This is a genomic window from Bacillus silvicola (assembly GCF_050524305.1).
Taxonomy (GTDB): Bacteria; Bacillota; Bacilli; order Bacillales; family Bacillaceae_G; genus Bacillus_A; species Bacillus_A cereus_AT.
Genome location: NZ_JBNGVC010000004.1, coordinates 1 through 114464 on the forward strand (window position 1 = coordinate 1; position 114464 = coordinate 114464).

Here is a 114464-nt window from a genome sequence, read left to right on the forward strand (position 1 = left end):
ATGACAGTGTCCTTTGCGAGAATGGCTGTCGATGGCACCTAGCTGGTGAAGCGTACGATGATAAGCATGAGATGTGTATTGGAATTCTTGATTTGAGTGGATGATGGTTCCATACACATCTCTATTTTTTTGTTGCTAAATCAAGTGTTTCTAGAACAAGTTGTAAATCATTTTGACCTGGTCAAGAAAAACTGGAACACAAATTAGATTATGCAATCGATGTTGAATACTGATAAGGAGCCATTCCATTTAATGTTGAATGAGGGCGAACGGAATGATAATGCATATAAATAAATTCAGTTATTAATTGGTTAACTTGAGTAGTCAATCATTCCTGTCATTCGTTTTTTGACGTATAGGGCATGAACAGTTTCTATACCTTTTGATCTGGTCCATGTTTACACCAGAACCCATCCGTTTTCGCACTATATTGGCGGTTCTTTTTTTCATTTGGTATAATGAATCTACAATAGATTATCTATGGGAGAAGAACCTATGAATCATAAACGAATTGATTTACGTGTGGATTTTGCATTTAAAGCGGTATTTGGAACACCTGGTAGTGAAAGGATTTTAGTCGCTTTCTTACATGCGCTCCTTCGTTTTCCTGAAAACCAACAAATTCAGACGCTGCAATTAGTCGATACGCATCTCAATCCCGTATATAAACAGGATAAAAAATCGATTTTAGACGTGCGAGCAAAATTGGAAGATGGTAGTAATATTAACGTAGAAATCCAGTTGCAAGATAAAGAAGATATGGATGCCAGAACCCTATTCTATTGGAGTAAAATGTATACAGAACCGTTACAATCTGGAGATGATTATTCAGAACTTTGCCGTACCATTACGATTAATCTTATCAATTATTCCTTGTTTCATGAAACGATGCAACACCATTCTGTTTTTCGATTATATGAAGAAACTGAAAAATTCTTATTGACAGATCTCATGGAAATTCATTTTGTTGAGCTACCGAAGTTTTTAACAAAATGGGACCGTTCATCCAAGCGAAGACCAGTTGGTTGGTTATTGTTAATCGAAGCGGCAGAACAGGAAAATATTGCACCTGTATTGGAGGCGATTGCGATGAAAGAAGATCCAATTTTACATCAGGAAATGGAAACATGAGATCGTGTCAGTCAAGATCATGAGCTAAGAAGAGAATATGAAGCAAGAAGAAAAGCATTAATGGATGAAAAAGCGGCACTTCGAAGAGCAGAAAATAAAGGCCGAGAAGAAGGAAAAGAAGAAGGAAAAATGCAATTAATCCGTGGTATGCATAAAAATGGAATGGAAATAGAGGATATTGCGAAATTCACAAATATAGAAGTGGCAGAGATACGAAGAATTCTTCAAGAATTATGATTTTCATTCTATCAAACGTCTCGATTTCACCAAGGTGTTTTTAGTACCTTATGATAATAACTGAATATTGTTTTTTATATTGTGTTTTGGTTACACATCTGTTAATCTGACAGTAAAGGAACAAGTCTCATGATATTTACAAAAAAGGCCTGCGGAAACAGGCCATTTTGTAAATCTTCTTGTCCTAAAAAATATATAAGTTGTCTTTCTTACTTTAACAATCATTACTCTACAAAGCCTTGTGAACACTGTGATTAGGGATTTCGTACTGTTAACAGCAACAACAAAAGTTATATAGATGTTCCTTTTAGAAATCACATATGTCATATCGTCATACATTTTTGGAGAGAGATGCCCATCTTTGTGAAACTTTTGATTTTCTCAATATCAAAAAGGTAGAATTTGTATGTAAATCCTGTTACGATAAAAACACTCTCCGTGTTAGTATTTATTCTTCTATACAAAAACGACCTGTACCAGACAACAGGTCGTTTTTGTATGATAGGCAGGACATGGCAGCTAACTTTACGCTAGTTCTCTGTTGCGTAGACATTGTTTTCGTGTTTATGTAAGAATGAATTGTGCTCGCATGCCCCTTCTTTTTGTATACAATCAGCAAAAAAGAGAAAAAACATACGAATTCTCCCGAGGAGTATCCATATGCCTTCTCTTACTGCTATATTTCATATTAATCTCCCTGTATCTTTTCGCTATACAATCGCCAATTCCTCTTTTTTGACATTACGATTTTCTTTATAAACGTTTTTATTTGAAGGGCTCTATTCTTTCTATGTGTGTGAGTAAATGATTGTTTTTAGCCTACTTCACAGAAAAACGAACGCTCAGATTACCTTCTAACACACATTTAATCTTCTTAACTATCAATATGATTCACCCATCCGAAAATCTCATGATGCTTCTCCTGGCGTTTATGAAGAGGTTTCGAGTAAAACAAACACAAACAACAAGATTTTTATCAGTCTTTTTCTCAATAAAGCTGTTCCGCAAAAGTAGTCCCTACATTATTCTTACGCTTCATATGTTTCTCTAAGTAAATCTTAGTTGTTTGAATATCTTCATGACCAAGCGTCTGCATTAAGTGATATAAATCTGCATTTCCTTGTTCTACTGCCATAATTGCAAAAGCATGACGGAATGTATGCGCCGTTACTGGATTCTCACGATACTGCAGAAAATCTAAATTTGTCTTTTTTATCATATCTGTTACCTGATTTGATAACGTTTTTGAATTATAAAAGTTTCCTCTTTGATTTACAAATAAAGGACTTTCATCTCCTCGATCCAATATAGTTTGGAACCCTCTTCTTCGTCTCATTTCACAAATACACTGATACAAATATTCCGAAATGAAAAGTTCACGCACTTTATCCCCTTTGCCTGTGACTTTTAACCAGTATTTTCCTTCGTAGTGTATATCTTTGACTTTTACTGTGCATAATTCTTGAATTCTTGCACCGGTACTTGCCAGAGCTAGTAAAATTGTATAGTTTACTAAATGACCTCTTTCTTTATAAAACCCTAAGATTTTCATCACTTCATCATAGGATAGGTCCCGATTTGGCCGATCCTGTTCATTTACATTTGCGCGCTGGAGTTCTTCATGAAGAGGTTTTTCAATATAAGCAAATACATGAAGGTGTTTTAAAAACGAACGAATGAGCACTGTTTTCTTTGCAAGTGTTGCCACTGCATATGTATCCCTATTCCTACCTTTCTGTACCTGTTTCAACCAGGAATTATATTTACGAATATGCCAAGGTTGCAATGTCTTCAATAAAGAAGCACTTTGCTGTACCTCTTCCCCATTCAATTCGAATTCTTCTGCATGCTGCACCATACATTGACAAAATGACAAGATTTCAGACACATAGCTCTTTTTTGTATCTTCTTTTTTATTCTTCTTTTCATCCATATCTTTTTGTAAATGTACGAAATGATAAATTACTTCTAGGTCACTTAGATACGTATATTTACTCTTTCCCTCTTTTTCAGCTATCTCCATTTTATCTTCCACTTTATCTACATAACGATTGTTATGCAGAAATGGAAAGATATCTCTTATATTCTCTAAATATTTATCTATGTATTCACTTTTATTTTTAATAATCGGTAAGTTTTCTTTTTTATTTTTATTATCCATACTTTAAATTCACCTCTCCTATTAAAGATTATGAATATAATTATCTTTATTAACTGTATTTATCATTTTATTTCACTTCTATCAATTATACAAATTATAATTCATATTCTTTCTATAAGAATCCCACATTCTTCTGTATTAAACTATACTTATATTTTTTTATAATTTATTTGCATATCAATGTATTTTTAAATTATATATAATATAGTTTTATTTTATTTTTCCAATAGAATGTAATTGTATAATACTGTTACTTATAAATTGAATGTCACATGATTTTTATTTCTGTTAAGAATATAATTTATATTTTATTTGTATCTATTCTATTTCTGTATTTGTAGGGATTTGTTATAATACATGTATGATTTACGAGTATCATAGATTATAAGGAGGTATATACATATGTCACAGGATGTATGGTTTCTTACGAAACCAACTGTCACAACAAAAGAAGCTGCGGAAATGTTAGAAGTTACCGTACAGACCGTTTTGAAAAAGGAAAAAGAAGGTTTAATTGCGTGTGTATATAAAGATAATTGGAAGCAATTCGGTAGTAAAATCTTTTACTTGGAAGATATCCAATCCTTAATGATCGAAGACCAAGTAGATGGATTTACAACAAAGGAAGCCGCTGATTTATTAAACGTCGCTCCTTCCACTATCTTTACTTATATTAAATCTGGAAAGCTACCAGCGACACAGGTCGAAAAGCGAGGGAAGCAAGTCTATGTAATTGGGGAAGAAGATCTCGAAGCTTTTCAAAAGCAGTATGATAGCAAAGCCAATCGAAAGGAACGCAAAAGATTCCGCATGAAAATCCAGGATACAGAAATCTTTCTCTTTCAATTGTTGACACATCAGGAAACATCGAAACAAGCACGTGTCATTGAAATCAACGGAACGGATGGGAGAGTCATGACGGAAGAAGAAGCCGTATTCTCTTTATCAGCCTATAAGGAGAAGGGATATCGCGTACCTACGTATCCGAAAACCCCCGTGATAACCAAGCGTGGTATTCTCTCGTTTTCCTTCCGGAAACCACAACTCTTTCATGCGATGCCATATCGATTAATCAATCTGTTTTATGAAAAAATTGGCGTGGCAAATATGCGGGTATCCCTTCAACAAGACACAATACACTTGGAGGTAAAACCATGTTTATTGCGGGTTAATCCTGCGGAATGGCAAGAAGAGATACAGTATTTGTATACCCATATGACATCGGGATCCCTTGTTCCACATACAAAAGGCGTCTTTTTAAAAAGTAATATGGAATCCCTTTCGTTTCATGCAGATCATGCCTTTAAACAACAAGTCATCGCCATGGCAAAAGCTGAAGAAATGGGGCAAGAGGAATTTTTATATCATGCGGTGCGATCTTATATAGAATCGCGGTAGCATAACGGAACGAAACTTCATTTGCTATACCGTGGCGCAAGAATCTAGTACTTGTACCTGGTAAAACACAAAACAAGATTTTGTCACATGTGACCGCATGTCAATTGATCTTCTGCCAGGACAAACCCGGCTCCTTCTGGCATCGCTATTTTACCTATAGAGTCTTAGCGATGCCGCGCGGCTTTGTCAAGGGAATGGTCTTGATAAGTGTTTAGAAATTATAGGGTGGTTTATTCCTAACAGAAGAGATGTGGATGCAAAATCTCTCTATCTTGGAAGGAGAAGATGTCGATCTAGCAATTCTGAATGGCTGATATCCTATGTTTCTTCTATGGTTAAAATAATGAGGAGATACGTGCAAAACCTTAGATTACATGAATGTCTTTAAAAGATCTGTCACTAAGGGAATCACGCCACCAATAAATTTTAATACTACGATTGCAATTTCCATTCCATACACCACAATTCTTTTCGTAATACTCAGTATTTAAATTATAGGCGAGATACAGAACTTCAACAACTTCTTTTGATATAGAATAATCTGTGCTAGTATCAATATACCTTCGTTTTTGTTCAATATTTTTTCATACATTCTATCTTGCCCAGCATACCTCATATGCTAGGCTTTTTTTGTTGATATGAACTATTTTTATAAGGTGGGGACTTCTGGTGTATATGAGAGAGAACAAAAGCCACATTAGAAAACAGTCAAGTGGATTACCTTGACTGTTTTCGCACCTATTTTTAATCAAACTTTTGTTTAATTATGTTGTCGAACGCATTCCATTCTCTCAGGCGTATGTAAGAAAAATGGTTCAGTTGCAAAGTTTCTTCGCATTAAACTAGACGAGGAATTTGTGATTAACTATTATGCAACTATAAATATTTTTTGATTCAAGGTACAATGAATTACAACAATTACTAGTATCCGCATACTATTTAGTCATACATTCATACCTCTGTTTATCTCTTGAGAAATTTTGCAACTGAACCTATCCTTCCATTATCCTTGTAAGAAGCGGAGTATGTCTTCTACGCTAATTTTCGTGAATTTGGCAATATCTTCTACGGATACTCCATTCTTGTGCATACCACGAATTAATTGTATTTTTCCTTGTTCTAATCCTTGTTCTATCCCTTGTTGAATTCCTTCTTCTCGTCCTTTGTTTTCTGCTCTTCGAAGTGCCGCTTTTTCATCCATTAATGCTTTTCGTCTTGCTTCATATTCCTTTCTTAGCTCAGGATCTTGACTTACACGATCCCATGTTTCCATTGCCTTGTGTAAAATTGGATCTTCTTTCATCGCAATCGCCTCCAATACAGATGTAATATGTTCCTGTTCTGCCGCTTCGATTAACAATAACCAACGAACCAACTGGTCTTCACTTGGATGAACATCCCCATTTTGCCATTTTGTTAAAAACTTCGGTAACTCAACAAAATGAATTTCCATGAGATCCGTCAATAAAAATCTTTCGGTTGCCTCATATAACCGAAAAACAGAATGATGTTGTCCGGTTTCATGAAACAACGAATAATTGATGAGATTAATCGTAATGGTACGGCAAAGTTCTGCATAATCATCTCCAGCTTGTAAAGGCTCTGTATACATTTTACTCCAATAGAATAAGGTTCTGGCATCCATATCTTCTTTATCTTGTAACTGTATTTCCACGTTAATATTGCTGCCATCTTCCAATTTTGCTCGCACGTCTAAAATCGATTTTTTATCCTGTGGATATGCAGGATTAAGATGCGTATCGACTAATTGCAGCGTCTGAATTTGTTGGTTTTCAGGAAAACGAAGGAGCGCATTTAAGAAAGCAGCTAAAATCATTTCACTGCCAGGTGCTCCAAACACCGCTTTAAATGCAAAATCTACACGTAAATCAATTCTTTTGTGATTCATAGGTTCTTCTCCCAAAGGTAATCTATTTTAGGTTCATTATACCAAATGAAAAAAGAACCGCCAATATAGCGTGAAAACTGACGTGTATGGAATCAATCAATTGAAGGGTTCTCGTGCAAAGGTTACTGTCATCATGTGCAAGGTATCGATAAGTAAAGGACGTGTTTCACGATGACAAAACGAGTAGATTTTAAATGCTTCCGTTGTAAGGTTTTTTAAACTAATAACTTTGATGTATGTTTCATTTACTTTCTAGGAAGAATTCCATTGTATCAGTTGTTTTCGAATGCACTCATTTTTAGATGAATAGCATCCATATGTGCAAATTTTCAAAATTATTTGTGAAAATCCTGAAGTTTTTGCACCAAAACCTTTTTAAAGGATAATCGAACTCAATATAGAAGTACAAACATTATGAAATACTGGTTTTACCACTATCTATATATATTAAAAGCCTAATCCTAATTAAGGGGGGACGTGAAACGTATGAAAAAACATCAAGTTATTTGTACACTTACCGCTCCTAACGGAAATCGTGATGTAATAGGTCCTATTGAAATCTTTGCAACCTCAGAAAATATTATTAGACAACGCTTAGTCAAAGAACTCCAACGAAGAATGGGTAACCTTTATCAGTGGGAAATAGAAGTGCAACAAATAGAAAATGAGCAACTCGTGGCATTACAATTACAATGTCTTGACAGGTGATACAAAAAGAAATGATATTACTATTTATGTACAAATGAAAGATCCTGGTTTTATACAACCCAAGCTGTTGTGAAAGATTGGGATAGTCTCACAATCCAACAACCTTCATGACATTTTCAATTATGTTCATCTTATGAATGTACATGGGAACGGTTTGCAAAATCGTAATGATGGAAGAGTTAAGCTCTACTTAGTAAATAATTATGTCATATCATATGTGAAAACTGCATAGACTCAAATGACACCAAGGTCTATAAAATCAAAAAAAGTCATCTTCAGCTGGTGAAGATGACTTTTTTGTATCATTTGAAAAATATTTCAAACAAAACAATGACTTGAGGCATCTCTCTATCTTCAGGAAGATGCTTTTTTGGGCTGTTCTTATTTAAGTTTAACAACGTGGAAGATGTAAGAATTGTATAATTGCATTCAGAATTTGATCTAATATTGGTGTAGTCATGAAATTGGTCCCCTCCATTACTTTTTCATTATTCATATTATCCCTAAATTAGTATATTAAATCAATGTTATATCGACCTATTAAATATTTATCAACAAAAGACAGATTTATTAGAGAGAACGTAATGTATCGGGAGGTTCTATATAACGACGAACAATCGTATACATATGTAGGTATCAAAAAATGAATAAAAGGGGTTGTATGATGGGAAGAACTACATTCATTCAGATTTTGAAAAAGGCTTATTTTGAAATCTACAAAACAAAGGAAAAAGACATGATTCAGCATGCATTCCGATCACCAGAAAAAAATATGTGAAAAAAATGAAAATCTTGCTACTTCTATGATATCACATGTTAGAAATCCTTCTGTATATCTAGATCGCCCATCGGCTTCTTCTTTGCCTAAAATTGTCATTTTAGGCGGGGGACTGGCCGGTTTGACTTGTGCATATCGATTAAAACAAGCTGGGTATGGGGCAACCATATATGAAGCGAGCGAAAGAGTAGGGGGGAGATGCCACACACACCGAGGATACTTCGCAGATGATCAAATTGTGGAACGTGGTGGAGAATTTATTGATCCAGGACAACTCAGTATCCAGCAATTAGCAACTGAACTCGGACTACAATTAGATAATCTAACTGCGGCTGAATTACCGGGAACAGAGCCGTTCTATTATTTTAATGGCGCTCCTTATTCATTTGCTGAACTGTTGGCAGATTTCCAACAAGTTTTTCATCAAATACAAACGGATGCAGCATTAGCGGGTTTCCCTACCCTATACAATCATTATACGCAAAGAGGGTTTGAACTCGATCATATGTCTATCATTGATTATATTCAGGCCTATGTGCCAGGGGGAATGTCATCTAGATTTGGTAAATTTCTAGATGTGTCGTTTAATAGTTTTTTAAGTTCGGAATCAAGCGATACCAGTGCTTTATATTTAGTTTATGCACTTTCTTTCGGGCTTATTGAACTCGGGGAGGAGTTACACGTACATGGAGGAAATGATCAAATTCCTAAGAGATTACAAGAACGACTAGCCGATCAAATTGTGACTGAAACACGCTTAATTGCAATAAAAGAAAAAGAAAATGGGCGTTATACACTCACATTCCAAAAGAAAAAAGACATATTTGATATAGAGGCGGATCAAGTTGTTATCGCCATTCCTTTTACCATTTTACGTTCATCTGTAGAGTATAATCAGGCAGGTCTACAACCATTAAAAGTAACCGCTATACAAGAAATGGGGATGGGCACAGCCACAAAACTACATGTACAATTCCGAAATCGTTACTGGAATACACTTGGCAGTAATGGAGCCACATGGTCGGATACAGGTTATGTAAGTACAATTGAAGCGAGCCGAGCACAACCCGGAATAAGTGGAATTTTAGAGAATTTCACAGGGGGAAACATTGGAGCGGGTATGAATATTGGTACACCAAAAGAGCGGGCACGGCAATTTTTAAGACAAATAGAACCCGTATTACCGGGCGGGACAAATCAGTGGAATGAAAAGGTGACACGAGACTATTGGTTGGGGAATCCATTTAGTTTAGGCTCTTATTCCTATTGGAGAGTAGGACAAATGACAAAATTTGCAGGAATAGAAGGTCAACCAGAAGGAAGCAATGGTAATTTACACTTTGCCGGGGAACATACGGCAGACTTTAATGGTCAAGGGTGGAGCCATACAAACCGGAGAACGTGCGGTCCATGAGATTTTAGGGAGTTTAAAAAGGGATTATGTAGAGGAAATCGTGGAGGAAGTCATGGAGTAAATAAAACTTTGCAACAGAACCGAATATGGAAATCAAACAGTTTCATACAATACTGTTTTTTTATATTGTCTACTTGACAGAGATAAAAATAGAGGGAAAATTCTGCCCGAAAACAAGTAAAACGCATTCTGTCATTCAGCTCACTGCATAAACACGCATTCAGTTAAGAATGTATCCTTTCATTTTTTATTTAGGTTCGTCTTTGCACAAAAACTTTCATAAAATAATCTCAGTGTACACGACGACAGAATGATTTACACCAGAAAAAAAAAGCACTGTTTGAGTGAAATCTTTACCTGCTAATTAGATGTATACAGTTTACTCCAATAATACAGGGAACGTTTTACTATCTCTTGTGTATTTCGTAACTGGATTTCCATGTTCACCTTGGTTTCATCTTGAAGTGTAGCTAATATATCTAGTATGGATAATTTATCTTCTTCATATTCTTTATGCAAATGTGGGTCTTCAATTTTTAGAGACACAATTGGTGTAGATAAGGATTCATGCAAGATTGCATTTAAAAAAGAAATCAGTAATTCCTCTTGTCCTTGTACACCAAATAATTGCTTGAAAGCAAAATCGACTCGTAAATTGACTAAAGGTTGATTCATAGAGTGAGTCACCTTTCTTTGTGAGTATTCTATCTCTATTGTAACGGATACGAAAGGGAGGAAGCAACCCTTGATAATTGTTTGTTGGTGTTTATTAGTTATTAAGGTTTTGTTGCAAAGTTTGAAAAAAATAGAGAGAGGGTTATAAAGTGGAGATCGGGTTTAAGCAACGGCTACTAATTTTTGTAGTTCATTGTACGCCGAAAAGACGGAGTCTAATTCAAGACTTCGTCTCTGTTTATATATAGCCTGAATCGTTTCAATCCCTTTTATAGTACGAGAAGCATGACGGATACTTTGAAATCCAGAAGGTTTGGCAAAGCGTCGTTTTACATGCCGATGATCTTGTTCAATAAGATTATTACGATGTTTGATGGTACAGTGTTTGGTATGTGTATAATAATCGTCTTTCTTTAATTTTTTGAATGCACAAAGCAAAGCCGGGGCCTTGTCTGTCGTAAGAACCGATGGTTCTCCAAAAGCTTTGAAGAGTCGCTTCATAAACATATAAGCCGCTTGATGATCATGTGTTCTACGAAGTTGAATATCCAAAGTATGTCCATCTCCATCAATTGCACGATAAAGATAGCGTCACTCCCCTTTCACTTTGATGTAAGTCTCATCTAAATGCCAAACAGGGTGTGCCGTTTTGTTTTTCTTTTTCCAGATTTGATAAATCAAATTGCCATATTCATGAACCCAACGTATGATGGTTGTAGGATGAACCGATATGCCACGTTCTTTCAAGATTTCAGATACATCACGATAACTTAAAGCAAAACGACTGTAGTAGCCGACGGCTACTAAAATTATGTCTCTCTTGAATTGTTTTCCTTTAAAATATCCCATATGTTATGCTCCCCATCTCATTTTTTCTACAGTCTAGCTCAGCTTCAAAAACTTTGCAACAGAACCCTTCATTGTATCTATCTTTACGAATAGAATCACTAAAATGTCTCTGAATCGAGTAGGACAGACTAATTTAGAGACATTTCTTTGTATAGAACCAATCCTTAATGTACCTTTTGGAGGGGATGGGCAAGAAACCCCATTATGTTATTTAAGTACTTTTGTTGTCTAAGTCGCATACCGTTAGATATGCTTTTTTCTTTTTTTAACTGTTCAATTGCTATAGGATAAGCTGGATTCTTATCGACTGTTATAACACGAGGATTTGAAAAATGAAAAGACCGCAAAGCTTTCTTGAAAAGGCGCTTTGCAGCCTTATGATTTCTTGTTTTGCTTAGGAAAAAATCGATTATTTTTCCTTTTGAATCAACAGCAAGATGCAGGTATATCCATTGACCTTTTACTTTAATATATGTTTCATCGACGCTCCAAGAGTCATTTGTTTGTTTGAGGTAATGTCGGATCGGTTTGTCAAATTCCGGACCATACTGATGAACCCAACGCATAATCGTTGTATGAGAAATGGATAAACATCGTTCCTTCATCATTTCTACCAAATCACGAAAGCTTAAATTGTAACGTAGGTACCAACGTACAGTTAACAAAATAATATCAGGTTGATAGTGCTTCCACTTAAAATCTGTTTGATTACCTTTTTACACTAGAACTCATTTTTGCACTAAAATCTTATTTTCAATTGAAATTTTTGACTTCTGAGGAAATCGCTTTCATTTATTCTACTTTTACAGTATAATTCCCTGTTCCATCATTGTATTTATATACAACTAAATAATATTTCCCTGGTTGTGCAAAATATTTTCCAAATAATTCATTGCCTTCATTTTTTGTTGCATACGCAACATAATTGTTAAGGTCTGACTCGTGATGCAACACCCAGTTCATTCCAAGGTTTTGTTCATTCGTAACGGTAATTTGTAAATCCTTTGGTTCTTTTACATCAATTACAAATCGATCAACTTGATCTTGATCACTTAGGCTACCTCTCAATAAGGTATTCAGGGATAGTGGATTAGCTGTATCAAATGAATTATTCGGTTCTTTTTCTACAGCCATACCTTCTTCCGTATTCACTCCGCTGAATACAACATCATATTCAAATTGTCCAGCATTATTAACACGGTAATTTACAAAATAAGCAGTCAATGTTTTGTATCCACTCCACTCTTTTTCTGAGAGATGTTTCAACATATCATTCGTTGTTTGATTCATCACTTTCCAGTCCTCAATTTCTCCTTTTGCTGCACTTCCTGTATACGTTCCCTGTAATGTGAATGTATTAAAGAATTGTGATTTATTCTTTGTTAACTTCACATTTTTTAACTTTGCTTCATTGGTGATATCTGACGCAACATCTGAAAGCGGTTTCGGATCATGCTGTGCTAAATACTCATCTGATACTTGTGGAATTGTGTACTTATCACGATTATCAATAAGCATTTGCATATAAGATTGATATTCTTCATTTAATTTATTATCTTTGCTTAATGTAGAACGGTACGCGTCGTAATTTGCAACATCATTTGCACGAATTAAATCATGCACTTTATCGAACATTTCAGGACGGTTATTGTACATATAAGATTGTAATGCAAACGAATAGTTATAGAAATCCCACGTTCCATATTTTGCATTTAAGGTTTGTGCTGCTGTGTAACGTTTTGCAGGATCATAAGATAATCCACCAATTATACTTTTCCGTGGTACTACACTATCTAATCGCGTTGAACCTGCAAAGAACTCTGCATTCCCTTCTTCAAACCATGTTAAACGTTCATTTTGATACATTTCCCCTTGGCCCCATAATCCCGGAACCTCATATCTTCCCTGTAAATAGTGTGTAAATTCATGGCGGAACAATTCTTCCAAACTATAAATACTTTGCTCTGGTGTACGTTCATATGTAAAGAATGTTCCGCTTCCTTCAATGTAAATTCCACCATTATTCGTTTCATAACCATATAATTGACGGTTAAATTGATATTCGTCGGGGCTATTATAGATGACCATCGTTGCTACATCATCCGCATGTCCACTTTCAAGTGGTTTATCACTACCTACTGTACGATAAAATTGAGAGCGTACTTCTTTTGCTGCCCAGTATAAACGTTTAATTTTCTCTTCGCTAACTTTATCCCCAGCTTTAAAGACAATTGCTCCATCATCAAACGTATATGTTTTCGGTAAATATTTCTTTTTACCATCTTCTCGAATTTGATCTAAATTTATTGTTTTTCCGTTCGTATCTACTCCTCCGTAATTTGTAGTAATCTGTTCTGCCGCAACAAAATATTGCTCCCCTAAATATGGATAAATTCGCATTGCATCTGTAAAAACTTGCTGTCCTTTTGTTGGTGTACTATGAAGCTTACCTAGTCGGCCAGCATAGTAAATTCCGTTATTAATTAACCATCCATTTTCATCTGTTACAGTACCAATTAGCGCGAACCTATTAATTTCATTAATAAAACTATCGATGTTTCGATACCACATCGTATCTTTTGCTTCTTTTCCCGTGCTATACATATACGTCTGAATGTCATAATCAATTCCTTTGATCAATTCATGTACAGCATTTCCTTTTGTATAATCTTCAATGAAAGTTGCAAGATTATCGTTGTATTGTTTGAAAACTTCACCTGCATATTGAATAACTTCAACATCAGCTGATGCATTTCCAATCAGCATTCCATAGGATGAAATAACTTTGTTTTGTTCTGGTGTACCGAGTTTAAAATTCGGGTTCTTTGCAATTGTCTTTAAAGCCGGTAAACATTTATCATGATAGCTACGCTCATTTAGTTTGCTTAATTCATCATGGTAAAAACCTAAATAAAATGCCGCACGTAGAGTTTCTACTAACGTTTCAATCCCTTTTGAATCATCTTTTGTATAAGCTTGTCCCTGTTCTGCTAACTTATCAATAATTACTTGCATGCGGTTATCATCTTGATAGAACTTGAGACTATCACTATTAAACTGAAATAATTCCGGAATTTGATACCATTTAATTGTCACAAGGAGATCCGTTAATTGTTTGTTGCTTAATTGATTTAATTCGGTCATCGAATATTTTTTCTCTTCAGCTAACTGTTTTACATTCTCACTTGGCGCTGGTGGACTCTGCGATAAATCCGCTAACTTCAATCGTTTTGTAAAAGATGCATCTTCTTGTACTTTCGAAGAGTGCGCCAACTCATCAACAGATTTCTGTATTCCTACCGGCTCCCTTTGTAATATGTTCTTCACATTTTTCTCTTTTGTTTCTGCTTGAATTTGTAACCCATTACATGACACAGTGACAAGCCCAGCGCCAAGAATTAATTTGCGAAATTTAGAGTGTATAGACATAATATGCCCCCTTCTAATAATTTAATAATCCCTAATTATCAAACTATAAACCAATCTCTATTTTTCTATGTTTATCTACGATGGTTAAAATGTGCCCACTTCTTTTACAAAAAAAGAAAAAGGAATTAGAGAATAGAATGATTCAAGATCTTTTACATCTGTTGTTTCATGGTATATGACAAAGCACCATGGGTGTTTTTGCCCAAATCCCCGAAAAGGGGGAATTAGCTAAATTTATACACTATGTCAAAAAATACACTTTATGACATACTTAAAAATCTAGAATTTTTCATTTCAAAAATACAACATATGCTTAATTGAAATATTTCAATTAAAATGTATATGTTTTGACATGTTTATCTTAAAAAGAAATTAAAATCCTTTATTTATAAGGGTTTTGTTACTAATTTTATTGTTATTCCCCCGTTTCGGGGGGATGGGCAAAGATATCCCCTTTTTAAATTAAAGTCACATTTTGCCGTTGCTTGTCGAAATCTATTAAAACATTACATTATTCAGAAGTAAATACACAGAAATAAATCACTATATCAAACTTAAAGGATATTAAAAATATACACATCTATGTCACACTATATCAAAAACATATAGTAATTTGTTTATATTAAGAAAGATTTAGATCAAGTTGATTGATCCTACTAATAAAAATTTTAGTGATATAACGAAATGTTCTTGTAAATTTAAACTCCCTTTATTTACCTATGCGAAATTGCATATCGTTGCATTGTTATGTTTAAATTCTATTTGCGGATTTCTTTACTAAGAAACCCTCCGAGAATGAACAGGAAAATATATTGATTATACTGACTCTTGGACACAATCAAAAATACATACAATCTATATCATGCAAGTAACACCGAAAGAAATTTAGTTACTACTTACTCTGGCATATCCACGTATCAAAATTCCACCTCACTTTTGGAATAAGTGAAGTGACCCCAATAAATTAGACAGGTTATTTAATTAGGCAGCGTTTTGGACGTGGGTCCGGTATTGTATCAGACTCATGCCTTTTAATTTCGCCTTAATTCTCTTAAGATTATAGTAGGATATATATTTTGCTAGTTCTTGCTCAAAATGTTCCATATTCTTAAAATCTTTTCGATATAAAAATTCAGATTTCATAATACCAAAGAAATTTTCGATAACTGCGTTATCGTAACAGTTCCCTTTCCGGGACATACTTTGTGTAATACCACGTTTATGAAGAGAATCACGGTATTTTTTCATTTGATAGTGCCAACCTTGATCGGAATGAATAAGGAGTGCCTCCTCATCTGTTAAGCGTTCAAAGGCTTGGTCTAACATATTAGAAACAAGGGCGTAGGTTGGCCTTGAACCAATTGTATACGTGATAATTTCACCATTAAACAAGTCCAATATTGGCGATACATATAATTTCTCTCCAAATAATTTAAACTCCGTAATATCCGTTACCCATTTTTCGTTTGGCTTTTCTGCTTTGAAATTGCGATCTAAAATATTAGGGGCAATCTTTCCAACAGTTCCTTTATAAGAGCGATATTTCTTCATACGGATCAAACACTTTAATCCTAACTCTTTCATAATGCGTTGTACCTTTTTGTGATTTATCTTATGTCCACGGTTAGTAAGTTCATCACGAATACGACGATAACCATAACGTCCTTCATGTTCATCATAAATAGCTTGAATTAGTACTTTCAAATCTGAGTCTGGATCCGGACGTTTGGCATTTTTCAGCCAATAATAATATGTGCTACGTGTGGAATGTTGGCAAGCAATAAAAGTGATTGTACCGGAAATTGATGCCTTAATTCATAAACTACTTGCGCTTTGTCTTTTTTTGTGACTTCTGTTTGTTTTGAACTAAGGCATTCAACTTTTTTAAATACGCATTCTCCATACGTAACCTTTCTAACTCCTCTTGGAGTTCTTCAATGGAGCCTTCGACTGGTGATTGTTTTTTCACTATTTTGTAATTTTTATTATTCATAGACGGATGCCTCTTTTCTTTAAGTTGTAGGGCATCCAATCCTTCTGTTTCATAAGCTACTTTCCATTTTCGAACCGTTTCATAAGATGGAATATTAAAAATTGCCGCTGTTTCCCTGATAGACGTCCTATTTTCAATCATATAGTTAAGTACGTCTAGTTTAAATTGCGTAGAGTAAGATGTATAGCGTTTTTCAAAAGCTTTTTCACCGAAATATTCATATCGGCTAATCCAGTGATAAAATACACGCTGATCTATACCTATAGATTTAGCAATACTTGTCCCACCTTCTGGGCCTTCTAAATATCGTCTTACTGCTTGTATTTTTTCTTTTGAAGAAAATTTAGCCATAAAAAACTGCACCTCCAATTGTTAGTCGTGTCTAACGATTGGGGTGCAGTTCACAGTTGCGACGGCGAGAAGAGGGCTTTTTTCGTTTTTCATTTCCCTATATAGGGTGGAGCTGGAAACACCAATCATATCCTTGATTTCTTTAACTGTAAATTTTTTAGATTGATATAATTCGATAGCTTGCTGAATTTTTTTTCATCGTTTTTGGGAGTTTAATTTCATTCGTAAATTTTTAATTGAAGGTTTACAAATATTTTTTTATGAAGATTACGCATGTTTGTAAAAGTGTATCTTCACGAATAAGAAAGAACTCTTCATAATTAAATTAAGGGTTTTGAAGATATGTGATATAATGATAAAAACTCTAAGGCATATAAAAGGATGTTATCTATGAACAAAGGTGATGCAATTTTAAGATTGTTGATGGAGATTAAGTTTGAGCTAAAAGAAGTAAAAGAACAGATGGAAAAAATGGAACAAAAAAATAGGAAAAAGCAAATTACTAGCCAAAAGAAACAAAAAACTTCTGATACGAAAGATAAACGAGATTGGAAATATCCCGCTAAACTGAAATAAAGAAAAATTGAAAAATAAACCGACATCGCTATATAATGAAAAAAGAGACTATTACGAATCTATACATCAGGATAGTAAAAGAAGGTGCGGTAAAAATGATTTTCTTATATCGATTTGATTTAAAAGATAACGGAATAGATTTTGTTTTAAATGAGAAAATAGCTGCGGGTATGCTTCCATACTATGAAGAAATGTTGAAACCATTAGTGGCATCTTTAACTAAAAATTTAAATTTTTATCGAGCGTTTAGTAAACATCCTACCATTTTAACGGGTAAAATATTAGATAATAATGAACTGGAACTCATGTTAAGTGAAGGACTAGGACAATATATAGATGTATATACGAAGAATCAAATTATTTTTAAAAATGGAAAGTTAATCGCAGATATTTTAATAAAAGTAATGGATCACTATACATTGCATCACTAACGATCCTTCCAGATGCATTTATTTTGAATAATCAGACAATAAAAGGTGGACACCTCTTATGAAGGAGATGTCTACCTTTTATTGTTTTAAAAAATTTCGTACTTCTGAAATATCCATATTCGTAAACTTCGCAATATCTTCTATATCCATGCCATTTTTATGCATGCCTCGGATTAACTGTTTTCTTTCGACTAGTTTACCTTCTTGAATGCCTACTTCTTTTCCTTTTTCTATTCCTTCTTCCATACCAACTTCACGGGCATGTGCCAATTTTGCTTGTTCATCAAATAATACTTTTTCCCGTGCTTCATATGCTAAACGGAAGGAACTACTCTGACTCATATTTTCCCATTTGTGGATCGCTTTTTGTAACATAGGGTCTTGTTTCATGGCGATATCCTCCAACGTGTGAGTTAAATGTTCATCTTCATGCGCTGGTAGCAAGAGTAACCAACGAGCAAATTCATTTTCCCACGGATTAATTTTTTCTTCTCTCCATTGCTGAAGCAATTTTGGAATCTCAATAAAATGGATTTCCAAATCATCGAGTAAGACTTGTTTCTGCTGTTTACTCCAAAACTGTCCAATTGTATGCATATCTTCATGATCAGGAAAGAGATAAAAATCTAATAAGTTAATTGCAATCGTTTTTCGGAGCGACCGATAAGACATTCCTTTTTCAAGCTGAGACGTATAGAGTTTACTCCAATAGTAAAGAGAACGCTTTACTATCTCTTGTGTATTTCTTAGTTGGATTTCGATGTTGACTTTTGTTCCGTCATTAAGTGTTGCAAGTATATCTATATAAGTTGAATTAAAAGATTACAATCGAATGCATAATCGATCGATCACTTTTTCAGGTGTGCGATTTAATTCCTGAATAAAAGCCTGTACATTTTTTTGAATTTCATAAATCGATGAATAAAAAACATTATGAATGATGTCTGATTTGAGCCATTTCCATACCCCTTCAATTAAATTTAAATCGGGACTGTAGGGAGGTAAAAACACTAATTCTAAGCGATGACAGTGTTTCCTTAAAAGTGGTTGGATGAGCTTCGCATGATGAATACGCGCATTATCTAGAATAAGAGCTATTTTCCCGTTGGGATACAGTTCAAGTACATGCTGAAGAAAACGAAGAAATGCTTCGGCATCATACCGCTCCTCTTCTACACAAACTAACTCACCGGTTTCATAATTAAGTGTACCAATAAGTTTAACACCTTGGTGTTTCCCATAAGTAGGAATACTGCGTTGTTTTCCTTTTAAAAACCATGTATGCTGCAGTGCTTGGTAATCGCGGATCATGGACTCATCTTGAAACAGAAGATGGTCAATCTCCTCGTTTAAAAGTTTTTTTTTATAGGCGGGGAAGGTAACTTCCCTAAACTCTTGTTGTTTCACCGGGTCTGCTTTCGCTAATGTATACGTCGGTTTTGTGTAACTAAGCCCTAAATCATGTAAAAGTCGAGACACCCCGCGAAGTGTGTAACTTACGTTCCATTCTCTTTTAATGAAAGAAGCGATAATGGATAAAGTCCAATTATGTTTAGCTGGAAATCCAACATCCACGGGTAGATGAGATGCACTCACTTGAACTAACTCCTGTTCTTGTTCAGGGGCTAATTTACGTGGTGCTCCTGTTGATTGTCCCATGAGTAAGCCATGCAATCCTTTTTCTTTGTAAGCATTCACATAATTATAGATTGTTTTTTCAGAACGACCAATCATGTTCATTATTTCTTTTATAGAAAAGCCTTGTACATAGAAATAGATCGTTTGATAACGTTCATACATTCGTTTCGTTTTAGTCGTTTTCATTGCTACAAGTAGGCTTTCTTTTTCGTTTTGGTGTACATGTGTCATTTTGCTCCGCTCCATTTGTCAATATATGTTACTTATTATATTTCGACAAACAGTAGCTGTAACCTTTTAATTCAACTTATATAGTATGGATAATTTATCTTCTTCATATTCTTTATGCAAATGTGGATCTTCAATTTTTAGCGACACAATCGGTTTAGATAAAGACTCATGCAAAATTGCGTTTAAAAAAGAAATCAATAATTCCTCTTGGCCTTGTACACCAAATAATTGCTTAAAAGCAAAATCGACGCGTAAATTGACTAAAGGTTGATTCATGGATAGAGTCACCTTTTTGTTTCGTATTCTATATGTCTATTGTATCGGAGAAGGAAGAGAAGAAGCAACCCTTGAAAAGTTTAGTTTGGGAATTGTTTATTATTATATGATTTGATACGTGAAATTATATGTATTATCACCTAAATATGCATATATCCCTACATAATACGCATGTCTTTTCTTGATTACGTTAAACGCTTTTATTAGCTGATATGTAGCGTTTAACGTTTTTTACATAGAAATGCATTCTCTTGGTCGTCTTCTTTCGTTAAAAATCAATCTGAGTGGTCGTTTTTCAAATTCTTCACAAAAAAATAGGCGTTTTATCTGTTTTTTAGAAAATAATGCATACATAGTGATCCATCTGGATTAGAGATGAATCGTCAAATAAGAGGAATAATCATATACTGCTCGATGTTTCAACTCTTCATACGTGTATAACTTTTGCTTAGCAAATAATTTCGGATGTTTCTTTCTATAGTATCCGAACAATTCTTCTCCATTTTTCCGTATACGATACCGACGCGTTTGTCTGATTGTACCTGGTATTTCTTCAGGAGCAAACTGTTTGAGTATTTGTAATGCTTGTGAAGATGGGATTTCTTCCCCTGTTACATAGAAGTGAATAAAGATGAGTTCTTTTATTGTTATATAATTGCAATGTGAATTCCCGTCCATAGAAGAATCCCCTCCTCGGTCATTATTTTTATCCGTACATGACTAGGCAAATAAACGAATCTATCTGTTTATCCTATAAGTATCTTCAGCGTTTGTTTCACTTTTTCATCGTCCACTCGATAAAATACTTCTAATCCTTTTCGCTCATATGCTACAACTGGTTCTGTTGCAAAGTTTGGCGAAGAAAAACGATGCTATTACAAATATCAAAAGTATGATTTTTCATACATAGATCTGAGAGAATGCGAGAACAGAATCAAATATGTTCGACAACATCATTAAACAAACGTTTGATTAAAAATGATCCTCTCCTAATTCTTAAACGAAATCGTTCACATTGAAAATCAAAGATCTTGGCATATAGGAGCTAAGTGACCATTGGATTTACTTATACAAATCCCTAACATGTTCATAGAAGTATGTTTAGCAAATGTCATGTGCATACTCAAGGGTATATACCAATAAATTCAATCTATTTTTAATTCCAAACCATTCTCACACATTTTGTTTCTGGTTCTGTTGCAAATTCACCTGAAATAGAAATCATCTGGTATATTGTGGTTAGATTTTATACCATTGTCAATCATTCCTGTCATTCGTTTTTTGACGTATATGGCAGGAACAGTTTCTATACCTTTTGATGTGGTCCATGTTTACACCAGAACCCATCCGTTTTCATACTATATTGGCGGTTCTGTTTTCGTTTGGTATAATGAATCTAAAATAGATTATCTATATGGGAGAAGAACCTATGAATCATAAACGAATTGATTTACGTGTGGATTTTGCATTTAAAGCGGTATTTGGAACACCTGGTAGTGAAAGGATTTTAGTCGCTTTCTTAGAGCCTGTTTATAGTCTTATAAATATGTTAGGATGTATGCAAAAACAGGAGATGAGTGTATGTCTTATCCAAGTGATATCAGCCGTGAAAAATTCGAGATCATTCGTGAGGAACTAGAAACGTTTAGCAAACGCACAAGTCCGCGAAAGTATGACCTTTATGATGTGTTCAATGCACTACTCTATGTTCTGAGTACAGGCTGCCAGTGGCGTGCTTTACCAAAAGATTATCCCAAATGGCAAAATGTTTACCGCTACTATGCAAAATGGAGTAAATCCAATGCCGAAGGTAGTAGTCTATTAGAGACCTTATTAAAAAAATTGTTGGGCAAATAAGGGAAGCAGTGAATCGCCCCAAAAGCTCTAGCTTTAATATTGTCGATGCCCAAAGTGTTAAGAATGCAGATACGGCTGAACAAAAAGGCTATGATGGTGATAAGAAAGTTTCTGGTATTAAACGACATATCAGTGTAGATATTCTTGGATTTCCCCATGCAATCCATGTTACCACTGCCAATGTCACAGATCGAAAAGGCGCACTCGAAATGTACGAGCAATATCCTGAATTGAAAGAAACCATAGAAGCCATCCTCACGGATGGTGGGTACACAGGAGAAAAGTTTCAAAAAGAAATTCAAAAGCTATTGAATGCTGAAGTACAAGTTGCCAAGCGGTCCGAATTGCATCAATTTCAAGTGATCCCTAAAAGATGGATCGTAGAGCGCTCATTTGCTTGGTTAGAAAAATACAGACGATTGTTCAAAAATGTAGAGAGAAAACTAGAAACAAGTAAACAAATGGTTGTCCTAGGATTTCTCGCTATTTTAATAAAAAGATAAGACTATAAACAGGCTCTTAAGGGGATCCCCTTGATTTTAAGATTCATTGCACAAATTTTATAGTTTTTGCACCAGAACCCTTTCGCAATATCCACCACCTTAAAATAATTAGAATATCCAGAAAATAATATGGTTATAGTTTATTTGGAGGTAAATGAAAAAGCATAATCCTTACTTAAAGAACTATAAGGTCTATGGTTTTATTTAGTATAGTTAACATGTATATCTCGGCTGTATCCCTACTTCTCGGCCACTTAATTTTCTGAATTATCTTTATCAACAAAAAATATTTTTTTATTAATCAGAAAATTACCTTTTCATGCTAATATTAGTGGTGCAGCTCTGTTGCAAATATTTGGATTACACAATTATCTATATAAAGGGGGAATGTGAAATGGAAAAGGAATATATTCATGAAGAAATGTTAGAACTTGAAGATCTTGAATTAGATGAAGAGGATTTACTAATTCGTGCAGGCAAGACATTAGGTTAAGTTTAAAATAAGGAGGTTACATATGCAGTTTAACTGTATATGTAACTTTTTTTAAGGTAGGGTATACAGTATGAAAGAAAATAAGATTATTTTATTATATGAAAGATTTATTGAATTAGACTATGAAGAAGAGTTAGATAAAGTACCAAAATTAAAAAACAGAGGGGTACTTTTGAATTTTTGGAAAAAGTGGTATGAAATTAGTGAAAAACAATTCGAATTTATAATTTGGAAGTCCATTAATACTGTAGATACTTTAGATGATTTAGTCAAAATAACTGGGACTTTAAGTTTGGCTTTAAGATTATTAAAAGTATTAAAAGAAAGAAATTTAGTTGAAATTGTAGAAAATAAAATAAGATTTTCACAAGATTTAACAAGCAGTATTTTATATGAACCAGCCTCTCTTCCTAATACAGGATATGGGAATAAAATAAACAAAAAAAAATATGCTCAATTTAAAGCTACTTGGGATAGTTCGTTGAGGAGAGCTGAAATAATAAATCAAGAGTTATCATCTAATAAAAATATCTTTTTTTGCGGAGACGATGATTATACAAGTTTGGCCCTTGAACAATATAAAAACAGAGAAATAAGTGTAGGAGATATTGACAAAGAATTAATTGAATATTTAGGAAATGAAAATAAGGATATTAATTTTTATAATTTTGATGTTAGAAATGAAGTTATAGAAGATTTAAGGAATAATTATGATGCAATACATTGTGACCCTATAGATGATGGTAGAGGGTTAGATTTGTGGTTAAATAGAGCTAATGAATTATTAAAAGGTCAAAAGGGTGATTTAATTTTTTTAAATGTAAGTGTTAAAAGATTAGGGAATAGAGCGGTTTATTTGCAGAATTTCTTGACCTCTTTAGGCTTTTATTTAAAAGAAATTATTCACGATTTAAGTTCTTATAAAGTGGCTGAAGAGCCTTACATTGATGAAGAATTCATAAAAAAGGACTTGGATAGCATTGGTTTTTCCAAAGGCACATTCCAAAATTTATATATTCAAACAGATATGTTGGTTTTTGTACGATTAATAGATAAACCAACCCTATTTCCGCAAGAATATTATGAGATTAGAAGAAAAATATAAAATAACTGCGAGGTAATATAATGTATGTTTTAGGAGTCAATGGATGGGACTTTGATATTCATGATGCAAGTGCGTGTTTATTTTATAATGGTAAATTAATAGCTGCAGCTGAAGAAGAAAGGTTTATTCGTCAAAAAAAAGCATTAGATAAAATTCCATATAATTCAATAGCTTATTGTTTAAAGGAAGCTAAAATTACTCCAAATGAAGTAGATCATATTGTTATGGGATGGGATGTAGAACAATTATATTTTGAAAAGTATTCAAAGAAGCTTAACAAAGAAGAATGTCTTGAAAAGATTTTTCCGAAGGGAATTTTTAAGAGAGATAAAGATCCTCAAATCCATATGTGTGCTCATCATTTGGCACATGCTTCTGGTGCGTTCTTTAGTTCGGGATTCAATGAAGCTACCATAATAGTTATTGATGGAAGTGGAGAAGAAGAGTCAATAACGATAGCAAAAGGAAAAGGTAATATAATAGAAGTACTAGAAAAATACCCGTTGGAACATTCTTTAGGTATTTTTTATGAAGCATTAACTGTATTTTCAGGTTTAGGGAGGCATAATGAAGGGAAGTTAATGGGCCTATCTTCATATGGGGAAGAAATATTTGAATTTCCTGAAATACTGGAAAATCCTTTGAAACCAAATAAAAATCCAGTTAGTATGAATGGTAAATATTTTTCGGTATTAAAAGATTGGATAAAAGCTATTAATAGTATAACAAAAATGGCTCCTAATTATATTAAATATGAATATAATTCAATAGATTCAATACTATTAATGAATACATCAGTAATGGAATATAAAAATATTGCAGCCTCAGGTCAGGCAGCCTTGGAAAGAGCAATTGTTAAGCTTGTAAAAAAAGCTGTTAATCTAACTGGAATTGATAATTTGTGTCTTTCGGGAGGCGTAGCATTAAATTGTATAGCAAATAGAATTATAGCTGATTTACCAGAAGTGGATAATTTGTACATTCAACCAGGTGCTTCAGATAGTGGGGTAAGTATTGGAGCAGCTACATGGTTTCTTGCCGAAAATGGTATAGCGCCTATGTTCACTGAAGATCATGTATATTCTGGTCCGGAATTTTCTGATTCTAGTATCTTAAATATATTAAAAAAATATAATTTATCATATATAGAATTAGGTTCTAATAAATATGATAAATGCTCCGAGTTATTAATTCAAAATAAGATAATAGGAAGATTTTCTGGAAAGATGGAATTTGGTCCTAGAGCTTTAGGAAATAGAAGTATAATAGCTAACCCTCAGAATAGGGATATGTTAAATAAAGTAAATACTATTAAGAAAAGAGAGCAATGGAGACCATTGGCTCCTAGCATCATAGATGAAAACGCTTCTGTAGTATTAGAAGAAAAAATAAATAACCCTTATATGCTGTTAAATTCTACTGTTAAAAAAGAGGTACATCATTTAGTTCCAGCGATAGTTCATGTTGATGGGTCAACAAGAGCTCAAGTAGTTACAAAGGGTATGAATTCTGATTATTATGAAACAATCTATAACTTTTACCAGAAAACAGGAATTCCAGCAGTTATGAATACATCGTTTAATGTAGGAAAAGAACCAATTATATGTAACCCAAGTGATGCCATTAGGTCATTTTATGGATCAGAGATGGATGCCCTTTTATTAGGTTCATTTTTAATTCTTAAATAAAGGAGGAGAGATTTTGAGAAATAGAAATTATTCTAATCTACAGGATGAAAGGGTAAAGGATTCGGTACTTAATAAAAAAGGTTATCCTAACTACCCAGAATATATACTATTAGATTTAATAAAAGAGGAAACAGTTTTTAAACGAGGAGCTTGCTCAAAGTATATTCATCACGAAGAGTTCAATACATGGCAGAAATATTTTTGTGGGGAATATTACGAAAAGCCTCAAGGGAAAAGAATTGCTTTTTTACAAGCTTGTTCTTGGGCTAAACCATATGATTTTTCATATATTGGTAAAAAAATTAGAGAAGTTACAAATAAATACCCAATGGTTCATCCAATTATTCTATCAAATGCGGGAATTATACCATATGAATACCAAATGAATCCTACTTTTTGTGCGTACGATTGGATGGATGACATTGAGGATCCAGTAATTTATGAAGAATTAATGAAAGAATATAGGGATAAATTGATACAAAGAATTAGGAGCTACCTAGAATCAAATTCATACGATGTAGTAGTACAATATGGTATACCGGTAAAAAAATATTCAATGGCTCCTGTAATTAAAGATATTTGTATGGATCTAGGAATTACTTTTCTTTTAACCCCAGATATAGAAACATATAGAAATAATAAAGATAAATTAGTCGAGTTAAAGGATTCAGGGGAATTTTATTGTTTAGATGAAGTTTTGAGTAGTATGGATAATTGTTTAAATAAGGTGAGTAGATATGTTGAATCTATCAATAGTAATACCAGCTTATAATGATGTTAGATTGGAAAAGTGTTTAAAAAGTATTGATGAAAATGTAGAGGTTGTCGTTGTCTTAAATGGTGCAACAGAAGAAGTAAAAAAAATCGCTTATTCTAGCAATGCATTAATTGGGGAATTACCTACACCTAATTTAGCAAAAGCTTATAATTATGGAATTGAAATTTCTAGTAAAGATAATGTGTTAATTATGGATTCAGATTGTGTTTTTATGCCAGGTACCATCAATAAGTTATTCAAATTATTAGATGCAGGACCTTTGGCTAAAGGAAGGGTAATGTTTTCCTTTAACAGTAAAATTGGAAAAATCATTGCACGCGCAAGACATATACATACTTGCAAAAAAAATGCATATTCACCTCCATTGGCATTTAATAAAGCAATCTTAGCGAAGGTAAATGGATATTATTTTGATGAGAATTTATCTTGGACAGAGGATTATGATTTTGATATTAGAGTTAAATCTGCAAATCTTAAGATTTTATATGATGATAAAGCAAGAATTATTCATCCAGAGTTAAGCATTAAGCAAGATTTGAAAAGTTCATTTAATTATGGTGTAGGTCATGCACGTGGGGTTATACACAAAAAAGATGGTTATTATGAACCTAAAAATAAAATGAAGTCCATTATTAACTCATATAAGTATATCAAAAAAAAATACGGTTATTTAACTGCTTTCTATCTCATATTTTGGCAGCTTGCCTTTTATAGGGGATATAAAAAAGAAATGAATTAAGGAGGAAAACAATGCAGCAACAATACGATGAAATTTCTGAATTATATGACATTATCATCCCAGAACCTGATGGTATTTTTGATTTTTACAGTGGTTTGGTAAAACCAAATGATGAAGTGTTAGATTTGGGGTGCGGTACTGGTAGATTATCTTTTATTCTTGCTGAAAAAGGCGCGAATGTAACTAGTGTTGATATATCAGCAGGAATGATTGAAAAAGCCAGTAAGAAGTTAGAGGAGATGCCAAATATTAAGGATAAAATAGAATTTAAGGTTTCTTCTGCTACAGATTTTAAGTCTGAAAGAAAATTTGATTTTATATTTATGTCTGGTGGTGTATTTGAATATTTGCTTACATCGTCACAACAAAAATTAGCTCTTAGGAACATTAAATTACTATTAAAAGAAGGCGGGATTTTTGTTTTCGATATTATTACACCTCCAACTATTCTTCCTTATTCTAAGAGAGTGAGTGATGGAGGAAATAGTCCTATTAAAGGAGAGAATTTTAAAAAATATAAAATTAAATCATGGGATGTCGTAAAAGCAGATCATTATAAGCAAATAGTTGAAACCACTTGTTATTTTGAGGTTTATGACATAGCAGATAATTTTTTAAGTGAAAAAAAATTTAGATTTCTTGCAAAATATACTTTACCATCCGAAATGCAGTATCTCTTAGAAATAGAAGGATTCAATATAAAAAATTTTTATGGTGATTACAATAAAAATCCTTTTGGAAGGAATAGTGAATTTATGGTGTACGAGTGTAGGCAGCAAGGGTGAATTTTTAATGATATACAATGTAAATAGACGCTCTTAAAAAAGTATATTTTTCTAGTGGAAATAAAATGTATCCAGTTAGTTTACTCCAGAGTAAATAATTTAAATAATAGGTAAATAATTTACCTGTTCAATAAAGGTGATGCTGAGTGAAGGATATTGTAAAAAAACATTTAGTTATAGCGCCACACCATGACGATGAAGTCATTGGCTGTGGTGGAACAATTGCTCAAGCTATTAGTAAGGGTGAACATGTAAAAGTAATAATAATTACAAAAGGAGATTTATCTGGGGGGGGAGGGAATTTAAATGAAATTATTTTAAATAGAGAGAACGAGTGTATAAATGCTTGTAATACATTAGGGATAGAAAAAGAAAATGTTAAATTTTTAAAGAAACCAGACAGATCACTTGTGTATTCTTTAGATTTTGTAGAAGAAATTATTTATGAAATCTCAAAATATAAGCCTAATTTTATATATTTCCCCCATGATATGGAAAGTGATAGAGATCATCGAATAGTAAATGAAGTTGTATCAGAAGCAATATTTCTGTGTCAATCAGGGTTCTTAAAAGAGAATTGTGCTCCGATGTGTTTACAGTATGAAGTATGGACTCCCATGAAAAACTATCAGGTTGTAAAAGATATTACCAGGTTTATTGAACTGAAAAAAGCATCAATTAAAAAATATGAATCCCAACTTAAAACATTAAATTTGGTTGATGGAGTTTTGGGGCTAAATTCCTATAGGGGTATGCAGGCAGGAGTGCAATTTGCAGAAGTTTTTAGAGTGGTAAGTAAGTAGTAAAAAGGAGAGAGAAGATGAATATCATTGAAATTGAAAATGTATCAAAAACTTTTGAAAGAGTAAAAATTGAAGAAGGATTAATAAACTCTTTCAAAAGTTTATTTAAAAGAGAAAAAGTCAAGGTTACTGCTTTAAGTGATGTGTCATTTAAAGTAAAAGAAGGTAAAATAATAGGGCTTATTGGCGCGAATGGTGCTGGTAAGTCTACCTTAATGAAAGCCATGGTTGGGTTAATTAAACCTACTTCGGGGACAATCTTGGTAAATGGATTTAACCCACACGATAAGAAGAAAGCTTTTTTAAAGTCTATTGGTGTTGTTTTAGGACAAAAAAATCAGCTATGGTGGGATCTTTCCCCTTACGAAACATTTTTATTACATAAAGAAATATATGAACTGTCTGATACAGAGTTTAAAAAGAATGTAGATGAATTAGCTAAAAATCTTGGGGTATTAGAAATTCTTAAATCGCCAGTAAGGAATCTATCGTTAGGAGAGAGAATGAAATGTGAGTTAATCGCATCAATCTTACACTCACCTAAGATATTATTTTTAGATGAACCGACTATTGGATTGGATTTTCTCGCTCAGAAGAATATTAGGAATTTTCTCAAAAAATATTGCAAAGAAAGAAATACAACAGTTGTAATAACCAGTCATTATTTCCCAGATATATATGAGTTATGTGAAGAATTAATAATATTGAAGAATGGAGAAGTTGTTTTTAATAACAATTTCAAAAAAATAAAAGAAGAAATTAAGAGTTATAAATATATATATCTTAGCTTTGAAAATGAAATAGATTCTCAAGATCTTAAGAAATATGGAGAAGTTAAAGAGTCGGATAAATTTAGTGTAACAATAAAAGTGCAAGAAAAGTTAGTGAACGAGACCATATCTAGCATATTAAAAGAATTCAATGTTATTGACTACAATTTGACTGAAATGTCATCACAAGACCTCATTGAAGATATTTATTCAATGGAATCGACTGGAGTGAAAATAACAGTATGAAGAAGTATTTAAAACCAATGATGCTTTCATTTCAAGCGGTTTTTCAGTATCGCATGAATGTTGTATTATATATGATTTTTGGTTTAATACCGCTTGTGGCTTTAATACTATTGTGGCATTCTCTCTTTGAAACACAAAGCAATATTCAAGGTTATACTCTTGAAATGATGATTACTTATGTAATAATTGCTAAGTTAATTGAACTTTTGCTAATTCCTGAAATGCACTGGTCGATAAATGATGAAATACAATCCGGTGAATTATCAAAATATCTTATAAAACCATTTTCATATTTTGGATATTGGTTTAGTCATAATTTAGGTAACAAAATTATTCATTTAGTGATGTCAGTGATACCGATAATACCGATAATATTCTTGAACAGGGATTATTTCCTTTTGCCAACCTTAAAATATACTTTCCTGTTCATTCTTTCAATAGTAGGAGCATTAATACTATATTATATGATTTATTATTTGATATCACTCTTCTCATTTTACTTTGTAGAGATATCATCCTTTTTCTTTACTGTAGATATAGTATTAGAATTATTATCTGGATCGCTTATTCCACTTGAATTTTTACCAGCTCCGTTAAATACAATAACTCAGTTTTTACCTTTTTCATACTTAATTCACTTTCCGGTAAATGTATATTTAGGAAATTTAAGTAGCGCTGAAATTGTAAATGGATTAATTTCACAAGTGATATGGTCTTTAGCTTTCTATGTCCTTATTAGAGTACTTTGGAAGAAGGGGTTAAATAAATATGAATCTGTTGGTGCATAAATATGATTAGATATTTAAAAATGTTAAAAGCAATTCTTAAAATTAATTTAAGTAATATTATGATGTATAGAGTTAACTTTTTTTTAAATATAGTAGATAGCGTTGTTTGGTTCATTGTTACATTAGTATTCTTTAATAGTATATTTGATAGTTTTGGTAATATTAATGGTTGGAATACAAATGATATTTATTTGTTAATTGGAACAAGTGAGTTGATAAAATCTTTGATGTTTACTCTTTTTATTAATAATCTACCGTATATACCGAGTTTAGTTAACCAAGGGAGTTTAGATCAGATATTGTTTAAACCTATTAATAGTCAATTTCTAGTTTCATTAAGAAAGCTTGATTTAGGGAATTTAGGGAACTGTTTACCAGCCATACTGTTAATTAGTTATGCATTATTACAAAAGGGAGAGAGTGTTAGTATTGTAAATGGATTTTCTTTCTTGGGTCTATTGTTTTTAGGGATTATACTCTCGTATTCTATGTGGTTTATTTTAATGACTTTATCTATATGGTTAACCAAAGTTGAAGGTATGCATGAGTTATTTCTTGGTACTATGACATTACTTAGATACCCATCTTCCTTATATAAAGGAATAAGTCGATTTGTTTTTTTATTTATTTTTCCTATTGTTATTGTTAGTAATATTCCAACTTATGCTTTAATTAATCGATTAGAACTAAACGATGTATTCATGTTAATAGGTTATTCTATTGGATTTTTTATTATTTCAATTTATTTTTGGAAGTTTGCCTTAAGATATTATAACAGTGCAAGTAGTTAAGGGGAGAATAAAATGTACTCTAATGATAAAGCAATAGTTGTTTTTAGTGGTGGACAAGATAGCACAACATGTTTATTTTGGGCAATGCAACAGTTTGCGGAGGTGGAAGCTGTAACATTTAACTACAAACAACGTCATAAGTTAGAAATTGATTGTGCAGCGGAAATTGCGAACGAGCTTGGCATTAAACATACAGTAATAGATATGAGCCTACTAAATCAGCTAGCTCCAAGTGCGTTAACAAGAATAGATATGGAGATTACACACGAAGAAGGTGAATTACCATCGACATTTGTAGATGGGCGGAATTTACTATTCTTATCATTTGCTGCTGTATTAGCAAAACAAGTTGGAGCTCGTCATATTGTAACGGGTGTATGTGAAACTGATTTTAGTGGTTATCCAGATTGCCGTGACGTGTTTGTGAAATCGTTAAATGTTACATTAAATTTATCTATGGATTATCCATTTGTCATTCATACACCACTTATGTGGATCGATAAAGCAGACACATGGAAATTATCTGATGAACTTGGCGCATTCGAGTTTATTAGAGAAAAAACATTAACATGTTATAACGGAATCATAGGTGATGGTTGCGGTGAATGTCCAGCATGTCAACTTCGTAAAGCAGGGTTAGATACGTATCTACAAGAACGCAAAGGGGGGAATAAATAATGGAAAACTTTTTCGGGTTTCGCATTGTAGAAAATTTGCAAAAAATGGACAAGGATATTCAGCTTGAGCAATTAAAATACCATAATAAAAGAGTAATGGTCAGCAAGGAATTTACATTTGATGCAGCACACCATTTGCACTGTTATGAGGGAAAATGCAAAAATTTACATGGTCATACATATAAAGTTGTATTTGGGATTAGTGGATATGTAAATGATATTGGAATTGCAATTGACTTTGGAGATATAAAAGAAATTTGGAAAAATGAAATCGAAATTTATTTAGATCATCGCTATTTAAATGAGACATTACCAGTGATGAATACGACTGCGGAAAATATGGTTGTCTGGATTTATGAAAAGATGGCGGAAGCATTAACAAAAGGGTATCGAGCAGAAGAATATAAAGGAGCTCGTGTCGAATTCGTACGTCTCTTTGAAACACCAACGAGTTATGCAGAAGTAAGACGGGAGTGGATACTTGATGAGTAAGATTCCTGTGTTGGAGATATTTGGCCCAACCATTCAAGGAGAAGGAATGGTTATCGGACAAAAAACGATGTTCATTCGCACAGCAGGTTGTGACTATAGCTGCTCTTGGTGCGATTCAGCCTTTACATGGGATGGCTCAGCAAAACAACAAGTTAGACAAATGGCTCCAGAAGAAATTTGGAATGAACTTGTTGAAATTGGTGGAGAAAATTTTTCTCACGTTACAATTTCAGGTGGGAATCCTGTTTTGCTGAAAAATATTCAGTTTCTTCTTACTGTATTAAAAGAGAATGGAATTCGTACAGCGATTGAGACGCAAGGGAGTAAGTGGCAAGAATGGTTACTTCAAATTGAAGAAGTGACAATTTCGCCTAAACCACCAAGTTCAAAGATGAAAACAGATTTTATAATGCTAGATTCTATTATTCGTAAATTAGAAAGAAAAGATTTTAGTTTAAAAGTAGTTGTATTTGAAGATTACGATTTTGAATATGCAGTAAAGGTACACAAGCGATATCCGCATGTACCATTTTTTTTACAAGTTGGTAACGATGATACGAAAACGATGGATGATGCAGCGCTTATTAAAAACTTATTACAGAAATATGAACGGTTGATTGAAAAAGCTGTACAGTGTAAAGAAATGAATGATGCAAAAGTATTACCTCAACTTCACGCGTTAGTATGGGGAAATAAACGAGGCGTATAAATAAGAGCATGTTATGAATAAATTAATAAGGTGGAGATAATATATGAGCTTAAAAACAATCCAAAGTGTAGAAATAGATACTGACAAAATTGAAGTAGCAGTAAAAATGATTCTTGAAGCAATTGGAGAAGATATTAATAGGGAAGGTATTTTGGAAACCCCAAAGCGAGTAGCAAAAATGTATAAGGAAGTTTTTCAAGGTTTAGGTCAAAAACCCTCTGAACACTTGTTAAAAATATTTAATGAAAATCATGAAGAATTGGTATTAGTCAAAGAAATTCCGTTCTATTCTATGTGTGAACATCATTTGTTACCTTTTTTTGGAAGTGCCCACATAGGTTATATTCCTCATAATGGAAAGGTAACTGGGTTAAGCAAGTTAGCTAGAGCTTTAGAAACCATATGCAAAAGACCACAGTTGCAGGAAAGAATAACCAATGAATTAGCAAATGTAATTTTTGAAACTTTAGAGCCAAAAGGTGTAATTGTAGTAATTGAAGCTGAGCATATGTGTATGACAATGAGAGGTGTGAAAAAACCTGGTTCAATGACTATAACTTCATCATATAAAGGAATATTTAAAGATAATAGTACACTTCGAAGTGAAACCTTAAATTTGATAGAGAGATAGAATTATATTGTTAATTGAAGTCTATGCAGTATAAATATTTAAAACAATTCAAACGGACAAGGTAAGGTGAAACGGGATCATTTATTGGTTCTGGTGCAAAAAAATGATAAATTAAACAAAAAGTAAGGATTCTTACCGGAATCTTTTTTTATGCCGTTAATCCAAATAGTTGGTTGATGAAGATATTCTGATTTTGGGCAGACTGATCCGGCAAATCAATCTGCCTTTTTTAATCATATGCATCGCTTGGTTCTGTTGCAAAGTTTTTGAAAGTAAGCTAAACTTTTGCAAAACAGAGTGAGGAGCATCCAAAATGAGATATTTTAAAGGGAAACAGTTCAAGAAAGACATTATTTTAGTAGCCGTTGGCTATTACTGTCGTTTTTCTTTAAGTTATCGTGTTGTATCTGAAATCTTGAAAGAACGTGGTGTATCAGTTCATCCTACAACCATCATGCGGTGGGTTCATGAATATGAAAATTTGATTTATCAAATTTGGAAGAAGAAAAACAAATCAGCACATCATGGCTTAGTGACAGGGCAGCTGCTCTAGTTCGCAGGACTTTTTCCATTAAAAGTAAATATGGAGATAAATACTATGGTGTAACTGTAATTTCTGTGGCACTCTCTTTTTTAAATTGCCTCTTTTTTTCTTCTAATTGTTTTTCGAATGTATTCATCATCACAGCTCCTCTAAATCTGTCGATATAATTTCAACAGGTTCTTGTTGTTCATAGTGCAATAGAGTCTGAATCTGTTCTTTTAAAAGGAAACCGTCCTCTGGTTGAGCAAGTAAATACGACTTCAGATACGCTTCGCCATTCACCGTATAATTTACATCGAAAATGTACAAAGCGCTTCCTCCTGTTCCATCTGTTCGTTAGGAACCTTTGTATACTTGCCATGACGTACCACTTGTCTTATAGCAACACCTTTATCCAAAGAATGTTGCATGTTTGAAATATCTACAATAACAGTGTTTTCTAATACACTCACTACATAACCTGTTAACATGATTGATGGATTCTTACGGTAACAAAATTGTACAACATCATCTAACATAGCCTTGTATTTTTCTTGCTTCATAAGTATTTTCCCCTTTCATTATACGGTCATTAGTTTTTTAACTTTATAAACATTGGAAATCCCTATCTCTGATACACCCGATCTAATTTCCCATCAATTTCTACCAATCTAATAGGGGCACGACAACGATTCCTTCTTTTTGGCTTAGTGACAGGGTAGCTGCTCTAGTCCGCAGGACTTTTCCCAGTAAAAGTAAATAGGGAGATGAATGCTATGATGTAACTGTAATTTCTGAGGCATTCTCTTTTTTAAATTTCCTCTTCGCTCTGATTAATGTACTTTTTGAAATCCCCATTTTTTCTTCCACTTCTTTGTAAGAATGATTATGTAAAAGAAATAGAGCATGTTCTATTTGTTTTTTATTATATTTCTTTGGTCGCCCTTCTTTAAAATTAGGATTTAGCTTTGCGATTGCTTTTCCTTCTTGTGTACGTTCTACAATCATATCTCTTTCGAATTCAGCAAATGCGCTCATTACATTAAATACAAGCCTACCTGTTGGGGTATCTTCAACCAATCCCATATTGAGTATATGAACTTTTACACCTTTTTCAAATAGCGTTCTAATTATATGTATCGCATCAACTGTTGAACGTGCAAAACGATCTAGTTTTGTCACAACAAGCGTATCCCCTATTTTTAATATAGACAATACTTCCTGAAACTTTGGACGATCTGTTTTTGTTCCAGTAAACTTTTCAGAATAAATTTCTTCGCAGCCTTCATTTTGCAATGTTTGAATTTGGGACCCCAGGTCCTGGTGTAATGTACTGACGCGTGCATAGCCATATTTCATAAAAATTGCTCCTTTTTCCACTCAACTTTAGACCCTAAGTTATGACACCTGTCTACATACTGATATTACAGCATTTCAAAAACAGAGTCAAAACTTAAAAGTTATGACTCTGTCTGTTTTACAAGAATGATAACTTTTAAGCTACTTGTAATTTAATTGGTATTCTTTGATTCATATTTAATTTGAAAATTCCATATGGATTCACATGATGGCTTCACCATACATGCCCATCAACTTAAGGATGGATACAAAATTAACTTTTGTTCAATTGAACTAAAATCTCCCAAAATGGGGACAAGTTATTAAAAATAAGCACACGAAATAAACCCTAACGGGTTTCATTTTTTTCTTATGCAGCTTTCTTTTGCTTGCTACATCCACTATACTCATAGATAACACCCATGATATCAAAGACAGTTTTCTTCTCATATCGATGAGATTTCCGCCCGTTTTTCTCTAGAAGGTGGAACAGGCGGATCAGAAGCTTTGTTATCTCTTGGGTGCTTTTCCCTATGGCTTGATAGAGGAGAAACAGATGATCTTGGATCATTCCAATCGCTTTATATTCACTTAATTCTTTTTGCTTCTTTTGTAACACAAGTTGGCGCATTTTAAACATCGTAGAAGAACATAAAAAAATAGCGATGAGTTTCCCGTATAAATGGCACTCTATTCTTTCTTGTTTGACGGTACGACAATGATTAATATCAAACAATGATTTCCACGTTTTAAAAACAATTTCTATCTGCCAACGCAATGTATATAATTCATGTACTTGTTCCATCGGAACCCATTCCCAAGGTGCATTTGTCACATATACATTTAATCCCGCTGCTAATTTACTTTTATCTGAATAGGTTTTGTGTTTTGACTTTTCTTTTTCTGCAATTTTCTCTAGACGTTTTTTTAATTGTGCCTCTGTTAAACGATGAAAAATGAGACGTGAAAATAGCTGCTGTTTATCCCCAATATAAGCTTGCTGATATTCTATCGTTTCACCTGGTTGGAGTTGATTCAAAATCTGTATGACATTGATTTGTATGTATTCTGATTGTTTTTTAATGGAACCATTTTTAAAATATTCCGGATTTGGATTTTTTACATATACGTTCGTATTTAACTTTAACCTCGAAATATAATACGTACCACGTTGATCCATTTGATCTAAATCCTCTAATGAAAAATACCCTAAATCACGAATACATAAATCGCCTGGCCGTAACGTATCTAAACATTCTGTTCCGAATGTTTTATCATTATTTTTTCCAGGTCCCACTTGAAAATTAAGAAATTGCCCACTATGTAAATCATATTCTAATTGAATTTTGATCCCAGCTGTTTGAGCGCAGCCACCTGAACCAGGATATATATGTTCCAAAGTATGGGGTACTTGAAACATAGTGGCATCCATGATGCGAATGCGTTTAAAATGAGCAAAAAGTTGGTTAGAAATGTGAGTCTGCTCACAGATTTTTTGTTGTAACAATAACGAAAAGACATGCTTTAAAAATAACACTGATTTTGCAGTAAATCGTTTATTTAAGCCCTCTGGGCTGAGTAAAGTACCTGTAGCTGCATGAAGTCTACTACATAATCGGACTAAAGGATCACTGGCCACCCGTTGGCTAATCCAAATACAAATGGTAGCTAAATCTGATCCTGAAAACTTGCGTTTTCGCTTTATAAACTTAATCTCTCTTGCTATATAAGTCCTCTTTAGAAAATCATCATGACTAGCTTTTCAAAACTATAAGACATAAGTGTTATTCCAACTATTCAAATTCATGCTCAGTATGTCGAAAATATAAGTGGGACCTATATAGTTCTTCCAAAAATCCAGGTGTGATATAGCGCTGTAATTCTTCTGCAAATGGTTGTAACTCCTCTTGAATCGAGAGATTCATAAAAAACGTCACCCTTTCTCATAGATTATTAAGAAAGAATAACGTTTTTTTGTACTTGGGGGTAGTAAAAAGTCTTAAGTTGATGGGCATGTATCGTGAGGCCTATTTGCAAACCACAAACATTCTTTGCATGATTTTTCAGATGATAAAATATAAATTGTCTTAATTTTCAGTATTATACAAGTAAACTCACGTACAAACCGTTTCATTCTTTCAAAATTAAAATGTTAAAAACTGTACCCTTATCTCCACTAAACCACGAAAAACTAGAATAAGAAAGTTTATTACAGACTAGCTTCGTATTCTTTTACTCTTCTATAAAATGTATTATTTTTCATTCCTACTCGTTTCATCGCTTCTACTGCCGTAATCTTGTGCTGTTTCCATTCTTGATATACGGATATAAATGTATGATCAATTTCAATTTTCTTTCTACCAAATGTAATACCTTTTTGCATAGCCACTTCAATTCCTTTTTTTTGCTGTTCCCGTGTTCTTTTTCGTTCATCTTCAGCCATATAACTTAATAATTGTAAAATTAAGTCTGAAATAAGGTTTTCAATTCCATTCAAATCTTTATATCTCATTGTGTTGAGAAGGGGCATATCTAAGACAACGATATCAATTTGTTTTTCTTGACTCAATTCTTGCCATTCAGCTAAAATCATTTGCTTATTTCTACCTAATCGATCTAATGATTGTATATATAAAATATCGCCCTTTCTCAGCATACGTTTCATCAGTTGATATTCAGGGCGCTTAAAGTCTTTTCCACTTGCTCTATCTATACATATATATTCTTCACTAATTTCAAGTTCTGATGCCGCTGCCAACTGTCTTTCTATCGATTGACCTTTACTACTAACTCTTATATAAAAAAATCTCCTCATATAAATTCCTCCTATCTATCTTTGAACCTGTATGCTAGAATTTGAGATGTTATAGGATAAATGTATCATATTTTCATATCATATTCTGTACCATGCACATGACATGTTTCAAAATTCATTTTGTTATTATTATGAAGTGTAAAAGCGGTAAAGAAAGCCCCGTTTCAAAACGTATACATTTTGAAACGGTGACTTCTTTACAAAAAAAGGGGGGGGGCATCTCTCCTCTATTTTATTCCCATTGTTATGAAATTGCTGACTCAGAATATGCGCTCCTTTTCATATTCTGTCAACGCTCTATATTGATTATATATATAAATAACTTTGCGCCTCTTCACAAAAAAATCCCCTAACTTATTTGTTAGGGGATTTCCACGATACTTTCTAGGGATTTCGTCAAACGAAACGAAATTTTTCTCATTATAACATATGAATCCACACATACATAGTTTCAAAAGGGACATAGAACAGATTTCGTCTTTTTTTCATAATGAGTGTACATTTTTTGATAGAAAAAAAGTAACTACTCAGCTTTTTTCTATCAAAAGACATGATAAAACTGTATTCCTTTTGTGTAACCCATACATATTATGATTTCATCATAATAAACACAAAGCATAAAATCAGAACGTGCTTGACTTACCTACTTAGTAGTAATAAAGTAGCCATTCTCTTACTGATTTCAGTCAGAATGGTTCTATTCTTACATCCTTGAAAAAGCTTGTCTCTTTTTTACCCAATTTTGATTGTATTCTACTAATCATCAATCAGAATTGCATCGATTTGATCACAACCTACGACAAATACCGTACCATTATTTCGAACAAATGTCGCAACTCCAGTTTTTCTATCAAAACTTACAAACGCATCTACACTTTTATCATGTCCACCAATAATGAGTGTATCCACATCATCCCCCGCTGTTAATGTTTTCAAAAATTGACAGATGGGTGAAGACATTCTTTTATGATGAGAATCATGATGACATTGTCTGCACATATACACATTCCCTCCATTTTCATAGAATCAAATTTCTATCCTTATCCATTGATAGAAACAGATAGATAATATATTTTTTATCATTTCATTATATGTATACATCTCTTAAAGGGTGTACTTGTCTACACACATATTTGGATAAGCTGTCAAACTGATTTTTACCTGTCTATAGTCAAATCCGTTCTGGTGCAAACATTTCTTATCTGTGGAGAAACTTCTCCATAAAATCACATAAAATAATTTTATTCGAATCACTCAATTTTTAAAATTAACTTTGTAATAGAACCAAGAGTGTAACAATACTAACATGTAATCATTCAAACAAAAAAGAAAGATGAAATAAGGGGCGTGTCAGATGGCGAAATTAGGATTTACTGCAAATAGTGGTTCAAATACTGTTACCATATTTGATACCAAAACAAATACTGTAATAAACAATCTATCTGTTGGTACAGGTCCATATGGTGTAGCCATTACTCCAAATGGAAAATTTGCTTATGTAGCAAATTTTGATTCAGATAATGTATTCGTGATAGATGTAAAACAGCAAAGTGTTAGTACTATCATACCTGTTGGAAATCATCCCGCTGGTATTGTCATTAGTCCGAACGGAAAACGTGTGTATGTGATGAATAATGGTTCAGATACTGTATCAGTTATTGATAGTAAGACAAATTTGGTAATTGCAACAATTCCGGTTGGGGATGGACCTATTTTAGGCGCTGTTTCACCAAATGATCAACTTTTATATGTTCCGAATGATGGAACCGATAATATATCTATAATTAACACGAAAACGAATATGGTGATTGGTACAATAGCGGTTGGGGATGGGCCAAGACAAGTTATGTTCACACCAAACGGACAATTTGCTTACGTAACAAACAGTAATTCAAATACTGTGTCTGTCATAAATGTCCAACAAAGCATGGTTGTTGACACCATACCTGTAAACCCTCAACCAAGAGGGATTGTTATGACTCGAGATGGAAAGTTTGCTTATGTAGCAAACTTTGGGGCGAATGCTGTGTCTGTCATTGATATAAAACAAAATATTGTAATTACAACGATCCCTGTTGGCCTTCAGCCAAGAGGGATCACGATTACTTCGGATGGAAAATTTGTTTATGTAGCAAATTTTGGTTCAAATAATGTATCGGTGATCAAGGTAAAAGATAATGTTGTGGTGGATACAATCGTAGTGGAAGATAGCCCGATTGGTATAGATGTAGAATAAAAGGGTAACTACTCAGCCTCCTTTTGGAGGCTGAGTAGTTACCTTTTTTTATGGTACATACACCCAATTGTTTCTACAGACATAGAGTGCACTGTAAACATAAGGAGGCCTGATAAAATGAAAAACGAACACAATCATTGTCAATGTGAGCAAAGACCACTCGAGAATGAGATTTATCAAAATTATAGTGCAGGTTACTATACAAATGGCATTCTACATTTTTTAAGACGCTTAAGCCCTGGTACATGTATTATCATACAATACGACTGTCAACCACCAACAACAGGAACATTTCAAGGTTTTCAAAATGGACTTGTGATTTTATCTGACTTTGACTGTTTTCCAGGACTTGCGCATCTGGTAGTTGATAAGATTAATGTAATTACGCTGGGTTCCATTCCATGTGATCTTCCACGAGAATGCGAGCGTCGTTAATTGTAAGAAACATCCATAGAAGCAATTTTCCTCTCTACACATAAAAATTGTTTCACGTTTTATATCATAACAAGCAGGCTCCCTACTACTTCAGGGAGCCTGCTACCTAATGGATCATTCGCAATCCATTCGAATCAATTCTATACTTTCTATCATAAATGTTCCCGCTGTCTCTCCAATCTCAATACACACGCGATTCGTTTCTGGGAAGATTTCCACCGTTTTCGTTACATAATCAGAAAGGTCAAGGGTACTTTCTTCTACCATCGGATATTCATCGACGCTATCATCACATCCACAGCCCATTCCCTGATGATTGGTCATGTTTGTGTTGCTAAGATATACATTGGGTTCATAATGATTTGGTGAATAGTTGCTCATCGTCATATTCTCATTCGGATATGCGTTTTTATTGCAACCGCATTTGCACACCGCCCCTTGATTCGTTGGCATATTGATATTGCCAGGGTATGCATTCATTTCGTAATGGTTCGATGGATCATTCATCATACTATTTTCATCACTGTACGGAGTAAATCCAAAACTCTCTGATTGATCATTCATAGGAGTAGCGCCAGGATATGCATTTCTTCCATAATTGTCTGATGGATAGTTCGACATATCTTGATTTCTAACATACCCATTTGTTCCATATGCTTCTGTATAAGAGGTCACCATATTACGCTCAGTATAGCGTTCGCGAAGTGTAGAACGGTTATTAGATGCGGCCGGACTTGTCGCCCCTTCACCAGCTATCAACTTCAATGTTTCTGTATTTTCTTCCGTACCATCACTAATCGTCACATAGCCTTCTCCAGATCCTTCTTTTCTTGCCGTTACACGTAACACATAGCTATGTTCTGGTTCCACACACACCTGTTGCGAAATGGTTGCACTCCAGTCTGAAATCACGAGCACAGATTCCTCTCCAATCTGTTGTACGTCTGCACCTTCTGTGCGATTCCAGTTTGACAATCCCGCAGTGAAACCCCCATTAATCAGCACATTTCGCTGATCATATAACCACCGGGCTGTCGCAACGACGTCGGAAAGTTGTTGAAACATGTCATATGCATACGCTACACCCGGTACTCCTGATACATCCCCTTGTAAGAATGCATTGTATACATATGGAATGTTCTGCACCAATTGTTCCGCACGTAAAATATCCTGTAATGTGATAGCCGTTTGCAAACGATTTTGATTAGAATTTGTGAATAACGTCTGCATCGCATCTCGTGCGATTTGTACCGCCTTTTCAACCTTCATTTGTTTCTCTACCCATTTTTTCTTCCATTTTGGCTCTCGTTTTTGCATACGAGTTAAGGTATCTCCCGTTAGCGGTCCTACTTCTACCACTTCTATATTATCTAGTGTTGCCATACCATCTGTCGTTCCCACTTTAAACCCAACCCAGATGCCTAGATCTCGCTCCATATCGAGCTCACCTATATCAATAGGGAACTTAAATTCATGTGGATCTTGACACACCATATTTGTCTGTTGAACCATCATCCCGGCTGCAGTCTGATATCCATTCTCACATGGATTACACCACATGTCTTGCGGCATCCTATTGCTTGACATAACGGGATACGGAGTTGATTGCAATAAAGATTCTCCTGTACACGGATTGATTGGGATGATATCATTCGGTACATTCATTTTCTTATGCACTTCTTTATCATATCTCGCGACGAATATTTCTAAATCTGTACTATTCCCCACAAATCCTCGTACGATGTAGCGGGTATATGGTTTTAACTTTGCTTCCTCTATCTTTTGATACGCATACGTTGGAAATATTTTATCACTCAATATGGGATGATTTGCACTTGGCAGATTGAGATAATGATCTTTAAAGATCGGATTATCCGCTATCGTGTATACATGAGCACTTATGTTCCATCCATCTACGCCAGACCAATCTGAAGAGTCAAAATCACCATAGTTTAATAGGTTACGTTCTCGACTCAAACGCTTTGCCAATTTCACTTGATCCAGCAAACACATTTTTTCTTTTGGATGGATTTGATCAGATAGACACTCTACTAATTTCGCCACCTGATCCACCTGATAATCTGTGACGTTCAATTGTAAGGTCGTTGGATTCGAAAACAAGGCATGGACCGCCTCTCGCGCTTTTGTCACATTGTAATTCATTGAACATCCTCCCTCATACAAGCTTCGTTTGACAACACGTGTTAAATGTATATTTTAATGCAGAGCGGTTGCAAACTTTTAACTCAACTTTACTAGTTTAAATTTTTGATTCGTACCACTGTAAAAATCGTTTACTCTAACCCTCGTTGCATTTGCGGTCCCTGAATTCAATATATCTAATACTTTATTCGGATTACTTTTATTTCTTAAATACACATATCCATTTCCTGCATCTTCAACTATCCAATATTGATCTGGACGATATTGATTTACTCCACCATATGCAATATCGCTACCGACATCCCAACTAATCACATAATTATTACTCCACATGCTATGCATTTGAACCGCTCGTTGACTTGAATGATATAAGAACCTCCATTGTTGAACATCACTACCGTTATTGTCCCATATCACTAAGTTTCGACTCGACGTGTTTAAATTTATAACACTACTATTATTTAAAGCTGTCACGATTCGGTAGACACCCTCAAATACATCTTCTCCAATCGGATTTAACGGAATGAATTCGATTTTGTCGATGTAGATAGGGCCACCACTTGTGCTCAAGAACTCTAAGCTAAACTCAGACTCATTTGCAGGTATTGTAAAAATATTCTCATATTTAAAAGCGTTATATGTTAATGCCCCAGAATACGTAGCTGTTACGGATTTCGTTGCAGTTTCCCAACAAGCGACATTGGTCACACATTTTTGAACAGTTAGTGTAGCGTTAGCTGCAGCTGCATACCGAATTCTAACTTGATAACTCCTTCTCAATGCGGTTAGAGTTGGCTTTACTTTTATCCATAATTGTCTATTTCCAGAAGTAGTCGCCGCCAATCTTATGAGATCGCCACCAGTACTACCCGGACCTCTTACAACACTAGCATTATTAGTTATTTGAAATGCTTTCACCGCTGGAATTTGAGTCGTTTTATCAGATACTATTGTATTTTCTGGTGTTAAGCTGTTATGCACCCAGCCAAATCCCCATGATGCCAGTCCCGCGAAATTGACTTTGTATGATGGATAGTTGATAACTTTAGCACCTATCGCATTTACATAAGATAAACGATGGGAAGCCTTTGAATCATTTGAAGGAGGAGTACCTATACTCTCGTTAAGTGTAGAGATCCGTGGATAATAGGCATTCAATTTCGGATCCGGACACTGTCCAACAGATTGAAATTGTCCCCCCGAAAAATTCAAAAACTGCAAATTACATGGGACGGAACTAACCTTTGCTATCAGACCACCAACGATATCACCTGCGACGTTTTGGGTGCCCTTAGAGGGATAATTAGTAGAAAAACCTTCTTCCCACGTCGTAGAGGACCCTATATGTGAGAGTCGGTTCTTTACTCCTACATATTGGATTGGATCAAGAGGACTAGGGCGATCCGCCATACTAATTGCTAGGTTGGATAGCCTCGTAACGAGATGAGGTGGTCGAACAAACCGATTCTCAATAAATTCCCAATTTTCATGCTTTTCCCCAACCTTACCATACGCTGTAGAATATACTTCCCGTGATAACTGAGCTGCCGTACCATTAGGATTAGGATATAGCATTGGATCATATGTTGGCCATATTGCTACTAAATCTAATACGATAATAGTCATGTCTCTCCGGAAATCATTCATTACATTCCAATTGAGCACTTGCTCATAATAATATGTTTCATCTTTATACTCGGCACTATATCCCCCCCCAGAATAAGGATTTAGATATGGATATTGATTATAATCCTTGGGATTCAGTTTCCCTATTTGCTTTTTAGCTTCGTCCAATCCTTTGTTATATGTGTTTACACAATAATCTGTATATTCTTTGATTTTTGTCTGTAATAATATATAAAGATAGTCTATTTCAGCTCTGGGCAACTCCCAACCTGCACCAAATAAAACGCCATCTCGTAATAAAAGCAAGTGAAGTTCCGCAGCTTGTGCATACATCGCTAACATTGGAACTTCATAACCTGCAACTTTAAATTCGGGCATAGCCCCTACAAAATCTAAAAGTACCGCACGGAAATAAGTCCTTACCCGTTCTTGAGCTAGTGGATTCTTTTTGTCGTTCTCCCAGGCTTGAGCTGACGTTGTATACAATTCTAACGCTTCTTGTAAACCTTCTAATTTTCTAATTGCCACTCCTCGAGCATATGCTGAAATCTCTTGTTTAACGAGTTGCTCAACCGCGATCATAAACGCGTGCCATGTAGATTGAGTACCCGAAGGCCACAGCAGTCCCAATAATGTACTGAGGATTCCCGCAGCTGCACTCAATATTGGTCCTACGGGAGGCGGAGCAAGTGAAAGAAGGTAGGAAGTGACACTGAGACCCGTAATAACTGCATCACTTATAGACGCATTGTATCCTGCTCCAAAGTAGACAGAGGTCCCATCTGTACACATTCCCACCCAATCTTTATAATTCATATTTTGCAGTTCAGAACCTGGGGCATTCGTAAGTGGATACCTTTGCTGACAAGACATGCTACCACTATCCAGTATCTCATATCCATTGTTATTACAATTTTGATTCATTGACAATCCTCCATTCCATTTCTATCGTACACTCTACTTCGGAGTATTCTGAAAAGTTAGCATTCCCGTAAATCGAAGAAACTGACTTTCTTGCTCTTGCACCGGCGTGACGTCAAATGCTGAAATTATGACATTTTTTTCTTCTATTTGATAATCTGGAAGATCTGCTACACTAAACTTCAGTACCGTATTCACTGGAATATGCCCCGTATGACTCATCTCAATTTGATTATCACGTCCTGAAGAAGCACCCTGTTTCTCCCCGCACTCTCCCTGCACTTGTGCATTGACTATATATGCGATGCTTCCCACCACTTTCAAAAGATTCAGTGTCACATCCACCGGTCCGCAATTGTCTACTGTAATGGTTTTCTGAGAGGTTTCTTTTACAGTAGCTAAGCCAGACAGGCTATATGCGAGTTTTCGAGTACCGTTCGGTACGTACACAAAGCCATTTGGCACCTGTACGATTGAACAAAATGACACGCTCGATTGGACTTGTTCCGTATTATCTATGGTTGCTGCGGACTGGTTCATGCCTTCCAATGGAAGTGGATGATGTTTTCCAGTTTGCATCATTTCATACTCTCTACCGTACTGCCCTGCTTTCAATATCCTCGCCTCCTTGTATGATTCAGTTAGGTTTTTAGGGATGGGATGTACCTACAAACCCAAGAGTATCTAGTTTTATGAGATTCTTATATTTGTAGATAGCATGTTACCGAACACTTCCTTGCCTTTTGGTATTCGGCAGAAATATTGATACCTCTATCTCATAAGTCATTTACGAGTGAGATGGAGGTATCAATATTTGGTCATTCTTCGTATCTCTTATGAGGTAATAGCGTTTATTATGAGAAAATAAGGATTACAATCATCAGATGTAAAAACATATAAAGCAACCACCAACTCGAAACACTATGATCCTGTACATGATCATGTATGAAATTAACAATTCAAAGTAAAAAAAACCAATCAAAATCGTACAATGACAAAAGAGTTCGTGTTACAAGCTTTACAACAAGCCTATTTTTTTGTCAGAAACCGGAAGGGTTTGTCTTGCATCATTTCTTCTATTTCAACAAAAGAAACATGACACACAAGTTAGGGGTCATGCATTTCTCATACAAAATATTCTAATAATGTTTTCGATTTCCCTTCTTTATTTCATGAAACATACTACATCCTATACATCTTTATTTTATTGCCAATCCTTGCATACCATTTTTTTGTCATACAACATAATGTATGTTTTTAAAAAAAGACGTAGAACGCTCCCCATCCTCTTCTATTTTACGAACTCAACGGATACCCATACCAATTACGAGATTCTTTCATACGATGTACAGATAGAAAAAAAAGGGGGCCATACTATGTGCCGTTTTGATGATGGTTTTCGCCGTCGCCGTCGCTGTGATTTTGATGATGGTTGTCGCTTTCATTGTAGACATAATAGCGTTCTTCGGTTGCTACGAAAATTAAGTCCAGGAACTTGTATTCGTATCCAATTTGGTTTTCAAGATCCCGTAAATGCTATTTTTCAAGAGGTTTCATTTGATGGCTGCACGCTGATTGTAAGTGATCTTGATAATTTTGATGACTGTGCAGCCTTTACCCATATCGCTGTTGATCAAATTAATGCAATATCCGTTGTAGCATCTTGTCCAAGACGCTGTCGAGATATTGACTAACCTTCGGTATTGATAAAAAACGAATGAAATACAGAAGTCATCCTAAACTTCCAACAAGCGACGATCTATGGTAGTAGGTCGTCGTTTTATTTTCCAGGCGTGTAATGTAAGCGATTATTTTTCTATCTGTTGATGAGCATACAGGATATCCCTATGTAATATTTTGATGCCGCTATAACCATTTTGATACCTATGCATAACCTAAATATTATAAAGATAACACGTACCATCTACCATCATGCAGAAAGGAGCTTAAAGTATGACATCAAACCATGATTTTAAGCAAGCCGTTGCCAATATGGAACAGGCGCTCGCAGACGCATTAAAAGCGGCTGTAGCAAGTGGAAATACGAAAACCATTGAAAAAATATTAAAGCTCGTTATCAAAAAAGAAATCATCCTGGAACTTTTAGTAGAAGAATTTTCTTCCTTCGATGACCCATGTTAATTCTCTCCATAAAATGTGGGTAACCACATTTTCCTATCCATGAAGAATCAATACCGTTATGCAACAAGTGAAATCCAAAGGAGATGTATCATGTCAAAGCGACATTCTAAAAGCGCTTGTCATCGTGATGTGAAGTCTATTATGGAACCTTCGGTACCGTTGACTCCCTTTTTTCAGAAAACGATACAAGGAGATTGTGTGGCAAAAGGTATAGGAATGCGGAATCGTGGTTTCGGAACAATCAATATGAAAGGGTCCATTCCAGAAGGTTCTACGATTTACAAAGCTTTTCTATATTGGGCTGTGCTTCGTTTGAATTTCCAGACTGTGAACGCACAGGGTGTATGCAATGGTGTTCCCATTACCGGAGAATCCATTGCCTCCTCTATCGCTCCACCTTGTGGGAATGCGGGAAGTATGGATGTATTTCGTGCGGATGTGACAGAAATCGTCACAGATGGTCTCAATATATTAACTGGATTTCCTTCAGGAGATACCGACAGTTCCTCTCCATTTGTAAAAGCAACTTTTCCACTTTTGGAAGGTGCTTCCCTTATCCTGATCTTTACCAATCCCAATTTATTGTTAAAAACCGTTATCATCCACGATGGGGGGGTTACTTTCTATAATCATACCGTCTCGACAACCTTTTCTGGTTTTCAAATAACGGAATTTCCAGAGGCCAAAACTTTTTATATCGTCGCAGACAGTCAAGCTACTTCTCCTGGAAATCAGGCGATATGTAACAGCGTAGTCGTCGCAGGTCCCACGGCTACACTCCGCTCTACAGATGCGTTTCATGAGCAAGATGGTATAGAGGGAATGGATGCAGTAAGAGGATTCTGGGATACACTAGAGGTGGATGTGAGTCCCTTCGTTCGTCCAGGCGATAAAAGTGCCACAACATCCGTTGTGGCATCCCCTGCCGGAGGAGGGGGGTTGACTTATATCGCACAAGTTTTCTCGGTAACCGTGTCATCTTGTCCCGCATTGCAATCAATTATAAACATGGAGCAAGCACTGACAGACGTATTACGAGGAACGATTGAGAGCGGAAATATGCAAGCCATCGAACATATATTAAAACTCGTCATTCAAAAAGAAATTCTATTAGGCTCATTGCTAGAAGAATATAACGATGGGGGCTAGTAGTGACGAAAGTTGAATGCAGCCCTCATCTTTCAATCCGAAATACACGATAACGATGAGGAGAATAACAAAGATTTTACAAAACAAAATCCCCTGAAAATACAGGAGACGTTAGGACGCGTATAGATTTCCCTGTTACATTATACCCCGCTTTTTTTCTATTGGGGGGGAATATATTTTGATCTTCACAACATACAAAATCTGTTTCCAGTCAAACATACCTTATTTACGCATCTACACAATCACAATCTCTGTGGATTTTTGGACGCTTACAAACAGGAAACCCAAGAGCAATCACATTTACTGCCTGAATCGCAAGATGTGCGAGCATAGGAAAACCACCAAAATCAGATAAGATGATTTCACCGTACTGGAATCCTTGAAATGTCGTGGTGGTAGGGCGTTGCCCATCATACTGTAACACAATGCAAGTACCTGGGCTTACTCGTCGTAAAAAATGAAGAATCCCGTCTGTATAACAAGCCATTGTAGGATAACCTCAACTATCCCCATATATATTTCTTTTTTCACAAGAATGATATTCAGATTCATGACATTCTATAGCCATCATTCATTCCTCTTTTTGTTCACAACACATCTTACGTGTTAAGAACCTAGTAGGTATTCGTACAAAAAAATATATCCGAACCGAACATCATTCCTACATAAAAAATGTCATATTCCTTCTCTTTATAGATGTAGTCAGATGATTCACTTTCATTTCTCAAGTAGGATTCACTTGCTTTCAACCCCACATCATGATACAGTTTGAGTAGATTATTCATGCTTAATTGCTTGGCTCTATATTTGTGAACATTGTATGGAGCATCGAACCATTGAGTAAGTCATTTAGTTCCTCACTAAGTGACTTCTTTTTTTTGGAAAAATCTTTTGCTATGTCTAACTTTTTCGGGACAAGATCCTTCATTTTTTTTCTCCAGGCTGTCTTTTGATACTTGTCCATCATCCCCCAATACCTTCCGTACTTATCACTCATAATTGCATCAAGAATGATTTTATCATTCAATTTCAAATTCATTTGTCCCAATTGCTGTAATGTACTCACAATTATGTTGTCAAAGGGGGTCCAATCCTCTTCCCATAGTTCTAAGGTCTTCTTCTTTCTTAAGCGCGCTTCGAAACGTGTTACATATTCTATATCCGGATACGGATCAATGGAACCATTTTGTTCCGCTTCTTTCTTCTTATTATAAATACATAAACAATTATCAGATGATCTTACACCTATATAGAGTGTTTCTAATGTTTTATCACGACTGAGTATCATATATTCCGTTTTGCTGGATAAATCTCTTATTTTGAGATCGGATATGTTCACAGCATAATCGAGTGCAATATGTATACCTGTGACTTCTATATTCTCTAGTAACCCCAAAACATGTCGTATAGATTCGTTCACGATTGGATTGCATTTCATATATTTTGGATTAAATTCAAATCGTACTGCCTTTATCAAATGCTTTCTGGTTGTCTTTTTTGTATAGGGAAGAAATCCTTCTTCATCAAGTAAGCACATCTTTTCTGCATCCATTTCCAACTCTATTTGCTTCGTCTGAATTTGCTTTTGTAAGATTCTCCTTTTTTCATGAAGAGCGTACAAGTGCTTTTCATGATACCGTCGCATCGACTGAATTGAAAAATCTACATTTGCATATATTTCATCTATCTCATCTGCTGTCGACTGTAAGATCGATTGCAATTCACGTAAAGATACTTCAATGTGTTTTTTATGATACTCTATTTTATGTCGATCTGTAAGCATTCCCTCTTCATTTGTTTGTTCGATTAACGCTTGTATATCTTCCTTATTTTCGAATAACCTCTGATATTCCTCATTTGATAGCATCGCTTCTCCATGCTCACGGCGTTTACTTTCCCGTTCGATTTCCATTTCTAGCCGTATTCTATGAAATATTAATTTTTGTAGATCTATGTCTATCCCTTTCATTTCGCCTGCAAGTTCTATATAACCTACTTGAAGAAACTCTGATTTTAACACTTCTTGATAACCAAAGTTACGTGAAGTATATGGCTGTCTGTCATAGATCTGTGTGTTCGTGACTGATTGTATAAAATCCGATTTCCTCAAACCTTCCCTGAAATCCGCAACAATGGAAATCTTGTCTATCGTTACGTCCAGTAGATCTATCTCCTGCTCCACTACGACCAAACCAACACCCCGTTTTTCGGCAAAGTCAGGAACAGTTGCGAAAAACCCAACCTTTACCTGCTAATTAGTATTACCACTGAAAACACTCACGTTTCTTACAATAGAAACAAATATTTACAATCGAACTTGGCTGAATCAGCCAAGTTCGATTGAGAGTATCCCGTTTTATCAAGAATGTAACGTAACAAACAGAGTGAAGTACTTGCATAAGCGAGCATATATTCCCATCACAAGAAAACTTGTATGATTGATGAATACGTTCATACAGGATTGTCGTATAACTTCATAATATTTATACCATTAAATCCCTTTGGTAGACTATGTCGAACAACATGAGAAATAAAAAGGATTGTAAAATAAAAATCTGTTTGGAATCTTAAAAAATAACTGGTTTGTACACATTTACACATCCTATCTTCCTCTTTCACTAACCTGTTATTAGAAATGATCTCAGTAGCGTAGTAACGAATGTGTTTTATAAGGAAAAGGCACTCATGAGAGTGCCTTTTCCTTTGACTTGATAACCACTTTAATTTTAATAATATACAAAATCATCCTTTATTTTATCACATATACTCATTAGCCATATTGAGAAAATATAGTTCTGATAGGACAAACGTATGAAAATGACCTATACATATCTTTTTCAAACTTTGCAACAGAGCCTTTTAAATTAACCTGTATAAGTCCACAATAAAATATCACCATGTATAAATCGTTTCAGGATACCCGATAATGTTTGTAAAAAAACATAAAGGGAGAAAGATACACTATGCCACATAAAATACAAAAATCACATGATTTCACAATATCAGATTTACGAAAAATAGAGAAAAAAGAAAAACAAACTTCTCGTCAACGACGTATTACAGCTGTTCGAATGGTAATGGAAGGATACACAATGGTAGATGTAGCAATCATACTCGGGATGCATCGTCAAAGCGTCTCTAGTTATGTGAAAAAATTCAAAGAACATGCGCTGGAAGGATTACTTACTCGTAAACAAATCCCTGGGAAAAAGCCATATTTAACTAAGCAACAACAGGAAGAATTAAAACAACTCATTTTACATACAACTCCAGCGAAGTTGCAATTTGGTCAAGAATCTTTCTGGAATACACGAAATATCCAATATGTCATCAAAGAGAAATTTGCTATTTGTATGTCGCGTGAAGGCATCCGAAAAATGTTACATCGGATGAATTTTTCTTATACAAATGCTACTTATGTATTAAAAAAAGCAAATAAAGAAAAACAAATACAGTTTCAAAAACAATTAGATATGATAAAAAAAGCTTAATTGATGAAAATACCGTACTCTTATATCAAGATGAATGTCACTTTAGAGATAGTCAAACCGTTCATGCTACATGGTTTGCAAAAGGGAAACAAAAGAAAATTGCAGTGTTAGGAAAGCGTAATTCGACGTCTTTATTCGGTACGATTGATGCAATCACGGGTAAATTTCTCTGTACAAAAGCAGATTGCTGTAATGCTGAAACGTTTCAGCAATTTTTAACATATGTGTTAAAAGAATATGAAAATAAGCACGTTGTGCTTGTATTAGATAACGCAAGGTATCATCATGCTAAGCTACTGAAATCGTTTATGCGAGAAAATAACCGCCGTCTGACTTTGCTATTTTCACCTCCATATTCCCCGAACTTAAATATGATTGAACGTGTATGGAAGGTAATGAAAGAAAATGTTTTAGCAAACTGTTATCATGAAACGATGGATCATCTTATGGATTCAATCTATCAATTTATAGAATCTATTGATAAAAATCCTGAGGCAATCCTCAGTCGTATCTAGCGTGCAGATATGTCGTTTTTTTAGTAACTATTTAGTTTACTAAAAAACGCAAGACAAAGAAAGGGATTTTTTCGTTATGAAATTCCTCTCTAATTAGTTGATACATGTAAAATCCATGCTTCCTTCACGAATGAATTGTTCTAGTGTGTGGAATACAGGTTTTCCTTGTTTTTGTGCGGTTTGAATGAAACTTCTTGTTAAACAAAAGATACGCGCACCTTCTTCGGTACGAAACGTACCAGATACTTTTTGTTTTACTTTTGCCATCCGAATATCTCGCTCCGCTTCATTATTATCAAATGGAATATCAGCATGCGTGAGAAAGCCTAAAATTGCATCTTTATCACGCGCAAAGCGATCCAATAGGTTTTGGGAAGGAGATTGCTTTGAACGCTTTTTGGATGTGCTTTTTTCTATCGAGTGAGGATGACACTGGGCCCCATCCTGCAGGATGGCTTCATACCGGTACTCAATTTCGAGAAGGTCCCACAATGAAAGCTTTCCCTCTTTCTGTTCTTTGACTTGTTTCGCATCAACCAATAGCTCTTTCATGTCTTTTGCCCATTTTTCAGCAGTTTGCTCATAAATACCTTGTAAATCCCGCAAAAGATGAGCGTTACATAAAACATGTTGGCACTGTTCATATCCAGAATAGGCCGCAAGACCATCATGAACCGCGATTCCTGAAAATGTGGGTAGGACACCAATCTCATTCATGGCCTCTCTTCCACGTTTTGCATGTGTTACTTGAAGGTTTATCTCTTTTGTACTCATGGTATGTATCCACTGTAATTTTCGGTTCACACGAACTCCCGTTTCATCAAAATGAACAATGCGGGATTGTAACAAATGCGTTTTCGCTTTTTCTTCAAAAATATTCAAGCGCTTCCCGAATGTACGGTTCATATGAACCAGTGTTCCCTCGCTGATGGTATGGCCAAATTGATCACGGATATAGGCAGCTGTACGGGAATAAGAAATCATCTGGTAATTGATGAGGTATACCACTAATGCTTGTATACGAGGACCATATTGTACGGATTTGGTTACATGAGGTGAAAACTGTCCTTCTTCGAAAGACAGGCAATGGGAACAAACTTTTCCTTCCGCTTCATATTGAGTCACTTCTATTTTGGTAGAAGGTACATCGAAGACTTGTCGTTTTTTTTCGACTGACAACTTGTTCATTCTCTAAAGAAGATTGACATTTTGAACAAAGGGAAATGGGATGTATAACAATATGATGTGGGGATTTAGCAGGTACAAGCCTATGGCCCTGGTGACCGATTTGCCCACCAGGTACGTTCGGTTTTTCCCCGTAAACTTTTCGTGAGAGGTTTCTTGAACCCATCTGTAGAAGGCGGCTTATGGCTGTTTGAGGAATTCTTTTGGTTAGTTACTTTTAACTTCTGTATTTCCGTTTGTAGCGATGCTACAGTTTCCTTCAATTGTTTATTTTCCGCTTCTAATTGTTGTATGTATACGGTTGATTTGAGATGTTCCTCCATAAAAAGGTTTTTTACCGCTTCCAGACCCATGTGATAAGAATGAGAAATTTGTTCTGTATGCATAAACAGCATGCCTCCTTTCATTTTTATTATTAGTATGAGCGAAGACATTGAATGCTAAACTATGAATTCATAAATATCAATAATACTAACGGACTAAGCAGTTACAATTGAACAACTTCTAAAATATGGAGTTGATAAAATTGCAAAAGAAAAAATCAGTGGTATAAGTCAAGAAAAAATAGAATTAGATGATTTACTTTCTCGATTAATAAAAGGAGATACACTCGTTGTAACAAGAATGGACCGACTAGGACGGAATACAATTCAATTACTACAATTTGTTGAACATCTTCGTGAAAAGGCATACACTTTGCGGTTTTAAATTTAGGAATTGACACAAGAACTCCAACAGGAAAATTCTTTTTAACAGTTATGTCTGCCTTTAGTGAATTAGATCGAGACATGATTAAGGAAAAACAAATTGCTGGGATCAAACTTGCAAAACAAAAAGGAGTGTATCGAGGGAGAGTAAAAAAATATACAGAACAACATGCTGGTATGAATCATGCCATTGAATTACGTCGAGAAACGAATAAAACTATTAAAGAAATTTGTGCGATTACAGGTGTAAGTCAAGCTGGTTTGTATAGAAAATTAAGAGAACCGAACGCAAACAAAAAGACGATTCTTTAAATACAAGAGAATCGTCTTTTTGCAAAAAATTTCCTTGGTGTGCAATTTTCTTTTTTGGGTCGTGTGAGGCTTATTTCACGTATGACACTTGTTTTATTAGTTGGAAAAACATTGAAATGTGTCGGGTTAATCATTACTGTATATTCATTCTCCTTATTCTAAATTAACGTCCTGTCCACATATCCTGTACAATTCCATTTTGAAATAATTCATATGGAAAATAACAATAGCCTTTATCTCCCCATTCAACTCCCCAGCTGTTTCGAATAATTACAATTTGTTTACTATCATCGTATCCAACAGCGCAAACAGCGTGTCCTGCTTGTTGACCATTTTCTGTGATTACATCATCTGTTCCGGATATAGGTACGATTCCTGTTTTTCTTACTTCCTCAGAATAGTAAAAAGTTTTTGTAACTAGAAAGCCCAGAACAACAGGCAACCCATGAGCAAGTGCAGCTTTTAATCGTGGTAAGTCTTGTACACGATTGTATTGTCCAATCCGATAAAGTGCAGCATCATTCTCAGCTTTTGCAGATGGTGTGTTTCGGAAGTCTTCATTGTATGAATAATCTTCTTCAGGACAGACCCCCAACTTTTTTAGAACATTCATTCCGTCTCGAAGAATAGCCCCTTTATCATCTTGAATGTCTCCTTCTATCTCTCGTTCATGATAATACAGAAACAATCGAGATAACGAAACAAATGGGCGTCCTGACTGTTTGAGGAGATATTCACGTAATCCTGATACAATAGCATTTGCCGTACAAGAGCCAAGATGACCTTGATCCGCAACTTCTGACATCCGATTTCGGAGGTCAACTTGTGTTGGAAGGTCTTCTTGATTACTAAAAAGGTAACTTTGAAACATTTTATCTCGTAGATCAATGGGGTCTTTTCTAACATTAAATTGCCTAACAATATCTGCTGGACTTGTTAAATTAAGAATGGATGTTTTTATCTTCATTTTTATGTCTCCCCTCGTTCTTTATAAAAAATTCATACTATATAAGTTGAATTAAAAGATTACAATCGAATGCATAATCGATCGATCACTTTTTCAGGTGTGCGATTTAATTCCTGAATAAAAGCCTGTACATTTTTTTGAATTTCATAAATCGATGAATAAAAAACATTATGAATGATGTCTGATTTGAGCCATTTCCATACCCCTTCAATTAAATTTAAATCGGGACTGTAGGGAGGTAAAAACACTAATTCTAAGCGATGACAGTGTTTCCTTAAAAGTGGTTGGATGAGCTTCGCATGATGAATACGCGCATTATCTAGAATAAGAGCTATTTTCCCGTTGGGATACAGTTCAAGTACATGCTGAAGAAAACGAAGAAATGCTTCGGCATCATACCGCTCCTCTTCTACACAAACTAACTCACCGGTTTCATAATTAAGTGTACCAATAAGTTTAACACCTTGGTGTTTCCCATAAGTAGGAATACTGCGTTGTTTTCCTTTTAAAAACCATGTATGCTGCAGTGCTTGGTAATCGCGGATCATGGACTCATCTTGAAACAGAAGATGGTCAATCTCCTCGTTTAAAAGTTTTTTTTTATAGGCGGGGAAGGTAACTTCCCTAAACTCTTGTTGTTTCACCGGGTCTGCTTTCGCTAATGTATACGTCGGTTTTGTGTAACTAAGCCCTAAATCATGTAAAAGTCGAGACACCCCGCGAAGTGTGTAACTTACGTTCCATTCTCTTTTAATGAAAGAAGCGATAATGGATAAAGTCCAATTATGTTTAGCTGGAAATCCAACATCCACGGGTAGATGAGATGCACTCACTTGAACTAACTCCTGTTCTTGTTCAGGGGCTAATTTACGTGGTGCTCCTGTTGATTGTCCCATGAGTAAGCCATGCAATCCTTTTTCTTTGTAAGCATTCACATAATTATAGATTGTTTTTTCAGAACGACCAATCATGTTCATTATTTCTTTTATAGAAAAGCCTTGTACATAGAAATAGATCGTTTGATAACGTTCATACATTCGTTTCGTTTTAGTCGTTTTCATTGCTACAAGTAGGCTTTCTTTTTCGTTTTGGTGTACATGTGTCATTTTGCTCCGCTCCATTTGTCAATATATGTTACTTATTATATTTCGACAAACAGTAGCTGTAACCTTTTAATTCAACTTATATATATTGGATTTCTTTTTTTAAAATTCCATAATAGTATGGATAATTCCTTCATGTTCGCATTGTCTCTTTCTTATATATTCTTTACAATAAACTACTTAACTCCTATTAAATTCTAAAATTTTACAAAATGCATCTAGAATAATAGTTAATTGGACAAGTGAATCGTATATCTAATAGTTCTAAAAATTGTTATTATTCAGAATGTAATCTAAATTTTATTTTAGGAGGCATGTATCATGACAAAGGCACACATAGGGATCGGTTTATCGCTTGGAATCGTATGTACTAGCTTTTCTTCTACTTCAGCTTTAGCTGCATCAAATGTAGTATCTATTGAGAAGTTTAACAAAGAGGTAGGATCTCCAGAATTTATGGCAGGAAAGCTGACACCATCTACTTCACGTACAGAAGAACAGATTGTTTTTTCGTACCTCAATACCCATAAAGATATGTATAAATTTGGTGATAAATCAGCAGAAGAGTCTTTTATTATTACATCGAAACAAAAAGATTCATTTGGTTCTACAGTGATTCGTCTTCAACAAATACTCAATGGTATCCCGGTATGGGGATCTACCCAAGTGGCACATGTCCAGAAAAATGGAATATTAACGGTGTTTTCTGGAACTGTCAAACCTAACCTTTTTCAACAACAATCATTACAATCTTCTCCCTCAATTTCTCAAGAGAAAGCCATTTCCATTGCAGAACAAGATTTAGGATATAAACCAAAATATGAAAAACAACCTACTGTAGAACGTGTGGTATATACAGACAAAGAGAAAGCAACCAATACGTACTTAGTAAAATTAAACTTTTTACATCCCAAACCTGGAAACTATTTTTATTTTGTAGACTCGGAAACAGGATCTATTGTACACAAATTTAATAGTATCGATGAAGCACATAGTCAACAGACAACAAGTATTCCTCTAGCAGTAAAAGGTTCAAAGAAGGTTGGACAAGGAACAGGTGTGCTTGGAGATACAAAATCCTTAAATACATGGCTATCTGGTACTCAGTATTACTTGGAAGATATGACACGTGGGAAGGGAATTTATACGTATGATGCAAAAGATACAGAAAATATCCCTGGATCCCTATGGGTTAATTCTACGGATCTTTTCACCAATTCTTATGATGCTCCCGCTGTGGATGCACACTATTATGCTGGAAAAACATTCGACTATTATAAGTCTAAGTTTAATCGGAATTCCTATGACAATGCGGGGGCATCGATTAAATCCTCTGTACACTATGGTACAAATTATAACAATGCATTTTGGAATGGACAGCAAATGGTATATGGAGATGGTGATGGCCAGACATTTCTCCCATTATCTGGTGCAATTGATATAGTTGGGCATGAATTAACTCATGCCGTTACAGAATCAACATCAGCTTTAATGTATCAAGATGAACCCGGTGCATTAAATGAAGCGATTTCTGACATTTTTGGAATTTTAATTCGTTTTTATGACAATCGAAATCCAGATTATGAAATTGGAGAGGGAGTTTATCAACCTGGTACACCTGGAAGTGCCCTTCGGTCTATGGATCATCCAGAAAATCAAGGAAATCCAGATCATTATTCGAAGCGTTATATGGGTGATGATGATAATGGCGGAGTACACACGAATAGTTCTATTATTAATAAAGCTGCGTATTTATTGGCTGAAGGCGGCAATCATTACGATATAACAGTCCCAGGTATTGGCCGAGATAAAATGGGGGCAATCTATTACCGTGCAAATACGGTTTATTTTACACAATCTACTACATTTAGCCAGGCGCGTGCTGGATTAGAACAAGCAGCCTCTGACCTATATGGTGCTGAATCTGCAGAAGTAGATGCTGTAAAAAAATCATTTGATGCGGTAGGTATTGATTGATTTCCGAAGTTTTAAAAAAATAACTGTCTATTTTTCTCAGAAAAACAAATAAAGGTATATAAAAAAATTATCATTTTAACAATCAATAAGCTGGAAACCCGTATAAGCATTGAGGTTATGATTTTTATATTTTTAAAATTAGTAACAAAAGCTATATAGCTTTTAGCAGAAATAACCTCTATGACTGACCAGTAAACACTCCCATGATTCCTTATCGAATCAGTTGTTCCATAGTGTAAAAAATCAGTTTCTCTTGTTTTTGTTCCTTTTACTGGTTAAACAACAGATTTTACCATAACCAGGATCTTGATAGTGATGTAGTTGAACGGAGTCATGTATTCGCCTTCAAATTGATTTTTTAAAAGATTGGACCAAAGCAAATAAATCTATCTATTACAAAAATAGTGAGATGATAGTAATGAATTTTCAATTTCAAATATTTTATGAGAAGAATCCTTTTATGGATTCTTTTTCTGTCTTTACTCGTATACTTTTTATAGAGAAGGACTATTTTAATGAAACAGTAATATAAAGGTATTCTTTGTACAAAAATATATTAAGGAAAGGGTTCCACAAACTAGATATAACAGTATCTTATCAGTAATTGAATTACGAAAAATATGGCTAAGAGAATCGTATGCCACTACATATTCAAAGGGGCGAAAGGAGAGGTATATATAATGGCCAAAAAGAAATGGAAACAACCTAATGGAAAAAGAGAATCCAAAGAGCACATAGAAATTCAAGGATTTGATATTGATCTAAATCAAGAAAACTTAACACGAATTGAGCATATGGTAGATCGTTATGAATCCGAAATTCTTCACCAACTGAATACTGAATATATACAACAAACAAAATGGTCAGATCGTCTAGCAGATAGAATTGCACACTTTGGAGGTAGCTGGAAATTTATTATATGGAGTGTAATTTTTCTTTTTGGATGGATGGTCTGGAATAGCTTGCCTGTTATAAAATCTTTTCATTTTGACGAGCCGCCGTTTATCTTATTAAATTTATGCTTATCCTGCATAGCAGCATTTCAAGCTCCTGTTATTATGATGAGCCAAAACAGACAAACTACACGTGATAAACATGAATCGATTATTGATTTTGCAATTAATTATAAAGCAGAGCAAGAGATTGATGCTATGCAAAGTAAGTTGCAACATATAGAAACAGAATTAGCAGAGATTAAAGACCTCTTAAAACAATTATACGAAAAATAAACAAGTGTTATTTTGTTAAAAATAGAATTTTTGTTAAAATTCACCACAAGTTCATAAAGAAAACACACCTCGTAATTATACTGAAAATTAATAACAATCAGATTATTAAAATGACTACTATCCTATTATTATCTCGATACGTAATGGTATTAGTACCTCAATTGATACAGGCACTGTTCATATAATCTTATTTTTGGGAAAGGAATGAATTGTATGAGGCCTATACTAGAAAAACCTAGAAGTACATACTTACCGCCTTCAGAATGGAATTATGGTCAACGAAAATCGGAACTTCTTAGAGAAGAGTGTTTACATCAAGTATTTGAAGAAACAGTGGATCGTTATGAAGCCCGATCTGCTATTATTTATGATGATAGAACTGTGACATATGGAGAACTAGAAGTTCAGGCAAACCAGTTAGCAAGATATTTACGGTCCAAAGGAATTGGCTGCGGTAGCCGTGTAGCAATTCTCCTAGAACGTTCTATAGAATCTTATATTGCAATGTTAGGTATTATGAAAGCGGGGGCTGCATACGTACCACTAGATCTGAGTTATCCAGAAGACAGGGTACAATATATTCTACAAGACTGTGAGATTACCGCAGCTATTATGACCGAATCAATTGCTGCTCAGTACCATCTAGAATATCTAGTTGTATTATTGGATCAAGAATCTATTTTGATTGCAAATGAAAGTAAGGAGCGCTTAGATAAAGAGGAGGTAGAAGTACAATATAATGACTTATCCTACATAATTTATACCTCAGGTACAACAGGACGTCCAAAAGGTGTGTTAATTGAGCATCATACTGCAACTCATGTTGTCAGGGCTTCACAAACGTTTTATAACGTTTTGCCATCGGATCGAGTATATCAAGGATTTACAATTGCGTTTGATGCCTCTGTGGAAGAAATTTGGATGGCATTTTCAAATGGTGCAGCACTTGTAGTTGGAACACGTAAACTACAGCAAAGCGGAATGGATTTGCCAAAGATGTTGACGAAGCTTGGTGTGACCGTTCTGTCTTGTGTACCAACGTTACTTGCAATGTGGAAAGAAGATATTCCAACACTTCGTTTGTTAATTGTAGGAGGAGAAGATTGTCCAAGTCATATTGTAAAGCATTGGTGTCGTCCAGGTCGACGTATGATGAATACGTACGGTCCGACGGAGGCAACAGTAATTGCTACTTACACAGAATGTGATCCTGATAAATCAGTAACAATCGGTAAACCTCTTCCTAATTATACTGTGTATATTTTAGACGAACAGATGAATCCTGTTTCAGTTGGAGAATCTGGGGAATTATATATTGGAGGGGCCGGATTAGCACGTGGCTATAACAATAGAGAAGATTTAACAAAAGAAAAATTTGTTGATAACCCTTTTTGTGAAACAGCTTTTGATTCTACCCGTTTATATCGGACAGGAGATTTAGTTCGTTTTAACGAGCAAGGAGATATTGAGTTTTTAGGGAGAATTGACAGTCAGGTCAAAATTCGTGGATATCGAGTTGAACTTAGCGAAATTGAAACTGTTATTATGACTATTCCTGATATACGCAATGCTATTGTAAATGTTTACGAACAAGCACCCGGACTGCAAGTATTAGTTGCCTATCTGTTGTTGGATGAAGGAAAAAGTATAGATAGGTCAGTTGTACACAATCGTTTAAAAGAACGTCTTCCTGCATACATGGTACCGTCATGTATCGAAGTGCTTGATGAGCTTCCAACTCTCGTAAGCGGAAAAATTGATCGTAAGAGTTTACCCGCGCCGACAGAACAGCAAAGGCTTCATAAAGAGCATATCGCTCCTCGTAACAAAACAGAAGAAGCGATCGCAAGAGTATGGCAAGAAATTTTTCAGCAAAATACAATTTCTATTACAGATCATTTCTTCAATGATTTAGGGGGACATTCACTATTTGCTGCACTTGCTGTGTCAAAGCTTCGGGAACATAGTATGATGACAGGGATGGCTGTTTCAGATATATATGCACATCCAACAATTGAACAACTGTCTCATTTTATACAATCACAATACAAAAGCGAAACAAAACACTCTGTTAGTAAAGGCATAGATCCCGTTTCAGACGGTGTATATAAAAGAAATGGATTTATGCAAGGCGTAAGTATATATGCTCTTACTTTGCTTGCCTCTTTACCGTTTGTACTTGTGTACTTACATTTAGCCAATAGTCCATGGGGAGATGAACAAATTTTCCTTGCTGTGATTTCTATGTTTGCTATCTATTGTCCATCTATGATTATTATTTCAATTGCGGCCAAGTGGCTTCTAATCGGGCGCTTTAAAGAAGGCGAGTATCCACTTTGGGGAAGTTATTATTTTCGTTGGTGGCTTGTTCGACGCATTCAAGGACTCGCACCTATCAGCTTCTTAACAGGAACTCCGTTTTTAAAATGGTATTATCGCCTGATGGGGGCAAAAATTGGAACGGATTGTTATATTGGCACACAACACATGTATACGTTTGATTTAATTGAAATTGGAAACAACAGTAGTATTGGAGTAGATGCACAGCTTCTTGGCTATACAGTTGAAGGAACTACACTGAAAATTGGTAAGATTTCAGTGGGAAGTAACTGTCATATTGGATCAAATACGGTTATTTCCCCCAATACAATGATGAAAGACCATTCACAATTAGGGGAACAGTCTATGGTTCCCTCTAATGTACTTATACCACAAAATGAGCGATGGATTGGATCTCCTGCACGATTAACAAATATAAAAGACGAACATGTAGAAACAATGTTAATCTCTTCTACAAACCATAACAAGTTTTATCGTTTCGGACTAGGAGTACTTTATGTAATGGGGCTAATTATGCTAATGCTCATTCCAAGTATGAGTTTTTTACCAGCTCTTTTTCTAATACGAGGTTTATTTTCAAATATGGGAGCTTGGGAATTACTTTTAGCACCCGTATTTTCGTTCATTTGTGTTCTTACATTATGTTTTGGAATCGCATTACTAAAACGAATTATACTCGGCCATATAAAGGAAGGGCAATATTCTTTGTATAGTGGATTTTATATACGAAAATGGTTTGTAGACAAGCTACTTACCATGAGTTTATTATTCAATAATTCCCTTTATGCAACACTTTATGCAGCGCCATTTCTACGTATGCTCGGTGCTAAAATCGGGAAAATGGTTGAAGTTTCTACCGTTACAAATATTGCTCCGGATTTACTTATTGCAGGTGAACAGAGTTTTATTGCGGATTCCGTTTCTATCGGCACACCCAAAGTATTTCATAATCAAATTTATATTGCTAAAACAAGAATTGGAAGTCGAACGTTCATTGGGAATAGCGCTCATATTGAAGGAGGAAAAACAATTGGAAATGGTTGTTTAATTGGCGTTATGTCTGTTCCACCTGAAGAAAAAGAATCTTCTAATGATACATCATGGTTAGGTTCTCCATCTATATTTTTACCAAAACGAGACATTAATACTGCCTTCTCGGAGGAAGAAACATATCATCCCACGAGGGGCCTTTATATAAAGCGCCTGATGATTGAATTTTTCCGTGTTACGCTTCCAGGTTCTTTTGCTATATGGATTAGCGGTTTCTTATTGTTTACACTTCGGGAGGAAACTCGCTATCTCTCTGTCGGTGGGCTAATTGCTCTATTTCCATTTTTCGTTGTATTATCAGGTTTTCTAGCGACAGGAGTAGTCGCTCTTATTAAAAAACTGCTCATTGGTCGTTATGAGCAGACTGCCAAGCCACTATGGAGTACATTTGTATGGAGGAGTGAATTAGTTACAGCTTTATACGAAAATGTGACTGTTCCTTATTTGTTAAATCTGTTTTTAGGTACACCGTTTATTCGCTATATTCTTGGGTGGTTTGGCACAAAAATGGGAAAGAGAGTCTTTTTGGATTCCACACACATTTCAGAGTTTGATTTAGTTTATATCGGAAACCAAGTAGCCATTAATTTAAACAGTACACTGCAGACGCATTTATTTGAAGATCGTGTTATGAAAATGTCGAATCTAGTCATTGGGGATAATTGTTCTATTGGTAACGGTTCTGTTGTTTTGTATGATACGATTATGCAACAGGGGGCATCGCTCGGAAATCTTTCCCTTATGATGAAAGGAGAAACATTTCCTGCTAGTACACAATGGGAAGGAACCCCTGCTCAATATCGGCATGCTATGGAGCGGAAAACTATCGAAGGTTGATAATATCGGTTTATTTTCCAAGCACTTGGTCTAAAACCATTTTCTTTAGATTGAAGAACACTATGCAGATTATACCGGTTTTGTAGATCATGTATTTACAATGTACCATATGTTAGGTTTTGGGTTTGTACCGAGATTGATAAAACGAAAATCTATACATGTAATAAACCATCAATGTATCTAGATTTAAACTTTATGATGGGTGGAATGATACAAATAAAAAGTATACGAGATAACTGGGATGCATTATTACGATTAGTTAGCTCTGTACGACAAGGGACAGTTACAGCTTCCCTGATTTTAAAAAAATTATCATCTTATCCTAGACAGAATAGTTTATCTATTGCACTTCGTGAGATTGGCCGAATAGAACGAAGTTTATATATGTTAAAATGGATACAAGATCCTGAACATAGAAGAAAAGTTCAGGTTGAGTTAAATAAAGGTGAAAGTAAAAACGCTTTGGCTAGAGCTGTATTTTTTAATCAATTAGGAGAAATTCGTGATTGATCCTATGAAGATCAATTACATCGTGCAAGTGGACTTCAACTCATTATTTCTGCGATTGTAACCTGGAATTCTATCTATATCTCTCGTGCAATTGAAACGTTACGGAATAATGGTATTCATATTCCAGAGGAATACATTCAGCACATTTCTCCATTAGGCTGGTAACATATCGCACTTACAGGAGATTATATTTGGAATTTAAATCAAAAAGTGAATTTTGAAAACTTACGGCCACTACGAAAAAATAGAATAAATCAGAAATAAAAACACAGGGAAAATCATTTCCCCTGTGTTTTTATTTCTTAACAATATGTAAAAATATTCCTTAACGTACAATTTTCTTTTTTCGGTCGTGTGACCCCATGCCCATCAACTTAAGACTTTTTACTACCCCCAAGTACAAAAAAACGTTATTCTTTCTTAATAATCTATGAGAAAGGGTGACGTTTTTTATGAATCTCTCGATTCAAGAGGAGTTACAACCATTTGCAGAAGAATTACAGCGCTATATCACACCTGGATTTTTGGAAGAACTAGCAAGAGAGATTAAGTTTATAAAGCGAAAACGCAAGTTTTCAGGATCAGATTTAGCTACCATTTGTATTTGGATTAGCCAACGGGTGGCCAGTGATCCTTTAGTCCGATTATGTAGTAGACTTCATGCAGCTACAGGTACTTTACTCAGCCCAGAGGGCTTAAATAAACGATTTACTGCAAAATCAGTGTTATTTTTAAAGCATGTCTTTTCGTTATTGTTACAACAAAAAATCTGTGAGCAGACTCACATTTCTAACCAACTTTTTGCTCATTTTAAACGCATTCGCATCATGGATGCCACTATGTTTCAAGTACCCCATACTTTGGAACATATATATCCTGGTTCAGGTGGCTGCGCTCAAACAGCTGGGATCAAAATTCAATTAGAATATGATTTACATAGTGGGCAATTTCTTAATTTTCAAGTGGGACCTGGAAAAAATAATGATAAAACATTCGGAACAGAATGTTTAGATACGTTACGGCCAGGCGATTTATGTATTCGTGATTTAGGGTATTTTTCATTAGAGGATTTAGATCAAATGGATCAACGTGGTACGTATTATATTTCGAGGTTAAAGTTAAATACGAACGTATATGTAAAAAATCCAAATCCGGAATATTTTAAAAATGGTTCCATTAAAAAACAATCAGAATACATACAAATCAATGTCATACAGATTTTGAATCAACTCCAACCAGGTGAAACGATAGAATATCAGCAAGCTTATATTGGGGATAAACAGCAGCTATTTTCACGTCTCATTTTTCATCGTTTAACAGAGGCACAATTAAAAAAACGTCTAGAGAAAATTGCAGAAAAAGAAAAGTCAAAACACAAAACCTATTCAGATAAAAGTAAATTAGCAGCGGGATTAAATGTATATGTGACAAATGCACCTTGGGAATGGGTTCCGATGGAACAAGTACATGAATTATATACATTGCGTTGGCAGATAGAAATTGTTTTTAAAACGTGGAAATCATTGTTTGATATTAATCATTGTCGTACCGTCAAACAAGAAAGAATAGAGTGCCATTTATACGGGAAACTCATCGCTATTTTTTTATGTTCTTCTACGATGTTTAAAATGCGCCAACTTGTGTTACAAAAGAAGCAAAAAGAATTAAGTGAATATAAAGCGATTGGAATGATCCAAGATCATCTGTTTCTCCTCTATCAAGCCATAGGGAAAAGCACCCAAGAGATAACAAAGCTTCTGATCCGCCTGTTCCACCTTCTAGAGAAAAACGGGCGGAAATCTCATCGATATGAGAAGAAAACTGTCTTTGATATCATGGGTGTTATCTATGAGTATAGTGGATGTAGCAAGCAAAAGAAAGCTGCATAAGAAAAAAATGAAACCCGTTAGGGTTTATTTCGTGTGCTTATTTTTAATAACTTGTCCCCATTTTGGGAGATTTTAGTTCAATTGAACAAAAGTTAATTTTGTATCCATCCTTAAGTTGATGGGCATGCATCCTTACCCCTCAAGGAATTTTTTTAAAACCATCTAAGAAAGAACAAACAGTATATGAGGAAGATATTCAAAAAATTGTTTCTGAATTAATTGCCAGGGGCTATAAGGGCGGCGAACTTGCCGAGAAGCTATCAAAAAGAATTGCTGAATACGAACAGTTTTTAGATCGTAAGATTGAGCAATTCCCAAAAGAGATGGAAGGTTCTGTAGGTAAGGAGGATGATTTCAATGGACTTGACATTTTCTTTGACGAAAAAGATGGAGAAACTGATTAAAAAGTTAGAAAAAAGACAAAAGAAGCTTGTAGATGAATATGAAAACAAGAAAGAAATTATCTTGAAAAATCCCGGTATCGGTAAGATGCTTAAAGGGCATATGGCAACGATTCGTTACTTTTGGGGCCACTATAATAACATTTTTATATTTTTTGTAGTCAGTACAGTAAAACGTTACTAAAACTGTAAAATTGCTGAGTGGCTCAAAAAAGAAGGAATGGTTGCCATATGCCTTATTTTTGCGATTGTGCAACATATTAAATAACAGAATTTTTAGTCATATAATGATATTCCTCCCTGAAATACGTTTATAGCATGAAAATATAATATTAAGAGGAGGCATTCAAATGAAATATGTAAAGCCGAAATTTACTCATGGAGATACAGGTGGTTCACCTATTAAAAAACATGGAAAAGGTATTTAACTTTTATCAAAGGGACTGAAAATCATAAATTTTAAAGTAGACCTCAAAAGCTAAGACGTTTATTTTTCATGTGAACGACTATGTTAATTTTAACAAAAAAGGAGCATTCAAATGAATTATAGCTATGCAGATGGAAATACTGGATATCATACCAGAGAACCTGGTGGCTCAAAATATTCACAACATGGAAACACTGGTGGTCATCATATTGACGTGCCCGCTGAATTGTATGCACATGTAAATGGTGGCGGACATCATTGTGAGCCAGGGGCACATTCAAGGGGTTAGTGTAAAACGTATGTATTTTCACCACAAGTTAAGGTATACTGTGAAATGAAGAGCAATCTGTAAGGGTTAGTTGCTAGATATAGTGAGTTTACGCAGAGAACAGATACAGTCACAGATTATCGTGGCTGTATCTCTTTTTTGAGGATTGTTCCCACAATATACTCTATACATATAGGCTTTTCTTTTGTATGGTAGAAGCTATTTTGATATGATATATACGTACGAATGCTTGCAAAATCACAAACACAACAAAGACAGTCTGGCATAACTGTCTTTGTTGTGTTTTTTCGTAAAAAGAAGCGGTCCAAAGTCCGCCTCTTTTATGCTTGCTCTATGATTTTCTTTACTTCTTCAATCGTTAGTTCACTTGCTTGTGCAATGGTTTCTATTGGGATTTGTAATCGATACATACCGAGAATCATTTGACGTTTTCCCTGTTGGATCCCTTTATTTAATGCATGTGCAATGCCAGCTGCTTCATCCATCAATATCTTTTCGCGTGCTTCGTAAGCTTGACGGAACGAAGCATCTTGACTCATATGTTCCCATTTATCCATCGCCTTTTGTAAAATTGGATCCTGATCCATCGCAATCGCCTCCAATGTATGTGTTAAATGCTCATCTTCATTAGCTGGTAATAGTAATAACCACCGAACAAACGAATCCTCCCATGGGTTTACTTTTTCCTCACGCCACTGCTGCAGCAATTTCGGAATCTCCACGACATGGATTTCGATATCGTCACTTAAGAGTTGCTGCTGTTGCATATTCCACAGTTTCCCCGTCGTATGAAATGCTTCGTAGTTTTTAAACATGACGAAGTTCAATAAGTTGATTGTAATGGTTTTATGAAGTGAACTGTAGGGCATTCCTTTTTTTAATTGAGATGCATAGAGCTTGCTCCAATAATAAAGGGAACGCTTTAAAAGATCGTGATTATTATTCAACTGGATTTCAATATTAATTTTGGTTCCTGTGTCTAATGTAGCAGATACATCTAGAATCGATAATTTATCCTCTTCATGCTCTCGATGTAAATGAGGATCTTCGAATTGAAGGGATTGAATGGGAGACTCTAATGAATCTGCTAACATTGCATTTAGAAATGTCAGCAAAATTTCTTCGCTTCCGGATGTTCCGAATAATTGTTTAAAGGCAAAATCAATGCGTAAATTGACTAATTTTTGATTCGACATGAGCTTTCTCTCCCTGTCTGATAAGATCTCTTTTTCTTATTGTACATAAAAACAAATTGAACATGCAAACAGGCTCTTATGATTAACATAAGAGCCCACTACAGATACATACAATAGATTAGATAACGACCGTAAACTGACTTGAAAAACACCTAAAAATTTTGTAACTGCTTAGTCCGTTAGTATTATTGATATTTATGAATTCATAGTTTAGCATTCAATGTCTTCGCTCATACTAATAATAAAAATGAAAGGAGGCATGCTGTTTATGCATACAGAACAAATTTCTCATTCTTATCACATGGGTCTGGAAGTGGTAAAAAACCGAACGTAAACCTGGTGGGCAAATCGGTCACCAGGGCCATAGGCTTGTACCTGCTAAATCCCCACATCATATTGTTATACATCCCATTTCCCTTTGTTCAAAATGTCAATCTTCTTTAGAGAATGAACAAGTTGTCAGTCGAAAAAAAACGACAAGTCTTCGATGTACCTTCTACCAAAATAGAAGTGACTCAATATGAAGCGGAAGGAAAAGTTTGTTCCCATTGCCTGTCTTTCGAAGAAGGACAGTTTTCACCTCATGTAACCAAATCCGTACAATATGGTCCTCGTATACAAGCATTAGTGGTATACCTCATCAATTACCAGATGATTTCTTATTCCCGTACAGCTGCCTATATCCGTGATCAATTTGGCCATACCATCAGCGAGGGAACACTGGTTCATATGAACCGTACATTCGGGAAGCGCTTGAATATTTTTGAAGAAAAAGCGAAAACGCATTTGTTACAATCCCGCATTGTTCATTTTGATGAAACGGGAGTTCGTGTGAACCGAAAATTACAGTGGATACATACCATGAGTACAAAAGAGATAAACCTTCAAGTAACACATGCAAAACGTGGAAGAGAGGCCATGAATGAGATTGGTGTCCTACCCACATTTTCAGGAATCGCGGTTCATGATGGTCTTGCGGCCTATTCTGGATATGAACAGTGCCAACATGTTTTATGTAACGCTCATCTTTTGCGGGATTTACAAGGTATTTATGAGCAAACTGCTGAAAAATGGGCAAAAGACATGAAAGAGCTATTGGTTGATGCGAAACAAGTCAAAGAACAGAAAGAGGGAAAGCTTTCATTGTGGGACCTTCTCGAAATTGAGTACCGGTATGAAGCCATCCTGCAGGATGGGGCCCAGTGTCATCCTCACTCGATAGAAAAAAGCACATCCAAAAAGCGTTCAAAGCAATCTCCTTCCCAAAACCTATTGGATCGCTTTACGCGTGATAAAGATGCAATTTTAGGCTTTCTCACGCATGCTGATATTCCATTTGATAATAATGAAGCGGAGCGAGATATTCGGATGGCAAAAGTAAAACAAAAAGTATCTGGTACGTTTCGTACCGAAGAAGGTGCGCGTATCTTTTGTTTAACAAGAAGTTTCATTCAAACCGCACAAAAACAAGGAAAACCTGTATTCCACACACTAGAACAATTCATTCGTGAAGGAAGCATGGATTTTACATGTATCAACTAATTAGAGAGGAATTTCATAACGAAAAAATTCCTTTCTTTGTCTTGCGTTTTTTAGTAAACTAAATAGTTACATTTGGAGTTACTCGCTTCAAAGAAAAAATAATCTTAAAGCTTTTAAAATGTGCAATGAATTACTTTGGCAATATAAACATTTGGAATTTTTTCCAATGATGCAGGCGATGTTACTTTCAAGAATAGGTGAAAGTAACATTTTTACAGATTATTCGGATTGTATAAGAGTTTTAAGTGAAGCGTTGGAGATATGTAAGGAAAGAAAATGTGATTATAAGCAGGAAGTTATATTGAATAACATGAATTTCGCTAAGTTATATTGGAAGAAAGATATATATACTATTGATATAAACACTCTACATCCTGCTGAAATGTGTTTATATTTATATGAAATAGGTGAACATGTGGAAGCAAAAAAACGTATAATAGAGATGGAAGCTAAATCTGTATTGACAGCAATGCAACTAGCGTATAAAGGGGTGATTTTCTCTGACAAATGCATTCTAGAGCGTGCAATTGATCAATTTAAATCGAATAATGATTTCTTTTTTGTCCAGTTTGCGACAGCTGCACATTCCAGATTAGTACATGCTAAAATTTTAAAAAAGAGTACTGATTTGAATTAGATTGTAAGGAGGAAAACAATGAAGAAATTACTTGTTACATTTTATATGTTAAGTGCAATTTTTCTTAATGTAATCAGTCCTGATTACAATGAAATACATAAAAATAATAAAGACCCATACAAATTAATGGTTTCATATATGGATCCAGGTGGAACGAATTAAGAAAAGACATCTATTTTAGATGTCTTTTCTGCGTTTAGGGGGAATTCTTGCTAAAAGGAAATTTCGTACGGAAGAAAGAAAGTTCATGAATTCACAAACTAATAGAAAAAAGAGGGGTAAAAATATGAAAAATTTCAAAGATTTATACGAGCAAATTATAACTGTTAGTGGTAAAGATTTTGAATTATGCAGTGAACTATTGGATTTATTTGATAATTTAATCGAGGACAATGAGTGTGTAGAAAAACATCATTTTCGATTTGAACATTCAAGTCCAATAGGTAGACAATCGAATGTATAAATACATTCGATTGTCTACCTATTTAATATTTATTGTTTTTTAATTCAATATCAATTTTTAATAATTGAGCATATCTAAGTACTTCCCTTTCAATTTCTGGTTTATATTCATCTGGTACATTCTTATATTTTTCGTATAAAATACGCGATAATCGTTTTATAGGGTCTTCATTAGAATCATCATTATTAAGTAACTCGTTATTCGACATAGGATGATCAAGTAAATCAGAAGCACTTACATTGAAAAATTTTGCAATTGCCGGTATACGATCAATTTTAGGGATTTTTGTCCCGTTTTCCCAATTTGTTACAGTTGTGTAGGGGATTCCAAGTGCAGTGGCAAATTCTTTTCTAGACATCCCCCTTAGCCCCCTTAATTTTTTTATGTTTTTTCCAAATATATTATCATTTGTCATATTAATCCCTCTTCCATTACCCTAAAGGGATTTTTTATCCCTTTAGGGTTGACTTTCACCTTAAAGGTGTAATAGAATAAAAACAAAGGAGGTGTAATTCATGCAATGTAAACTAGAACAGATAACAAAATTACGTTTAGCTAGAGAAAGTAAAGAAATCTCAATGAATCAATTTTCAAAAGAATTAAGTATTCCATGTGGCGTAATTCAAGCTATAGAAACGGGTAAAAAGAGTACAATTGCTTCAAGAGCAATAATGATTGCGAAGTATTATAACTTACCTTTAGACGAATTGTTTACACCAACATATTACAAGGCTAAAAAGCAAAATGCGGTATCTGGATAAAGTTTTGACACTAAAGTGTAAAAGACATTTGTTAAAAGGTAACTCTATAATCTTATAGCTACATTGTAAAGCAAAACAAATTAATCTGAAATATAAAATCTATTCAATAACGCTAACTTATAGCTTTGAAGAAAATTAGATTTTTATTGATGGAAAATATTGTTCATTGAAAATTAAATATAAAAGGAGCTGTGAAAAATGATTTTGAAACGATCCTATCAAGTATTACTACTCGTCATGAGTGTATTCTTACTGCTCATGAGCTTCTTCATCCCGCTTAATAAAGCAAGTGCTGAGGTCATTAATCGTGAAAAGTACGAGATGAAGTGGGCGTACTCTCCACAGTTTGGGAAAGATATACGTACTGAACTTTTGAAAAATTCGAAGGGTCAAGTTGCCTATTGCCTGGTCTATGGATTGAAGTCCTCAAATGGATCAGACCTTCCTGAGAGTGGAAAAACAGATGATATTGTGTACCGTGTCTTGTTAAACGGATACCCACAAAAAAGTCCAGAAGAACTGGGAGTTTCCACTTGGGAACAGGCACATTACTCCACACAGCTGGCCTTATGGAATTCATTGGGGCAAATCAATACGGCAGAGTTACAATTTAAAGATGCAGCTGTTGAAAAAGCAACGAAAGCAATTATTCATGCAGCAGATCAGAGTCAAGACACACAAGATGTATATATGAATGTCATTCCAACTGATAAAAAAGAAGCACAGCTAAACGGCGAATACTTTGAAACTACAACATATGCAGTACAAACAAACGCGAAGAAGGGTACATTCAAAGTACAAATGAACAATGCACCAGAAGGTACGCGGGTTGTTACAGAGCAAGGTGAAGCAAAAGAAACGTTCCAACTAGGAGAAAAGTTCCGTATTCAAGTACCGAAATCCTCTAAGAGTAGTGAACTATCTTTAAAAGTTGTTTCAAATCTAACAAACTACAACGCTGTTGTATACAAGGGAACCAGCACTATCCAGGATGCAACGGTTTTATTAGAACGTAGTACAGAGCAAGCAAGTACAGACTTACAAGTGTACTGGAAAGCAAATGGTTCACTCAAAATAATGGTAACTATTTAGTTTACTAAAAAACGCAAGACAAAGAAAGGAATTTTTTCGTTATGAAATTCCTCTCTAATTAGTTGATACATGTAAAATCCATGCTTCCTTCACGAATGAATTGTTCTAGTGTGTGGAATACAGGTTTTCCTTGTTTTTGTGCGGTTTGAATGAAACTTCTTGTTAAACAAAAGATACGCGCACCTTCTTCGGTACGAAACGTACCAGATACTTTTTGTTTTACTTTTGCCATCCGAATATCTCGCTCCGCTTCATTATTATCAAATGGAATATCAGCATGCGTGAGAAAGCCTAAAATTGCATCTTTATCACGCGCAAAGCGATCCAATAGGTTTTGGGAAGGAGATTGCTTTGAACGCTTTTTGGATGTGCTTTTTTCTATCGAGTGAGGATGACACTGGGCCCCATCCTGCAGGATGGCTTCATACCGGTACTCAATTTCGAGAAGGTCCCACAATGAAAGCTTTCCCTCTTTCTGTTCTTTGACTTGTTTCGCATCAACCAATAGCTCTTTCATGTCTTTTGCCCATTTTTCAGCAGTTTGCTCATAAATACCTTGTAAATCCCGCAAAAGATGAGCGTTACATAAAACATGTTGGCACTGTTCATATCCAGAATAGGCCGCAAGACCATCATGAACCGCGATTCCTGAAAATGTGGGTAGGACACCAATCTCATTCATGGCCTCTCTTCCACGTTTTGCATGTGTTACTTGAAGGTTTATCTCTTTTGTACTCATGGTATGTATCCACTGTAATTTTCGGTTCACACGAACTCCCGTTTCATCAAAATGAACAATGCGGGATTGTAACAAATGCGTTTTCGCTTTTTCTTCAAAAATATTCAAGCGCTTCCCGAATGTACGGTTCATATGAACCAGTGTTCCCTCGCTGATGGTATGGCCAAATTGATCACGGATATAGGCAGCTGTACGGGAATAAGAAATCATCTGGTAATTGATGAGGTATACCACTAATGCTTGTATACGAGGACCATATTGTACGGATTTGGTTACATGAGGTGAAAACTGTCCTTCTTCGAAAGACAGGCAATGGGAACAAACTTTTCTTTCCGCTTCATATTGAGTCACTTCTATTTTGGTAGAAGGTACATCGAAGACTTGTCGTTTTTTTTCGACTGACAACTTGTTCATTCTCTAAAGAAGATTGACATTTTGAACAAAGGGAAATGGGATGTATAACAATATGATGTGGGGATTTAGCAGGTACAAGCCTATGGCCCTGGTGACCGATTTGCCCACCAGGTTTACGTTCGGTTTTTTACCACTTCCAGACCCATGTGATAAGAATGAGAAATTTGTTCTGTATGCATAAACAGCATGCCTCCTTTCATTTTTATTATTAGTATGAGCGAAGACATTGAATGCTAAACTATGAATTCATAAATATCAATAATACTAACGGACTAAGCAGTTACCTCTTTTGTAAATCTTCAATTTATTAAAAAGTTATAGTAAATAGAATTAGTTTCACAAAAGATACAAAGAGGGTGTTGCAAAACTAAAATAAATATGCAATGTTATGAATCAGAAAAACTAGCTGAACATGCAGTAGATAGCGATTTTGACCATACCAACGAGGCTGTTCTAGCCCTTTATCTTTGAGTTTACTAAACTGTTGCTCAATTTTGCTACGCTCTTTCAACAGTTGTTTTCCAAAGGGTGTATTTACAAAATGTGATAACACACGACGGTGTGAACTTTTAAGTTGTTCGCCATTTCGTGGATTAATGGGATTTACCGGAAAGATATCAAACGTACCTGCAATTTTATAAATATGTTGGCTATCATAAGCGGCATCTGCAACGGAAAACAACACATTTTGGTCTCGTATATCTCGAAGCAATACAGGAGCCATTTTACTATCATGTACGTTCGCTGTTGTAAATGCATATGACAATACAACACCTTCTGGTGTAGAACAAACATGAGCCTTATATCCTTTATACCAACCATAACGAGTCAATTTCCCCCATCTCGCTTGTGAATCATACAAACTACTCCGTAAAGCAGTACTATCAATTAAGACGCAAGGAATTAGTCCTAAATTAAGTTCCTGAAGAACCTTTTCATGAATGGCTGAAATTCCTTCTTCACGAAACCAAGTGCCTACACGTGAAAAAGTAGAAATATGAGGAACAAAAGATAAACCACAAGATGTACGAAAGGAAGGATACTGATGCAAAAAACGGGTTAATTTACGTAAAGAGTTGATTTGAAATACGGTTTTCAAGAAAAAACATTTGAGTAAAGCTTTTCTACATATTGGTGGACGGCCTGTAACAGGCGGAACGCCTCCAATAGTTAAACTGTCTACGTAAGCAAATAAAATCTGTAAAACAGGTTGATTTTCTTCAAAATTGGTTATCATACTAGTAAATCCGTCCTTTCCGGAGATAGTGTGAGATACTATCATTCTTCCTGGAAAACGGATTTTTTTATGCATTCATTTTTGGATATTTATGAGTTTTGCAACACCCTCAAAATTGCTATATCTACATCTTCTTTTGTTACTATTTTTCTAAGAGCCTGTTTATAGTCTTATAAATATGTTAGGATGTATGCAAAAACAGGAGATGAGTGTATGTCTTATCCAAGTGATATCAGCCGTGAAAAATTCGAGATCATTCGTGAGGAACTAGAAACGTTTAGCAAACGCACAAGTCCGCGAAAGTATGACCTTTATGATGTGTTCAATGCACTACTCTATGTTCTGAGTACAGGCTGCCAGTGGCGTGCTTTACCAAAAGATTATCCCAAATGGCAAAATGTTTACCGCTACTATGCAAAATGGAGTAAATCCAATGCCGAAGGTAGTAGTCTATTAGAGACCTTATTAAAAAAATTGTTGGGCAAATAAGGGAAGCAGTGAATCGCCCCAAAAGCTCTAGCTTTAATATTGTCGATGTCCAAAGTGTTAAGAATGCAGATACGGCTGAACAAAAAGGTTATGATGGTGGTAAGAAAGTTTCTGGTATTAAACGACATATCAGTGTAGATATTCTTGGATTTCCCCATGCAATCCATGTTACCATTGCCAATGTCACAGATCGAAAAGGCGCACTCGAAATGTACGAGCAATATCCTGAATTGAAAGAAACCATAGAAGCCATCCTCACGGATGGTGGGTACACAGGAGAAAAGTTTCAAAAAGAAATTCAAAAGCTATTGAATGCTGAAGTACAAGTTGCCAAGCGGTCCGAATTGCATCAATTTCAAGTGATCCCTAAAAGATGGATCGTAGAGCGCTCATTTGCTTGGTTAGAAAAATACAGACGATTGTTCAAAAATGTAGAGAGAAAACTAGAAACAAGTAAACAAATGGTTGTCCTAGGATTTCTCGCTATTTTAATAAAAAGATAAGACTATAAACAGGCTCTAACATCCTCAATTTCTAGATATATTTGATCTACACTCTTACTCTTTTTTATCCTTGCATAAAATAACTTCATTATCTTAGAAAATTTTCTAATCTGGTAATCTTCATGATCCATACTTACTTGGATTAGATATTTCAAAATGGATTCATTTGCATTTAAATATGCAAGAGCAAATAATCTTTTAGTATTTATCCTAGCTGTCCTATTGTATATAGAAAAGTTTTCAATACAACTTTTCTCCATCATCTCTACGTTACCTGGATAAATTTCATGCGCTATTTTAGCAACTTTAAAAGCAGAAATTTGTTTATTCTTTTTGCCCTAATCTGTTATAGACGAATCTGATGTTGATGTAGACTTTGCGATACCAGACCAACTTCTATTCTGAGATTCTAATACATTATTAAATCTTTTATAAACACTGTTCATATTCTTTTCACCCTTCATTATTTTTTATAGGGCTTTCAGAATAAATAGATATTATGTGAATATTAGTAAAATTCTAACATTAACCCAAGATACACCTTAACAAATATGCATAATTGTGTTTAAACCAATCTATTTTAATATAAAAAATATGCATTAATCTTATGTATATGTATCACTTATAATATAATAAAACGAATCAATTCCACTTTGAAAAATAAAATTTCGAATATCCAGAAAATTTATTACGATGACCCTTTAGGGTCCTCATTTATCATTTAGGAATTGCTATTCTCTAAAATGAGTTTTATAATGAATATAGTGCACATGTTATAGCTTAAAAATAAATTTATTTCATAAAAAAAAACCCCACTCAGTCTATATTCAATTGGTAACAGGCCGGGAAGCTAGCGCCAATTGAAATATCCCAGAAAGTAGAGGTTCTTTATATTACATATAAAATATTCGCTTTTATATAGAAATTATAACACAAAGCGATACTTATGTGAATAAGAACTGCTATTTTCCCAATATTTTTCTGAGAGTGTGTACTGGGGAAAAATAGGAGGTCTTTTTGTGTTACTAACTAATTTTTTACTAAGTACAGCAAAACGAGAACTATCCCCTCGATTATATCGTATTCCTAAGTGTAAGAAGGGAGCTATCAATCAAGCAGTCAAAAGTGTAATCAAAGATATTGATAGCATTCTTTTTGATTGCGAGGGCAAAACTACAAAAGAATACTTCGAGAAAACGCCACGCCGATATGAAGCACTTGAAACCGTGCTTTCCTACCTTGTTCAAGAGGGATTTTCCCAAGTTAGACAAGAGCAAATTAGCCAAAAATCGGGTATTTCTGTACCACTAATCAACTTTATTCTGAAATGGCTAGAAGGTTTGGAAGTATGCCATCAAATTAAAACCAGACGTCACAATAAAATTGCGCCATCTATCTACATTTTAAGCCTACATAATAATTACTTGAAAATTATTGAGTATTTTAAGCAAAAATGGGCATTAACAATTGATGTTTTTTCTACATTTACAGAGTTTCTGTCCAAGAAAATTGGTAAGAAAAAACATAAGGATACAGATACAAAAGAGGATGATCCGGTTCCTGCACGCCATGGATTCGATCTGTTCACTCCTGTCGAACCTGTTGTAGAAACTGAAGAACAAGAAACGAATTCTGACAAAGATAAAAAATTGGAAGCTAGCTTACGAGATAAACTTGCGGCAAGATTACAAGAAATGAATGACTACATGAGTGAAGCACAACAGAAACTTTATATGTACATTCTTACTCAAGATACAAATATTACTGAGAAAGATGCATACACAATTGCTCTTCGTATGCCATCGAATATTGGGCAAGATGCAATAAAAATCTTCGAAGATTGTGTAAAACGGTTTAAACATAACAAATCCGAAGTAAGTACGCCTGCACACTTTATAAAAATATATACAGAGCAACTAACCGCAAATAGAGCTCGCCGAGATCGTGAAGCAAAAGAGTATCTTGCTAATACGGAATTTGGAAAGCCTTATAAGAGTACAATTGACTTTGGTCTATTTCGAGAAGGGATGGGCTTTAAGAAATAAAGTTTATTAGTTTGCTAGTTCTTAAAGCTTGTATTTACAACAAAATAAAGCTAATGTAGCCTTGTTCAAAAAAATTGAAGCTAACAAGGCTTTTTGCCATGCTACCATAATTTTTATTTTAATAATCTAATAATCTTATTATTAAACTTTAAGGTATTAAAATTATTTTCAGCAAAAATACACGTGAATTTTATCATAGAATGATAGCTGGATTTCATTAGGAATTTAATAAGGAATTTAATAAGAAGAAATCTCTAACTCCTTGTGAGAGTAAGGGTAAATGTCCTAAAATAAATCCTAATGTATTTAATGTTTTTAATTCTTTTAAAACAAGATTTAATAATAAGAGTATCCTATGAAATTTTTTAATCTTTCTATCTATGTTTTTTAAACTCATTTTTAAGTATATAACTGAAATTTCCACTTATATTTATATTTCATATATAAAAAAATATACATAACCTGTGGTGCTAGTTGATTTAGAATCTTAAAAGATGCTGGAAAAGCAGAAAAAGATTGCATATATTTAACTCAAAACGACGAAGAAATGAGTGAATGATTTGCAATCTCCTAAATACACAGATTATTATACAGATACTCACACCGTTTTCAATCAAATTTTGTAACTGCTTAGTCCGTTAGTATTATTGATATTTATGAATTCATAGTTTAGCATTCAATGTCTTCGCTCATACTAATAATAAAAATGAAAGGAGGCATGCTGTTTATGCATACAGAACAAATTTCTCATTCTTATCACATGGGTCTGGAAGTGGTAAAAAACCGAACGTAAACCTGGTGGGCAAATCGGTCACCAGGGCCATAGGCTTGTACCTGCTAAATCCCCACATCATATTGTTATACATCCCATTTCCCTTTGTTCAAAATGTCAATCTTCTTTAGAGAATGAACAAGTTGTCAGTCGAAAAAAAACGACAAGTCTTCGATGTACCTTCTACCAAAATAGAAGTGACTCAATATGAAGCGGAAAGAAAAGTTTGTTCCCATTGCCTGTCTTTCGAAGAAGGACAGTTTTCACCTCATGTAACCAAATCCGTACAATATGGTCCTCGTATACAAGCATTAGTGGTATACCTCATCAATTACCAGATGATTTCTTATTCCCGTACAGCTGCCTATATCCGTGATCAATTTGGCCATACCATCAGCGAGGGAACACTGGTTCATATGAACCGTACATTCGGGAAGCGCTTGAATATTTTTGAAGAAAAAGCGAAAACGCATTTGTTACAATCCCGCATTGTTCATTTTGATGAAACGGGAGTTCGTGTGAACCGAAAATTACAGTGGATACATACCATGAGTACAAAAGAGATAAACCTTCAAGTAACACATGCAAAACGTGGAAGAGAGGCCATGAATGAGATTGGTGTCCTACCCACATTTTCAGGAATCGCGGTTCATGATGGTCTTGCGGCCTATTCTGGATATGAACAGTGCCAACATGTTTTATGTAACGCTCATCTTTTGCGGGATTTACAAGGTATTTATGAGCAAACTGCTGAAAAATGGGCAAAAGACATGAAAGAGCTATTGGTTGATGCGAAACAAGTCAAAGAACAGAAAGAGGGAAAGCTTTCATTGTGGGACCTTCTCGAAATTGAGTACCGGTATGAAGCCATCCTGCAGGATGGGGCCCAGTGTCATCCTCACTCGATAGAAAAAAGCACATCCAAAAAGCGTTCAAAGCAATCTCCTTCCCAAAACCTATTGGATCGCTTTGCGCGTGATAAAGATGCAATTTTAGGCTTTCTCACGCATGCTGATATTCCATTTGATAATAATGAAGCGGAGCGAGATATTCGGATGGCAAAAGTAAAACAAAAAGTATCTGGTACGTTTCGTACCGAAGAAGGTGCGCGTATCTTTTGTTTAACAAGAAGTTTCATTCAAACCGCACAAAAACAAGGAAAACCTGTATTCCACACACTAGAACAATTCATTCGTGAAGGAAGCATGGATTTTACATGTATCAACTAATTAGAGAGGAATTTCATAACGAAAAAATTCCTTTCTTTGTCTTGCGTTTTTTAGTAAACTAAATAGTTACCAAATTTTAGAAATCGTCAATAAACTATATAAAAAATGTGTACCAAACAAGATTAAAAATCGTAAGAATGTGGATAAATTGATCCAGCCTGATACTGTGATAATTGCTTGTATTTTGTGGGGATTTATGCTTGGCTACACCAGTCAAAGGGCCACGTACCTTGCGGTACGAACCATTCTATCCTTCACCGAATTTCCAAGCAGAACACGATACACTCGACTTTGTGCGAGTTTAACTTATGCTATAAAAATCATCCGATTCTTTTTTGTGAAACAGAAAACGAAAAACGTCATGACGGCAATTGTTGATAGTTTCCCAAGTCCTTTTTGTAAAGAAATCCGAAATCGTCGGGCAAAAGTACTGGGTTCAATTGCTGAGATTGGCTATAATTCTACCAAAGAAATGTATTATTATGGAGTGAAAATAAGCGCTGCAGTTACTGAATCTGGCTTTCCAATAGCCTATGTGGTTAGTTCACCTAAAATCCACGATGTGCAACTGTTAGAAACGCTAGTTAACGAAGCTCCCGTCTCCCATATTCTTGGTGACAAGGGCTATATAAGCGGTTCTATTCAAGAAAAAATAGCTCGAAAGGGCGTCACAGTTACCACTCCATTACGTAAAAATATGAAAGATGCGGACAAAATCAACGATACTTTATTAGGCAACCGACGTAAAAAAATTGAAACAGTCTTTTCATCCTTAGAAAGATTAGGGATACAAGATTTTAGAAGTCGCTCCCTATCAGGATTTGAAAGTAGACTAGAAAGCATTTTACTTGTTTATTGTCTCATGCTAGATAAAGCGAGGGAACGGTTTGAGAATACTTTGAAGTACTCTTTAGGATGCTTCTAAATCAACTAGCACCACAGGTATACATACTATTTCATCCATCATATGTAAATCCCCTTTTAAAACACAAACGTATTTTCACTCACAATATGAGATTATTCGTCTATTTTTCATACAGATCATAATTTGAAAAATTGTAATCTGTATGAATTTGTTACAAAGGAAACTATATTAATAAGCAAATAATTCGATGAAAAATCAATGAAACTTTGATGACTCCCTTGTGAATAATTAATGTTAACGGTCATCAATTATTCATCAGTTTAAAAGTATTCTCAAGTATTGATACTATCGGACTAATTACTATATCCGAATATAAAAGGTGAAGGCTCAGCTCTCCTGTCAACGGAATCTCGATTCAGCTATGAATCAGATTCCGTTGACAGGCAGAAAGTTTCTACAACTACATTCACGGCGCGGCGGCCCCCATTCTTCGCTCAACGGCTTCCCTACCATTTCCATACATTATTCGCCTTCCAGCTGTCTTGCCTGTTATCGTGCCCCTTCATCACTGATGCCAACTTCGGCCAGGCCAGTGCTCACAACTCCTCCCTCGTCCATGATGCCAGCCATTGATACCCAACATAAAAACAAAGAAGCCTAGAATCCCCTATTGCATGTTTTGGCGGTTTTCCAATATAATTGCGGTACACAATTTTTAGGACAAAGGAGTATATAACCATGACATGGGATTCCGCCCTTGATTTGTTCCTTACTGATTTGTTAAAACGTGGCCGCAAGCCTTCTACAGTAAAACAATATCGGTATGATTTGACCTTGTTTGTCTCTTCGGTTCAGAAACAGCTCAAATCATGCCCAGAAGACGTTTTTCGCTCTTTTGATGTAAATGTATTAGAACGTTACTTAAAATCTCTTAAAAAGGAACGTAGGGCTTCGATTTCGAATGTGAAGCGTGTACGAGGGATTTTAATCAACTTTTTACAGTTTCACGGTGCCGCAGACAGTTTAAAAAGCGACGTAGCACCACCCAAACTCAACTCTAAGCACTTTGCATCCGATGAAGAAATAGAAAAGATATTGCAAGTTATGCGAAGCTATAAGGGATTGACGGAATATCAGGCGTCAGGAAGAAAATTCATTATGGAACGCAATCTTTTATTGGTTCATTTCATGCTGAATTATGGACTGGCAATCCAGGACATTATCACGCTCTCTATGCATGATATCCATTTTGGGACCAATACCATCACGCCAGGCGGTTTGCATGCCTATAAGCGCTCTATTACCCTATCAAAAGAAGATATGAAGCTTGTCTTGTCGTATTACAAAAAAATCCCGAAGCTTATACGGCCACGACAACAGACAGGGGATCCCTTCTTTGTTGCTTTTGACTTTGGACCGCAAACATTTCGCTGGGATTATGAAAAGGATCAACCAGCTGCATTGACCCGGATTGCCGTTCAACGAATGCTGCAGAAAGAAGTGAAACGTGCTGAAATTAAAGTTACACCTACTATGTTGCGAAATCGATTTATCCTAAATGCATTGCAAAATGGCATGAAACCCATTGAAATCAAAGCGTATTTAGGATTAAAAAGCGTTGAAGCATTGCATAGATACACTCAATTCTGGAATCAAGAACAAAACAAACACAATCTAATTAACTTTTAAAAGCCCTGGTGCAAAGAAAGCCAGAGCTTTTATATGTCATTCGCGGTAAAGTGAATATAAGTCAATACAAATGAACATGAGTTAACACTTATCAATATAAAAATTACTGATATTTTAATACTTTTTATGAGGTTTTGCGGGTGCTTTTGTATTGACTTGTATTAAATTTTGTTTATTTGTGTGAAATTGTATTGACTTTTTCGTCATATTTAGCATATAATGGAATTAAGTTAATCGATGATAAATAATCTTTAGGAGGTTTTATATATGACAATTCTTGAAGCTGGTGCAGACGCGGGGAACAGTGGTTTAAAATTAATGGTTTTAGGGCAAGACCCTTTATTTATACCAAGTATCTATTCACATCATATTGGAGAAGCAACAAACATTTTAAGTGATGAAGATATTCCAGTTGAAGAATTAGAAAATAATATTGATGTTACCATTTCATCACCAGCCTTAACAGTAAACAATATGCGTTATATCGTTGGGCAAAAGGTGATCGAAGAGAACATCAAAGGAATTGAAATGGAAAAGAAATCTGATAAATCTAAGGATGATCTTGTGGTCCTTGTGACTTTAGCTGGTTTAGCAGTTAGTGCAATTAAAAGGCAACCAGACAAAAATACAATCAATGTAAAGTATGATCTTTCTGTTGCATTACCTGTCGCAACAATCACACCTAAAACAGCCGAAGAATTTGCACAACGCTATATGAATCATCATACTGTCAAATTCCATCATCCAAGCGGACGTGAAGTAACAGTTAATATCCAGGTAGAGTATTGCAAATGCTTACCAGAGGGCGCTGCTGGATCATGGGGAATTGTATATGATGAAAAAGGTAAAGTAATTAAACGTAAAGTAGAAACTACAGAAGACAAAGTTACAGAAACAGACTTTGTTGATAAAACATTATTATCTTTTGATATTGGCGCTGGTACTATTGAAGAAGTTGTTTCACAAGGTGTTAGCTTTAAACATAAAATGAGTAGAGGCTTACCATATGGAGTTAAAGAAACTTTACTTGATATCATCAAAGTTTGGAACTTGAACCATAAACAAAAAACAATTGATAGTATTGCTGAATTCAATGCGATTTATCTAGATTCAGAGCATCCCCGTCATACTCGCTTAAAAGAAGCATCACGCGGCGCGTTATTAGGTTTAGCTAATCGAATTGCAACGGATATTATCAATAAAATCGATGATATGAAAGATGACCCATATGTGTTTATTTATGGTGGCGGTGCTGCAATCGTAAAAGAAAGCTTACAGCAAATTTTAGAACAAAAAGGACGCTTAACAAATGTTATTTTCTTAAAAAATCCACTTTTCGTAAACGCTCGTGGTTTGTTGGTATACACTTGCTCTCCACGATTTAAGGCTTTAAAAGAAAAAGCTTTGACTCCTGCCGGTGAAAAATAATGGCTCGTAAAGTATACAAAGCTGGAGATAGAGCAAATGTCTATATTAAAAAAGACATTTCGCAAGAAATGATTGATTTCATTAACAACCAAAGTGATCTAACAATGTTTTTTTTGTATGCGGCGCAACAACTTCATAAACAAATCGGTAATACAGATGTAGCGGAAATTCTACCGCGTAAGTATACGTTTTCATTAGATAGCGAAACAAAGCCTTTACCAATCAAACAAGATGAAGAGTCAAAATCCGTTCATACACCTGCTCTGGATCAAACACATGTCGAAACAAACCAAGAAATAACGAAGCCTAGGGAATCCCATGACGAAGAAGAAAATAAATCTTGGAATAAACTAGATGATTTAGACGATGATCCGTATGCATAATACAGTGAAATAAAAAGAGTTGCTCTTATATAAGGGCAACTCTTTTTTTAATTTAACTTTTAAAAAAACCTAGTAATTTTTGAAATCCACTTTTTTTAGTTTCTTCTATTTTTTTAACTTCTACTTCCAAGGCTGTTCTATCCCTTTTTTCCGTTATTTCATTTATATTTTTTAAAATGAATTCTGCCTGTTCCGTCAGTTTTTGATTCAGCATTCTTTCGAAATCTTTATTCTGTTTTTCTATTTTTTCTTCAAATTCTTTTTGCTGAATTTCTAATGCCTCATTTACAATTCTTTCTACAGCGTCCTCGCTTAACGGACGTATTAAGGGACGGTCTTTTTCACGGACAACACCTGTCCGTATTTTCCCTTCAACAATTGATATAACAGCATGGACAGCGTCTTTCATACTCATATTATTTTTCAAACATTTCTGGAGTAATTTTAGATTTTCAATATCTTTTTCTAGGAATGCTCGACGTCCGTTAGCATCTTTAATAAACTGATAACTTTCTTTTTCTAATGCATTTGTCCAATTACGCAATGTAGAGGTATTTGTTTTAAGGCGCTCTGCAACCTCCGCAGCCCAATAGGCTTTTTCTTGTGTAGTATTATCCATATTCATGGTATCGTCCATGGACACGTCCACCTCCTGTTCTGTTATTATTCTACATCAAAAAAGACATGCCTCTGAACTTTATTTTAATCACCTCTTATTGAATAACAAAAATAGTTAACGATATAGGCAAATAAAATAACATCGATACCCTAGCATATATACAACATTAAAAAGCACTGCGATTTTACCGCAATGCTCTCTTAAATCGACTATCAATCTAATAAAATTACAATCTTTTCACGAAACCGGCTATGCAACACTTGTCACTATACATGTTTTTATCAACAAGTGTTGCAATGTATATGTATTCTATATTCCACAAAAAAAGTACAAAAAATTATTTGTGTTATTTTTTACAATATATGTTCTGATATCCAGACATATTCCTAAAAGATTAGGAACAAGGTATATATTTTAAGAATTTTGTACAAGCTGTTGCCAGATAAGAAGGGAGATGAATCCTACATGTGGGGTATTAGAAAAAAACGTAGCAAATTAGGAAAATGGTTAGACAAAAATGGAATACCTCAAAAGGAATTAGAAAAGGCTACACAGCTAAATAAAAATACAATTTCTAAGACTTGCAATGATCCTAACTATATTCCAAGTCAAAAAACTATAGCAAGACTTTTAAAAGCTGTACGTAAAGTTGATTCTAGGAAGAAAATGAGCGATTTCTGGGATATGTAGCATTGAAATAAGGTTTGATAATTTTGAAAAGTATTGATAAAGTGTAATTTTTCTGAAAAATCAATCTCCACCACTTCTTTCCATTTATTTATTATCTTATAATGAAATTATAAAAAAATTGAAAAGGGGACAGAAGTTGTGGAAATTTCTTATCTAAAAAGTAAAAAAGGAATACTGACAACAGGAATTGTTTTATTGTGCATTGTAGGATTCATTGTAACTGGATTAATAACCCGTCATTCTAAAGAAGAAGTACGAGAAAAATTACTACAGGCTTTTGAAAAGAAAGACGCTGATACATTCTTATCACTTTTACCAAAAGATGCCCAATCTGCTCCATTTGCCAAAGACGGTGTACAGTCATTTTTAAAGGAATCCAATGAATATAAGCAAATGTATCCCGTAATGGTAGATGTTATGGATGTAGAGAATACAGCTGTTTCCGCTAAAGCATTGGAAGCACGTAGTAAGGCAATATTACCCTATACAATAGTGAAAGAAGGGAAAACTTGGATATTTTTTGATAATTATGTTGTTAAACCCGCAAAAGCAAAAATTAATCTTAAAAATATAGATAAAGATGTTGTCTTATCCTTAAATGGTAAGAAAGTTTCACCTTCCATATTTGATAAACCTTTTTTACCTGGAGTATATGAACTAACTGGAATTAAAAAATACAAATGGACAACGGTAACAGATAAAGACACTATTCATTTAGGCGGAGACGATCCTATTGAAGATGTATCACTCAGTCTGAAAGGAAACGAATTAGATTTATCTAAGGAATTTGTGGGTTCAGAAATTTTATTTAAAGGCAAGGCTACTGGTATTAAGGTTGGAGATGCTGAATCAAAAAAATTCGGTCCCATTAATGAGAAGGATGAAAAGGAAATACAATTAAAAGCTGATTTTCCCTGGTCAAAAGATGGAATTTCTAAATTGAACGATCAAAAAAACAGCTCTTTATTTGGAAAACAACAAAAATATATATTTAAAGTCGATGAGGAAAAGGTAAATCAATTCTTCCATACATTCTTAAAAGAATATGGCGATGCAAGTACCAAACAAAGCACTGAGCCTTTCAAAACAGTAACTGAAAAATATAAGAACAAACAAGCAGAATCTTTTGCTTCTGCAGCACGTAATACATGGTCTGATCCGTGGAAAGGAACACTTGTGAAATCATATTTAAATAAAGAAGTAGTGAAGATTTTCTCAAACGATAAAGGATATCCTATTTTAGAAATGGAAGGGAAAGCAAAATATCATCTTCCAGCTCAAAAATATTCACCTGAAAAAGATGCAGTTTATAATGTGCAACTTAACGCACTGTATGATACAGATCAAAAAACTTGGAAAATTAATGAGGTTTCGGTAGATTCCTTTGCCACAGAGGAAATTGATAAAAATGAGGAAGGAAAATACATTATCACAAACGCTCAATAGGCTAATTAAGATATACTTGTTAGATTAAAATAAAAAATCATCTCTAATTTTTTAAGAGATGATTTTTTATTTCGCCAATTCATTATAATTGTTTTTTCGATGATCCAACCTGTACAGAGATTGTTTTTGACTTTGGTGTTACTTGCTTTAGAAAGTGCTCAATAGAGGTGGCTTGAAAGATGCGGAAATTTGAGCTGGAGATTGGATATTTGGAATCGGTAAGAAGTAACAGAGAAGGGAATACATGCGTATGCTTTGGCTGCCATGATTCTTTTTGCCATTCCATACTATGAAAATACAATTCGTATCGTTTTATCTTTGCTTGCATAACTGCTTTACTGTAGATAGAATTTTGCACTTCAATAAAGAATGGACTTTTTCGCCAAACTGCAAATATGTCTGGCTCCATATACCCTTTCTTATACTTTGGTTCTACCTGGAACACTTTTGGTCTTTCAACCTGTAGTAGCTGTTTGTATACACCTACAATCGCTAAGAAATGCCGGATTTTTTGGCTTCCCTTTCGGATTGGATTAGGATAAGGGAAATATACGTATGGGCGTTGAGAAGTGTCTACATCAATATATCCCTCACGACATAAGCGCTTCATAACGGTATTACAACAAGTTACAGCATTTTTTACTTTCTTAAAATGAAGATCAATAATATCATCCCGCAACATACAACGAAATTGCTGTAAATGGCTGATAATCTGTTTGTCTCTATTCGTTAACATCATCTAACACCCCAAATACAGCTTCTTGTCTATGCTCTTCTAACTCCTTATTCATAGCATCTTGTTCTTTTGGTATACGATAGGGTTCTATGATCTCCTTCGCTTTACTTAATTCTAGAAAAGGAGCTTGCACCTTTTGTAATCCATTTAGTTTTAGAATCATTTGTCCAGATTGCTCCAAATTTTCAGATCCTGGCGTACCCATGATATTACTGTTTATAGAATCCGCACATTTAAAGCCCATTCTTACCGTCATATTGAGCTTTAATTTGCCATCTAACACTTTAGCATCCGGACGTTGCATACTCAGCATAAGAAAAATACCAAGCGATCGGCCAACTGCGGATATTTTTTCTATGATGGTGGTACATTCTTGCTCATCCTGAAGCATTGCCACTTCATCAATCGCAATTAATATATAGGGGATTTGTTCATTTGCGGTTATTTCATTGTATTCATCAATATGACCCACTTCATATTCTTCCATCAATTTTCTTCTATGCAGCACCTCTTTCCAGAGCTTTTTCAACATTGCTGTCATTTCCATTTCTTCCATACAAACATCTTTCACATGTTTCACTCTTCGTAAAAAATGAAATTCAGAGTTTTTTAAGTCACCTAAGTACAAATGTAATTTATCAGGAGACATGTTTTGAATGAATGTGGACAGAACAACACGGACCATACTACTTTTACCGCTTCCCGTTTCTCCTGCAATTAATAAATGTGGTGTGTTTGAATCAATCATGTCATACACAATCATATTACCGAACTGGTCCCGACCTACCACAACAGGAAGGCGACATTCTTTTAATAACGGCATCCATTGCTTATATCGGTACGTAAATTGCTTTAACCCCGCATCGGAAAAGAATACATGAAGTACAAATTTTTTCACACTACCTTTAATCATGAGATTCTTCCCGAGAATTTGCTGGAAGCAAAACCATTTCTTTTGAATTTGCGTTGGATCCACTCCATTCGGCAATGTAAAAGTGTACCGCACACTTTCTTTTTGTTCTAAGATGTCATGGATTTTAGGAAAAATCGGAACCTTGCCTCCTCTTGTAACATGCTCATCATATAGCTTCGCTTTTCGAAACACTGTTTCTAATTGATGTTTATACTTTCTTTTTTGTAACCACTCTTTCAAGTACATCGCCCCCTATAACATCATCAAAATACGAATGAATACATAGCCAATGAATCCAATTCCACCTATCCGTACACCGTAATACAGCCCTTCTGAAACAAGTTTTGCCGGAAACATATGATCATTACGTATCAAGTATTTTTCTAATAAAACAGCTCCAATCGTAAGCCCCCCTAATACGCCAAGTGCAAGATACGTTTGAACAAGTGGCTGTGACATATGGAAGAATGTAAGTGGACTGATAGGACCTATACTGTATATCTTTGTTTGTTTTTTCTTCTTATAGGACTGATTCATGAAGGATTGGAAAGAAATTGTCTCTTTTCGCTTAAACATATTTTTCCCTCCTAGAAAAACAAAATCGTTAATAATTGTTGTATCCAGTCCAGTGCAAAGTAAATACAATCCAAAACCATGTGAGAGGTATTTTTGATTAGCTCAAATGCATCAACAGGTACGTTTGTTAGGAAGTTCGCAAGTTCATCTGGTAATTTCCGTATTTCTCGTGCGGTACTATTCAATGGTTCTGTCACATACCAACTCATCCATCTGTACAAAAAATCCGTCGTATCCGTTGTACTCATCTCATTTTGATTAAGCGCATCCCATTGACACATGAACTCGTTCGTCGAACTCCTACACCATTCAGATATTTCTTGGCTATTCCTAAATTGCGGGCTCGGAATTTGATTCCATCCTTTCATTAGATCATTCTTCAAATAGAATTTTATTTGATTACCAATAACCTCATAAGAATTTTCCATTGTCACTTCCCCTTATTTGTTATCTAGATGTTGACAGGCTTCCGAACAATACTTCTTTCCGTAATACTCCCAATACATCCAAAGCGACAAAAAACAATGACAATACTCACACGTTTCTTTTACTGCCATTTTGTTTTCCAACGAATTCCCCCTTTATAAACAAAAACCAAAAATGCATATATACATAGTGAAAACAACGATTTCGTTTGATAGTACTATCATGATAGATTCTTTGGTTATGAACTTGGTATTCACTTTGATAATTACCTTGGTAAAGGATATTCATCGTTGATTGTCTGATATACGTTGTCACCTGTTGTCTACAAAAATAAAAAAAGCCTTTTAGGAAGGCTTGCTTTTCATTGCTTATAAGAAATCCTGTACAAAAATATCTTGGAATGCAATTAAATGATAAAATAAAATAGAAAATTATAAAAATATAGGGGCGATACAATGGACTTCTTACTAGATAGAAAAAGAATATTTGAAGTAGAAAATGAGAAGTATGACTATTTAATATTTCCTGCTGAAAAGATTCAAACATACCTAGAATTAAACGGATATTTGATTAAAAAGGGAGATTTACAAAATCCTAACAAGTGGATTAACATGCAGGATGCTTCAGAAATAGATCGTTTGGTACTTGAAAGTGCGTTCAATCCAGAGATATATGAATGCTTATTTTTCGAGGATGTCGGATTAAAAAAGCGATTCAAAATATTCTATCGCCTTATCATATTCAGATCCATAACGACATCAATAATTTATTAACAGCAAATGAGATACCCTTGAAAGCAGCCTTAGAATTAAAAACCTTATTTGACTCAGAGTTATACGCTAATAACTACATGGACCCTCTAGACTTTGCACGTTATGAAGGCTATGAATATAAACATAATGGTAAAATAGAAAAATGGTTTATAGGGGAAGAAGGACTTCTTTGTACATCGATTACATATGATACCACAAGACGCTTTGTAGATATGTGCATTGTAGAAACGTACTATAAAGAAACAAAAAATCACGCTGAACATGTGTTTAAAACACATACTGGCGAGTGGTTCCGATATTATGCCGGTGACACTGAAAATAACTATTGGATTATGGAAGACATAGAAGGAGAAGAAATAGTTTCATTCCCATTCCATTTGTATACACTCCAGGAAACAACTCCCAGACAGCTACCCGAGAAAGAAACAGAAATAGAAATTGATTGGTCCCAATTCATTGATAAAGATAAAGAGTATGATTTCTATTACTCTGAAAAAGAATTCACTCTTCGCATATTACACAACAAATCCTGGAATGATTTAGTATACATCGATGGTGAGTGGATGAGATTCACTCAGAAAGTTTCAAAAGGTGAGAAACCGTTTGAGTCCTGGGATATCAACTGTGATGATGAAGTGTTCCTTGGTTCAGCGACATTTGGTGATATAAGAGCAGAAAAATTCACTGAACAACAGATGGAACAGTTTTGTGCAGAGATAAGGGACAGATCACATGTTACATCTTCGCAATAATATACTCGTACTTGAACAATACGTATAATGGGGTCTGTGTAGCAATGGAACAAAATCACGCAACAGGTATTAGCGGACATTATATGTGTTTGTAAAAGATAAACAAATAAAAAAGAATGCTAGCTAACTAGCATTCTTTTTAGTTTATTAACCGTAATAAACTGTTCCATGTTTAATTTGAACAAGTTGACCTGATTCACTAACAAATTTAAATGTATAGAATTGTCCTCTCGGTAAATGCCTCCATGGAATCAAAGCCCATCCAGTTCCTTCACCAACCACACCTTTACCCATATAAGATCCACCTGAGGTATATGCATAAATAGATACTGATTTAGGTCTGTTTATTCTTTCAAATTCTATATCTTGTGGATTTAAAAAAGCTTGTCCACCCCGTATCCATACATAGTTTGAAAAACTTGCTGCCCCAAAATCCATGTATGCGTAAGTCGCAATGTTATCACTATATAAATTCGAATCTAAATCAGCATAAGGAAAGATCGGATTGTCATTTTCATCAAAATATTGAATTTGTTGTACTTGTTGAACTGCCTTACTTCTCAATTCTGTTGGCATTTGTTCTGCATATGCAGAAATAGATGAAAACGAAAATAAAGAAATTACTGATACTGCCACAACACTTAATACTTTTTTAAACATATGTATATCCCCCTTGTTTTTGTTTGTACAAGAAGATGATACCATTGTTGAGTGTTTAATAACATAATTTCCTTATATTTTATTATTTTTTCTTTTGTATAGTATATAAACAAGTAATAATATCATATAAATAAAACTTATTATCATAACAATTACCCAGCCAGGATAAAATTTAGCTGCATATATAAAAAAATCTACTTGATAAATATCTTTATAATTCGAGACAGGCCCTTTAAAATAATTTGTAAACTTAGCTGTGTACTTCCATTCATCAGGGTAGTCTATTAAATTACTACCTTGATACCAGCTGATTAAGGTGGAAGAAATAAACATTAAAAATGAACCACCTAATTGAAACATTTGATTGATTGTCAAATTATCCCCCATCCTTAATTGCAAATATTTATGTATTACATACCCCTATTACCTATTATTAGCTGTCAATTCAAATGTCCGCTAATTAATATTAGTGGACATGAACTACAGAGAAACAAATGTTTGATGTCCGCTAACATAACTGATAAGATTAAAATAGCATGTCCGCTAATATAAGTCAATGGAAGAGGAGGCATTTATGCGTTCCACTAAAATAATTTCTATACAGGCAACATCTTTGATTTCCGATTTTATTTCTAGCTTATCTCAAGAAGGAGATTTGCATACAAAAACATTAAAAGAATACACGAGTGATTTAAAAGATTTTGCATATTGGTTTGAAAATGTATGGGGAAAACATTCTGAAGATACTCTTTTTCATCCAATAGCAGTTACTGCTCGTACCATTGCTCGATACCGAGAACATATGCAAATCACAAGATCACTAAAACCTGCTACGATTAACCGGCGCATTAATTCTATTAAACGCTATTTTGACTGGGCTAAGCAAAAAGGTCTTGTACCAACGAATTATTCAAAATCAATTAAGTTTGTACCAACAGAAAAAACGAGTCCCAAACGCATGTCAGATAAAGAAGAAGCAGCTTTAATGAATGCTGTTGAGAAATACGGCACACTACGTGACAAGGCAATGATTATCTTTATGCTTCATACTGGTCTTCGTTCGATGGAGGTTTGTGATATTCAAATAGAAGATATTGTGATGAGAAAAAGGGGAGGCCATGTCATTGTTCGATCTGGGAAGCGAAATAAACAGAGGGAAGTTCCTTTGAATAGCACAGTTCGTTTAGCACTGGAAGAATATATCGCATCAAGTAATATTTCACAGAGTTATTTGTTTCCTTCTTCTAAAACAGGAAAACGACTACAAGAAAGAGCCATCCGCCATATTCTCCAGAAGTATATGCGTCTGGCTAAGTTAGATGGCTTTAGTGCCCATGATTTAAGGCATCGCTTTGGTTATGTGATGGCTGAACGTACACCATTACATCGTCTTGCACAAATTATGGGACATGATAATTTAAATACCACACTGATTTATGTGAAAGCTACGCAAGAAGATCTACAGGGTGAAGTGGAGAAGATTGCCTGGATCTAAGCGATAAATGAAATAGCATTATACGCATTTTGCCATTTAATACAAACTGATAATTGTAACAGGGGGACAAAGATTATGCCTGTAGATTTTTTAACACCTGAGCAAGAGGGTAAATATGGTTGTTTTTGTGACCCTCCGACATCAGAGCAATTAGCAAAATGTTTTTGGTTAGATGATACAGACAAAGAACTAATATGGAATCGTCGTGGAGAACATAATCAACTTGGTTTTGCTGTTCAATTAGGAACCGTTAGGTTCTTAGGAACATTTTTATCTGATCCTACAGATGTACCACAATCGGTTATTACATATATGGAAAATCAACTTCATTTAGATGCTCAAAGCTTTTCTCATTACCGAAATAAACGAAGTCAGTGGGATCAAATGCGAGAGATACGTTCTGTTTATGGATATAAAAACTTTACAGATCATCCAGTACATTGGCGATTCATCAGATGGTTATATGCACGCGCTTGGCTATATAATGAACGACCAAGTGTATTATTTGATTTAGCAACAGCACGATGCATCGCACAAAAAATTTTATTACCTGGTGTATCCGTATTAACAAGGTTAGTATCAACAGTACGCGATCGTGCAGCTGAAAATATATGGAGAAAGATCTCTTGTCTTCCAGACAATGCTCAGAAAAAACAATTAGAGAAACTTCTTCAGGTAGACCAAAAAACAAAGGAAACGTATCTAGAACGTCTAAGTAATCCGCCGGTTCTGTTGCAAAGTTTGAAAAAACATAAACCCGTTTACAAAATACGGTTATCGTTTAAGAAATTCTGAATAATTGCTGTAATTCCTTGTACGTCGAAAAAGAGAAGTCTGGAATGTGACTTCTCTATAGGTTTCATCTAAATGCCATACGAAATGTGCTGATTTATTTTTCTTCTTCCAAGTTTGATAAATCAAATTGCCATATTCATGCACCCAACGCATGATTGTTGTTGGGTGAACGGAAATTCCACGTTCTTTCAGGATTTCAGATACATCACGATAGCTTAAAGAAAAACGGCAATAATAGCCGACGGCTACCAAAATAATATCTTTCTTGAACTGTTTTCCTTTAAAATATTTCATGCATCATGCTCCTCGAATCATTTTTCTTACATTTTAATTTCACCTAGAAAACTTTGCAACAGAATCACTTTTCAAGTACTGCGGAAACAACAAAGACTGAAAGTTACACGTATACTGCTAGCGCACAAAATATCTTAGTTCCTGCAAATTCATCTGTAGAAGTTATTGTAAATTTAAATACTGCTAAACTAAGCGGAAATGTAAAACTTCTTTCTCACGTGGATGGTAAAATAGCCTATAATGCGTACAATTGGAACGCGACAAACAGTACAAGCTTTAGAGGGATGTTAACAACCTTAGCTCGTCCGTACGAGATTGATAACAATGTAAAAGTTCATCCAAGTAATGGCGCATATTTAATAGGAAAGGGTAAATACTCAGCTGAATATGGAACAGAATTTGCTGTAACTGTAAGGCCTGTTGAGGGACCTAAAGGATTTTCTGCTAAACTTGGAGAATCAACTAACGAAGGTTACACTTATACAGTAAAACCAGAAGTTAAAAAAGAAAAATAAAGTGCTTTAAATAGGAGTCACTATGGACTTAACTCCGTCAAGTGGACAGCTAAAAAAAGACTGGGCTGCCATTGAGATTCGATATTCAATCGGAGCTTGACGGTTGAGTCGTTTTGAGAATCGTGTGTATTTATAATGATAGATGTATGTTTCAATTGCTTGAATCCGCTCTCCTTTTGTTTGATAATAATTGAGATGAAACATTTCAGATTTAAAATGAGAGAAGAATGATTCTATGCAAGCATTGTCATGACAGTGTCCTTTGCGAGAATGGCTGTCGATGGCACCTAGCTGGTGAAGCGTACGATGATAAGCATGAGATGTGTATTGGAATTCTTGATTTGAGTGGATGATGGTTCCATACACATCTCTATTTTTTTGTTGCTAAATCAAGTGTTTCTAGAACAAGTTGTAAATCATTTTGACCTGGTCAAGAAAAACTGGAACACAAATTAGATTATGCAATCGATGTTGAATACTGATAAGGAGCCATTCCATTTAATGTTGAATGAGGGCGAACGGAATGATAATGCATATAAATAAATTCAGTTATTAATTGGTTAACTTGAGTAGTCAATCATTCCTGTCATTCGTTTTTTGACGTATAGGGCATGAACAGTTTCTATACCTTTTGATCTGGTCCATGTTTACACCAGAACCCATCCGTTTTCGCACTATATTGGCGGTTCTTTTTTTCATTTGGTATAATGAATCTACAATAGATTATCTATGGGAGAAGAACCTATGAATCATAAACGAATTGATTTACGTGTGGATTTTGCATTTAAAGCGGTATTTGGAACACCTGGTAGTGAAAGGATTTTAGTCGCTTTCTTACATGCGCTCCTTCGTTTTCCTGAAAACCAACAAATTCAGACGCTGCAATTAGTCGATACGCATCTCAATCCCGTATATAAACAGGATAAAAAATCGATTTTAGACGTGCGAGCAAAATTGGAAGATGGTAGTAATATTAACGTAGAAATCCAGTTGCAAGATAAAGAAGATATGGATGCCAGAACCCTATTCTATTGGAGTAAAATGTATACAGAACCGTTACAATCTGGAGATGATTATTCAGAACTTTGCCGTACCATTACGATTAATCTTATCAATTATTCCTTGTTTCATGAAACGATGCAACACCATTCTGTTTTTCGATTATATGAAGAAACTGAAAAATTCTTATTGACAGATCTCATGGAAATTCATTTTGTTGAGCTACCGAAGTTTTTAACAAAATGGGACCGTTCATCCAAGCGAAGACCAGTTGGTTGGTTATTGTTAATCGAAGCGGCAGAACAGGAAAATATTGCACCTGTATTGGAGGCGATTGCGATGAAAGAAGATCCAATTTTACATCAGGAAATGGAAACATGAGATCGTGTCAGTCAAGATCATGAGCTAAGAAGAGAATATGAAGCAAGAAGAAAAGCATTAATGGATGAAAAAGCGGCACTTCGAAGAGCAGAAAATAAAGGCCGAGAAGAAGGAAAAGAAGAAGGAAAAATGCAATTAATCCGTGGTATGCATAAAAATGGAATGGAAATAGAGGATATTGCGAAATTCACAAATATAGAAGTGGCAGAGATACGAAGAATTCTTCAAGAATTATGATTTTCATTCTATCAAACGTCTCGATTTCACCAAGGTGTTTTTAGTACCTTATGATAATAACTGAATATTGTTTTTTATATTGTGTTTTGGTTACACATCTGTTAATCTGACAGTAAAGGAACAAGTCTCATGATATTTACAAAAAAGGCCTGCGGAAACAGGCCATTTTGTAAATCTTCTTGTCCTAAAAAATATATAAGTTGTCTTTCTTACTTTAACAATCATTACTCTACAAAGCCTTGTGAACACTGTGATTAGGGATTTCGTACTGTTAACAGCAACAACAAAAGTTATATAGATGTTCCTTTTAGAAATCACATATGTCATATCGTCATACATTTTTGGAGAGAGATGCCCATCTTTGTGAAACTTTTGATTTTCTCAATATCAAAAAGGTAGAATTTGTATGTAAATCCTGTTACGATAAAAACACTCTCCGTGTTAGTATTTATTCTTCTATACAAAAACGACCTGTACCAGACAACAGGTCGTTTTTGTATGATAGGCAGGACATGGCAGCTAACTTTACGCTAGTTCTCTGTTGCGTAGACATTGTTTTCGTGTTTATGTAAGAATGAATTGTGCTCGCATGCCCCTTCTTTTTGTATACAATCAGCAAAAAAGAGAAAAAACATACGAATTCTCCCGAGGAGTATCCATATGCCTTCTCTTACTGCTATATTTCATATTAATCTCCCTGTATCTTTTCGCTATACAATCGCCAATTCCTCTTTTTTGACATTACGATTTTCTTTATAAACGTTTTTATTTGAAGGGCTCTATTCTTTCTATGTGTGTGAGTAAATGATTGTTTTTAGCCTACTTCACAGAAAAACGAACGCTCAGATTACCTTCTAACACACATTTAATCTTCTTAACTATCAATATGATTCACCCATCCGAAAATCTCATGATGCTTCTCCTGGCGTTTATGAAGAGGTTTCGAGTAAAACAAACACAAACAACAAGATTTTTATCAGTCTTTTTCTCAATAAAGCTGTTCCGCAAAAGTAGTCCCTACATTATTCTTACGCTTCATATGTTTCTCTAAGTAAATCTTAGTTGTTTGAATATCTTCATGACCAAGCGTCTGCATTAAGTGATATAAATCTGCATTTCCTTGTTCTACTGCCATAATTGCAAAAGCATGACGGAATGTATGCGCCGTTACTGGATTCTCACGATACTGCAGAAAATCTAAATTTGTCTTTTTTATCATATCTGTTACCTGATTTGATAACGTTTTTGAATTATAAAAGTTTCCTCTTTGATTTACAAATAAAGGACTTTCATCTCCTCGATCCAATATAGTTTGGAACCCTCTTCTTCGTCTCATTTCACAAATACACTGATACAAATATTCCGAAATGAAAAGTTCACGCACTTTATCCCCTTTGCCTGTGACTTTTAACCAGTATTTTCCTTCGTAGTGTATATCTTTGACTTTTACTGTGCATAATTCTTGAATTCTTGCACCGGTACTTGCCAGAGCTAGTAAAATTGTATAGTTTACTAAATGACCTCTTTCTTTATAAAACCCTAAGATTTTCATCACTTCATCATAGGATAGGTCCCGATTTGGCCGATCCTGTTCATTTACATTTGCGCGCTGGAGTTCTTCATGAAGAGGTTTTTCAATATAAGCAAATACATGAAGGTGTTTTAAAAACGAACGAATGAGCACTGTTTTCTTTGCAAGTGTTGCCACTGCATATGTATCCCTATTCCTACCTTTCTGTACCTGTTTCAACCAGGAATTATATTTACGAATATGCCAAGGTTGCAATGTCTTCAATAAAGAAGCACTTTGCTGTACCTCTTCCCCATTCAATTCGAATTCTTCTGCATGCTGCACCATACATTGACAAAATGACAAGATTTCAGACACATAGCTCTTTTTTGTATCTTCTTTTTTATTCTTCTTTTCATCCATATCTTTTTGTAAATGTACGAAATGATAAATTACTTCTAGGTCACTTAGATACGTATATTTACTCTTTCCCTCTTTTTCAGCTATCTCCATTTTATCTTCCACTTTATCTACATAACGATTGTTATGCAGAAATGGAAAGATATCTCTTATATTCTCTAAATATTTATCTATGTATTCACTTTTATTTTTAATAATCGGTAAGTTTTCTTTTTTATTTTTATTATCCATACTTTAAATTCACCTCTCCTATTAAAGATTATGAATATAATTATCTTTATTAACTGTATTTATCATTTTATTTCACTTCTATCAATTATACAAATTATAATTCATATTCTTTCTATAAGAATCCCACATTCTTCTGTATTAAACTATACTTATATTTTTTTATAATTTATTTGCATATCAATGTATTTTTAAATTATATATAATATAGTTTTATTTTATTTTTCCAATAGAATGTAATTGTATAATACTGTTACTTATAAATTGAATGTCACATGATTTTTATTTCTGTTAAGAATATAATTTATATTTTATTTGTATCTATTCTATTTCTGTATTTGTAGGGATTTGTTATAATACATGTATGATTTACGAGTATCATAGATTATAAGGAGGTATATACATATGTCACAGGATGTATGGTTTCTTACGAAACCAACTGTCACAACAAAAGAAGCTGCGGAAATGTTAGAAGTTACCGTACAGACCGTTTTGAAAAAGGAAAAAGAAGGTTTAATTGCGTGTGTATATAAAGATAATTGGAAGCAATTCGGTAGTAAAATCTTTTACTTGGAAGATATCCAATCCTTAATGATCGAAGACCAAGTAGATGGATTTACAACAAAGGAAGCCGCTGATTTATTAAACGTCGCTCCTTCCACTATCTTTACTTATATTAAATCTGGAAAGCTACCAGCGACACAGGTCGAAAAGCGAGGGAAGCAAGTCTATGTAATTGGGGAAGAAGATCTCGAAGCTTTTCAAAAGCAGTATGATAGCAAAGCCAATCGAAAGGAACGCAAAAGATTCCGCATGAAAATCCAGGATACAGAAATCTTTCTCTTTCAATTGTTGACACATCAGGAAACATCGAAACAAGCACGTGTCATTGAAATCAACGGAACGGATGGGAGAGTCATGACGGAAGAAGAAGCCGTATTCTCTTTATCAGCCTATAAGGAGAAGGGATATCGCGTACCTACGTATCCGAAAACCCCCGTGATAACCAAGCGTGGTATTCTCTCGTTTTCCTTCCGGAAACCACAACTCTTTCATGCGATGCCATATCGATTAATCAATCTGTTTTATGAAAAAATTGGCGTGGCAAATATGCGGGTATCCCTTCAACAAGACACAATACACTTGGAGGTAAAACCATGTTTATTGCGGGTTAATCCTGCGGAATGGCAAGAAGAGATACAGTATTTGTATACCCATATGACATCGGGATCCCTTGTTCCACATACAAAAGGCGTCTTTTTAAAAAGTAATATGGAATCCCTTTCGTTTCATGCAGATCATGCCTTTAAACAACAAGTCATCGCCATGGCAAAAGCTGAAGAAATGGGGCAAGAGGAATTTTTATATCATGCGGTGCGATCTTATATAGAATCGCGGTAGCATAACGGAACGAAACTTCATTTGCTATACCGTGGCGCAAGAATCTAGTACTTGTACCTGGTAAAACACAAAACAAGATTTTGTCACATGTGACCGCATGTCAATTGATCTTCTGCCAGGACAAACCCGGCTCCTTCTGGCATCGCTATTTTACCTATAGAGTCTTAGCGATGCCGCGCGGCTTTGTCAAGGGAATGGTCTTGATAAGTGTTTAGAAATTATAGGGTGGTTTATTCCTAACAGAAGAGATGTGGATGCAAAATCTCTCTATCTTGGAAGGAGAAGATGTCGATCTAGCAATTCTGAATGGCTGATATCCTATGTTTCTTCTATGGTTAAAATAATGAGGAGATACGTGCAAAACCTTAGATTACATGAATGTCTTTAAAAGATCTGTCACTAAGGGAATCACGCCACCAATAAATTTTAATACTACGATTGCAATTTCCATTCCATACACCACAATTCTTTTCGTAATACTCAGTATTTAAATTATAGGCGAGATACAGAACTTCAACAACTTCTTTTGATATAGAATAATCTGTGCTAGTATCAATATACCTTCGTTTTTGTTCAATATTTTTTCATACATTCTATCTTGCCCAGCATACCTCATATGCTAGGCTTTTTTTGTTGATATGAACTATTTTTATAAGGTGGGGACTTCTGGTGTATATGAGAGAGAACAAAAGCCACATTAGAAAACAGTCAAGTGGATTACCTTGACTGTTTTCGCACCTATTTTTAATCAAACTTTTGTTTAATTATGTTGTCGAACGCATTCCATTCTCTCAGGCGTATGTAAGAAAAATGGTTCAGTTGCAAAGTTTCTTCGCATTAAACTAGACGAGGAATTTGTGATTAACTATTATGCAACTATAAATATTTTTTGATTCAAGGTACAATGAATTACAACAATTACTAGTATCCGCATACTATTTAGTCATACATTCATACCTCTGTTTATCTCTTGAGAAATTTTGCAACTGAACCTATCCTTCCATTATCCTTGTAAGAAGCGGAGTATGTCTTCTACGCTAATTTTCGTGAATTTGGCAATATCTTCTACGGATACTCCATTCTTGTGCATACCACGAATTAATTGTATTTTTCCTTGTTCTAATCCTTGTTCTATCCCTTGTTGAATTCCTTCTTCTCGTCCTTTGTTTTCTGCTCTTCGAAGTGCCGCTTTTTCATCCATTAATGCTTTTCGTCTTGCTTCATATTCCTTTCTTAGCTCAGGATCTTGACTTACACGATCCCATGTTTCCATTGCCTTGTGTAAAATTGGATCTTCTTTCATCGCAATCGCCTCCAATACAGATGTAATATGTTCCTGTTCTGCCGCTTCGATTAACAATAACCAACGAACCAACTGGTCTTCACTTGGATGAACATCCCCATTTTGCCATTTTGTTAAAAACTTCGGTAACTCAACAAAATGAATTTCCATGAGATCCGTCAATAAAAATCTTTCGGTTGCCTCATATAACCGAAAAACAGAATGATGTTGTCCGGTTTCATGAAACAACGAATAATTGATGAGATTAATCGTAATGGTACGGCAAAGTTCTGCATAATCATCTCCAGCTTGTAAAGGCTCTGTATACATTTTACTCCAATAGAATAAGGTTCTGGCATCCATATCTTCTTTATCTTGTAACTGTATTTCCACGTTAATATTGCTGCCATCTTCCAATTTTGCTCGCACGTCTAAAATCGATTTTTTATCCTGTGGATATGCAGGATTAAGATGCGTATCGACTAATTGCAGCGTCTGAATTTGTTGGTTTTCAGGAAAACGAAGGAGCGCATTTAAGAAAGCAGCTAAAATCATTTCACTGCCAGGTGCTCCAAACACCGCTTTAAATGCAAAATCTACACGTAAATCAATTCTTTTGTGATTCATAGGTTCTTCTCCCAAAGGTAATCTATTTTAGGTTCATTATACCAAATGAAAAAAGAACCGCCAATATAGCGTGAAAACTGACGTGTATGGAATCAATCAATTGAAGGGTTCTCGTGCAAAGGTTACTGTCATCATGTGCAAGGTATCGATAAGTAAAGGACGTGTTTCACGATGACAAAACGAGTAGATTTTAAATGCTTCCGTTGTAAGGTTTTTTAAACTAATAACTTTGATGTATGTTTCATTTACTTTCTAGGAAGAATTCCATTGTATCAGTTGTTTTCGAATGCACTCATTTTTAGATGAATAGCATCCATATGTGCAAATTTTCAAAATTATTTGTGAAAATCCTGAAGTTTTTGCACCAAAACCTTTTTAAAGGATAATCGAACTCAATATAGAAGTACAAACATTATGAAATACTGGTTTTACCACTATCTATATATATTAAAAGCCTAATCCTAATTAAGGGGGGACGTGAAACGTATGAAAAAACATCAAGTTATTTGTACACTTACCGCTCCTAACGGAAATCGTGATGTAATAGGTCCTATTGAAATCTTTGCAACCTCAGAAAATATTATTAGACAACGCTTAGTCAAAGAACTCCAACGAAGAATGGGTAACCTTTATCAGTGGGAAATAGAAGTGCAACAAATAGAAAATGAGCAACTCGTGGCATTACAATTACAATGTCTTGACAGGTGATACAAAAAGAAATGATATTACTATTTATGTACAAATGAAAGATCCTGGTTTTATACAACCCAAGCTGTTGTGAAAGATTGGGATAGTCTCACAATCCAACAACCTTCATGACATTTTCAATTATGTTCATCTTATGAATGTACATGGGAACGGTTTGCAAAATCGTAATGATGGAAGAGTTAAGCTCTACTTAGTAAATAATTATGTCATATCATATGTGAAAACTGCATAGACTCAAATGACACCAAGGTCTATAAAATCAAAAAAAGTCATCTTCAGCTGGTGAAGATGACTTTTTTGTATCATTTGAAAAATATTTCAAACAAAACAATGACTTGAGGCATCTCTCTATCTTCAGGAAGATGCTTTTTTGGGCTGTTCTTATTTAAGTTTAACAACGTGGAAGATGTAAGAATTGTATAATTGCATTCAGAATTTGATCTAATATTGGTGTAGTCATGAAATTGGTCCCCTCCATTACTTTTTCATTATTCATATTATCCCTAAATTAGTATATTAAATCAATGTTATATCGACCTATTAAATATTTATCAACAAAAGACAGATTTATTAGAGAGAACGTAATGTATCGGGAGGTTCTATATAACGACGAACAATCGTATACATATGTAGGTATCAAAAAATGAATAAAAGGGGTTGTATGATGGGAAGAACTACATTCATTCAGATTTTGAAAAAGGCTTATTTTGAAATCTACAAAACAAAGGAAAAAGACATGATTCAGCATGCATTCCGATCACCAGAAAAAAATATGTGAAAAAAATGAAAATCTTGCTACTTCTATGATATCACATGTTAGAAATCCTTCTGTATATCTAGATCGCCCATCGGCTTCTTCTTTGCCTAAAATTGTCATTTTAGGCGGGGGACTGGCCGGTTTGACTTGTGCATATCGATTAAAACAAGCTGGGTATGGGGCAACCATATATGAAGCGAGCGAAAGAGTAGGGGGGAGATGCCACACACACCGAGGATACTTCGCAGATGATCAAATTGTGGAACGTGGTGGAGAATTTATTGATCCAGGACAACTCAGTATCCAGCAATTAGCAACTGAACTCGGACTACAATTAGATAATCTAACTGCGGCTGAATTACCGGGAACAGAGCCGTTCTATTATTTTAATGGCGCTCCTTATTCATTTGCTGAACTGTTGGCAGATTTCCAACAAGTTTTTCATCAAATACAAACGGATGCAGCATTAGCGGGTTTCCCTACCCTATACAATCATTATACGCAAAGAGGGTTTGAACTCGATCATATGTCTATCATTGATTATATTCAGGCCTATGTGCCAGGGGGAATGTCATCTAGATTTGGTAAATTTCTAGATGTGTCGTTTAATAGTTTTTTAAGTTCGGAATCAAGCGATACCAGTGCTTTATATTTAGTTTATGCACTTTCTTTCGGGCTTATTGAACTCGGGGAGGAGTTACACGTACATGGAGGAAATGATCAAATTCCTAAGAGATTACAAGAACGACTAGCCGATCAAATTGTGACTGAAACACGCTTAATTGCAATAAAAGAAAAAGAAAATGGGCGTTATACACTCACATTCCAAAAGAAAAAAGACATATTTGATATAGAGGCGGATCAAGTTGTTATCGCCATTCCTTTTACCATTTTACGTTCATCTGTAGAGTATAATCAGGCAGGTCTACAACCATTAAAAGTAACCGCTATACAAGAAATGGGGATGGGCACAGCCACAAAACTACATGTACAATTCCGAAATCGTTACTGGAATACACTTGGCAGTAATGGAGCCACATGGTCGGATACAGGTTATGTAAGTACAATTGAAGCGAGCCGAGCACAACCCGGAATAAGTGGAATTTTAGAGAATTTCACAGGGGGAAACATTGGAGCGGGTATGAATATTGGTACACCAAAAGAGCGGGCACGGCAATTTTTAAGACAAATAGAACCCGTATTACCGGGCGGGACAAATCAGTGGAATGAAAAGGTGACACGAGACTATTGGTTGGGGAATCCATTTAGTTTAGGCTCTTATTCCTATTGGAGAGTAGGACAAATGACAAAATTTGCAGGAATAGAAGGTCAACCAGAAGGAAGCAATGGTAATTTACACTTTGCCGGGGAACATACGGCAGACTTTAATGGTCAAGGGTGGAGCCATACAAACCGGAGAACGTGCGGTCCATGAGATTTTAGGGAGTTTAAAAAGGGATTATGTAGAGGAAATCGTGGAGGAAGTCATGGAGTAAATAAAACTTTGCAACAGAACCGAATATGGAAATCAAACAGTTTCATACAATACTGTTTTTTTATATTGTCTACTTGACAGAGATAAAAATAGAGGGAAAATTCTGCCCGAAAACAAGTAAAACGCATTCTGTCATTCAGCTCACTGCATAAACACGCATTCAGTTAAGAATGTATCCTTTCATTTTTTATTTAGGTTCGTCTTTGCACAAAAACTTTCATAAAATAATCTCAGTGTACACGACGACAGAATGATTTACACCAGAAAAAAAAAGCACTGTTTGAGTGAAATCTTTACCTGCTAATTAGATGTATACAGTTTACTCCAATAATACAGGGAACGTTTTACTATCTCTTGTGTATTTCGTAACTGGATTTCCATGTTCACCTTGGTTTCATCTTGAAGTGTAGCTAATATATCTAGTATGGATAATTTATCTTCTTCATATTCTTTATGCAAATGTGGGTCTTCAATTTTTAGAGACACAATTGGTGTAGATAAGGATTCATGCAAGATTGCATTTAAAAAAGAAATCAGTAATTCCTCTTGTCCTTGTACACCAAATAATTGCTTGAAAGCAAAATCGACTCGTAAATTGACTAAAGGTTGATTCATAGAGTGAGTCACCTTTCTTTGTGAGTATTCTATCTCTATTGTAACGGATACGAAAGGGAGGAAGCAACCCTTGATAATTGTTTGTTGGTGTTTATTAGTTATTAAGGTTTTGTTGCAAAGTTTGAAAAAAATAGAGAGAGGGTTATAAAGTGGAGATCGGGTTTAAGCAACGGCTACTAATTTTTGTAGTTCATTGTACGCCGAAAAGACGGAGTCTAATTCAAGACTTCGTCTCTGTTTATATATAGCCTGAATCGTTTCAATCCCTTTTATAGTACGAGAAGCATGACGGATACTTTGAAATCCAGAAGGTTTGGCAAAGCGTCGTTTTACATGCCGATGATCTTGTTCAATAAGATTATTACGATGTTTGATGGTACAGTGTTTGGTATGTGTATAATAATCGTCTTTCTTTAATTTTTTGAATGCACAAAGCAAAGCCGGGGCCTTGTCTGTCGTAAGAACCGATGGTTCTCCAAAAGCTTTGAAGAGTCGCTTCATAAACATATAAGCCGCTTGATGATCATGTGTTCTACGAAGTTGAATATCCAAAGTATGTCCATCTCCATCAATTGCACGATAAAGATAGCGTCACTCCCCTTTCACTTTGATGTAAGTCTCATCTAAATGCCAAACAGGGTGTGCCGTTTTGTTTTTCTTTTTCCAGATTTGATAAATCAAATTGCCATATTCATGAACCCAACGTATGATGGTTGTAGGATGAACCGATATGCCACGTTCTTTCAAGATTTCAGATACATCACGATAACTTAAAGCAAAACGACTGTAGTAGCCGACGGCTACTAAAATTATGTCTCTCTTGAATTGTTTTCCTTTAAAATATCCCATATGTTATGCTCCCCATCTCATTTTTTCTACAGTCTAGCTCAGCTTCAAAAACTTTGCAACAGAACCCTTCATTGTATCTATCTTTACGAATAGAATCACTAAAATGTCTCTGAATCGAGTAGGACAGACTAATTTAGAGACATTTCTTTGTATAGAACCAATCCTTAATGTACCTTTTGGAGGGGATGGGCAAGAAACCCCATTATGTTATTTAAGTACTTTTGTTGTCTAAGTCGCATACCGTTAGATATGCTTTTTTCTTTTTTTAACTGTTCAATTGCTATAGGATAAGCTGGATTCTTATCGACTGTTATAACACGAGGATTTGAAAAATGAAAAGACCGCAAAGCTTTCTTGAAAAGGCGCTTTGCAGCCTTATGATTTCTTGTTTTGCTTAGGAAAAAATCGATTATTTTTCCTTTTGAATCAACAGCAAGATGCAGGTATATCCATTGACCTTTTACTTTAATATATGTTTCATCGACGCTCCAAGAGTCATTTGTTTGTTTGAGGTAATGTCGGATCGGTTTGTCAAATTCCGGACCATACTGATGAACCCAACGCATAATCGTTGTATGAGAAATGGATAAACATCGTTCCTTCATCATTTCTACCAAATCACGAAAGCTTAAATTGTAACGTAGGTACCAACGTACAGTTAACAAAATAATATCAGGTTGATAGTGCTTCCACTTAAAATCTGTTTGATTACCTTTTTACACTAGAACTCATTTTTGCACTAAAATCTTATTTTCAATTGAAATTTTTGACTTCTGAGGAAATCGCTTTCATTTATTCTACTTTTACAGTATAATTCCCTGTTCCATCATTGTATTTATATACAACTAAATAATATTTCCCTGGTTGTGCAAAATATTTTCCAAATAATTCATTGCCTTCATTTTTTGTTGCATACGCAACATAATTGTTAAGGTCTGACTCGTGATGCAACACCCAGTTCATTCCAAGGTTTTGTTCATTCGTAACGGTAATTTGTAAATCCTTTGGTTCTTTTACATCAATTACAAATCGATCAACTTGATCTTGATCACTTAGGCTACCTCTCAATAAGGTATTCAGGGATAGTGGATTAGCTGTATCAAATGAATTATTCGGTTCTTTTTCTACAGCCATACCTTCTTCCGTATTCACTCCGCTGAATACAACATCATATTCAAATTGTCCAGCATTATTAACACGGTAATTTACAAAATAAGCAGTCAATGTTTTGTATCCACTCCACTCTTTTTCTGAGAGATGTTTCAACATATCATTCGTTGTTTGATTCATCACTTTCCAGTCCTCAATTTCTCCTTTTGCTGCACTTCCTGTATACGTTCCCTGTAATGTGAATGTATTAAAGAATTGTGATTTATTCTTTGTTAACTTCACATTTTTTAACTTTGCTTCATTGGTGATATCTGACGCAACATCTGAAAGCGGTTTCGGATCATGCTGTGCTAAATACTCATCTGATACTTGTGGAATTGTGTACTTATCACGATTATCAATAAGCATTTGCATATAAGATTGATATTCTTCATTTAATTTATTATCTTTGCTTAATGTAGAACGGTACGCGTCGTAATTTGCAACATCATTTGCACGAATTAAATCATGCACTTTATCGAACATTTCAGGACGGTTATTGTACATATAAGATTGTAATGCAAACGAATAGTTATAGAAATCCCACGTTCCATATTTTGCATTTAAGGTTTGTGCTGCTGTGTAACGTTTTGCAGGATCATAAGATAATCCACCAATTATACTTTTCCGTGGTACTACACTATCTAATCGCGTTGAACCTGCAAAGAACTCTGCATTCCCTTCTTCAAACCATGTTAAACGTTCATTTTGATACATTTCCCCTTGGCCCCATAATCCCGGAACCTCATATCTTCCCTGTAAATAGTGTGTAAATTCATGGCGGAACAATTCTTCCAAACTATAAATACTTTGCTCTGGTGTACGTTCATATGTAAAGAATGTTCCGCTTCCTTCAATGTAAATTCCACCATTATTCGTTTCATAACCATATAATTGACGGTTAAATTGATATTCGTCGGGGCTATTATAGATGACCATCGTTGCTACATCATCCGCATGTCCACTTTCAAGTGGTTTATCACTACCTACTGTACGATAAAATTGAGAGCGTACTTCTTTTGCTGCCCAGTATAAACGTTTAATTTTCTCTTCGCTAACTTTATCCCCAGCTTTAAAGACAATTGCTCCATCATCAAACGTATATGTTTTCGGTAAATATTTCTTTTTACCATCTTCTCGAATTTGATCTAAATTTATTGTTTTTCCGTTCGTATCTACTCCTCCGTAATTTGTAGTAATCTGTTCTGCCGCAACAAAATATTGCTCCCCTAAATATGGATAAATTCGCATTGCATCTGTAAAAACTTGCTGTCCTTTTGTTGGTGTACTATGAAGCTTACCTAGTCGGCCAGCATAGTAAATTCCGTTATTAATTAACCATCCATTTTCATCTGTTACAGTACCAATTAGCGCGAACCTATTAATTTCATTAATAAAACTATCGATGTTTCGATACCACATCGTATCTTTTGCTTCTTTTCCCGTGCTATACATATACGTCTGAATGTCATAATCAATTCCTTTGATCAATTCATGTACAGCATTTCCTTTTGTATAATCTTCAATGAAAGTTGCAAGATTATCGTTGTATTGTTTGAAAACTTCACCTGCATATTGAATAACTTCAACATCAGCTGATGCATTTCCAATCAGCATTCCATAGGATGAAATAACTTTGTTTTGTTCTGGTGTACCGAGTTTAAAATTCGGGTTCTTTGCAATTGTCTTTAAAGCCGGTAAACATTTATCATGATAGCTACGCTCATTTAGTTTGCTTAATTCATCATGGTAAAAACCTAAATAAAATGCCGCACGTAGAGTTTCTACTAACGTTTCAATCCCTTTTGAATCATCTTTTGTATAAGCTTGTCCCTGTTCTGCTAACTTATCAATAATTACTTGCATGCGGTTATCATCTTGATAGAACTTGAGACTATCACTATTAAACTGAAATAATTCCGGAATTTGATACCATTTAATTGTCACAAGGAGATCCGTTAATTGTTTGTTGCTTAATTGATTTAATTCGGTCATCGAATATTTTTTCTCTTCAGCTAACTGTTTTACATTCTCACTTGGCGCTGGTGGACTCTGCGATAAATCCGCTAACTTCAATCGTTTTGTAAAAGATGCATCTTCTTGTACTTTCGAAGAGTGCGCCAACTCATCAACAGATTTCTGTATTCCTACCGGCTCCCTTTGTAATATGTTCTTCACATTTTTCTCTTTTGTTTCTGCTTGAATTTGTAACCCATTACATGACACAGTGACAAGCCCAGCGCCAAGAATTAATTTGCGAAATTTAGAGTGTATAGACATAATATGCCCCCTTCTAATAATTTAATAATCCCTAATTATCAAACTATAAACCAATCTCTATTTTTCTATGTTTATCTACGATGGTTAAAATGTGCCCACTTCTTTTACAAAAAAAGAAAAAGGAATTAGAGAATAGAATGATTCAAGATCTTTTACATCTGTTGTTTCATGGTATATGACAAAGCACCATGGGTGTTTTTGCCCAAATCCCCGAAAAGGGGGAATTAGCTAAATTTATACACTATGTCAAAAAATACACTTTATGACATACTTAAAAATCTAGAATTTTTCATTTCAAAAATACAACATATGCTTAATTGAAATATTTCAATTAAAATGTATATGTTTTGACATGTTTATCTTAAAAAGAAATTAAAATCCTTTATTTATAAGGGTTTTGTTACTAATTTTATTGTTATTCCCCCGTTTCGGGGGGATGGGCAAAGATATCCCCTTTTTAAATTAAAGTCACATTTTGCCGTTGCTTGTCGAAATCTATTAAAACATTACATTATTCAGAAGTAAATACACAGAAATAAATCACTATATCAAACTTAAAGGATATTAAAAATATACACATCTATGTCACACTATATCAAAAACATATAGTAATTTGTTTATATTAAGAAAGATTTAGATCAAGTTGATTGATCCTACTAATAAAAATTTTAGTGATATAACGAAATGTTCTTGTAAATTTAAACTCCCTTTATTTACCTATGCGAAATTGCATATCGTTGCATTGTTATGTTTAAATTCTATTTGCGGATTTCTTTACTAAGAAACCCTCCGAGAATGAACAGGAAAATATATTGATTATACTGACTCTTGGACACAATCAAAAATACATACAATCTATATCATGCAAGTAACACCGAAAGAAATTTAGTTACTACTTACTCTGGCATATCCACGTATCAAAATTCCACCTCACTTTTGGAATAAGTGAAGTGACCCCAATAAATTAGACAGGTTATTTAATTAGGCAGCGTTTTGGACGTGGGTCCGGTATTGTATCAGACTCATGCCTTTTAATTTCGCCTTAATTCTCTTAAGATTATAGTAGGATATATATTTTGCTAGTTCTTGCTCAAAATGTTCCATATTCTTAAAATCTTTTCGATATAAAAATTCAGATTTCATAATACCAAAGAAATTTTCGATAACTGCGTTATCGTAACAGTTCCCTTTCCGGGACATACTTTGTGTAATACCACGTTTATGAAGAGAATCACGGTATTTTTTCATTTGATAGTGCCAACCTTGATCGGAATGAATAAGGAGTGCCTCCTCATCTGTTAAGCGTTCAAAGGCTTGGTCTAACATATTAGAAACAAGGGCGTAGGTTGGCCTTGAACCAATTGTATACGTGATAATTTCACCATTAAACAAGTCCAATATTGGCGATACATATAATTTCTCTCCAAATAATTTAAACTCCGTAATATCCGTTACCCATTTTTCGTTTGGCTTTTCTGCTTTGAAATTGCGATCTAAAATATTAGGGGCAATCTTTCCAACAGTTCCTTTATAAGAGCGATATTTCTTCATACGGATCAAACACTTTAATCCTAACTCTTTCATAATGCGTTGTACCTTTTTGTGATTTATCTTATGTCCACGGTTAGTAAGTTCATCACGAATACGACGATAACCATAACGTCCTTCATGTTCATCATAAATAGCTTGAATTAGTACTTTCAAATCTGAGTCTGGATCCGGACGTTTGGCATTTTTCAGCCAATAATAATATGTGCTACGTGTGGAATGTTGGCAAGCAATAAAAGTGATTGTACCGGAAATTGATGCCTTAATTCATAAACTACTTGCGCTTTGTCTTTTTTTGTGACTTCTGTTTGTTTTGAACTAAGGCATTCAACTTTTTTAAATACGCATTCTCCATACGTAACCTTTCTAACTCCTCTTGGAGTTCTTCAATGGAGCCTTCGACTGGTGATTGTTTTTTCACTATTTTGTAATTTTTATTATTCATAGACGGATGCCTCTTTTCTTTAAGTTGTAGGGCATCCAATCCTTCTGTTTCATAAGCTACTTTCCATTTTCGAACCGTTTCATAAGATGGAATATTAAAAATTGCCGCTGTTTCCCTGATAGACGTCCTATTTTCAATCATATAGTTAAGTACGTCTAGTTTAAATTGCGTAGAGTAAGATGTATAGCGTTTTTCAAAAGCTTTTTCACCGAAATATTCATATCGGCTAATCCAGTGATAAAATACACGCTGATCTATACCTATAGATTTAGCAATACTTGTCCCACCTTCTGGGCCTTCTAAATATCGTCTTACTGCTTGTATTTTTTCTTTTGAAGAAAATTTAGCCATAAAAAACTGCACCTCCAATTGTTAGTCGTGTCTAACGATTGGGGTGCAGTTCACAGTTGCGACGGCGAGAAGAGGGCTTTTTTCGTTTTTCATTTCCCTATATAGGGTGGAGCTGGAAACACCAATCATATCCTTGATTTCTTTAACTGTAAATTTTTTAGATTGATATAATTCGATAGCTTGCTGAATTTTTTTTCATCGTTTTTGGGAGTTTAATTTCATTCGTAAATTTTTAATTGAAGGTTTACAAATATTTTTTTATGAAGATTACGCATGTTTGTAAAAGTGTATCTTCACGAATAAGAAAGAACTCTTCATAATTAAATTAAGGGTTTTGAAGATATGTGATATAATGATAAAAACTCTAAGGCATATAAAAGGATGTTATCTA

General features: G+C 34.8%; 88 protein-coding genes and 22 pseudogenes. 61 read left to right on the top strand and 49 right to left on the bottom strand.

The features are described 5' to 3' along the window. The first annotated feature begins 495 nt into the window (after positions 1 to 495). Positions 496 to 1368, top strand: a pseudogene (locus ACP6L7_RS09875) (Rpn family recombination-promoting nuclease/putative transposase). Between the two features lie 988 nt (positions 1369 to 2356). Here the strand turns inward: ACP6L7_RS09875 and ACP6L7_RS09880 are convergent. Continuing rightward, positions 2357 to 3529, bottom strand: a complete 1173-nt coding sequence (locus tag ACP6L7_RS09880; RefSeq protein WP_430529138.1) for a tyrosine-type recombinase/integrase — start codon at positions 3527 to 3529, stop codon at positions 2357 to 2359. 402 nt (positions 3530 to 3931) lie between these two features. Between ACP6L7_RS09880 and ACP6L7_RS09885 the strand changes: the two genes are divergently transcribed. Next, the gene (locus ACP6L7_RS09885; RefSeq protein WP_430529139.1) at positions 3932 to 4927 is read left to right on the top strand and encodes a helix-turn-helix domain-containing protein; all 996 of its coding nucleotides are present in this window, start codon (positions 3932 to 3934) and stop codon (positions 4925 to 4927) included. A 1003-nt stretch (positions 4928 to 5930) separates the two neighbouring features. On the opposite strand, the gene ACP6L7_RS09890 is transcribed toward ACP6L7_RS09885, so the two are convergent. Further along, positions 5931 to 6836, bottom strand: coding sequence for an Rpn family recombination-promoting nuclease/putative transposase (locus ACP6L7_RS09890; protein WP_430529140.1), 906 nt, complete (start codon positions 6834 to 6836; stop codon positions 5931 to 5933). 486 nt (positions 6837 to 7322) lie between these two features. Between ACP6L7_RS09890 and ACP6L7_RS09895 the strand changes: the two genes are divergently transcribed. Beyond that, positions 7323 to 7544: a hypothetical protein gene (locus ACP6L7_RS09895; protein ID WP_430529141.1), complete on the top strand. Its 222-nt coding sequence runs from the start codon at positions 7323 to 7325 to the stop codon at positions 7542 to 7544. 803 nt (positions 7545 to 8347) lie between these two features. Continuing rightward, entirely contained in the window at positions 8348 to 9736 is a 1389-nt protein-coding gene (locus tag ACP6L7_RS09900) for a flavin monoamine oxidase family protein (protein WP_430529203.1), read from the top strand. A gap of 366 nt (positions 9737 to 10102) precedes the next feature. On the opposite strand, the pseudogene ACP6L7_RS09905 reads toward ACP6L7_RS09900, so the two are convergent. The 5 genes and pseudogenes from ACP6L7_RS09905 to ACP6L7_RS09925 all read right to left on the bottom strand — a co-directional run. Next, a pseudogene (locus ACP6L7_RS09905) lies at positions 10103 to 10411 on the bottom strand (Rpn family recombination-promoting nuclease/putative transposase); the annotation flags it as partial. Positions 10412 to 10573: 162 nt separating this feature from the next. Then, a pseudogene (locus ACP6L7_RS09910) lies at positions 10574 to 11260 on the bottom strand (IS6 family transposase). 164 nt (positions 11261 to 11424) lie between these two features. Continuing rightward, positions 11425 to 11958, bottom strand: a pseudogene (locus ACP6L7_RS09915) (IS6 family transposase); the annotation flags it as partial. Positions 11959 to 12052: 94 nt separating this feature from the next. Then, the gene (gene colA / locus ACP6L7_RS09920; protein WP_430529142.1) at positions 12053 to 14689 is read right to left on the bottom strand and encodes a collagenase ColA; all 2637 of its coding nucleotides are present in this window, start codon (positions 14687 to 14689) and stop codon (positions 12053 to 12055) included. A 981-nt stretch (positions 14690 to 15670) separates the two neighbouring features. Continuing rightward, positions 15671 to 17033 (bottom strand): annotated as a pseudogene (locus tag ACP6L7_RS09925) (IS3 family transposase). A 390-nt stretch (positions 17034 to 17423) separates the two neighbouring features. Between ACP6L7_RS09925 and ACP6L7_RS09930 the strand changes: the two are divergent. Next, positions 17424 to 17609 (top strand): hypothetical protein, encoded by a 186-nt coding sequence (locus ACP6L7_RS09930; RefSeq protein ID WP_430529143.1) that lies wholly within the window; start codon positions 17424 to 17426, stop codon positions 17607 to 17609. A 95-nt stretch (positions 17610 to 17704) separates the two neighbouring features. Continuing rightward, on the top strand, positions 17705 to 18040 hold the full coding sequence (locus ACP6L7_RS09935) for a hypothetical protein (RefSeq protein WP_430529144.1): 336 nt from the start codon (positions 17705 to 17707) through the stop codon (positions 18038 to 18040). Between the two features lie 78 nt (positions 18041 to 18118). Here ACP6L7_RS09935 and ACP6L7_RS09940 read toward each other — a convergent pair. The 5 genes and pseudogenes from ACP6L7_RS09940 to ACP6L7_RS09960 all read right to left on the bottom strand — a co-directional run. Continuing rightward, positions 18119 to 18844, bottom strand: a pseudogene (locus tag ACP6L7_RS09940) (Rpn family recombination-promoting nuclease/putative transposase); the annotation flags it as partial. An 18-nt stretch (positions 18845 to 18862) separates the two neighbouring features. Next, positions 18863 to 19909, bottom strand: a complete 1047-nt coding sequence (locus ACP6L7_RS09945) for an IS630 family transposase (RefSeq protein ID WP_430529145.1) — start codon at positions 19907 to 19909, stop codon at positions 18863 to 18865. Between the two features lie 81 nt (positions 19910 to 19990). Next, positions 19991 to 20185, bottom strand: a pseudogene (locus ACP6L7_RS09950) (PD-(D/E)XK nuclease family transposase); the annotation flags it as partial. Between the two features lie 369 nt (positions 20186 to 20554). Further along, on the bottom strand, positions 20555 to 20863 hold the full coding sequence (locus ACP6L7_RS09955; protein ID WP_430529146.1) for a hypothetical protein: 309 nt from the start codon (positions 20861 to 20863) through the stop codon (positions 20555 to 20557). A gap of 68 nt (positions 20864 to 20931) precedes the next feature. Further along, positions 20932 to 21021 (bottom strand): annotated as a pseudogene (locus ACP6L7_RS09960) (ArsR/SmtB family transcription factor); the annotation flags it as partial. A 593-nt stretch (positions 21022 to 21614) separates the two neighbouring features. Here ACP6L7_RS09960 and ACP6L7_RS09965 point away from each other — a divergent pair. The 15 genes from ACP6L7_RS09965 (at position 21615) to folE (ending at position 34040) form a co-directional block, all read left to right on the top strand. Next, positions 21615 to 21824, top strand: a complete 210-nt coding sequence (locus ACP6L7_RS09965) for a hypothetical protein (protein ID WP_430529147.1) — start codon at positions 21615 to 21617, stop codon at positions 21822 to 21824. Beyond that, positions 21767 to 22545, top strand: a protein-coding gene (locus ACP6L7_RS09970) for an IS5 family transposase (RefSeq protein WP_430529148.1) whose coding sequence is annotated in 2 segments (ribosomal slippage) — positions 21767 to 22028 and positions 22028 to 22545 — 780 coding nt in all. Because the reading frame shifts where the segments join, the coding sequence is not laid out codon by codon here. Before ACP6L7_RS09965 ends, ACP6L7_RS09970 begins: the two co-directional genes overlap by 58 nt. Positions 22546 to 23108: 563 nt before the next feature. Further along, positions 23109 to 24143 carry a bis-aminopropyl spermidine synthase family protein gene (locus ACP6L7_RS09975; RefSeq protein ID WP_430529149.1) on the top strand — a complete coding sequence of 345 codons (1035 nt, stop codon included), beginning with the start codon at positions 23109 to 23111 and terminating at the stop codon, positions 24141 to 24143. 20 nt (positions 24144 to 24163) lie between these two features. Beyond that, positions 24164 to 25831, top strand: coding sequence for a carbamoyltransferase family protein (locus tag ACP6L7_RS09980; RefSeq protein ID WP_430529150.1), 1668 nt, complete (start codon positions 24164 to 24166; stop codon positions 25829 to 25831). Between the two features lie 13 nt (positions 25832 to 25844). After that, complete coding sequence (locus ACP6L7_RS09985) at positions 25845 to 26603, top strand: DUF5591 domain-containing protein (RefSeq protein WP_430529151.1); 759 nt, start codon at positions 25845 to 25847, stop codon at positions 26601 to 26603. Then, positions 26569 to 27348 (top strand): glycosyltransferase family 2 protein, encoded by a 780-nt coding sequence (locus ACP6L7_RS09990; protein ID WP_430529152.1) that lies wholly within the window; start codon positions 26569 to 26571, stop codon positions 27346 to 27348. Before ACP6L7_RS09985 ends, ACP6L7_RS09990 begins: the two co-directional genes overlap by 35 nt. An 11-nt stretch (positions 27349 to 27359) precedes the next feature. Then, positions 27360 to 28133, top strand: coding sequence for a class I SAM-dependent methyltransferase (locus ACP6L7_RS09995; protein WP_430529153.1), 774 nt, complete (start codon positions 27360 to 27362; stop codon positions 28131 to 28133). A 146-nt stretch (positions 28134 to 28279) separates the two neighbouring features. Next, complete coding sequence (locus ACP6L7_RS10000) at positions 28280 to 28936, top strand: PIG-L deacetylase family protein (protein WP_289670053.1); 657 nt, start codon at positions 28280 to 28282, stop codon at positions 28934 to 28936. A 17-nt stretch (positions 28937 to 28953) separates the two neighbouring features. Continuing rightward, complete coding sequence (locus ACP6L7_RS10005; RefSeq protein ID WP_326266073.1) at positions 28954 to 29952, top strand: ABC transporter ATP-binding protein; 999 nt, start codon at positions 28954 to 28956, stop codon at positions 29950 to 29952. After that, positions 29949 to 30740 (top strand): ABC transporter permease, encoded by a 792-nt coding sequence (locus ACP6L7_RS10010; protein WP_430529154.1) that lies wholly within the window; start codon positions 29949 to 29951, stop codon positions 30738 to 30740. The genes ACP6L7_RS10005 and ACP6L7_RS10010 overlap by 4 nt, the downstream gene beginning before the upstream one ends. Positions 30741 to 30742: 2 nt before the next feature. Beyond that, the gene (locus tag ACP6L7_RS10015) at positions 30743 to 31531 is read left to right on the top strand and encodes an ABC transporter permease (RefSeq protein ID WP_000621954.1); all 789 of its coding nucleotides are present in this window, start codon (positions 30743 to 30745) and stop codon (positions 31529 to 31531) included. Positions 31532 to 31543: 12 nt separating this feature from the next. Further along, positions 31544 to 32209, top strand: coding sequence for a 7-cyano-7-deazaguanine synthase QueC (queC, locus tag ACP6L7_RS10020; protein ID WP_326266072.1), 666 nt, complete (start codon positions 31544 to 31546; stop codon positions 32207 to 32209). Then, positions 32209 to 32700 (top strand): 6-carboxytetrahydropterin synthase QueD, encoded by a 492-nt coding sequence (queD, locus tag ACP6L7_RS10025; protein ID WP_016513434.1) that lies wholly within the window; start codon positions 32209 to 32211, stop codon positions 32698 to 32700. The genes queC and queD overlap by 1 nt, the downstream gene beginning before the upstream one ends. Beyond that, positions 32693 to 33409, top strand: a complete 717-nt coding sequence (queE, locus tag ACP6L7_RS10030) for a 7-carboxy-7-deazaguanine synthase QueE (RefSeq protein ID WP_430529155.1) — start codon at positions 32693 to 32695, stop codon at positions 33407 to 33409. Before queD ends, queE begins: the two co-directional genes overlap by 8 nt. A 43-nt stretch (positions 33410 to 33452) precedes the next feature. Then, positions 33453 to 34040, top strand: coding sequence for a GTP cyclohydrolase I FolE (folE, locus tag ACP6L7_RS10035; RefSeq protein ID WP_430529156.1), 588 nt, complete (start codon positions 33453 to 33455; stop codon positions 34038 to 34040). Positions 34041 to 34188: 148 nt separating this feature from the next. Here folE and ACP6L7_RS10040 read toward each other — a convergent pair. Further along, positions 34189 to 34289 (bottom strand): annotated as a pseudogene (locus ACP6L7_RS10040) (IS6 family transposase); the annotation flags it as partial. A 64-nt stretch (positions 34290 to 34353) separates the two neighbouring features. On the opposite strand from ACP6L7_RS10040, the pseudogene ACP6L7_RS10045 reads away from it, so the two are divergent. Beyond that, positions 34354 to 34566 (top strand): annotated as a pseudogene (locus ACP6L7_RS10045) (IS6 family transposase); the annotation flags it as partial. 156 nt (positions 34567 to 34722) lie between these two features. Here ACP6L7_RS10045 and ACP6L7_RS10050 read toward each other — a convergent pair. The 6 genes and pseudogenes from ACP6L7_RS10050 to ACP6L7_RS10075 form a co-directional block, all read right to left on the bottom strand. Next, positions 34723 to 34893 carry a hypothetical protein gene (locus ACP6L7_RS10050; RefSeq protein ID WP_176546311.1) on the bottom strand — a complete coding sequence of 57 codons (171 nt, stop codon included), beginning with the start codon at positions 34891 to 34893 and terminating at the stop codon, positions 34723 to 34725. Beyond that, positions 34875 to 35126, bottom strand: a complete 252-nt coding sequence (locus tag ACP6L7_RS10055; protein WP_430529157.1) for a DUF2187 family protein — start codon at positions 35124 to 35126, stop codon at positions 34875 to 34877. Before ACP6L7_RS10055 ends, ACP6L7_RS10050 begins: the two co-directional genes overlap by 19 nt. A 211-nt stretch (positions 35127 to 35337) precedes the next feature. Then, positions 35338 to 35922, bottom strand: a complete 585-nt coding sequence (locus ACP6L7_RS10060; RefSeq protein ID WP_430529158.1) for a recombinase family protein — start codon at positions 35920 to 35922, stop codon at positions 35338 to 35340. 349 nt (positions 35923 to 36271) lie between these two features. After that, a pseudogene (locus tag ACP6L7_RS10065) lies at positions 36272 to 37826 on the bottom strand (IS4 family transposase). Positions 37827 to 38110: 284 nt separating this feature from the next. Then, positions 38111 to 38716, bottom strand: coding sequence for a recombinase family protein (locus ACP6L7_RS10070; protein WP_430529159.1), 606 nt, complete (start codon positions 38714 to 38716; stop codon positions 38111 to 38113). 756 nt (positions 38717 to 39472) lie between these two features. Continuing rightward, positions 39473 to 39715, bottom strand: coding sequence for a hypothetical protein (locus tag ACP6L7_RS10075; RefSeq protein ID WP_430529160.1), 243 nt, complete (start codon positions 39713 to 39715; stop codon positions 39473 to 39475). 355 nt (positions 39716 to 40070) lie between these two features. On the opposite strand from ACP6L7_RS10075, the gene ACP6L7_RS10080 reads away from it, so the two are divergent. Both ACP6L7_RS10080 and ACP6L7_RS10085 read left to right on the top strand, forming a co-directional pair. Then, complete coding sequence (locus ACP6L7_RS10080; protein ID WP_430529161.1) at positions 40071 to 40952, top strand: beta-propeller fold lactonase family protein; 882 nt, start codon at positions 40071 to 40073, stop codon at positions 40950 to 40952. Positions 40953 to 41069: 117 nt separating this feature from the next. Next, positions 41070 to 41387: a hypothetical protein gene (locus ACP6L7_RS10085; protein ID WP_430529162.1), complete on the top strand. Its 318-nt coding sequence runs from the start codon at positions 41070 to 41072 to the stop codon at positions 41385 to 41387. A gap of 114 nt (positions 41388 to 41501) precedes the next feature. On the opposite strand, the gene ACP6L7_RS10090 is transcribed toward ACP6L7_RS10085, so the two are convergent. From ACP6L7_RS10090 to ACP6L7_RS10100, 3 genes are all read right to left on the bottom strand, one after another. Beyond that, on the bottom strand, positions 41502 to 43550 hold the full coding sequence (locus ACP6L7_RS10090) for a hypothetical protein (RefSeq protein WP_430529163.1): 2049 nt from the start codon (positions 43548 to 43550) through the stop codon (positions 41502 to 41504). 78 nt (positions 43551 to 43628) lie between these two features. Continuing rightward, a complete protein-coding gene (locus tag ACP6L7_RS10095; protein ID WP_430529164.1) occupies positions 43629 to 46100 on the bottom strand; it encodes an insecticidal delta-endotoxin Cry8Ea1 family protein in 2472 nt (823 codons plus the stop codon). Positions 46101 to 46133: 33 nt separating this feature from the next. Beyond that, on the bottom strand, positions 46134 to 46712 hold the full coding sequence (locus ACP6L7_RS10100) for a hypothetical protein (RefSeq protein ID WP_430529165.1): 579 nt from the start codon (positions 46710 to 46712) through the stop codon (positions 46134 to 46136). Positions 46713 to 47473: 761 nt separating this feature from the next. On the opposite strand from ACP6L7_RS10100, the gene ACP6L7_RS10105 reads away from it, so the two are divergent. The 3 genes from ACP6L7_RS10105 to ACP6L7_RS10115 all read left to right on the top strand — a co-directional run bounded on the left by ACP6L7_RS10105 (position 47474) and on the right by ACP6L7_RS10115 (position 49388). Next, positions 47474 to 47791: a hypothetical protein gene (locus tag ACP6L7_RS10105; RefSeq protein ID WP_430529166.1), complete on the top strand. Its 318-nt coding sequence runs from the start codon at positions 47474 to 47476 to the stop codon at positions 47789 to 47791. Positions 47792 to 48050: 259 nt separating this feature from the next. After that, the gene (locus ACP6L7_RS10110; protein WP_430529167.1) at positions 48051 to 48239 is read left to right on the top strand and encodes a hypothetical protein; all 189 of its coding nucleotides are present in this window, start codon (positions 48051 to 48053) and stop codon (positions 48237 to 48239) included. A 90-nt stretch (positions 48240 to 48329) separates the two neighbouring features. Further along, a complete protein-coding gene (locus ACP6L7_RS10115; RefSeq protein WP_430529168.1) occupies positions 48330 to 49388 on the top strand; it encodes a hypothetical protein in 1059 nt (352 codons plus the stop codon). Between the two features lie 226 nt (positions 49389 to 49614). Here the strand turns inward: ACP6L7_RS10115 and ACP6L7_RS10120 are convergent, their stop codons facing one another. Together ACP6L7_RS10120 and ACP6L7_RS10125 are read right to left on the bottom strand one after the other, a co-directional pair. Beyond that, entirely contained in the window at positions 49615 to 49875 is a 261-nt protein-coding gene (locus tag ACP6L7_RS10120) for a hypothetical protein (protein ID WP_430529169.1), read from the bottom strand. Positions 49876 to 50175: 300 nt separating this feature from the next. Beyond that, the gene (locus tag ACP6L7_RS10125) at positions 50176 to 51570 is read right to left on the bottom strand and encodes a replication initiation factor domain-containing protein (RefSeq protein WP_430529204.1); all 1395 of its coding nucleotides are present in this window, start codon (positions 51568 to 51570) and stop codon (positions 50176 to 50178) included. Positions 51571 to 52351: 781 nt separating this feature from the next. Between ACP6L7_RS10125 and ACP6L7_RS10130 the strand changes: the two genes are divergently transcribed. Then, the gene (locus ACP6L7_RS10130; protein ID WP_430529170.1) at positions 52352 to 52879 is read left to right on the top strand and encodes a helix-turn-helix domain-containing protein; all 528 of its coding nucleotides are present in this window, start codon (positions 52352 to 52354) and stop codon (positions 52877 to 52879) included. After that, a complete protein-coding gene (locus ACP6L7_RS10135; protein WP_430529205.1) occupies positions 52879 to 53394 on the top strand; it encodes an IS630 family transposase in 516 nt (171 codons plus the stop codon). Before ACP6L7_RS10130 ends, ACP6L7_RS10135 begins: the two co-directional genes overlap by 1 nt. A gap of 93 nt (positions 53395 to 53487) precedes the next feature. On the opposite strand, the gene tnpC (ACP6L7_RS10140) is transcribed toward ACP6L7_RS10135, so the two are convergent. Then, complete coding sequence (tnpC, locus tag ACP6L7_RS10140) at positions 53488 to 54573, bottom strand: IS66 family transposase (RefSeq protein WP_430529171.1); 1086 nt, start codon at positions 54571 to 54573, stop codon at positions 53488 to 53490. A gap of 89 nt (positions 54574 to 54662) precedes the next feature. Next, positions 54663 to 54965, bottom strand: coding sequence for a DUF6444 domain-containing protein (locus ACP6L7_RS10145; protein ID WP_430529172.1), 303 nt, complete (start codon positions 54963 to 54965; stop codon positions 54663 to 54665). 106 nt (positions 54966 to 55071) lie between these two features. Here ACP6L7_RS10145 and ACP6L7_RS10150 point away from each other — a divergent pair. After that, a pseudogene (locus tag ACP6L7_RS10150) lies at positions 55072 to 55598 on the top strand (recombinase family protein). 163 nt (positions 55599 to 55761) lie between these two features. On the opposite strand, the gene ACP6L7_RS10155 reads toward ACP6L7_RS10150, so the two are convergent. Next, positions 55762 to 56565 carry a C1 family peptidase gene (locus ACP6L7_RS10155; protein ID WP_430529173.1) on the bottom strand — a complete coding sequence of 268 codons (804 nt, stop codon included), beginning with the start codon at positions 56563 to 56565 and terminating at the stop codon, positions 55762 to 55764. Positions 56566 to 56624: 59 nt separating this feature from the next. Further along, positions 56625 to 57671 carry an IS630 family transposase gene (locus ACP6L7_RS10160; protein ID WP_430529145.1) on the bottom strand — a complete coding sequence of 349 codons (1047 nt, stop codon included), beginning with the start codon at positions 57669 to 57671 and terminating at the stop codon, positions 56625 to 56627. Between the two features lie 318 nt (positions 57672 to 57989). On the opposite strand from ACP6L7_RS10160, the gene ACP6L7_RS10165 reads away from it, so the two are divergent. From ACP6L7_RS10165 to ACP6L7_RS10195, 7 genes and pseudogenes are all read left to right on the top strand, one after another. Then, entirely contained in the window at positions 57990 to 59645 is a 1656-nt protein-coding gene (locus tag ACP6L7_RS10165; RefSeq protein ID WP_430529174.1) for a M4 family metallopeptidase, read from the top strand. Between the two features lie 680 nt (positions 59646 to 60325). Further along, positions 60326 to 60874: a DUF1003 domain-containing protein gene (locus ACP6L7_RS10170; RefSeq protein WP_430529175.1), complete on the top strand. Its 549-nt coding sequence runs from the start codon at positions 60326 to 60328 to the stop codon at positions 60872 to 60874. Between the two features lie 213 nt (positions 60875 to 61087). Continuing rightward, positions 61088 to 65101: a Pls/PosA family non-ribosomal peptide synthetase gene (locus tag ACP6L7_RS10175; protein WP_430529176.1), complete on the top strand. Its 4014-nt coding sequence runs from the start codon at positions 61088 to 61090 to the stop codon at positions 65099 to 65101. 49 nt (positions 65102 to 65150) lie between these two features. After that, positions 65151 to 65875: pseudogene (locus ACP6L7_RS10180) on the top strand (Tn3 family transposase); the annotation flags it as partial. Positions 65876 to 66063: 188 nt separating this feature from the next. Further along, positions 66064 to 67500 (top strand): IS4 family transposase, encoded by a 1437-nt coding sequence (locus ACP6L7_RS10185; RefSeq protein ID WP_430529099.1) that lies wholly within the window; start codon positions 66064 to 66066, stop codon positions 67498 to 67500. A gap of 357 nt (positions 67501 to 67857) precedes the next feature. Then, on the top strand, positions 67858 to 68085 hold the full coding sequence (locus ACP6L7_RS10190) for a hypothetical protein (protein ID WP_430529177.1): 228 nt from the start codon (positions 67858 to 67860) through the stop codon (positions 68083 to 68085). A gap of 355 nt (positions 68086 to 68440) precedes the next feature. Beyond that, positions 68441 to 68617 carry a hypothetical protein gene (locus tag ACP6L7_RS10195; RefSeq protein WP_430529178.1) on the top strand — a complete coding sequence of 59 codons (177 nt, stop codon included), beginning with the start codon at positions 68441 to 68443 and terminating at the stop codon, positions 68615 to 68617. Between the two features lie 320 nt (positions 68618 to 68937). On the opposite strand, the gene ACP6L7_RS10200 is transcribed toward ACP6L7_RS10195, so the two are convergent. Then, on the bottom strand, positions 68938 to 69813 hold the full coding sequence (locus tag ACP6L7_RS10200) for an Rpn family recombination-promoting nuclease/putative transposase (RefSeq protein WP_430529179.1): 876 nt from the start codon (positions 69811 to 69813) through the stop codon (positions 68938 to 68940). Positions 69814 to 70269: 456 nt separating this feature from the next. Between ACP6L7_RS10200 and tnpC (ACP6L7_RS10205) the strand changes: the two genes are divergently transcribed. From tnpC (ACP6L7_RS10205) to ACP6L7_RS10220, 4 genes and pseudogenes are all read left to right on the top strand, one after another. Then, positions 70270 to 71355 carry an IS66 family transposase gene (gene tnpC, locus ACP6L7_RS10205; protein ID WP_430529180.1) on the top strand — a complete coding sequence of 362 codons (1086 nt, stop codon included), beginning with the start codon at positions 70270 to 70272 and terminating at the stop codon, positions 71353 to 71355. A gap of 34 nt (positions 71356 to 71389) precedes the next feature. Beyond that, positions 71390 to 71992: pseudogene (locus ACP6L7_RS10210) on the top strand (AimR family lysis-lysogeny pheromone receptor); the annotation flags it as partial. 18 nt (positions 71993 to 72010) lie between these two features. Then, positions 72011 to 72154, top strand: a complete 144-nt coding sequence (locus tag ACP6L7_RS10215) for a hypothetical protein (RefSeq protein ID WP_179861919.1) — start codon at positions 72011 to 72013, stop codon at positions 72152 to 72154. Between the two features lie 124 nt (positions 72155 to 72278). Beyond that, positions 72279 to 72455: a hypothetical protein gene (locus tag ACP6L7_RS10220; RefSeq protein WP_430529181.1), complete on the top strand. Its 177-nt coding sequence runs from the start codon at positions 72279 to 72281 to the stop codon at positions 72453 to 72455. A gap of 22 nt (positions 72456 to 72477) precedes the next feature. On the opposite strand, the gene ACP6L7_RS10225 is transcribed toward ACP6L7_RS10220, so the two are convergent. Beyond that, positions 72478 to 72870 (bottom strand): helix-turn-helix domain-containing protein, encoded by a 393-nt coding sequence (locus ACP6L7_RS10225; protein WP_098771589.1) that lies wholly within the window; start codon positions 72868 to 72870, stop codon positions 72478 to 72480. Positions 72871 to 72970: 100 nt separating this feature from the next. Between ACP6L7_RS10225 and ACP6L7_RS10230 the strand changes: the two genes are divergently transcribed. Then, positions 72971 to 73216 (top strand): helix-turn-helix transcriptional regulator, encoded by a 246-nt coding sequence (locus ACP6L7_RS10230; protein ID WP_098771590.1) that lies wholly within the window; start codon positions 72971 to 72973, stop codon positions 73214 to 73216. Between the two features lie 198 nt (positions 73217 to 73414). Next, positions 73415 to 74296: pseudogene (locus ACP6L7_RS10235) on the top strand (thioester domain-containing protein); the annotation flags it as partial. 70 nt (positions 74297 to 74366) lie between these two features. Here ACP6L7_RS10235 and tnpC (ACP6L7_RS10240) read toward each other — a convergent pair. Both tnpC (ACP6L7_RS10240) and ACP6L7_RS10245 read right to left on the bottom strand, forming a co-directional pair. Continuing rightward, on the bottom strand, positions 74367 to 75452 hold the full coding sequence (tnpC, locus tag ACP6L7_RS10240; protein ID WP_430529182.1) for an IS66 family transposase: 1086 nt from the start codon (positions 75450 to 75452) through the stop codon (positions 74367 to 74369). Between the two features lie 376 nt (positions 75453 to 75828). Then, positions 75829 to 76698, bottom strand: coding sequence for a transposase (locus ACP6L7_RS10245; protein ID WP_430529183.1), 870 nt, complete (start codon positions 76696 to 76698; stop codon positions 75829 to 75831). Between the two features lie 213 nt (positions 76699 to 76911). Here ACP6L7_RS10245 and ACP6L7_RS10250 point away from each other — a divergent pair. From ACP6L7_RS10250 to ACP6L7_RS10280, 7 genes are all read left to right on the top strand, one after another. Beyond that, positions 76912 to 77690, top strand: a protein-coding gene (locus ACP6L7_RS10250; protein WP_430529184.1) for an IS5 family transposase whose coding sequence is annotated in 2 segments (ribosomal slippage) — positions 76912 to 77173 and positions 77173 to 77690 — 780 coding nt in all. Because the reading frame shifts where the segments join, the coding sequence is not laid out codon by codon here. A 1019-nt stretch (positions 77691 to 78709) separates the two neighbouring features. After that, positions 78710 to 79735 (top strand): Replicase RepFR55, encoded by a 1026-nt coding sequence (locus tag ACP6L7_RS10255; protein WP_430529185.1) that lies wholly within the window; start codon positions 78710 to 78712, stop codon positions 79733 to 79735. A 915-nt stretch (positions 79736 to 80650) separates the two neighbouring features. Then, on the top strand, positions 80651 to 81736 hold the full coding sequence (tnpC, locus tag ACP6L7_RS10260; RefSeq protein ID WP_430529182.1) for an IS66 family transposase: 1086 nt from the start codon (positions 80651 to 80653) through the stop codon (positions 81734 to 81736). Positions 81737 to 81809: 73 nt separating this feature from the next. Continuing rightward, entirely contained in the window at positions 81810 to 82661 is an 852-nt protein-coding gene (locus ACP6L7_RS10265) for an IS982 family transposase (RefSeq protein WP_430529206.1), read from the top strand. Between the two features lie 678 nt (positions 82662 to 83339). Next, on the top strand, positions 83340 to 84290 hold the full coding sequence (locus tag ACP6L7_RS10270) for a tyrosine-type recombinase/integrase (protein WP_430529186.1): 951 nt from the start codon (positions 83340 to 83342) through the stop codon (positions 84288 to 84290). A 267-nt stretch (positions 84291 to 84557) separates the two neighbouring features. Further along, positions 84558 to 85718, top strand: coding sequence for a ParM/StbA family protein (locus tag ACP6L7_RS10275; RefSeq protein ID WP_430529187.1), 1161 nt, complete (start codon positions 84558 to 84560; stop codon positions 85716 to 85718). Then, complete coding sequence (locus tag ACP6L7_RS10280) at positions 85718 to 86101, top strand: hypothetical protein (RefSeq protein ID WP_430529188.1); 384 nt, start codon at positions 85718 to 85720, stop codon at positions 86099 to 86101. Before ACP6L7_RS10275 ends, ACP6L7_RS10280 begins: the two co-directional genes overlap by 1 nt. Positions 86102 to 86153: 52 nt before the next feature. On the opposite strand, the gene ACP6L7_RS10285 is transcribed toward ACP6L7_RS10280, so the two are convergent. Then, on the bottom strand, positions 86154 to 86738 hold the full coding sequence (locus tag ACP6L7_RS10285) for a MerR family transcriptional regulator (protein ID WP_430529189.1): 585 nt from the start codon (positions 86736 to 86738) through the stop codon (positions 86154 to 86156). Between the two features lie 447 nt (positions 86739 to 87185). On the opposite strand from ACP6L7_RS10285, the gene ACP6L7_RS10290 reads away from it, so the two are divergent. Together ACP6L7_RS10290 and ACP6L7_RS10295 are read left to right on the top strand one after the other, a co-directional pair. After that, a complete protein-coding gene (locus tag ACP6L7_RS10290; RefSeq protein ID WP_087997680.1) occupies positions 87186 to 87410 on the top strand; it encodes a helix-turn-helix domain-containing protein in 225 nt (74 codons plus the stop codon). Between the two features lie 138 nt (positions 87411 to 87548). Beyond that, positions 87549 to 88856 carry a TcaA second domain-containing protein gene (locus tag ACP6L7_RS10295; protein WP_430529190.1) on the top strand — a complete coding sequence of 436 codons (1308 nt, stop codon included), beginning with the start codon at positions 87549 to 87551 and terminating at the stop codon, positions 88854 to 88856. 82 nt (positions 88857 to 88938) lie between these two features. Here ACP6L7_RS10295 and ACP6L7_RS10300 read toward each other — a convergent pair whose 3' ends face one another. From ACP6L7_RS10300 to ACP6L7_RS10320, 5 genes are read right to left on the bottom strand one after another with little or no spacing between them, the layout of a single operon-like run. After that, the gene (locus ACP6L7_RS10300) at positions 88939 to 89595 is read right to left on the bottom strand and encodes a replication-relaxation family protein (protein ID WP_430529191.1); all 657 of its coding nucleotides are present in this window, start codon (positions 89593 to 89595) and stop codon (positions 88939 to 88941) included. Further along, on the bottom strand, positions 89579 to 90745 hold the full coding sequence (locus tag ACP6L7_RS10305; protein WP_430529192.1) for an FtsK/SpoIIIE domain-containing protein: 1167 nt from the start codon (positions 90743 to 90745) through the stop codon (positions 89579 to 89581). The genes ACP6L7_RS10300 and ACP6L7_RS10305 overlap by 17 nt, the downstream gene beginning before the upstream one ends. A 12-nt stretch (positions 90746 to 90757) precedes the next feature. Next, the gene (locus tag ACP6L7_RS10310; RefSeq protein ID WP_430529193.1) at positions 90758 to 91081 is read right to left on the bottom strand and encodes a hypothetical protein; all 324 of its coding nucleotides are present in this window, start codon (positions 91079 to 91081) and stop codon (positions 90758 to 90760) included. 11 nt (positions 91082 to 91092) lie between these two features. Then, entirely contained in the window at positions 91093 to 91509 is a 417-nt protein-coding gene (locus tag ACP6L7_RS10315) for a hypothetical protein (RefSeq protein WP_430529194.1), read from the bottom strand. A gap of 12 nt (positions 91510 to 91521) precedes the next feature. Continuing rightward, the gene (locus ACP6L7_RS10320; RefSeq protein ID WP_430529195.1) at positions 91522 to 91650 is read right to left on the bottom strand and encodes a hypothetical protein; all 129 of its coding nucleotides are present in this window, start codon (positions 91648 to 91650) and stop codon (positions 91522 to 91524) included. A 312-nt stretch (positions 91651 to 91962) separates the two neighbouring features. On the opposite strand from ACP6L7_RS10320, the gene ACP6L7_RS10325 reads away from it, so the two are divergent. Further along, the gene (locus ACP6L7_RS10325) at positions 91963 to 92280 is read left to right on the top strand and encodes a hypothetical protein (protein WP_430529196.1); all 318 of its coding nucleotides are present in this window, start codon (positions 91963 to 91965) and stop codon (positions 92278 to 92280) included. A 17-nt stretch (positions 92281 to 92297) separates the two neighbouring features. Next, positions 92298 to 93032 (top strand): hypothetical protein, encoded by a 735-nt coding sequence (locus ACP6L7_RS10330; protein ID WP_430529197.1) that lies wholly within the window; start codon positions 92298 to 92300, stop codon positions 93030 to 93032. 147 nt (positions 93033 to 93179) lie between these two features. On the opposite strand, the gene ACP6L7_RS10335 is transcribed toward ACP6L7_RS10330, so the two are convergent. Together ACP6L7_RS10335 and ACP6L7_RS10340 are read right to left on the bottom strand one after the other, a co-directional pair. Then, positions 93180 to 93692 (bottom strand): hypothetical protein, encoded by a 513-nt coding sequence (locus ACP6L7_RS10335; RefSeq protein WP_430529198.1) that lies wholly within the window; start codon positions 93690 to 93692, stop codon positions 93180 to 93182. Positions 93693 to 93764: 72 nt separating this feature from the next. Further along, positions 93765 to 94067 (bottom strand): YjdJ family protein, encoded by a 303-nt coding sequence (locus ACP6L7_RS10340; protein ID WP_430529199.1) that lies wholly within the window; start codon positions 94065 to 94067, stop codon positions 93765 to 93767. 199 nt (positions 94068 to 94266) lie between these two features. Here ACP6L7_RS10340 and ACP6L7_RS10345 point away from each other — a divergent pair, with 199 nt between their 5' ends. Then, positions 94267 to 95187, top strand: a complete 921-nt coding sequence (locus ACP6L7_RS10345) for a tyrosine-type recombinase/integrase (protein ID WP_430529200.1) — start codon at positions 94267 to 94269, stop codon at positions 95185 to 95187. Positions 95188 to 95262: 75 nt separating this feature from the next. Next, positions 95263 to 95922: pseudogene (locus ACP6L7_RS10350) on the top strand (DUF4158 domain-containing protein); the annotation flags it as partial. A 108-nt stretch (positions 95923 to 96030) separates the two neighbouring features. Here ACP6L7_RS10350 and ACP6L7_RS10355 read toward each other — a convergent pair. Then, positions 96031 to 96276, bottom strand: a pseudogene (locus ACP6L7_RS10355) (transposase domain-containing protein); the annotation flags it as partial. 53 nt (positions 96277 to 96329) lie between these two features. Between ACP6L7_RS10355 and ACP6L7_RS10360 the strand changes: the two are divergent. Beyond that, positions 96330 to 96791 (top strand): ETX/MTX2 family pore-forming toxin, encoded by a 462-nt coding sequence (locus tag ACP6L7_RS10360; RefSeq protein WP_430529201.1) that lies wholly within the window; start codon positions 96330 to 96332, stop codon positions 96789 to 96791. Between the two features lie 6 nt (positions 96792 to 96797). Here ACP6L7_RS10360 and ACP6L7_RS10365 read toward each other — a convergent pair whose 3' ends face one another. Then, complete coding sequence (locus tag ACP6L7_RS10365) at positions 96798 to 97157, bottom strand: IS3 family transposase (RefSeq protein ID WP_430529202.1); 360 nt, start codon at positions 97155 to 97157, stop codon at positions 96798 to 96800. 378 nt (positions 97158 to 97535) lie between these two features. Between ACP6L7_RS10365 and ACP6L7_RS10370 the strand changes: the two are divergent. Then, positions 97536 to 98408, top strand: a pseudogene (locus ACP6L7_RS10370) (Rpn family recombination-promoting nuclease/putative transposase). A gap of 988 nt (positions 98409 to 99396) precedes the next feature. Here ACP6L7_RS10370 and ACP6L7_RS10375 read toward each other — a convergent pair. Beyond that, positions 99397 to 100569: a tyrosine-type recombinase/integrase gene (locus ACP6L7_RS10375; protein ID WP_430529138.1), complete on the bottom strand. Its 1173-nt coding sequence runs from the start codon at positions 100567 to 100569 to the stop codon at positions 99397 to 99399. Between the two features lie 402 nt (positions 100570 to 100971). On the opposite strand from ACP6L7_RS10375, the gene ACP6L7_RS10380 reads away from it, so the two are divergent. Next, positions 100972 to 101967 carry a helix-turn-helix domain-containing protein gene (locus tag ACP6L7_RS10380; protein ID WP_430529139.1) on the top strand — a complete coding sequence of 332 codons (996 nt, stop codon included), beginning with the start codon at positions 100972 to 100974 and terminating at the stop codon, positions 101965 to 101967. 1003 nt (positions 101968 to 102970) lie between these two features. Here the strand turns inward: ACP6L7_RS10380 and ACP6L7_RS10385 are convergent. Next, on the bottom strand, positions 102971 to 103876 hold the full coding sequence (locus ACP6L7_RS10385) for an Rpn family recombination-promoting nuclease/putative transposase (RefSeq protein WP_430529140.1): 906 nt from the start codon (positions 103874 to 103876) through the stop codon (positions 102971 to 102973). A 486-nt stretch (positions 103877 to 104362) separates the two neighbouring features. On the opposite strand from ACP6L7_RS10385, the gene ACP6L7_RS10390 reads away from it, so the two are divergent. Further along, positions 104363 to 104584 carry a hypothetical protein gene (locus ACP6L7_RS10390; RefSeq protein WP_430529141.1) on the top strand — a complete coding sequence of 74 codons (222 nt, stop codon included), beginning with the start codon at positions 104363 to 104365 and terminating at the stop codon, positions 104582 to 104584. 803 nt (positions 104585 to 105387) lie between these two features. Continuing rightward, positions 105388 to 106776 carry a flavin monoamine oxidase family protein gene (locus ACP6L7_RS10395; RefSeq protein WP_430529203.1) on the top strand — a complete coding sequence of 463 codons (1389 nt, stop codon included), beginning with the start codon at positions 105388 to 105390 and terminating at the stop codon, positions 106774 to 106776. Between the two features lie 366 nt (positions 106777 to 107142). Here the strand turns inward: ACP6L7_RS10395 and ACP6L7_RS10400 are convergent. From ACP6L7_RS10400 to ACP6L7_RS10420, 5 genes and pseudogenes are all read right to left on the bottom strand, one after another. Beyond that, a pseudogene (locus tag ACP6L7_RS10400) lies at positions 107143 to 107451 on the bottom strand (Rpn family recombination-promoting nuclease/putative transposase); the annotation flags it as partial. 162 nt (positions 107452 to 107613) lie between these two features. Beyond that, a pseudogene (locus tag ACP6L7_RS10405) lies at positions 107614 to 108300 on the bottom strand (IS6 family transposase). A 164-nt stretch (positions 108301 to 108464) separates the two neighbouring features. Beyond that, positions 108465 to 108998: pseudogene (locus ACP6L7_RS10410) on the bottom strand (IS6 family transposase); the annotation flags it as partial. A 94-nt stretch (positions 108999 to 109092) separates the two neighbouring features. Then, entirely contained in the window at positions 109093 to 111729 is a 2637-nt protein-coding gene (gene colA / locus ACP6L7_RS10415; RefSeq protein ID WP_430529142.1) for a collagenase ColA, read from the bottom strand. A gap of 981 nt (positions 111730 to 112710) precedes the next feature. Further along, positions 112711 to 114073 (bottom strand): annotated as a pseudogene (locus tag ACP6L7_RS10420) (IS3 family transposase). Positions 114074 to 114464 lie beyond the last annotated feature (391 nt).

Coding starts and splice junctions, on each gene's coding strand:
- ACP6L7_RS09890 (WP_430529140.1), bottom strand. CDS start 6,836: ATGAATCACAAAAGAATTGATTTACGTGTAGATTTTGCATTTAAAGCG.
- ACP6L7_RS10275 (WP_430529187.1), top strand. CDS start 84,558: ATGACAATTCTTGAAGCTGGTGCAGACGCGGGGAACAGTGGTTTAAAA.
- ACP6L7_RS09880 (WP_430529138.1), bottom strand. CDS start 3,529: ATGGATAATAAAAATAAAAAAGAAAACTTACCGATTATTAAAAATAAA.
- ACP6L7_RS09965 (WP_430529147.1), top strand. CDS start 21,615: ATGAATCATAAACGAATTGATTTACGTGTGGATTTTGCATTTAAAGCG.
- ACP6L7_RS10105 (WP_430529166.1), top strand. CDS start 47,474: ATGTGCCGTTTTGATGATGGTTTTCGCCGTCGCCGTCGCTGTGATTTT.
- ACP6L7_RS10120 (WP_430529169.1), bottom strand. CDS start 49,875: ATGGCTTGTTATACAGACGGGATTCTTCATTTTTTACGACGAGTAAGC.
- ACP6L7_RS09895 (WP_430529141.1), top strand. CDS start 7,323: ATGAAAAAACATCAAGTTATTTGTACACTTACCGCTCCTAACGGAAAT.
- ACP6L7_RS10015 (WP_000621954.1), top strand. CDS start 30,743: ATGATTAGATATTTAAAAATGTTAAAAGCAATTCTTAAAATTAATTTA.
- ACP6L7_RS10230 (WP_098771590.1), top strand. CDS start 72,971: ATGCAATGTAAACTAGAACAGATAACAAAATTACGTTTAGCTAGAGAA.
- ACP6L7_RS10110 (WP_430529167.1), top strand. CDS start 48,051: ATGACATCAAACCATGATTTTAAGCAAGCCGTTGCCAATATGGAACAG.
- ACP6L7_RS10160 (WP_430529145.1), bottom strand. CDS start 57,671: ATGACACATGTACACCAAAACGAAAAAGAAAGCCTACTTGTAGCAATG.
- ACP6L7_RS10010 (WP_430529154.1), top strand. CDS start 29,949: ATGAAGAAGTATTTAAAACCAATGATGCTTTCATTTCAAGCGGTTTTT.
- colA (WP_430529142.1), bottom strand. CDS start 111,729: ATGTCTATACACTCTAAATTTCGCAAATTAATTCTTGGCGCTGGGCTT.
- ACP6L7_RS10310 (WP_430529193.1), bottom strand. CDS start 91,081: ATGTTTAAGCGAAAAGAGACAATTTCTTTCCAATCCTTCATGAATCAG.
- ACP6L7_RS10345 (WP_430529200.1), top strand. CDS start 94,267: ATGCGTTCCACTAAAATAATTTCTATACAGGCAACATCTTTGATTTCC.
- ACP6L7_RS09900 (WP_430529203.1), top strand. CDS start 8,348: ATGATATCACATGTTAGAAATCCTTCTGTATATCTAGATCGCCCATCG.
- ACP6L7_RS10060 (WP_430529158.1), bottom strand. CDS start 35,922: ATGAAATATGGCTATGCACGCGTCAGTACATTACACCAGGACCTGGGG.
- ACP6L7_RS10080 (WP_430529161.1), top strand. CDS start 40,071: ATGGCGAAATTAGGATTTACTGCAAATAGTGGTTCAAATACTGTTACC.
- ACP6L7_RS10155 (WP_430529173.1), bottom strand. CDS start 56,565: ATGAAGATAAAAACATCCATTCTTAATTTAACAAGTCCAGCAGATATT.
- ACP6L7_RS10220 (WP_430529181.1), top strand. CDS start 72,279: ATGAAAAATTTCAAAGATTTATACGAGCAAATTATAACTGTTAGTGGT.
- ACP6L7_RS10095 (WP_430529164.1), bottom strand. CDS start 46,100: ATGAATCAAAATTGTAATAACAATGGATATGAGATACTGGATAGTGGT.
- queC (WP_326266072.1), top strand. CDS start 31,544: ATGTACTCTAATGATAAAGCAATAGTTGTTTTTAGTGGTGGACAAGAT.
- ACP6L7_RS10315 (WP_430529194.1), bottom strand. CDS start 91,509: ATGGAAAATTCTTATGAGGTTATTGGTAATCAAATAAAATTCTATTTG.
- ACP6L7_RS09935 (WP_430529144.1), top strand. CDS start 17,705: ATGATTTTCTTATATCGATTTGATTTAAAAGATAACGGAATAGATTTT.
- ACP6L7_RS09995 (WP_430529153.1), top strand. CDS start 27,360: ATGCAGCAACAATACGATGAAATTTCTGAATTATATGACATTATCATC.
- ACP6L7_RS10055 (WP_430529157.1), bottom strand. CDS start 35,126: ATGAAGCAAGAAAAATACAAGGCTATGTTAGATGATGTTGTACAATTT.
- queE (WP_430529155.1), top strand. CDS start 32,693: ATGAGTAAGATTCCTGTGTTGGAGATATTTGGCCCAACCATTCAAGGA.
- ACP6L7_RS10130 (WP_430529170.1), top strand. CDS start 52,352: ATGCCACATAAAATACAAAAATCACATGATTTCACAATATCAGATTTA.
- ACP6L7_RS10145 (WP_430529172.1), bottom strand. CDS start 54,965: ATGCATACAGAACAAATTTCTCATTCTTATCACATGGGTCTGGAAGCG.
- ACP6L7_RS10325 (WP_430529196.1), top strand. CDS start 91,963: ATGGACTTCTTACTAGATAGAAAAAGAATATTTGAAGTAGAAAATGAG.
- ACP6L7_RS10385 (WP_430529140.1), bottom strand. CDS start 103,876: ATGAATCACAAAAGAATTGATTTACGTGTAGATTTTGCATTTAAAGCG.
- ACP6L7_RS10380 (WP_430529139.1), top strand. CDS start 100,972: ATGTCACAGGATGTATGGTTTCTTACGAAACCAACTGTCACAACAAAA.
- ACP6L7_RS09980 (WP_430529150.1), top strand. CDS start 24,164: ATGTATGTTTTAGGAGTCAATGGATGGGACTTTGATATTCATGATGCA.
- ACP6L7_RS10075 (WP_430529160.1), bottom strand. CDS start 39,715: ATGTGCAGACAATGTCATCATGATTCTCATCATAAAAGAATGTCTTCA.
- ACP6L7_RS09990 (WP_430529152.1), top strand. CDS start 26,569: ATGTTGAATCTATCAATAGTAATACCAGCTTATAATGATGTTAGATTG.
- ACP6L7_RS10395 (WP_430529203.1), top strand. CDS start 105,388: ATGATATCACATGTTAGAAATCCTTCTGTATATCTAGATCGCCCATCG.
- ACP6L7_RS10200 (WP_430529179.1), bottom strand. CDS start 69,813: ATGTCGAATCAAAAATTAGTCAATTTACGCATTGATTTTGCCTTTAAA.
- ACP6L7_RS10390 (WP_430529141.1), top strand. CDS start 104,363: ATGAAAAAACATCAAGTTATTTGTACACTTACCGCTCCTAACGGAAAT.
- ACP6L7_RS09975 (WP_430529149.1), top strand. CDS start 23,109: ATGAAAGAAAATAAGATTATTTTATTATATGAAAGATTTATTGAATTA.
- ACP6L7_RS09885 (WP_430529139.1), top strand. CDS start 3,932: ATGTCACAGGATGTATGGTTTCTTACGAAACCAACTGTCACAACAAAA.
- ACP6L7_RS09945 (WP_430529145.1), bottom strand. CDS start 19,909: ATGACACATGTACACCAAAACGAAAAAGAAAGCCTACTTGTAGCAATG.
- ACP6L7_RS10005 (WP_326266073.1), top strand. CDS start 28,954: ATGAATATCATTGAAATTGAAAATGTATCAAAAACTTTTGAAAGAGTA.
- ACP6L7_RS09955 (WP_430529146.1), bottom strand. CDS start 20,863: ATGGACGGGAATTCACATTGCAATTATATAACAATAAAAGAACTCATC.
- ACP6L7_RS10085 (WP_430529162.1), top strand. CDS start 41,070: ATGAAAAACGAACACAATCATTGTCAATGTGAGCAAAGACCACTCGAG.
- ACP6L7_RS10285 (WP_430529189.1), bottom strand. CDS start 86,738: ATGGACGATACCATGAATATGGATAATACTACACAAGAAAAAGCCTAT.
- ACP6L7_RS09930 (WP_430529143.1), top strand. CDS start 17,424: ATGAACAAAGGTGATGCAATTTTAAGATTGTTGATGGAGATTAAGTTT.
- ACP6L7_RS10090 (WP_430529163.1), bottom strand. CDS start 43,550: ATGAATTACAATGTGACAAAAGCGCGAGAGGCGGTCCATGCCTTGTTT.
- ACP6L7_RS10300 (WP_430529191.1), bottom strand. CDS start 89,595: ATGATGTTAACGAATAGAGACAAACAGATTATCAGCCATTTACAGCAA.
- ACP6L7_RS10225 (WP_098771589.1), bottom strand. CDS start 72,870: ATGACAAATGATAATATATTTGGAAAAAACATAAAAAAATTAAGGGGG.
- colA (WP_430529142.1), bottom strand. CDS start 14,689: ATGTCTATACACTCTAAATTTCGCAAATTAATTCTTGGCGCTGGGCTT.
- queD (WP_016513434.1), top strand. CDS start 32,209: ATGGAAAACTTTTTCGGGTTTCGCATTGTAGAAAATTTGCAAAAAATG.
- ACP6L7_RS10280 (WP_430529188.1), top strand. CDS start 85,718: ATGGCTCGTAAAGTATACAAAGCTGGAGATAGAGCAAATGTCTATATT.
- ACP6L7_RS10215 (WP_179861919.1), top strand. CDS start 72,011: ATGAAGAAATTACTTGTTACATTTTATATGTTAAGTGCAATTTTTCTT.
- folE (WP_430529156.1), top strand. CDS start 33,453: ATGAGCTTAAAAACAATCCAAAGTGTAGAAATAGATACTGACAAAATT.
- ACP6L7_RS10195 (WP_430529178.1), top strand. CDS start 68,441: ATGAATTATAGCTATGCAGATGGAAATACTGGATATCATACCAGAGAA.
- ACP6L7_RS10115 (WP_430529168.1), top strand. CDS start 48,330: ATGTCAAAGCGACATTCTAAAAGCGCTTGTCATCGTGATGTGAAGTCT.
- ACP6L7_RS10175 (WP_430529176.1), top strand. CDS start 61,088: ATGAGGCCTATACTAGAAAAACCTAGAAGTACATACTTACCGCCTTCA.
- ACP6L7_RS10245 (WP_430529183.1), bottom strand. CDS start 76,698: ATGATAACCAATTTTGAAGAAAATCAACCTGTTTTACAGATTTTATTT.
- ACP6L7_RS10165 (WP_430529174.1), top strand. CDS start 57,990: ATGACAAAGGCACACATAGGGATCGGTTTATCGCTTGGAATCGTATGT.
- ACP6L7_RS10375 (WP_430529138.1), bottom strand. CDS start 100,569: ATGGATAATAAAAATAAAAAAGAAAACTTACCGATTATTAAAAATAAA.
- ACP6L7_RS10270 (WP_430529186.1), top strand. CDS start 83,340: ATGACATGGGATTCCGCCCTTGATTTGTTCCTTACTGATTTGTTAAAA.
- ACP6L7_RS10070 (WP_430529159.1), bottom strand. CDS start 38,716: ATGAGGAGATTTTTTTATATAAGAGTTAGTAGTAAAGGTCAATCGATA.
- ACP6L7_RS10185 (WP_430529099.1), top strand. CDS start 66,064: ATGAATCTCTCGATTCAAGAGGAGTTACAACCATTTGCAGAAGAATTA.
- ACP6L7_RS10190 (WP_430529177.1), top strand. CDS start 67,858: ATGGACTTGACATTTTCTTTGACGAAAAAGATGGAGAAACTGATTAAA.
- ACP6L7_RS10290 (WP_087997680.1), top strand. CDS start 87,186: ATGTGGGGTATTAGAAAAAAACGTAGCAAATTAGGAAAATGGTTAGAC.
- ACP6L7_RS10335 (WP_430529198.1), bottom strand. CDS start 93,692: ATGTTTAAAAAAGTATTAAGTGTTGTGGCAGTATCAGTAATTTCTTTA.
- ACP6L7_RS10170 (WP_430529175.1), top strand. CDS start 60,326: ATGGCCAAAAAGAAATGGAAACAACCTAATGGAAAAAGAGAATCCAAA.